General features: G+C 37.8%; 125 protein-coding genes, 3 tRNA genes, 2 rRNA genes and 2 pseudogenes (1 of these 132 cut by a window edge). 49 read left to right on the forward strand and 83 right to left on the reverse strand.

The window, feature by feature from the left end:
• Positions 1-129: 129 nt before the first annotated feature.
• The 4 genes from Q7J54_02335 to Q7J54_02350 all read right to left on the reverse strand — a co-directional run bounded on the left by Q7J54_02335 (position 130) and on the right by Q7J54_02350 (position 4,158).
• A complete protein-coding gene (locus Q7J54_02335; GenBank protein ID MDO8740394.1) occupies positions 130-600 on the reverse strand; it encodes a hypothetical protein in 471 nt (156 codons plus the stop codon).
• A 116-nt stretch (positions 601-716) separates the two neighbouring features.
• Positions 717-908, reverse strand: a complete 192-nt coding sequence (locus Q7J54_02340; protein ID MDO8740395.1) for a hypothetical protein — start codon at positions 906-908, stop codon at positions 717-719.
• Positions 889-3,159 (reverse strand): hypothetical protein, encoded by a 2,271-nt coding sequence (locus tag Q7J54_02345; GenBank protein MDO8740396.1) that lies wholly within the window; start codon positions 3,157-3,159, stop codon positions 889-891. The genes Q7J54_02340 and Q7J54_02345 overlap by 20 nt, the downstream gene beginning before the upstream one ends.
• A gap of 33 nt (positions 3,160-3,192) precedes the next feature.
• A complete protein-coding gene (locus Q7J54_02350; GenBank protein ID MDO8740397.1) occupies positions 3,193-4,158 on the reverse strand; it encodes an HD domain-containing protein in 966 nt (321 codons plus the stop codon).
• A 127-nt stretch (positions 4,159-4,285) separates the two neighbouring features.
• On the opposite strand from Q7J54_02350, the gene Q7J54_02355 reads away from it, so the two are divergent.
• The 5 genes from Q7J54_02355 (at position 4,286) to Q7J54_02375 (ending at position 6,362) form a co-directional block, all read left to right on the forward strand.
• The gene (locus Q7J54_02355) at positions 4,286-5,074 is read left to right on the forward strand and encodes a DUF2080 family transposase-associated protein (GenBank protein MDO8740398.1); all 789 of its coding nucleotides are present in this window, start codon (positions 4,286-4,288) and stop codon (positions 5,072-5,074) included.
• On the forward strand, positions 5,056-5,256 hold the full coding sequence (locus Q7J54_02360) for a hypothetical protein (protein ID MDO8740399.1): 201 nt from the start codon (positions 5,056-5,058) through the stop codon (positions 5,254-5,256). The genes Q7J54_02355 and Q7J54_02360 overlap by 19 nt, the downstream gene beginning before the upstream one ends.
• A gap of 63 nt (positions 5,257-5,319) precedes the next feature.
• Positions 5,320-5,502, forward strand: a complete 183-nt coding sequence (locus tag Q7J54_02365) for a hypothetical protein (GenBank protein MDO8740400.1) — start codon at positions 5,320-5,322, stop codon at positions 5,500-5,502.
• Between the two features lie 170 nt (positions 5,503-5,672).
• Entirely contained in the window at positions 5,673-5,990 is a 318-nt protein-coding gene (locus tag Q7J54_02370) for a hypothetical protein (GenBank protein MDO8740401.1), read from the forward strand.
• 9 nt (positions 5,991-5,999) lie between these two features.
• Positions 6,000-6,362 (forward strand): HTH domain-containing protein, encoded by a 363-nt coding sequence (locus tag Q7J54_02375; protein ID MDO8740402.1) that lies wholly within the window; start codon positions 6,000-6,002, stop codon positions 6,360-6,362.
• Positions 6,363-6,380: 18 nt separating this feature from the next.
• Here Q7J54_02375 and Q7J54_02380 read toward each other — a convergent pair whose 3' ends face one another.
• From Q7J54_02380 to Q7J54_02460, 17 genes are all read right to left on the reverse strand, one after another.
• The gene (locus Q7J54_02380) at positions 6,381-7,736 is read right to left on the reverse strand and encodes an MBL fold metallo-hydrolase (GenBank protein MDO8740403.1); all 1,356 of its coding nucleotides are present in this window, start codon (positions 7,734-7,736) and stop codon (positions 6,381-6,383) included.
• Entirely contained in the window at positions 7,733-8,023 is a 291-nt protein-coding gene (locus Q7J54_02385) for a hypothetical protein (GenBank protein MDO8740404.1), read from the reverse strand. Before Q7J54_02385 ends, Q7J54_02380 begins: the two co-directional genes overlap by 4 nt.
• On the reverse strand, positions 8,020-8,643 hold the full coding sequence (locus Q7J54_02390; GenBank protein MDO8740405.1) for a hypothetical protein: 624 nt from the start codon (positions 8,641-8,643) through the stop codon (positions 8,020-8,022). Before Q7J54_02390 ends, Q7J54_02385 begins: the two co-directional genes overlap by 4 nt.
• Positions 8,625-9,233: a hypothetical protein gene (locus Q7J54_02395; protein MDO8740406.1), complete on the reverse strand. Its 609-nt coding sequence runs from the start codon at positions 9,231-9,233 to the stop codon at positions 8,625-8,627. Before Q7J54_02395 ends, Q7J54_02390 begins: the two co-directional genes overlap by 19 nt.
• Positions 9,230-9,922, reverse strand: coding sequence for an HAD-IA family hydrolase (locus Q7J54_02400; GenBank protein MDO8740407.1), 693 nt, complete (start codon positions 9,920-9,922; stop codon positions 9,230-9,232). Before Q7J54_02400 ends, Q7J54_02395 begins: the two co-directional genes overlap by 4 nt.
• The gene (locus Q7J54_02405; protein ID MDO8740408.1) at positions 9,919-10,080 is read right to left on the reverse strand and encodes a hypothetical protein; all 162 of its coding nucleotides are present in this window, start codon (positions 10,078-10,080) and stop codon (positions 9,919-9,921) included. The genes Q7J54_02400 and Q7J54_02405 overlap by 4 nt, the downstream gene beginning before the upstream one ends.
• Complete coding sequence (locus Q7J54_02410) at positions 10,077-10,280, reverse strand: hypothetical protein (GenBank protein ID MDO8740409.1); 204 nt, start codon at positions 10,278-10,280, stop codon at positions 10,077-10,079. Before Q7J54_02410 ends, Q7J54_02405 begins: the two co-directional genes overlap by 4 nt.
• On the reverse strand, positions 10,258-10,680 hold the full coding sequence (locus tag Q7J54_02415; GenBank protein MDO8740410.1) for a hypothetical protein: 423 nt from the start codon (positions 10,678-10,680) through the stop codon (positions 10,258-10,260). The genes Q7J54_02410 and Q7J54_02415 overlap by 23 nt, the downstream gene beginning before the upstream one ends.
• A 1-nt stretch (position 10,681) precedes the next feature.
• Entirely contained in the window at positions 10,682-11,032 is a 351-nt protein-coding gene (locus tag Q7J54_02420; GenBank protein ID MDO8740411.1) for a hypothetical protein, read from the reverse strand.
• Positions 11,029-11,697, reverse strand: coding sequence for a hypothetical protein (locus Q7J54_02425; protein MDO8740412.1), 669 nt, complete (start codon positions 11,695-11,697; stop codon positions 11,029-11,031). Before Q7J54_02425 ends, Q7J54_02420 begins: the two co-directional genes overlap by 4 nt.
• 7 nt (positions 11,698-11,704) lie before the next feature.
• A complete protein-coding gene (locus Q7J54_02430; GenBank protein ID MDO8740413.1) occupies positions 11,705-12,112 on the reverse strand; it encodes a hypothetical protein in 408 nt (135 codons plus the stop codon).
• Position 12,113: 1 nt separating this feature from the next.
• Entirely contained in the window at positions 12,114-12,314 is a 201-nt protein-coding gene (locus Q7J54_02435; GenBank protein ID MDO8740414.1) for a hypothetical protein, read from the reverse strand.
• Positions 12,311-12,466, reverse strand: coding sequence for a hypothetical protein (locus tag Q7J54_02440; GenBank protein ID MDO8740415.1), 156 nt, complete (start codon positions 12,464-12,466; stop codon positions 12,311-12,313). The genes Q7J54_02435 and Q7J54_02440 overlap by 4 nt, the downstream gene beginning before the upstream one ends.
• Positions 12,466-13,062 carry a hypothetical protein gene (locus tag Q7J54_02445; GenBank protein MDO8740416.1) on the reverse strand — a complete coding sequence of 199 codons (597 nt, stop codon included), beginning with the start codon at positions 13,060-13,062 and terminating at the stop codon, positions 12,466-12,468. Before Q7J54_02445 ends, Q7J54_02440 begins: the two co-directional genes overlap by 1 nt.
• Positions 13,063-13,073: 11 nt before the next feature.
• Entirely contained in the window at positions 13,074-13,226 is a 153-nt protein-coding gene (locus Q7J54_02450; protein ID MDO8740417.1) for a hypothetical protein, read from the reverse strand.
• Between the two features lie 81 nt (positions 13,227-13,307).
• Complete coding sequence (locus Q7J54_02455; protein ID MDO8740418.1) at positions 13,308-13,625, reverse strand: hypothetical protein; 318 nt, start codon at positions 13,623-13,625, stop codon at positions 13,308-13,310.
• Positions 13,618-14,127, reverse strand: a complete 510-nt coding sequence (locus tag Q7J54_02460) for a hypothetical protein (protein ID MDO8740419.1) — start codon at positions 14,125-14,127, stop codon at positions 13,618-13,620. Before Q7J54_02460 ends, Q7J54_02455 begins: the two co-directional genes overlap by 8 nt.
• Positions 14,128-14,271: 144 nt before the next feature.
• Here Q7J54_02460 and csa3 point away from each other — a divergent pair, with 144 nt between their 5' ends.
• Together csa3 and Q7J54_02470 are read left to right on the forward strand one after the other, a co-directional pair.
• Positions 14,272-14,874, forward strand: a complete 603-nt coding sequence (csa3, locus tag Q7J54_02465; GenBank protein ID MDO8740420.1) for a CRISPR-associated CARF protein Csa3 — start codon at positions 14,272-14,274, stop codon at positions 14,872-14,874.
• Positions 14,875-14,876: 2 nt separating this feature from the next.
• Entirely contained in the window at positions 14,877-15,185 is a 309-nt protein-coding gene (locus Q7J54_02470) for a DUF5658 family protein (GenBank protein MDO8740421.1), read from the forward strand.
• Positions 15,186-15,209: 24 nt separating this feature from the next.
• On the opposite strand, the gene Q7J54_02475 is transcribed toward Q7J54_02470, so the two are convergent.
• The gene (locus Q7J54_02475) at positions 15,210-15,626 is read right to left on the reverse strand and encodes a hypothetical protein (GenBank protein MDO8740422.1); all 417 of its coding nucleotides are present in this window, start codon (positions 15,624-15,626) and stop codon (positions 15,210-15,212) included.
• A 180-nt stretch (positions 15,627-15,806) separates the two neighbouring features.
• On the opposite strand from Q7J54_02475, the gene Q7J54_02480 reads away from it, so the two are divergent.
• Complete coding sequence (locus tag Q7J54_02480; protein ID MDO8740423.1) at positions 15,807-15,968, forward strand: hypothetical protein; 162 nt, start codon at positions 15,807-15,809, stop codon at positions 15,966-15,968.
• On the opposite strand, the gene Q7J54_02485 is transcribed toward Q7J54_02480, so the two are convergent.
• Positions 15,931-16,251, reverse strand: a complete 321-nt coding sequence (locus tag Q7J54_02485) for a phosphotyrosine protein phosphatase (GenBank protein ID MDO8740424.1) — start codon at positions 16,249-16,251, stop codon at positions 15,931-15,933. The genes Q7J54_02480 and Q7J54_02485 overlap by 38 nt on opposite strands.
• Before the next feature lie 156 nt (positions 16,252-16,407).
• Here Q7J54_02485 and Q7J54_02490 point away from each other — a divergent pair, with 156 nt between their 5' ends.
• Both Q7J54_02490 and Q7J54_02495 read left to right on the forward strand, forming a co-directional pair.
• Positions 16,408-16,728 carry a DUF6516 family protein gene (locus Q7J54_02490; protein ID MDO8740425.1) on the forward strand — a complete coding sequence of 107 codons (321 nt, stop codon included), beginning with the start codon at positions 16,408-16,410 and terminating at the stop codon, positions 16,726-16,728.
• Positions 16,729-16,740: 12 nt separating this feature from the next.
• Positions 16,741-17,103: a hypothetical protein gene (locus tag Q7J54_02495; protein MDO8740426.1), complete on the forward strand. Its 363-nt coding sequence runs from the start codon at positions 16,741-16,743 to the stop codon at positions 17,101-17,103.
• Positions 17,104-17,209: 106 nt separating this feature from the next.
• On the opposite strand, the gene Q7J54_02500 is transcribed toward Q7J54_02495, so the two are convergent.
• From Q7J54_02500 to ribA, 4 genes and pseudogenes are all read right to left on the reverse strand, one after another.
• On the reverse strand, positions 17,210-17,623 hold the full coding sequence (locus tag Q7J54_02500; GenBank protein ID MDO8740427.1) for a hypothetical protein: 414 nt from the start codon (positions 17,621-17,623) through the stop codon (positions 17,210-17,212).
• On the reverse strand, positions 17,613-18,212 hold the full coding sequence (locus Q7J54_02505) for a nucleotidyltransferase domain-containing protein (protein MDO8740428.1): 600 nt from the start codon (positions 18,210-18,212) through the stop codon (positions 17,613-17,615). Before Q7J54_02505 ends, Q7J54_02500 begins: the two co-directional genes overlap by 11 nt.
• A 77-nt stretch (positions 18,213-18,289) precedes the next feature.
• Complete coding sequence (locus Q7J54_02510) at positions 18,290-20,497, reverse strand: DEAD/DEAH box helicase (GenBank protein ID MDO8740429.1); 2,208 nt, start codon at positions 20,495-20,497, stop codon at positions 18,290-18,292.
• A pseudogene (ribA, locus tag Q7J54_02515) lies at positions 20,494-21,093 on the reverse strand (GTP cyclohydrolase II). The gene Q7J54_02510 and the pseudogene ribA overlap by 4 nt, the downstream one beginning before the upstream one ends.
• 170 nt (positions 21,094-21,263) lie before the next feature.
• On the opposite strand from ribA, the gene Q7J54_02520 reads away from it, so the two are divergent.
• Positions 21,264-21,749 (forward strand): GNAT family N-acetyltransferase, encoded by a 486-nt coding sequence (locus tag Q7J54_02520; protein ID MDO8740430.1) that lies wholly within the window; start codon positions 21,264-21,266, stop codon positions 21,747-21,749.
• Between the two features lie 127 nt (positions 21,750-21,876).
• Here Q7J54_02520 and Q7J54_02525 read toward each other — a convergent pair whose 3' ends face one another.
• The 4 genes from Q7J54_02525 to Q7J54_02540 are packed head-to-tail and all read right to left on the reverse strand — an operon-like array spanning position 21,877 to position 24,254.
• Complete coding sequence (locus tag Q7J54_02525; protein ID MDO8740431.1) at positions 21,877-22,434, reverse strand: MBL fold metallo-hydrolase; 558 nt, start codon at positions 22,432-22,434, stop codon at positions 21,877-21,879.
• Positions 22,431-22,775 carry a hypothetical protein gene (locus Q7J54_02530; GenBank protein MDO8740432.1) on the reverse strand — a complete coding sequence of 115 codons (345 nt, stop codon included), beginning with the start codon at positions 22,773-22,775 and terminating at the stop codon, positions 22,431-22,433. The genes Q7J54_02525 and Q7J54_02530 overlap by 4 nt, the downstream gene beginning before the upstream one ends.
• Positions 22,775-23,551 carry a hypothetical protein gene (locus Q7J54_02535; protein MDO8740433.1) on the reverse strand — a complete coding sequence of 259 codons (777 nt, stop codon included), beginning with the start codon at positions 23,549-23,551 and terminating at the stop codon, positions 22,775-22,777. The genes Q7J54_02530 and Q7J54_02535 overlap by 1 nt, the downstream gene beginning before the upstream one ends.
• 43 nt (positions 23,552-23,594) lie before the next feature.
• Positions 23,595-24,254, reverse strand: coding sequence for a TraB/GumN family protein (locus Q7J54_02540; GenBank protein MDO8740434.1), 660 nt, complete (start codon positions 24,252-24,254; stop codon positions 23,595-23,597).
• Positions 24,255-24,371: 117 nt separating this feature from the next.
• Here Q7J54_02540 and Q7J54_02545 point away from each other — a divergent pair, with 117 nt between their 5' ends.
• Entirely contained in the window at positions 24,372-24,647 is a 276-nt protein-coding gene (locus Q7J54_02545; GenBank protein ID MDO8740435.1) for a PRC-barrel domain-containing protein, read from the forward strand.
• 14 nt (positions 24,648-24,661) lie between these two features.
• Here the strand turns inward: Q7J54_02545 and Q7J54_02550 are convergent, their stop codons facing one another.
• Both Q7J54_02550 and Q7J54_02555 read right to left on the reverse strand, forming a co-directional pair.
• Complete coding sequence (locus Q7J54_02550) at positions 24,662-25,909, reverse strand: hypothetical protein (protein MDO8740436.1); 1,248 nt, start codon at positions 25,907-25,909, stop codon at positions 24,662-24,664.
• Between the two features lies 1 nt (position 25,910).
• Positions 25,911-26,891 carry a hypothetical protein gene (locus Q7J54_02555; protein ID MDO8740437.1) on the reverse strand — a complete coding sequence of 327 codons (981 nt, stop codon included), beginning with the start codon at positions 26,889-26,891 and terminating at the stop codon, positions 25,911-25,913.
• 118 nt (positions 26,892-27,009) lie between these two features.
• On the opposite strand from Q7J54_02555, the gene Q7J54_02560 reads away from it, so the two are divergent.
• The 5 genes from Q7J54_02560 (at position 27,010) to queA (ending at position 30,212) form a co-directional block, all read left to right on the forward strand.
• Positions 27,010-27,711: a helix-turn-helix domain-containing protein gene (locus tag Q7J54_02560; protein ID MDO8740438.1), complete on the forward strand. Its 702-nt coding sequence runs from the start codon at positions 27,010-27,012 to the stop codon at positions 27,709-27,711.
• Positions 27,712-27,798 (forward strand) — tRNA-Gly (locus Q7J54_02565).
• Between the two features lie 88 nt (positions 27,799-27,886).
• On the forward strand, positions 27,887-28,507 hold the full coding sequence (locus Q7J54_02570; GenBank protein MDO8740439.1) for an HAD family hydrolase: 621 nt from the start codon (positions 27,887-27,889) through the stop codon (positions 28,505-28,507).
• Complete coding sequence (locus Q7J54_02575) at positions 28,504-29,202, forward strand: queuosine precursor transporter (protein MDO8740440.1); 699 nt, start codon at positions 28,504-28,506, stop codon at positions 29,200-29,202. The genes Q7J54_02570 and Q7J54_02575 overlap by 4 nt, the downstream gene beginning before the upstream one ends.
• The gene (gene queA, locus Q7J54_02580; protein MDO8740441.1) at positions 29,199-30,212 is read left to right on the forward strand and encodes a tRNA preQ1(34) S-adenosylmethionine ribosyltransferase-isomerase QueA; all 1,014 of its coding nucleotides are present in this window, start codon (positions 29,199-29,201) and stop codon (positions 30,210-30,212) included. Before Q7J54_02575 ends, queA begins: the two co-directional genes overlap by 4 nt.
• Here the strand turns inward: queA and Q7J54_02585 are convergent.
• From Q7J54_02585 to Q7J54_02605, 5 genes are read right to left on the reverse strand one after another with little or no spacing between them, the layout of a single operon-like run.
• Positions 30,149-30,709 carry an epoxyqueuosine reductase QueH gene (locus Q7J54_02585; protein ID MDO8740442.1) on the reverse strand — a complete coding sequence of 187 codons (561 nt, stop codon included), beginning with the start codon at positions 30,707-30,709 and terminating at the stop codon, positions 30,149-30,151. The genes queA and Q7J54_02585 overlap by 64 nt on opposite strands.
• A gap of 20 nt (positions 30,710-30,729) precedes the next feature.
• A complete protein-coding gene (locus tag Q7J54_02590) occupies positions 30,730-31,164 on the reverse strand; it encodes a hypothetical protein (protein ID MDO8740443.1) in 435 nt (144 codons plus the stop codon).
• 58 nt (positions 31,165-31,222) lie between these two features.
• Positions 31,223-31,504: a hypothetical protein gene (locus Q7J54_02595; protein ID MDO8740444.1), complete on the reverse strand. Its 282-nt coding sequence runs from the start codon at positions 31,502-31,504 to the stop codon at positions 31,223-31,225.
• Between the two features lie 19 nt (positions 31,505-31,523).
• Positions 31,524-32,270 carry a proliferating cell nuclear antigen (pcna) gene (gene pcn / locus Q7J54_02600; protein ID MDO8740445.1) on the reverse strand — a complete coding sequence of 249 codons (747 nt, stop codon included), beginning with the start codon at positions 32,268-32,270 and terminating at the stop codon, positions 31,524-31,526.
• A 52-nt stretch (positions 32,271-32,322) separates the two neighbouring features.
• A complete protein-coding gene (locus Q7J54_02605; GenBank protein MDO8740446.1) occupies positions 32,323-33,651 on the reverse strand; it encodes an RNase J family beta-CASP ribonuclease in 1,329 nt (442 codons plus the stop codon).
• 235 nt (positions 33,652-33,886) lie between these two features.
• Between Q7J54_02605 and Q7J54_02610 the strand changes: the two genes are divergently transcribed.
• The 6 genes from Q7J54_02610 (at position 33,887) to Q7J54_02635 (ending at position 41,061) form a co-directional block, all read left to right on the forward strand.
• Positions 33,887-35,590: ribosomal RNA gene (locus tag Q7J54_02610) — 16S ribosomal RNA — on the forward strand.
• Between the two features lie 50 nt (positions 35,591-35,640).
• Positions 35,641-35,767 (forward strand) — tRNA-Ala (locus tag Q7J54_02615).
• 94 nt (positions 35,768-35,861) lie between these two features.
• Positions 35,862-38,765: ribosomal RNA gene (locus tag Q7J54_02620) — 23S ribosomal RNA — on the forward strand.
• The 16S and 23S rRNA genes sit together here with 1 tRNA gene alongside, the layout of an rRNA operon.
• A 116-nt stretch (positions 38,766-38,881) precedes the next feature.
• Entirely contained in the window at positions 38,882-39,550 is a 669-nt protein-coding gene (locus Q7J54_02625; protein ID MDO8740447.1) for a hypothetical protein, read from the forward strand.
• A gap of 132 nt (positions 39,551-39,682) precedes the next feature.
• Positions 39,683-40,087 carry a four helix bundle protein gene (locus tag Q7J54_02630; protein MDO8740448.1) on the forward strand — a complete coding sequence of 135 codons (405 nt, stop codon included), beginning with the start codon at positions 39,683-39,685 and terminating at the stop codon, positions 40,085-40,087.
• Positions 40,084-41,061 (forward strand): bifunctional N(6)-L-threonylcarbamoyladenine synthase/serine/threonine protein kinase, encoded by a 978-nt coding sequence (locus Q7J54_02635; protein ID MDO8740449.1) that lies wholly within the window; start codon positions 40,084-40,086, stop codon positions 41,059-41,061. Before Q7J54_02630 ends, Q7J54_02635 begins: the two co-directional genes overlap by 4 nt.
• A gap of 10 nt (positions 41,062-41,071) precedes the next feature.
• Here Q7J54_02635 and Q7J54_02640 read toward each other — a convergent pair whose 3' ends face one another.
• Together Q7J54_02640 and lonB are read right to left on the reverse strand one after the other, a co-directional pair.
• Positions 41,072-41,422, reverse strand: a complete 351-nt coding sequence (locus Q7J54_02640) for a TFIIB-type zinc ribbon-containing protein (protein ID MDO8740450.1) — start codon at positions 41,420-41,422, stop codon at positions 41,072-41,074.
• Positions 41,423-41,744: 322 nt separating this feature from the next.
• Positions 41,745-43,613 carry an ATP-dependent protease LonB gene (gene lonB, locus Q7J54_02645; protein ID MDO8740451.1) on the reverse strand — a complete coding sequence of 623 codons (1,869 nt, stop codon included), beginning with the start codon at positions 43,611-43,613 and terminating at the stop codon, positions 41,745-41,747.
• A 51-nt stretch (positions 43,614-43,664) separates the two neighbouring features.
• Between lonB and Q7J54_02650 the strand changes: the two genes are divergently transcribed.
• Positions 43,665-43,997 (forward strand): hypothetical protein, encoded by a 333-nt coding sequence (locus Q7J54_02650; GenBank protein ID MDO8740452.1) that lies wholly within the window; start codon positions 43,665-43,667, stop codon positions 43,995-43,997.
• Between the two features lie 5 nt (positions 43,998-44,002).
• Here the strand turns inward: Q7J54_02650 and Q7J54_02655 are convergent, their stop codons facing one another.
• Both Q7J54_02655 and Q7J54_02660 read right to left on the reverse strand, forming a co-directional pair.
• On the reverse strand, positions 44,003-44,128 hold the full coding sequence (locus tag Q7J54_02655; protein MDO8740453.1) for a hypothetical protein: 126 nt from the start codon (positions 44,126-44,128) through the stop codon (positions 44,003-44,005).
• A complete protein-coding gene (locus Q7J54_02660) occupies positions 44,129-44,608 on the reverse strand; it encodes a metal-dependent hydrolase (GenBank protein MDO8740454.1) in 480 nt (159 codons plus the stop codon).
• Positions 44,609-44,719: 111 nt separating this feature from the next.
• On the opposite strand from Q7J54_02660, the gene Q7J54_02665 reads away from it, so the two are divergent.
• From Q7J54_02665 to Q7J54_02680, 4 genes are all read left to right on the forward strand, one after another.
• A complete protein-coding gene (locus Q7J54_02665; protein MDO8740455.1) occupies positions 44,720-44,983 on the forward strand; it encodes a DUF2683 family protein in 264 nt (87 codons plus the stop codon).
• 4 nt (positions 44,984-44,987) lie between these two features.
• Positions 44,988-45,260 carry an addiction module toxin RelE gene (locus Q7J54_02670; GenBank protein ID MDO8740456.1) on the forward strand — a complete coding sequence of 91 codons (273 nt, stop codon included), beginning with the start codon at positions 44,988-44,990 and terminating at the stop codon, positions 45,258-45,260.
• A gap of 53 nt (positions 45,261-45,313) precedes the next feature.
• A complete protein-coding gene (locus Q7J54_02675; GenBank protein ID MDO8740457.1) occupies positions 45,314-46,519 on the forward strand; it encodes a tripartite tricarboxylate transporter permease in 1,206 nt (401 codons plus the stop codon).
• Positions 46,520-46,719: 200 nt separating this feature from the next.
• Positions 46,720-46,983: a 50S ribosomal protein L35ae gene (locus Q7J54_02680; GenBank protein ID MDO8740458.1), complete on the forward strand. Its 264-nt coding sequence runs from the start codon at positions 46,720-46,722 to the stop codon at positions 46,981-46,983.
• Between the two features lie 109 nt (positions 46,984-47,092).
• Here the strand turns inward: Q7J54_02680 and Q7J54_02685 are convergent, their stop codons facing one another.
• The 4 genes from Q7J54_02685 to Q7J54_02700 all read right to left on the reverse strand — a co-directional run bounded on the left by Q7J54_02685 (position 47,093) and on the right by Q7J54_02700 (position 51,201).
• Positions 47,093-47,506, reverse strand: coding sequence for a hypothetical protein (locus tag Q7J54_02685; GenBank protein MDO8740459.1), 414 nt, complete (start codon positions 47,504-47,506; stop codon positions 47,093-47,095).
• Between the two features lie 26 nt (positions 47,507-47,532).
• Positions 47,533-48,360, reverse strand: coding sequence for a hypothetical protein (locus tag Q7J54_02690; protein MDO8740460.1), 828 nt, complete (start codon positions 48,358-48,360; stop codon positions 47,533-47,535).
• Between the two features lie 175 nt (positions 48,361-48,535).
• Positions 48,536-51,031, reverse strand: coding sequence for a carboxypeptidase-like regulatory domain-containing protein (locus tag Q7J54_02695; protein ID MDO8740461.1), 2,496 nt, complete (start codon positions 51,029-51,031; stop codon positions 48,536-48,538).
• Complete coding sequence (locus tag Q7J54_02700; protein MDO8740462.1) at positions 51,028-51,201, reverse strand: ribbon-helix-helix domain-containing protein; 174 nt, start codon at positions 51,199-51,201, stop codon at positions 51,028-51,030. The genes Q7J54_02695 and Q7J54_02700 overlap by 4 nt, the downstream gene beginning before the upstream one ends.
• Positions 51,202-51,377: 176 nt before the next feature.
• Here Q7J54_02700 and Q7J54_02705 point away from each other — a divergent pair, with 176 nt between their 5' ends.
• Complete coding sequence (locus tag Q7J54_02705) at positions 51,378-51,917, forward strand: nucleotidyltransferase domain-containing protein (GenBank protein MDO8740463.1); 540 nt, start codon at positions 51,378-51,380, stop codon at positions 51,915-51,917.
• Positions 51,914-52,336, forward strand: coding sequence for a HEPN domain-containing protein (locus Q7J54_02710; protein MDO8740464.1), 423 nt, complete (start codon positions 51,914-51,916; stop codon positions 52,334-52,336). Before Q7J54_02705 ends, Q7J54_02710 begins: the two co-directional genes overlap by 4 nt.
• Here Q7J54_02710 and Q7J54_02715 read toward each other — a convergent pair.
• The gene (locus Q7J54_02715; GenBank protein MDO8740465.1) at positions 52,333-52,668 is read right to left on the reverse strand and encodes an MTH938/NDUFAF3 family protein; all 336 of its coding nucleotides are present in this window, start codon (positions 52,666-52,668) and stop codon (positions 52,333-52,335) included. The genes Q7J54_02710 and Q7J54_02715 overlap by 4 nt on opposite strands.
• 76 nt (positions 52,669-52,744) lie before the next feature.
• The gene (locus Q7J54_02720) at positions 52,745-53,032 is read right to left on the reverse strand and encodes a hypothetical protein (protein ID MDO8740466.1); all 288 of its coding nucleotides are present in this window, start codon (positions 53,030-53,032) and stop codon (positions 52,745-52,747) included.
• 137 nt (positions 53,033-53,169) lie between these two features.
• On the opposite strand from Q7J54_02720, the gene Q7J54_02725 reads away from it, so the two are divergent.
• The gene (locus Q7J54_02725; protein MDO8740467.1) at positions 53,170-53,883 is read left to right on the forward strand and encodes a PAC2 family protein; all 714 of its coding nucleotides are present in this window, start codon (positions 53,170-53,172) and stop codon (positions 53,881-53,883) included.
• A 9-nt stretch (positions 53,884-53,892) separates the two neighbouring features.
• On the opposite strand, the gene Q7J54_02730 is transcribed toward Q7J54_02725, so the two are convergent.
• From Q7J54_02730 to Q7J54_02740, 3 genes are all read right to left on the reverse strand, one after another.
• Positions 53,893-54,633: a hypothetical protein gene (locus Q7J54_02730; protein MDO8740468.1), complete on the reverse strand. Its 741-nt coding sequence runs from the start codon at positions 54,631-54,633 to the stop codon at positions 53,893-53,895.
• 48 nt (positions 54,634-54,681) lie between these two features.
• Complete coding sequence (gene leuS / locus Q7J54_02735; protein MDO8740469.1) at positions 54,682-57,327, reverse strand: leucine--tRNA ligase; 2,646 nt, start codon at positions 57,325-57,327, stop codon at positions 54,682-54,684.
• A gap of 100 nt (positions 57,328-57,427) precedes the next feature.
• On the reverse strand, positions 57,428-57,697 hold the full coding sequence (locus Q7J54_02740) for an ArsR family transcriptional regulator (GenBank protein ID MDO8740470.1): 270 nt from the start codon (positions 57,695-57,697) through the stop codon (positions 57,428-57,430).
• A 266-nt stretch (positions 57,698-57,963) separates the two neighbouring features.
• On the opposite strand from Q7J54_02740, the gene Q7J54_02745 reads away from it, so the two are divergent.
• From Q7J54_02745 to Q7J54_02755, 3 genes are all read left to right on the forward strand, one after another.
• Positions 57,964-58,521, forward strand: a complete 558-nt coding sequence (locus Q7J54_02745) for a hypothetical protein (GenBank protein MDO8740471.1) — start codon at positions 57,964-57,966, stop codon at positions 58,519-58,521.
• A gap of 195 nt (positions 58,522-58,716) precedes the next feature.
• The gene (locus Q7J54_02750) at positions 58,717-60,021 is read left to right on the forward strand and encodes a hypothetical protein (GenBank protein MDO8740472.1); all 1,305 of its coding nucleotides are present in this window, start codon (positions 58,717-58,719) and stop codon (positions 60,019-60,021) included.
• Entirely contained in the window at positions 60,018-61,472 is a 1,455-nt protein-coding gene (locus Q7J54_02755) for an alpha/beta hydrolase (GenBank protein ID MDO8740473.1), read from the forward strand. The genes Q7J54_02750 and Q7J54_02755 overlap by 4 nt, the downstream gene beginning before the upstream one ends.
• 70 nt (positions 61,473-61,542) lie before the next feature.
• Here the strand turns inward: Q7J54_02755 and Q7J54_02760 are convergent, their stop codons facing one another.
• The 8 genes and pseudogenes from Q7J54_02760 to Q7J54_02795 form a co-directional block, all read right to left on the reverse strand.
• Positions 61,543-61,914 (reverse strand): hypothetical protein, encoded by a 372-nt coding sequence (locus Q7J54_02760; GenBank protein ID MDO8740474.1) that lies wholly within the window; start codon positions 61,912-61,914, stop codon positions 61,543-61,545.
• Between the two features lie 208 nt (positions 61,915-62,122).
• Entirely contained in the window at positions 62,123-62,644 is a 522-nt protein-coding gene (gene thpR, locus Q7J54_02765; GenBank protein ID MDO8740475.1) for an RNA 2',3'-cyclic phosphodiesterase, read from the reverse strand.
• A 186-nt stretch (positions 62,645-62,830) separates the two neighbouring features.
• Positions 62,831-63,052 (reverse strand): annotated as a pseudogene (locus Q7J54_02770) (TRAM domain-containing protein).
• A gap of 93 nt (positions 63,053-63,145) precedes the next feature.
• Positions 63,146-64,126 (reverse strand): glycosyltransferase, encoded by a 981-nt coding sequence (locus Q7J54_02775; GenBank protein MDO8740476.1) that lies wholly within the window; start codon positions 64,124-64,126, stop codon positions 63,146-63,148.
• The gene (locus Q7J54_02780) at positions 64,123-65,388 is read right to left on the reverse strand and encodes a glycosyltransferase family 39 protein (protein ID MDO8740477.1); all 1,266 of its coding nucleotides are present in this window, start codon (positions 65,386-65,388) and stop codon (positions 64,123-64,125) included. The genes Q7J54_02775 and Q7J54_02780 overlap by 4 nt, the downstream gene beginning before the upstream one ends.
• Positions 65,385-66,149 carry a glycosyltransferase family 2 protein gene (locus tag Q7J54_02785; GenBank protein ID MDO8740478.1) on the reverse strand — a complete coding sequence of 255 codons (765 nt, stop codon included), beginning with the start codon at positions 66,147-66,149 and terminating at the stop codon, positions 65,385-65,387. Before Q7J54_02785 ends, Q7J54_02780 begins: the two co-directional genes overlap by 4 nt.
• 1 nt (position 66,150) lies before the next feature.
• A complete protein-coding gene (locus Q7J54_02790; GenBank protein MDO8740479.1) occupies positions 66,151-66,477 on the reverse strand; it encodes a DUF2304 family protein in 327 nt (108 codons plus the stop codon).
• 4 nt (positions 66,478-66,481) lie between these two features.
• Complete coding sequence (locus Q7J54_02795) at positions 66,482-67,168, reverse strand: glycosyltransferase family 2 protein (protein MDO8740480.1); 687 nt, start codon at positions 67,166-67,168, stop codon at positions 66,482-66,484.
• 87 nt (positions 67,169-67,255) lie between these two features.
• Here Q7J54_02795 and Q7J54_02800 point away from each other — a divergent pair, with 87 nt between their 5' ends.
• The 8 genes from Q7J54_02800 to Q7J54_02835 all read left to right on the forward strand — a co-directional run bounded on the left by Q7J54_02800 (position 67,256) and on the right by Q7J54_02835 (position 77,971).
• Positions 67,256-68,179, forward strand: a complete 924-nt coding sequence (locus tag Q7J54_02800) for a glycosyltransferase family 2 protein (protein ID MDO8740481.1) — start codon at positions 67,256-67,258, stop codon at positions 68,177-68,179.
• Entirely contained in the window at positions 68,142-68,834 is a 693-nt protein-coding gene (locus Q7J54_02805) for a methyltransferase domain-containing protein (protein MDO8740482.1), read from the forward strand. The genes Q7J54_02800 and Q7J54_02805 overlap by 38 nt, the downstream gene beginning before the upstream one ends.
• 16 nt (positions 68,835-68,850) lie before the next feature.
• Complete coding sequence (gene asnB / locus Q7J54_02810) at positions 68,851-70,803, forward strand: asparagine synthase (glutamine-hydrolyzing) (protein ID MDO8740483.1); 1,953 nt, start codon at positions 68,851-68,853, stop codon at positions 70,801-70,803.
• A gap of 2 nt (positions 70,804-70,805) precedes the next feature.
• Positions 70,806-72,374, forward strand: a complete 1,569-nt coding sequence (locus tag Q7J54_02815; GenBank protein MDO8740484.1) for a hypothetical protein — start codon at positions 70,806-70,808, stop codon at positions 72,372-72,374.
• A 332-nt stretch (positions 72,375-72,706) separates the two neighbouring features.
• The gene (locus Q7J54_02820; protein ID MDO8740485.1) at positions 72,707-74,110 is read left to right on the forward strand and encodes a radical SAM protein; all 1,404 of its coding nucleotides are present in this window, start codon (positions 72,707-72,709) and stop codon (positions 74,108-74,110) included.
• Between the two features lie 56 nt (positions 74,111-74,166).
• Positions 74,167-75,867 carry a glycosyltransferase family 39 protein gene (locus tag Q7J54_02825; GenBank protein ID MDO8740486.1) on the forward strand — a complete coding sequence of 567 codons (1,701 nt, stop codon included), beginning with the start codon at positions 74,167-74,169 and terminating at the stop codon, positions 75,865-75,867.
• Between the two features lie 11 nt (positions 75,868-75,878).
• Positions 75,879-77,078 (forward strand): glycosyltransferase family 4 protein, encoded by a 1,200-nt coding sequence (locus Q7J54_02830; protein MDO8740487.1) that lies wholly within the window; start codon positions 75,879-75,881, stop codon positions 77,076-77,078.
• On the forward strand, positions 77,075-77,971 hold the full coding sequence (locus Q7J54_02835) for a lysylphosphatidylglycerol synthase domain-containing protein (protein ID MDO8740488.1): 897 nt from the start codon (positions 77,075-77,077) through the stop codon (positions 77,969-77,971). Before Q7J54_02830 ends, Q7J54_02835 begins: the two co-directional genes overlap by 4 nt.
• 76 nt (positions 77,972-78,047) lie before the next feature.
• On the opposite strand, the gene Q7J54_02840 is transcribed toward Q7J54_02835, so the two are convergent.
• The 11 genes from Q7J54_02840 to Q7J54_02890 all read right to left on the reverse strand — a co-directional run bounded on the left by Q7J54_02840 (position 78,048) and on the right by Q7J54_02890 (position 88,338).
• A complete protein-coding gene (locus tag Q7J54_02840) occupies positions 78,048-79,514 on the reverse strand; it encodes a radical SAM protein (GenBank protein ID MDO8740489.1) in 1,467 nt (488 codons plus the stop codon).
• Between the two features lie 366 nt (positions 79,515-79,880).
• A complete protein-coding gene (locus Q7J54_02845) occupies positions 79,881-80,036 on the reverse strand; it encodes a hypothetical protein (GenBank protein MDO8740490.1) in 156 nt (51 codons plus the stop codon).
• A 1-nt stretch (position 80,037) separates the two neighbouring features.
• A complete protein-coding gene (locus Q7J54_02850) occupies positions 80,038-80,661 on the reverse strand; it encodes a V-type ATP synthase subunit D (protein ID MDO8740491.1) in 624 nt (207 codons plus the stop codon).
• A 60-nt stretch (positions 80,662-80,721) separates the two neighbouring features.
• Entirely contained in the window at positions 80,722-82,098 is a 1,377-nt protein-coding gene (locus Q7J54_02855) for a V-type ATP synthase subunit B (protein MDO8740492.1), read from the reverse strand.
• 109 nt (positions 82,099-82,207) lie between these two features.
• A complete protein-coding gene (locus Q7J54_02860; protein MDO8740493.1) occupies positions 82,208-83,950 on the reverse strand; it encodes a V-type ATP synthase subunit A in 1,743 nt (580 codons plus the stop codon).
• A 1-nt stretch (position 83,951) separates the two neighbouring features.
• Positions 83,952-84,260: a V-type ATP synthase subunit F gene (locus Q7J54_02865; protein ID MDO8740494.1), complete on the reverse strand. Its 309-nt coding sequence runs from the start codon at positions 84,258-84,260 to the stop codon at positions 83,952-83,954.
• A 1-nt stretch (position 84,261) separates the two neighbouring features.
• The gene (gene ahaC, locus Q7J54_02870) at positions 84,262-85,353 is read right to left on the reverse strand and encodes an ATP synthase A1 subunit C (protein ID MDO8740495.1); all 1,092 of its coding nucleotides are present in this window, start codon (positions 85,351-85,353) and stop codon (positions 84,262-84,264) included.
• A gap of 2 nt (positions 85,354-85,355) precedes the next feature.
• Positions 85,356-85,901 carry a V-type ATP synthase subunit E family protein gene (locus tag Q7J54_02875; GenBank protein ID MDO8740496.1) on the reverse strand — a complete coding sequence of 182 codons (546 nt, stop codon included), beginning with the start codon at positions 85,899-85,901 and terminating at the stop codon, positions 85,356-85,358.
• 7 nt (positions 85,902-85,908) lie between these two features.
• Positions 85,909-86,136: a V-type ATP synthase subunit K gene (locus Q7J54_02880; protein ID MDO8740497.1), complete on the reverse strand. Its 228-nt coding sequence runs from the start codon at positions 86,134-86,136 to the stop codon at positions 85,909-85,911.
• 19 nt (positions 86,137-86,155) lie between these two features.
• Positions 86,156-88,024, reverse strand: a complete 1,869-nt coding sequence (locus tag Q7J54_02885; GenBank protein ID MDO8740498.1) for a V-type ATP synthase subunit I — start codon at positions 88,022-88,024, stop codon at positions 86,156-86,158.
• Positions 88,012-88,338: a hypothetical protein gene (locus Q7J54_02890; GenBank protein ID MDO8740499.1), complete on the reverse strand. Its 327-nt coding sequence runs from the start codon at positions 88,336-88,338 to the stop codon at positions 88,012-88,014. Before Q7J54_02890 ends, Q7J54_02885 begins: the two co-directional genes overlap by 13 nt.
• A 147-nt stretch (positions 88,339-88,485) precedes the next feature.
• Here Q7J54_02890 and Q7J54_02895 point away from each other — a divergent pair, with 147 nt between their 5' ends.
• Positions 88,486-89,247 carry a TVP38/TMEM64 family protein gene (locus Q7J54_02895; GenBank protein MDO8740500.1) on the forward strand — a complete coding sequence of 254 codons (762 nt, stop codon included), beginning with the start codon at positions 88,486-88,488 and terminating at the stop codon, positions 89,245-89,247.
• Between the two features lie 20 nt (positions 89,248-89,267).
• On the opposite strand, the gene Q7J54_02900 is transcribed toward Q7J54_02895, so the two are convergent.
• The 4 genes from Q7J54_02900 to Q7J54_02915 are packed head-to-tail and all read right to left on the reverse strand — an operon-like array spanning position 89,268 to position 95,400.
• A complete protein-coding gene (locus tag Q7J54_02900) occupies positions 89,268-90,725 on the reverse strand; it encodes a radical SAM protein (GenBank protein MDO8740501.1) in 1,458 nt (485 codons plus the stop codon).
• Between the two features lie 11 nt (positions 90,726-90,736).
• Positions 90,737-91,657 (reverse strand): glycosyltransferase family 2 protein, encoded by a 921-nt coding sequence (locus tag Q7J54_02905; GenBank protein MDO8740502.1) that lies wholly within the window; start codon positions 91,655-91,657, stop codon positions 90,737-90,739.
• Entirely contained in the window at positions 91,650-92,594 is a 945-nt protein-coding gene (locus tag Q7J54_02910) for an SDR family NAD(P)-dependent oxidoreductase (protein ID MDO8740503.1), read from the reverse strand. Before Q7J54_02910 ends, Q7J54_02905 begins: the two co-directional genes overlap by 8 nt.
• A gap of 7 nt (positions 92,595-92,601) precedes the next feature.
• Positions 92,602-95,400: an STT3 domain-containing protein gene (locus tag Q7J54_02915; protein ID MDO8740504.1), complete on the reverse strand. Its 2,799-nt coding sequence runs from the start codon at positions 95,398-95,400 to the stop codon at positions 92,602-92,604.
• A 113-nt stretch (positions 95,401-95,513) separates the two neighbouring features.
• Here Q7J54_02915 and Q7J54_02920 point away from each other — a divergent pair, with 113 nt between their 5' ends.
• Complete coding sequence (locus tag Q7J54_02920; protein ID MDO8740505.1) at positions 95,514-96,014, forward strand: hypothetical protein; 501 nt, start codon at positions 95,514-95,516, stop codon at positions 96,012-96,014.
• Between the two features lie 27 nt (positions 96,015-96,041).
• Here Q7J54_02920 and Q7J54_02925 read toward each other — a convergent pair whose 3' ends face one another.
• Complete coding sequence (locus Q7J54_02925; GenBank protein ID MDO8740506.1) at positions 96,042-97,127, reverse strand: NAD(P)/FAD-dependent oxidoreductase; 1,086 nt, start codon at positions 97,125-97,127, stop codon at positions 96,042-96,044.
• A gap of 129 nt (positions 97,128-97,256) precedes the next feature.
• Between Q7J54_02925 and Q7J54_02930 the strand changes: the two genes are divergently transcribed.
• From Q7J54_02930 to Q7J54_02945, 4 genes are all read left to right on the forward strand, one after another.
• Positions 97,257-98,834 carry a hypothetical protein gene (locus Q7J54_02930; protein ID MDO8740507.1) on the forward strand — a complete coding sequence of 526 codons (1,578 nt, stop codon included), beginning with the start codon at positions 97,257-97,259 and terminating at the stop codon, positions 98,832-98,834.
• Between the two features lie 28 nt (positions 98,835-98,862).
• Positions 98,863-103,173 carry a PKD domain-containing protein gene (locus Q7J54_02935; GenBank protein MDO8740508.1) on the forward strand — a complete coding sequence of 1,437 codons (4,311 nt, stop codon included), beginning with the start codon at positions 98,863-98,865 and terminating at the stop codon, positions 103,171-103,173.
• Positions 103,174-103,290: 117 nt separating this feature from the next.
• Entirely contained in the window at positions 103,291-104,559 is a 1,269-nt protein-coding gene (locus tag Q7J54_02940; GenBank protein ID MDO8740509.1) for a hypothetical protein, read from the forward strand.
• Between the two features lie 51 nt (positions 104,560-104,610).
• Entirely contained in the window at positions 104,611-105,948 is a 1,338-nt protein-coding gene (locus Q7J54_02945) for a hypothetical protein (GenBank protein ID MDO8740510.1), read from the forward strand.
• On the opposite strand, the gene Q7J54_02950 is transcribed toward Q7J54_02945, so the two are convergent.
• From Q7J54_02950 to Q7J54_02965, 4 genes are all read right to left on the reverse strand, one after another.
• On the reverse strand, positions 105,945-107,084 hold the full coding sequence (locus tag Q7J54_02950) for an aromatic amino acid transport family protein (GenBank protein ID MDO8740511.1): 1,140 nt from the start codon (positions 107,082-107,084) through the stop codon (positions 105,945-105,947). The two genes, Q7J54_02945 and Q7J54_02950, sit on opposite strands and share 4 nt — an antisense overlap.
• Before the next feature lie 42 nt (positions 107,085-107,126).
• Positions 107,127-107,291, reverse strand: a tRNA-Trp gene (locus Q7J54_02955).
• Between the two features lie 67 nt (positions 107,292-107,358).
• The gene (locus Q7J54_02960; GenBank protein ID MDO8740512.1) at positions 107,359-107,607 is read right to left on the reverse strand and encodes a DUF504 domain-containing protein; all 249 of its coding nucleotides are present in this window, start codon (positions 107,605-107,607) and stop codon (positions 107,359-107,361) included.
• A 271-nt stretch (positions 107,608-107,878) separates the two neighbouring features.
• Positions 107,879-108,370, reverse strand: coding sequence for an asparaginase domain-containing protein (locus tag Q7J54_02965; protein ID MDO8740513.1), 492 nt, complete (start codon positions 108,368-108,370; stop codon positions 107,879-107,881).
• A gap of 104 nt (positions 108,371-108,474) precedes the next feature.
• Between Q7J54_02965 and Q7J54_02970 the strand changes: the two genes are divergently transcribed.
• Positions 108,475-108,921: an Lrp/AsnC family transcriptional regulator gene (locus tag Q7J54_02970; protein ID MDO8740514.1), complete on the forward strand. Its 447-nt coding sequence runs from the start codon at positions 108,475-108,477 to the stop codon at positions 108,919-108,921.
• 8 nt (positions 108,922-108,929) lie between these two features.
• Here Q7J54_02970 and gatD read toward each other — a convergent pair whose 3' ends face one another.
• The 4 genes from gatD to Q7J54_02990 all read right to left on the reverse strand — a co-directional run.
• Complete coding sequence (gatD, locus tag Q7J54_02975) at positions 108,930-110,216, reverse strand: Glu-tRNA(Gln) amidotransferase subunit GatD (GenBank protein ID MDO8740515.1); 1,287 nt, start codon at positions 110,214-110,216, stop codon at positions 108,930-108,932.
• Entirely contained in the window at positions 110,216-110,836 is a 621-nt protein-coding gene (locus Q7J54_02980) for a LemA family protein (GenBank protein ID MDO8740516.1), read from the reverse strand. Before Q7J54_02980 ends, gatD begins: the two co-directional genes overlap by 1 nt.
• A gap of 196 nt (positions 110,837-111,032) precedes the next feature.
• The gene (locus tag Q7J54_02985) at positions 111,033-112,094 is read right to left on the reverse strand and encodes a zinc ribbon domain-containing protein (GenBank protein ID MDO8740517.1); all 1,062 of its coding nucleotides are present in this window, start codon (positions 112,092-112,094) and stop codon (positions 111,033-111,035) included.
• A protein-coding gene (locus Q7J54_02990) for a zinc ribbon domain-containing protein (GenBank protein ID MDO8740518.1) crosses the window boundary here: on the reverse strand, positions 112,091-112,467 show its final stretch. Its footprint extends 385 nt past the window's final position; the window shows 377 of its 762 coding nt (coding positions 386-762); the start codon falls outside the window, past its right edge; it ends in the stop codon at positions 112,091-112,093. The genes Q7J54_02985 and Q7J54_02990 overlap by 4 nt, the downstream gene beginning before the upstream one ends.

The following is a 112,467-nucleotide window of genomic DNA, read 5'->3' on the forward strand; positions in this document are numbered from 1 at the left end:
TTGCCTGCTTTCCTTTGCTTCAATCAGCAGCACTTCATCATATGTGATATGAGGGAATGGTCACATCAAATGAGCGAAGCAATATATTAAGAACAAGAATTAAAGGGCAGTTTTCCATTTTAATAGTTATTATCTGCTATGAACAATTTTGTTAATTCCACTTTGAATAACTCCTATGCAAATTGGAGAAAGTATTGGTAAAGTCAAAAGACTAAAATATGGGATTACACCAAGTATTCTATTTGTTAAAATAAGACCTTTGGGAACTTCGTGTTTTATATTTCTTAATTTTAATTGTAAATTTATCCTATCAACAAGTCGCAACCAGAAAACGAATTGCCAATATAAGTTAAAAAAAGGTATGAACATAAAACCTATTGCTCTTCCAGCTGAAAAATCATTTTGTTTAATCTTTGGAAATTTGGAATGTGCAATACCATAATAAATAAGTGAAAAAAGTCCAAGAGTAAAAATATGTAACAAAACAGCACCTGCGACAGGAAAATCTTTAAGTGCCGTTCGCATGAATTCTTTTTTATCGTCAGATTTAATTTTACTTAAATCAAAAAATTCAGAATAAATATCTTCATAATTGTTCATACTATTTAACATATAAATGGGCTAATTTATAAATATATCGAAAGGAAAGGCAGCGCTGGCTTGTTTATTGCCCCTTATTGTGGTGATTGCAATATTCTTGTTTTTTATATTTCGCATTATAATGGGCTTGTTTTATCTGTTCTGAGCTTTATCTCAAATATGTGCATCTGCATAATATATGTTGTTGATGCATCTGTAAATGCTGGAGCACCAATAGTTGCCGCAGTTAATGGTAAATCTTTAATGTAGAATATATGCCGTGCAAAAAAGATGTCTGAGTTACACTGGTTACCAATCAGGCAGTTCATCTGTGGCAAGATCAGTTGTTATCCGATGAATTGTAGGTAGTTCATCTAGATTTGTTGTATATCTGGTGGTGTATATGTCACTTTCATCACCCAGTTCCCAACTTGCATAAAAAACAACCTGGCTTCCATCAGGTGAGTAACGCGGATTATAACAACCCACTAGTGGCGTGATTCTTTGAACATTTGACCCGTCACTGCTATTCATTCTATACATGGCCTGTATCCCATTTCGTGAAGAGTGAAACATAATCTCAGTTCCATCAGGAGAAAAGTCCGGTGATTCATTAACTTCATCAGTGCTGTTTGAAAATGTCAACTTTCGCCAATAGCTTCCCCTGCTATCCATTGTCCAGATGTCAATCTTGTCATATTGCCTTAAAACACATGCAATCTTATCTTCAGTTGGAGACCAAGTTGGTTGCGAAGGATATATTGTGTCAGGATAAATGGCGGCAGAAACAATTGTCGTGATAGATTTGGTGCCTGCATCTATTATGCGCAGATCGCAATTCCCTTCTACGCCTGAAAAATATACAATTTTTTTTCCATCAGGAGACCATCCGCCAGGAACATTATCCCTTACACCGCTAACAGCGTCATATGTAAGGCGTGTTTTATTGCTTCCATCAACATTCATAACATATAATTCCAATGTTAATGGATTCTCTTCTTCAGAGGCATAGGCAATTTGAGTGTAATCGGGAGACCATACAGCACCCCCATCACCTACGCTGTTATTCGTCAATTGCTCAAGCTCGCTTCCATCAGAATTAACCTTGTGTATTTCATAATCGCCATCACGATTGGATGTAAAAAGAATTTTCCCCTCACCCGAGATAATTGTTGAAGCATTTAAAAAATTAATAACCCAATCAAAACATCCACCCGACTGAGCAACAAGATCGCCATGGTTTGTGCCGTCTTTTGTATATGATTCAATTGACTCCGGAGTTTCTCTTTGAATCGGACTGCCGTCATCAATATGAACGCTGCTTACAGGAACAAGCCCATCATCATCTCCTGCAATCCACCAACTGTCAGAATTGCCCGCCACTGTGCAGTATTTGGCGCTTATGCCTCCGATGTTTGTATTCAAGTCATTTAATAAATACGAGCTTCCTTCTAAAAGATCTTTGGCACCGGGCGACCATGGCGGCGTTATTGCAGCCAGAAAAGCGACAATGCCGTGCATTCTCTGGTTAAATGCATTCTCGTAAGCGCCAGCAGGCACTCCTTCATTTGGCGCGCCAAGCGCAGCCAACTTTCTTACACGGCTCTGATTCCTTCTTGCGTAATCTCTCGCTAAAACCCCACCCATACTGTGCGCAACAATATCAAATTCAAATTTTGGATTCAGGGCATTTACTTTTCCCTCAAGTGTTGCAACATTTGTTCTGGCATTTTTGCCGCTCGGATAGTCGAATGCCCAGATTCTTCCGCCATATATACTCTTCAAGTAAGACCTTAGCGTCGTTGTATCGGAATCTGTTCCGAATGCCCTCAATGTGCTATCAGTAAAGCCATGTATAAGCAAGCATACGGGATCAGCAGAATCAAGATCTGTTTGGGTAAAGTTATTTGTATCAAGATTTGCAGTCTGCACCAGATTCGGGATTGAAGCAGTGCTGCATTCTATGCGGTCCATCGCCTGATTATACGAATATGAAATAGTCATAAGGTCTTTAACAGGATCAAGAGTCATATTATCCATGCTGAACGTATCACTATTGCGGTTGTAGATTATTCCCACAAGGCTGTCTAGGAAATCTTGTGTGCTGAGGCTTTCAAGTGTTTTAGATTTTGTCTTGGATGAAGACTGCGAGAAAGGCAGAGTAATATAGATTTCTGAATTCAAGGAGGAGTTATTCAAGTCTACATAAAGCACGTCGCTTGTGGCATCTACACCCTCAACTGTCGGGAATATGTAAGTGGATTTGCCAATTTCTGCAGTAGTATCATACTTTAATGCGCCAGGAGGAATTGTTAGTCCATAATCTTCCATTTGTAATGTGGCACCTTCTTCTGCTTTGACAAATGCGCTTACGCTTGTTTCACTGCCTCCGCCACCACCATTACCGCTGCTTCCACCTCCGCCTCCTCCACCGCAGCCTATTGCAAAGCCAATAGCGCTCAAAAGAAAAGTTCCCGCAATTATTCTTTTTTTAACATCCTCTGACAAATTGGAAAAGAAATTGTGAATACCCCGGCCAACACCACTAATATCCCCTATTCTTTTTTCGAGACTTTTCATATCAACATATTCCGCCATAAGTCATATATAAATTTATCTCAAATACACATTCCCGAAATCCTTATGGTAGAAATAATCATCTTCTGTCTGCGCTGTTTCCTTTATTTCGCGCATCTGCAGAACTTTTGCATCAAGCTCGTCAGCGTAATATATTGTTAATGCTTCTGGGAATGATGGCAGCTTGTTGCTTCCATACTCCCCCATATGCGTTATTATGATGTGCAGGATTTTCAATTTTATTTCTTCCGGAGTTTTTAGCTGCTCCATTGCCTTTAACAGCATCTCAATTCCTATTGTAACATGGCCGAGAAGCATTCCTTTTGTCGATACTTTGATGCTTGTTGTGACAGCGAATTCCTCTAGTTTGCCTATATCGTGCAGGATGGCTCCTGTTATCAAAAGATCCCTGTCCATTCCGTCATGAATCTTAAAAATATCCTCGCACAGCTTTACAACGCTTAATGTGTGTTCCAGCAATCCTCCAACCCATCCGTGATGTATGTACATCGCAGCAGGGCTTTCCCTGAATCGTTTTGCAAAATTTTCATCATTGAAAAAATATTCCAATAGCTTTTTTAATTCCTTGTTTTCTATTTTTCCAACATAACTCATCAGTTCCTTGAACATTTCTTCAATTGGCTTTGAGCTCATCCTTACGAAATCCCTTATATCATACTCGTTTTTTGAAAGGATCTTGATTTTGTTTTCCTCATTCGCAGATATTTCAAATTGGCCTTTCCATTCATTTACTCTTCCCTGCGCTAAAACAACATCATCCGGCTTGATCATATCATAAAGAAATTTTACCTTTGCCTCTTCAGGCGGGCCCCAGTACTTGTACATGATCTCCCTTGAGCTGTCTCCCAGCCTTAATTCAAACTTGTACCCGTTCTTGTAAGGCTCGATCGGCTTTTTGAACTTTACAACAAAGATGTCATTGACTATCTGATCCTGCTTGAAATCTTTTATGAACTGCTTTTTCCTTATTATTTCTGGCATTTTACCCCCTCAATATATGAAAAGTTGACTGGTTATTTAAAGGTTTTCTTAATTATTCAATAATGAAACTAGTAAATTTGGTTTTACCAAAACATTTATATACAGATCGTATATACCATATATACATATGATCCAAACAAGAGTAGTGCAGCAGATAGGGAATGGAGGCCACATCTACCTGCCAAAGGAACTGGTAGGCCAAAAAGTAGCAGTCAATCTGGTGGAAAAAACCATGGAAGACATTGAAGAAGAAATACTGAACATGCTAAAACCGCACCTCAAGCATATAGAGGGAATTTACCTGCACGGATCTTACGCAAGGAATGAGCAAACATCAGGCTCAGATATAGATGTCTTAGTAATAACAGACGGAAAAATAGAGATGAAAAAGAGAGTAAACGAATATGAGATTATTTCTGCTACATCGGAGCAGATAGAAAAAACAATAAACAACAATGCCGTCCTTATACTGCCGATGCTGAAAGAAGCAAAACCAATATTAAATCAGCAATTGATGGAAAAATACAAAAATGAAAAGCTTACGAAGAAAAATACAAGATGGTACATTGAAACAACAGAAAGTTCATTAAAACTTGCCAAGGACTGGATTGCTGATAAAGATATTGGCAGCATTCCCAATATAGTATACCCGCTGATTTTAAGATTAAGAGGGGTATACCTTATTGAATCGCTAATCCATAACAGAGGCTATTCCAATAAAGGCATTATGAATTATTTAATTAAAAAAGGCATCTCTCATGATAAAGCAGAACAGCTTTATAAAATGTACAGGGAACATAGGGATAACAAAACCATTTCTGAAAATGTAGTAAATTACGGAGATATAGAAAGATTATATGATGTAGTTTACAAATATTATTTAGAGGTAAAATCATTATGGGAAAAGCTAAAATAAGAAAGAAAGTAGGAGGGTATGAAAAACAGCTAAAGAAACATATCGGGAAATTCAAAGAAGCAGAATCAAGGGGAGATGTCGGAAGCATGAATTATATGGCTAGGGAAATGAATGATTATCTGAAAAGAATGGTTAAATTAAAATCCAGATTATTGCCTAAAAAGAAAAACAAAAAGGCATAATTGCGCTTGTCCCTAAAAGTACCTATGGGAACCTTTAAATATAAGCTCTCATTAATACTGAGTATGGAAACAAAACAAGTCAAGTTAACATTGCCAAAGAGCCTGTATGATGAAGGAAACGAGCTGGTCAGGGAATTTGGCTACTCCAATCTGCAGGATCTGACTTTAGAGGGCTTAAGAAAAGAAGTAATGGAGCTAAGAAAACAGCAGGCGTTGATGAATTTAAAAAACATTTTAGATCTGTAAAAGCCAAGCCATTGACAGAAAAGCAAAGGGAAAAAATAGCAGAAGAGTATGTAAAAACAGATACTTCAAAGATATTCAAAGAATACGGTTTGCATTAAGTTCTCGGAAATACGAATGGAAAGCTTTATATATAACCTACGATATCATATATAACATCAGAGGTTATAGTAATGAGCGAACCCATTATTGACCAAGACATTCCATTAGCAGAAGATAAGAGACTAGTAAAGAAATTATGGAAAGTTGACAAAACTGATTATTTCCCGCATGGCTTGGAATTTGCCTATCAGTTTTTGTACTTTAAAGATAACGAGTGGATTCAGGTAGCAAGGATCGATAATCAGCTGCACGAAGGAAAAGCAGGCGTGCATATCCACATTTTAAAAAGAGAAGAAGTTAGATGGGAAGAGTTGACTTTTGAGCAGGCTGAAGAAAAGATACTGGAAATTGGAGAAGGTATAGTTAGAAATATAATAAATAAGATATAGGTGATGAAAATGAAAATCGAAATTGTAGAAAACATAAGGGAAAAGATGAAAATAGACAATAAATATGTCGGGAATATTTTAAAAGGCAAAAAAATAGATGGAAAAAGAGCGGAAAAAACAATAGTCATAACTCCCGAAATATTCTCTAAGATCTTTTCCCCGGAAAGAATAAAATTGATGTTGAAAATAAAAAGAAATAATATAAAAAACATTTACCAATTGGCAAAGCAGCTTAACAGAAAGTATGAGGCAGTTTACAGGGATATCAAGCTTTTGGAAGGCCTTGGGATCATAAAATTGAAAGACAAGGACAGGAAAAAGATCCCCCTTATGGACGAGCCCATTACAATACCTGAATTGGCAGCTTGTTAAAGGGAGAAGCCGCTAATCTCAAATAATTATCTTCTCCCCGTTCTTCACAATCTTAACGTTATTGTGAAACTCTTTAAATGCTTCAGCGTTCTCTGTGTGAATTGGGATCACCATCTTGGGCTTTATCTCAGTTACAATCTTAATAATATCCTGCTTAGAGGCATGGCCTGAGCAATGCGCTTTGTGGAAATTTATTTTAAAATGCTTCATCCAGTTCTCCAGGACAGTTTTCATTTCCTCATTATCTTCCCCTTCAAGAAAATGCTCTGACATGGAATATATGAAATCAGCGTTTTTAGGCTGGATATAGACCAACTCCATCAGCTTGAAGAATCCGAGAAACATGACATATTCTTTTGGGTTTTTCTGGATATCTTTGTATGTGATCATCTTTGAGCAGTATTCCCTTTCCCATTTGTAATAATCTGTATCTTTAAACCCGCAGCTTTTTGAAATCCTGAAATAAATCCTTATATTGGGATCTGTCAGAGGATCCGGGAAATCAACTTTATCCTTCATCTGCGACATGATGTAAGCCAGCCTGGTGTCAACCACCATGATCCTTTTATTATCAACAGCAGCCTTGTAAACAGAATTAAACCTGTCCACATTGGACATTGAAAAATACGCGAAAACAGTGCCTTTTGAATTTTTAACTATCTGGTCAATCTTCTTATTCACTTCCTCTTCAGCCATATTATGCTCTGTTTCATAATTCATCCGCGTTCCTTCGCATAATAGCAGATAAGGCTTTGCTGCAGCGGCTTTTGCAATAAATTCCTCAGTGAATTCTTTTTTGGGACCATGCAGCCTCAAGTCGCCTGTATATGCAATATTCCCTTTTGAAGTTTTAATGATAAAGCCATAAGCTCCCGGAACAGAATGCTCAACATGAATTGGCGTTATCTCAATGTGCTTTATTTTGAATGTTTCGCCTGACTTAAATGTTTTCAGGCTGATATGCTCGCCGTATTTCTGGAACTGGGGATACAGAAACTGGTATATATCGAGCAGCTGTTTGGTGCCATGGCCCATAAAGACAGGAATAGCTGGATCAATAAACTGAATGTGGCTGTTATGGTCTGAATGGGAATGCGATATTACAATTCCATCAACATCGGGCTTTTCATACTTCAGGTCTGCCAGCCTGAGCATATCTTCGCTGTACAGTTTTGGCACTTTCGGTATAAGATCAAACTCAAAATAAACTTCCATCCCATTGGCTGATCTTGGCTCTAAATATTCATAGAAGAAATCTTCCCCGAAATGGAAGCACTGGCCAAAATCAAGATAGATCTTCACTCCTTTGTCTTCCAATAGGATCTTGTTTCCTCCGATCTCTCCTGCTCCTCCGTAAAATGTTAGTGATGTCATTTTAAACTCTTAAGACTTTCTTTAAGCAACCGTTTTTCTATTTTCCAATATTCATGACGATCTACAATGCGATTATTAACTAAATATTCTTCGATTGCCAGTAATCTATGGAGAACTATGTCTAATGTTTGGTTTAGATGTATAATTTCTTGCAGTAAGAACATAGGAGCGGCATTCTTATGAAAATTTGTTCTTGTTTTTATTCCTAAGTCTAACTCCAGATTTCTCCTCTTATTGCTTAACTCATCGATTGATTTTTTCCTTTTAATTTTAACCACCGAATTCATTTATTCAGCCGTAAAAGGTTAATGATGTCTTTTTTATTACGCCAATATTCTATGTCTAAATATACTCTATAATGCCCCTTGCTTCTTGCTATTTTAGTAGCACATTCTTGAAATATTTTACTATTTTCTTTTTCTAACTTTTTTATTGACTCCCACCTAGGTAGTTTTTTATTTGTATGCTTTTTTAACCCCCTAATAACATCTCCGTCTAAAGGAACTTCTAAATAAGGAATAATTTTCAACAGATTGTAATGTTTTGATAGAAAATAATTCATTGAAGCTTGAAAAAGAAATATGTTGATAGCTTTTCTAGCTGCACCAAAATCATCTACTGGAAACTTTACGTTAAGCTCGGAAGTACAATCATCTAATACCTTATTAAATTCGATTTCGTTTTTTATATCAGAGAACCTTTTTAAATCTAATATCTTTAAGTATTCTCTGGCGGTTTCTATCATATTTTTCGCCCCTTGATTTCTAAGACTAGAACCAGTAACTGCAAGTTCTGCAATATACTTCTGGAGTCGCTTAATATCAGGACTTTTTATTTTATCCTTCATTCTAATACTATCTCCAACTCCGCCGTAAAAGGTTAGGGATGTCATTTTATTTTTTCCCATTTATTCTCAAAGCAATCTATATGCGTATTTATAAATCCCTCGCTAGAATCTTCATTACTAGTCTGCTCTTTATATCTTCGAGTATGTTCTTCATGTGGATTCCATTTTTGCACATAATTTTTCCAACTCTCTTTACTTTCGAATATCTTAACACTTCTACGATGTTCTTCTGGTTTATAATTATAAGCTACAGGAGGAATATGCTTTTTAGATTCCTCACTATCGAAAATAAAAAATTTACACGTGTGATCCTCGTCTTCACCAACAAGTACAAGATACTTAAATTTATCAGGGTCAATCTTGCTCCATTCCCAATAAGCTCCTCCTGTTGCTCCTTTTTGTTTACGCGAATACTTGATTTCAATCTTAATATCGGGTTTTAAAAGAATATCATAAGCATACCCTCCGCCAACGTGCTCCACAGGAAAACCTTTTTTTAATAACATGGACAAAACCTTAAATTCTGCATAGTCTCCGCCAAGCGCTTTCGGTATTTTTAGATTCTTTTGTTCATATTTTGATTCGAGTTGTTCAATTTGAGTCAATAGTTCCTCACAGTCGAGATATGATAGTTTAATTGGACTTCTCATTTTTTATCCTCAATCTTTATTTTCTCCACAACTCTCAATATATTTTCAATCTTCTTTATCTCATAATCCGCTTCCACAAATTCTCCCTGCTTGTGCTGATCATACCCGTATCTTGCAAGGCAGGTCTTCATTCCGGCTTCCTTTGCTCCTTTTATGTCTCTTTCAGGCCAGTCTCCGACCATTAAAACATCAGCAGCATCAACATTCAATATTTCCAGCGCCCTCTTAAAAGGAAGCGATGACGGCTTGTGCTCATTTGTATCTTCAAAGCCAACAACAAAATCAAAAAAATCAACCAATCCAGTGGCATCTAATCGCATATATGCCTTTAATTTGGGGGCATCTGTCACAATACCGAGCTTCAGGCCTTTCTCTCTGAGCTTCAATAATGTTTCCTTTGCTTTGGAATAAGGCTTCAGGAATTTGTACTTTGTGATCAAATAAGCATTCAAAGCAGCTGCAAATGTCTTTTCAGAAAAGGCATTGTGATCCTTCAAAAACTCCTGAAAAATTGTTTCGCCTTCGATATCTTTTATATAACGGGAAAACAATTCCTTCTCAGCTTCAACAGGATCCATCTGCAACCCAGCCTTGACCATTGCCTTTGCTGCTGCATCTGACGCTTTCTTCTTGAATTTCATGAAATCAACCAAAGTCATGTCCAAGTCAAACAAAATTGCCTTAATCATTTTTTCAAAACCCTCTTCACCAGCAATATCAATATGGAAAATTCAACCAAAACCAATCCAAGATTGATTTTGCCAAATAGGATCAAAATGCCTGCTGCAATCGAAAGCATCCCTGCTATTATATTGATTATATCTGTGTGTTTATAAATCTTCATCATGTTTGTTTGGCGTTTTGCTTTCTCCAAAGCCAAACTCCAGCTCCAATTAAGGCCATCATCAGTATCGGGATCAAAAACACATAAATGAAAATCCCCAACCCTATGCCTATAAACAGCCACATTCCTGCAGGCGATTTAATGAATTCCTTTAACTTATTTAATATTTCGTTTTTTTGTTCAGTACCTTTCTTCTTTTTCAAAATACTCCTCCTCCAGGTTGCTTTTAAGCGCAAAAGCGCGCCATATTGCTTTAAAGACATTGCTATAGCTTTCACTTTGCTTTTTTATTGGAAAGCGAAGTCCGCCTCTTCCAAAAGAGCAGGATTCCAGTTCAACAGCATATTCTCCTTGTTTCCTGATTACTGCAATAAAAAACACGCCATTTGTAAAAACAATATATTTTTTATCCCAATTTGTGGCATCAACTTCATGAGGCGGGCAGGAAAAATGATTAATAAAATGAGAATCCGCAGTTAAAGTGTCCAATATCTTTAAAATTGTTCTTTTCTTTCCGGGATTTTTCTTTATCATCCTTTTGCAGAACAAAATTAATTTGGGATTCAATCTGTCATGTTCTTTGTTCAGATCAAGATTTTTCATTTTACCCGCCCCTTCCTGCAAAGCATTTCTTCACTTCTTCTTTAAACAGATCAAAAACTGGCTTTTTCAGCTTTATTTTTATTGGTTCATTTATTGTTTCCAAGCCGTCTCTTTTATCATTGCAGTAAACTTCCATTGTGCTTGTTGCTGCATCATAATCCATATCGCAGCCAATGTACTCAGGATAATGCTCAATCACATAGCTTTTGATGAATTTGTCATCATTAATGTCAAGATTCTTCATAACATTGCCGTTAACTGCGCCATATACAAGGAAGCCTATCAGAGTTCCAGCTAAAAGCAGGCCCATGACGGCTACAACATCATCTTTATCTTCATTTTTTCCTTTCATTTTACCGCCATCAAGCTCAGCTGCAATTTATCAACATCATCAATCTTGTATGCAAATGATGTCTTTCCGCTCTTTGGGAGATATTTTAACGCATAAGTCCATACATAGTCAAGCTCGTCAAACGTAGTTTCTTTATTGCCTGTTAAAATCAGTATTGCATTATTCATTCCCTTGAGTTTAGACTTCATCAGCTTATCAACATCATTGCTGCCAAAGTCGCCTATTTCAGCAGAATAAAACTTTGCTTTCCTGGCGTTATTTGTTATCATCTTGAAATCTTCCAAGCTGAGATTAATTAATATATTCCCGTAAATTGCATTGAATATAGCCGAATAATATATATTGTCGATCTTATGTTTTTCAAGAAATTGCTTTATATTCCTGATATTGTAATCTTTTGTTTTACCAGCGCCATAGAGTTGGTCAATCCTTTTTTCAATTTTGCATCTTATTGCATGTTTAAACACAGTCAACAGCCTTTCAACATCCTCTTTAACTCTGAAATTTATTCTGTTTACGTTAACAGCAAGTGTTCGCAATTTATAGTAATCTGATGATTTATTTATCAGATCCCAGTAAGGCTTAATTATGTTCGTTATATCCTTGGCTATTTTCGGATTGACTTTGCTTTTATACCTGCAAATATAATGCCTGTTATTTTTCATTTTAACCTCATTTTTCAAAATAATCGCCTTCCAGCATTCCATTAAGCATAAATACCTCAAATATCGCTTCAAATATGTTCGTATAAGTTTTTCTTGTCTTTTTTATGGGAAACTGCAGCTTTCCTTTTTTGAAATAGCATGATTCCAGCTCAACCACATACTTGCCCTTTTTCTCAGCCATTTCGATAAAGTATACGCCGTTTGTGAAAAGAATGTATTTTTTATCATAGTTCTCAACCATGAATTCGTGCGGCGGATTTGAAAAAGGGAAAAAATAAGACTGCTTTGTAATTTCATCCAGCACTTTCAGTATGGGTTTTTTGTCAGACGGCTTCCGTATTATCATCCTTTCACACATACGCAGCAGCTTGGGATTCAGCCTGCCATAGGTTTTGCTCAGATCAGGGTATTCCATTTTAGTTTATATAATCCGGAACATCTTCAGTTATCGGAATATCATTGTCAAAATACCTTTTCACTTCAAGCAGATCGATCTTTTTCCTGTTTTTCTTGACGCCTATTGTAAATACAACTGTGTCACCCATCAGCTTCTGTATCTTTCTCATTTTCAGAGCCATTTCGTCCTTTTTCCCTGTATCCTGGTTTTTCTCCTTCATTTTTTCACCTCTTTCCTAAGCCTTTTCTGCCCCTTTTTGCAGAAATCAAAAAGCATTTTCCTGCCTTTCTCATCAAATTTCTCGCATCCGATGCTGGTGTAAAGCTTGATCTCATTGCCGCAGCGGCACATTGTTCTTATTTTGAGCCTCATTAAAACATCACCCTAAGCAGGGGTTTTCCATTCATCTTTATTTTTTCAATAAAGAAATTTTTAGAGGAATCATCATCAAAGCACTCATCTGGCCTGTAACGGACTGATCCTTGCCGCAGCAGCAGATCAACAGCTTTCGAATATAAGTGAAGCTCCAAGCGGTGTATATTGTCCTCTTTTAGCTTTTTAACAAATAATTTCAGCAGCTCCTTCTCATCAATGTACACAGTATCAACTCTCTTTTTCTTTTGCTGCTCAGTATTGAACTGGTTGTCTTCCCAAAAAAAAGAATTAACATTGTTTGTATTTTCCAAATCCACAATAGCTGCTCTGAGATAGTCAAGGTATTTGTTCAGTAAAAATCTGTCGTGCCCCTTCATATCATCTCTTCTGTGCATAACCATCAGCATCTTAACTTTTTGGTCGCCGTACTTCATAGCCATGATCTCCTCTGCGCTTCTAAGTGCCTTTTCATCATTAAGCCCTTTCTTCAGGCATTTGCCGCATGTCATTGCCTGCTTGTTCTTTTCATCATGCTTGTAATAAGTCTTGCAGTGAGCGCAGAAGAATTTTTCAGTCTTGTTTTTTGCTTTCATTTTTCCTCGAATCATATTATCTCTATTATCTCTTCCTCTTTCTGTTTCATTATTTCCCTGATAACCAAAAATGCTTCCTTCTTCTCCACAGAATCAATAGTGTTCAAAAATTCAATGGTGTTGTTCAACAAATTCTTTAATTTCACTATATTTTCAGATTTCATTTTCCACCTCTTTCCTCATTCTGTTTTTGGGCGATTTTCAGAGCCCTGCACGTATTTATTTTAATCCAATCTTCACAGCTATTAACTGCTGAATGCATCATTTAATCCTCCGTCAAGCTGCTTGATCGCTTTTTCAAAGAACTCTGCTGCGCTCTTGGCATCAAGAAGCTCTTTCTTCAGCTTTACAACATTAACCCATTTCCTGCCCCTTGCATTGCTGGATTTCTTCTGCTTCACTTCAACAAGATCTTTATTGTAAAGATGCGAAGCATACCTGCTTACTGTGTTCAGATGGAATCCAGTCTGCTCAGAGATCTGCTTATATGTCAGCCCTTCAGGATGCATGCAAAGCGCAACTAAAAGCTTGAATGGAAGTTTTATTTTTTCCGATTTAATCATCTTTATCATCCTCTTTCTCATAATCCTCGTCATCAGGATTAAAACATTCTTCAAATTTATGGCCTTCTGGACAGCTAACTGCTATGCCCTCATCAGTATTTTCTGCTTTGCAGCTTTCTTTTTTGTAAAACTTATCACAATCTGTGCAGAAGTAAAGGGTTCTCTCATTACCATATATTTGATTCGTTCCTCTTTGTTCATACCACCTATGCCCTTTAGGGCATGTAATATCTACCGGGAGGTCTATCGCGTCGCTTTCAAAGCGGCATTGCTTATGCCTATAATATACTCCGCATTCTGAGCAGAAACAATAGTTTGGTTTGGATTTTAAAATTTGTTTGGAGCTATCAAGCCGGTCCCTTTTATCTTCAATCACTTCATACCTTTCATCAAGCTTTTCAATTTCATCATCGATCTTCTTTATTTTTTTTGATAGTTCAGGGTCAATCATTTCTGCGCCCTTGGTTTTTGCCATTTCCTCTTCTTTCTTTTTTTCTCTCATTTTTTTCGCCTCCTAAATGATATGAAGAGGGGCATTATTCATAAATGTTTCCATAAAAAAATAAGAAGTTTCCAATAAAAAGTGGAAATGTATACTTCAAAACAATAATCTTTAAATACTGGCATAATTATCCTATATATGAAAATGCCAACAACATTAATATCAACAATCCATAAAGGCGATGCAGTTGAAATTGCAGTCTATAAGTTCTCTCCTGACAAGCTCATTCTGCTGGATTCAAAGACAGCAGATCCAACGAAGAAAGCAGGCATAGAAAGGATAAAGAGCAAATTCAAAAGAATAGATGTGGCTGTTGAAAAGATTGAAATTTACAATATTCCTGAGATTGTAGCAAGGGTGTGTCAGCTGATTGATGATGAAGCAAAGCTTGGGAATGAGATAATCATCCATATTTCTGAATCAAGAAAAACGCAGAGCATTGCTTCAATGTTCGCTGGATTTATCAAAAAAGACAAGATAAAAGGCATTTATTACATTGAGGAGGAAACAGCTGATCTTGTTCCTATGCCTCTGCTTGATTTCAAGCTCAATAATACAAAAACAGCCATTTTGAAGGCAATTAAAGCCGGATCTAAAACACCAAGGCAGATTCTTAAAAAAGTCAGCAAATCAACTGCGATGGTTTATGCGCATATAAAAGATCTGAAAAAAGACGGCTATATTAAAGAAGGGGAGGAGCTTGCGCTTACTCCGTCAGGAGAGATCTGCGCGCTTCAGCCGCAATAGAAATGAAATCGAAAATAAGATATCTTTATGTTTTTTCAGCCTTGTTTATTTTTGATGTAATAACCACGCTGATCAATAATCCCGCCAGCGAGATAAATCCGATTATAAAAGCCCTCTGGCTGAAAAACCCGCTTTATATGTTATTGTTCAAGCTGTTTCTTTTGCTCATCATAGCAGGCGCATATGCCTTTGCATTGAAATTTGGGACAACAAGGCAGATCAATACTTTCCACAATGTGCTGAAGATTGGAATTGTGGCTTATGTGATAATTGCGATTCTCAATATATTGAATTTTGTGAATGTGTTTTGATTCGGAATATTTTCAATAAGAAAATCACTTAACAATCTCGCCCAAAACCCTGACAAAATCCTTTGATTTCTCCAAAGGTATGGAAAAAGAGCTTTCAAACTGCCATTTGCCATCCTTCAGCTTGCTTTTTTTGATCAATAAGAACTTATCTTTTTCTGTTTGAATTATGTTAAACCAGATGATCTTATCATCAAACCTTAATTTATCTGACTTCAGTGTTTTATAAATATGCGGATAATAAACCCTTACAGGGCCATGCTCCCTTACATACAGCTCATTTTCCCTGACTAATAGCTGCAAATGCTTTTCCAATGTCTTTCTGCTTATCTTCGTGGCTTTTTCTATATCTGTTGTTGTCAATCCTTCTGTATGTGTTTTGAAGAAGGTTAGAAGCCTGTCATGGATTTCCTGCTCTTTCTGGAAAGGTGATAGATTGGTCATTTTGCACTGGACACAGTGGACAACTGTGGGCACAACCCTTATATATATGTTTTGGTACTAAGGCTGATATACTGACTAAAAGCGGGAAAGCCGAAGTAACAGCTTTGCTGAAGGTTTTTCCCTACCTTTTTGTTGGTGCCTCGATTGAAATAAGAACCGAACAGGAAAGAGGTGAGGAAAATGAGCATAAAATGGGAAGTAAGTATAATAGAATTAAAAGAAAATGGGAAAAAGTATAAGGTAACAAGGAGAATGCCCGATATGAATATTGCAGAGACGAAGGTGTTTGATTCTAAGGAAGATGCTATTGCACAGTTTGAAGAATGGACTCGTCTAACTTAGATTTTAGCAGCTCTTTAAGCTCAGGCTGATCAAAATGGTAAATATCCGGAATATTCATGGAAATGATGCGTTTTTGCATGTATTCTTCAGGAAAGCGTTTAGCTATCTCAGATCTTTGGGCGTCTTCCATAGTCACTACAATATCAGCCCATTGAATCTGCTTTTTTGTTACTGGATTTTCATTATACAATCCAGCGGATTTAGTCTGGAACCTGTCTTTGAAAAGACGTTCAGCAGTTTTGCTTCGATTTTGGTTTTGGTTGCAGATGAAAAGGATGTTCATGGTATAAAGGTTATTTGTGATAAATATAAAGGTTACGGAAAAAGTCAGACATTGTCTGACCAACTAACATGGAATCATTGCCGGTTGCTTCTTAAGGCAGATAAAAACAGAAATGTTTATATATATGACTTGATAAGTCATATATTGAGGGCGTAAATGAAGACTCTCATTGACGACCTTAACGAGTTTTACAGTGAAAAGGTAAGGCTCGTAAAGACTCTTATGAAGAGGGAATCTGTCAATGAATACCCTGAGCTTTTGAAATGGAAACTTCAAATGCTCTTTTTTGACGGAAAAGAGTGGGTAGAGATTTGCAGGATTGACAACTATCCGCATGAAATCCAAAAAGGAAGCCACATTCATGTTTACGGGAAAGAAGATGTGAAAAGAGCCGAAATGACTTTCCAAGAAGCAGATAAGGTAATAAAAGAAATTAGCGCAAGAATATTGAAAGAAAAGTTTAACGAAGATATTTAGGAGATGATGAAGATGAACTGTGAAATCAAGATTGTTGAATCAATAAGTAGATACACCGAACAGATTAATCAAAAAATAAAAAACAACGCTCTTGACAAGCCTGAAAGGGGACTCGTGATGACTCCTGAAACTTTCAATAAGGTATTCAGCCCTGAAAGAATAAAGCTGTTGCAGAGAATTTACAGGAACAATGTCAAGAATATCTACCAGTTGGCTAAAGAGCTTGATAAGCCTTATGAAGTGGTGTTTAGGAATATAAAATATCTTGAAGGTATTGGCTTGATAACGATAACTGATAAAGGCAATAAGAAGATTCCCCAAATGCCTTGTAAATTGTCAATAGACATGTTTTCTAGAGAAGCGATAGAAGCTTAAGAGGCTGTTGACATGATGCTAAGAGAGATTGCTGTTTCGGAAAGGCCTCGTGAAAGGCTGGTTTGCAATAGTGTTAATATCTTGAGCGATGCTGAGTTATTGGCTGTTATTCTTCCTGCGCTTCTTTAAAATCATCAATATAATGCTTTGCCATCTTCCCGCTCAGATAGAAATAATAGACCAAGGCGAAAAAGGTCTTTTTATGGACTCCGATTTCAGATTTAACCTTTAATCCCAATTTGGCTAGTAAAGCTCCTGCAATGTAAAACATTGAATAATAGGAACTGTTGATTATCCATAAATAAGACTCAAAATCATCATTAATAAAATCAAACTCAGCCTTAACAGCACCATCAGAAGAAACCTTATTCAGTATTTTTGCAGTGTTCAGGGAAGTCAAGGCATTCTCAACATAAAAATCAACCAATTTCTTGTTCTTTTCATCTTTTACAATTTCATCATCATTCCTTAGCCTAGCAACTTCTTTCTTAATCTCCTCCAGTCTTTTATCATCTAACATCTCTCTCACCTAAAAGCGCATAGTATTGCTCAGCCCCGTATAACATCACATGATTATTAAACGTTTCATTAACAACATTCATTTCATCCCTTTTGCTAAGCATCTCTTTAAAACTTTCTTCACCAATAATGCTGATATGAAACTTTTTATTCAAAACCGATAATCCGGACTTTAATTCTCTTTCAAATTTTTCATTTTCAGAAGGCAGGATGGCCAATAAGTCAATATCGGATTTTTTAGTTTCCTTTCCAGCCGCATATGTTCCAAAAACAAGCAAAACAAAAAACTTGCCAGAGCATTTCTTAAGAAAAGTCTTAATGTGAATTTTGATTAAATCGTGCTTCTTGAAAAAATCCTCTTTCCTAATGTTCTCGATATAGGCCAAATCCCCGATATTTTTTCTGTAATTCAGCCTTAAGCCGCCCTTCTCTTCTATGAAAAATTCTTCTGCCTTTAACTTCTTCATAGAAGTATGGACTATTTTCAAATCCTTTTTAATTAATCTTGAAACTTCCCTAATCATAAAACTATCTAAAATCCTGGAAACAAACAATTCAAGCACTTTTATTTCGGTTTTGGTGAATATCATTGTTGTATTTATATACTACAGATGTTGTATTTTAGTACTACAATATAAATCTTTTGATTTCAGATGCACAAGCCAAACTATTCTTCATACTCCTTATCAGCAACTTCCCTGATCTTCTTCGCTTTCTCAGGCCCGATCTTCTCAACATCCTGCAGATCATCTTCAGAAGCATTTACAATGCTCTTCACAGTCTTGAAATGCTTCAGCAAAGGCTTGGCCAGTCCTGATCCAATTCCAGGAAGAGATGAAACAACATACTCCTGCTGCTCTTTCAGTGTCAATGGCTTCTTTGATCCGTGCATTGAGAAATCGCTTCCAGTCTCTTCCTGCTCACGTCCAGCAATCATCTTCAAGAACAAAGCAGTCTCCTTGAAATTACGCGTAAACAATATCGGAATCCCGTAAGAAACAGCAATGGTTGCAAGCATCCCTCTTATGGCATTTGCATGCACATTCCTTATAGAATAAATATCCTCAGTTCCTTCAACAACAACAAGCGGCCTTTCATAATTCTGCTTCAGATCCTTCAGCTGCTCCAGTAATCTTCCGTCAATTATTGAATTCACAAAATCTTCAACATTTTTAAATTCCACCGCGCATCTTGAGCTCAACAAATAATCTGCAGTTTCAAGCTTCTCAAGCTTAAGATCGACATTTAAGTCAACCAATTCTTTTATAACCCCGGAACCCTTTTCCCTGTAATCAGCGTATATCCTTATTTTTTCCATTTTAACAAAATTATTAAGCGGCTTCTCCTGCCGAAGCACAAAGCTTATCTTTTCTTTGATGTTATTTAAATGCTTGTACATTTTTTTCTCTTTATGATGTGCGCTCCACCTGTAAGCTTCATCCCTTGTATCAGCAGTCATCAGCATCACAACCTTTCCTTTCTCTAATCTTCCGGTTCGTCCCTTCCTTTGTATTGTTCTTATAGCAGAAGGAATCGGCTCGTAAAAGATAACCAGATTTACAGATGGCACATCTAATCCTTCCTCGCCAATTGAGGTCGAAATAAGCAAATTAAACTCATCATTCCTAAACTCATCCATTATCTTCTTCTGCTCTTTCTGCGTCAATCCAGTATCGCCTTTCTTCAGTTGCCCTACAAATATTTTCGCTTTAACACCTTCAATTTTGTTCAATTTATAAGCAATGTCAACAGCATTATCTCTGTATTGGTTAAACACAATTATTTTTATGCCAGCCTCATCTTTAACTTCTTTCTGAACAATCTTCTGCAATTCAATTAATTTAGGATGCTCAACCTGCTCGTCATAAAGCTTCTGCGCTTTAAATAATGCGCTCTTAAAATCCTCGTCTTTCACAATGTTCTTGATCGCCTTTGTTTTTCCCGCTTTCTCTTCTTCAAGCAGCTTTTCAAAATATTTGTGCAACGTAATTATTCCCTGTGTTTCCAAAAGCTCAAGAGCATGATAAATCTTCATAATTTCAGCTAAAACAGATATTGCAGTCAGAACAACAAAATCCTTGTCTCCGGAAAGCATCCTTCCCCTGAGTTCGCCCTGCAGCATAATCAAATCCTTTTTACTTACAAACCTTAACTCTGTTCTCCTCAATATGCCCCATTTCTTCAGATTCTTCAATCTTTCATCAAGAAAATGCTGCAGATATTTCTGCACTTCCTTGAATGGCGGAGGCAGTTCCACTTTAACCCAGTCAATCTTAACTTCCTGTATGTACGGCTTCACATCCTCGCTTTCATTTGTCCTTACTTCAATCTCTTCTATAAACAGATTTTTGCAGACTTCTTCTATTTTCGCCAAATCACTTCCTGGAGAAGCAGTCAATGCCAATATTCTGGGATATTTTGCCAATTTATTGTACATCTTTGCAATAAAAACATAAGCATAATCACCAACAGCGCGGTGCGCTTCATCAACTCCCAGCAGAGAAACTTCAGATAAATCGATCTTGCTGGAAATCACATCATTTTCCAGCCCTTGCGGAGTGGAAAAAATGATTTTTGCATTCTTCCACAGCTCTGCCCTTTTTTCAGGAGCTACAAAGCCAGTAAAAACAGCCATCTTCTCCTTCTCAATCTCAAAATGCTTCTCAAAAACAGAAAGATACTGGTCAATAAGAGGCCGAGTAGGGCCAATAAACAATATTTTAGAATTTGGAAACTGCGTTAATCTGTGCGCAGCCAGCATCAGAAATATATTTGTCTTGCCCATTCCAGTCGGCAGCACAACTAATGTATTCTTCCTCGATGCTGTTGCAAAAATAGTCTCCTGATAGAGCCTGGGAACAAAGTCTTTTATCATTTTACAACTCCAACATCCTCGATCAAATGCCCTAGTTTTTCTTTTTTAGCTTTAAGGTATTTCTCATTGTTTTTATTCGGCTTGATCAATAAAGGAATCCTATCAACAACCTTCAATCCATACTTCTCCAATCCTTTTATTTTGTGCGGATTATTTGTTAATAGCCTTATTGTTCTCAAGCCAAGATCAGCCAATATCTGCGCCCCGATTGTATAATCTCTTTCATCTGCCTTAAACCCAAGATTCTCATTCGCTTCAACAGTGTCCATTCCCTTATCCTGCAGTGCATAGGCTTTGATCTTATTCAATAATCCAATTCCTCTTCCTTCCTGACGAAGATAAAGCAGCACTCCGCCTTTTTCAGCTATGATCGAAAGCGCTTTCTCAAGCTGCTCTCCGCAGTCGCATCTTAAGCTTTTAAAAACATCTCCGGTAATGCACTGCGAATGCACTCTTACAATAACGTCTTTTTTATTCGCAACATCGCCTTTTACCAGCGCAATATGATGATCTTTTCTTTTTGTTTCATAAACTATTATTTTGAACACGCCATATTTTGTTGAAAGCTTTGCCTCAGCCTTTTTTATTATCAAGCTCCCCATTTTAAGAAGTAATTAAAGTCCATTTAAATAGTTTATGAGCAAATTTATAAATAAGTAAGCTATCCTCTAACATATGGTCTTAATAAAATGTCGGAAATTTTCCACCAGTTTAAAACTGGTGGCTGAGAGCCAATCTCCATTCAGATTGTGTAAAATTTCTGAGCATGCTCAAGAACCACCATAATGCTGTAAATGACGGCAACATTCCACCCATCTCTGCTGGGTGGTTCTTGACAGAAGCAAAAACAAAAGAAGAAATGCTGCAAGTCATTTTTCTGAGAAGAAAAGTGCTTGTTTCTGAAAATAGATATTCAATACTGAAATCAGAGCCTGATAAATATGATCTTACTTCAAAAATCTATGTCGCTAAACAAGGCAATAAAGTGATTGGAACTGCCAGAGTAAGAAAAGAAGGGAACATTTACAGGATACAAAGAATGGCCGTATGTAAAAATTACAGGAAAAAAGGTATGGGAATAAGAATAATCAAAAAAATTCTTAAAGATTTTATAAACAAAAGAATCTATTTGATGAGTCCCAAGTCATCTGTTTCGTTTTATGAACAATTCGGCTTTAAAAATGTCAGAATTTTCCATCCAGTCTTTGACTGGTGGCAGAAAGCCAACCTTTTTGTATGTGGAAAATTCTGAGCATGCTCAAAAACCACCTGATGCGATGGAACGTAGCTACATGCCACCCATCTATGATGGGTGGTTTTTGACAAACCAAGAAGACACAAAAAGGAAAACATCAAACTTATTACAGGCTGCAAAACTTTTAGTAATCATGCCCTGGCGCCAGTATCTTGAAATTATACCCAAGCAATTTCACAAGCGATTTCTTGATCTTAGACGGCACAGAAGTCGGCAGATCAGTTCTGCCAAGCATCTTCTTATTGAACAATGTATCGCCTGTAAACAAAACAAACTGCTTCGGATAAAACAAGCATATTGATCCGCGTGTATGCCCTGGTGTTTCAATTATTTGAAAAAGCTCATCAGAAACAGCAGCTTTTAATTCAACATTAAACTTCTGCACCATATCATCATCCAATATTGCCGCTTTTTTATCTCTATTAAAATCCTCAATCTCAGCAGCACCGGCAAAAAACTCTGCATTCGCAAACAAATCAAAATTCCCGATATGATCGTAATGCAAATGAGTAAAATAAACCTTCTTCACCTCATCTAAAGGCACAACTTTATCCAGAAATCTCAACAACTCACTTCTCTGGCTTCTGGGTCCTGTATCAACCACAATCTTCTCATTCTCAAGAAGATAAACATTCGAGTCAACACTTAGCTTATACACATTCTCGCAAATCTTAACAATCATCTTACATATCCTTTTTCATGCGCATAATAACTTATAATATTTGCCAGAATAAACAGGATCAATATCGCTATCACACTCCCATATCCCCTGATAAAAACACCAAGTACAAAGCCAACCAAGAAAAATATAAATCCAAGAACAAAAGGCACCTTTAATCTTTTTTTCCTGTAAAACCACATCCTTCCAGTCATCAGGCCGCATAAAAATACTGTTACATACTGCAGAAAAGCAGAGCCGGCAGAAGCTGAAAGATAAAATCCTGCAATAAGCACAATAATTGCAACAGTTTCAGCCCAGTCCGTATAAAAATCATACCCTTTCTTATTTTTGAATAATTTCATTAAAACGTCTTCCTCTCAAATGTTACATAAAATATGAGCCAGCACACAGCGCCGATTAACAATGCAAAAATAAAGGAATAGACATTCAGCCAAGCGAATAAAATCGCATAAGCAATTATGCTGGTCGCTACAAAAACATATATCAGCCGTGAAGCAAAGAAAATCCTGCTTCCTGCCAAAGGCGGAATCGGCAGCAATTGATAAGCGCCGTAAATAAGGCCGATGAGGAATATCTGCTGTATTGCAGCTGAATTAAGATGGAACCATAAGTCTATGCTCTTCAAAATTGTGCCAAATAATATTCCGGCAATAGGCCCTGCCAGAGATGTATGGCTGAATAAGTTTGTGTTTGGCCCGTAACGGAACTTGCCCAGCCTGTGCTGAGGCAGCATATGGATAAAAATTCCTCCTGGAGCTAAAAACCATATATAAGGAAAAGCCGGAAAACCGCGTTTCATAGATGCGCTCATAACTATAAGAAGAAGCCCGATAAGCAGACCGTACCACCACATTTTGTACTCTACTTTGTAGCCAAAAATCAATCCAACAATTCTATGGCCTACTTGGTTTATCAGAACTATCAGTGCAACAAGTAATATTGAAATAAAGAAGTTTTTCACGCCAGTCATCAGCTGAAATTCCGTGCCTGTCCCCCATTTATCGAAAGAAACTATAAAAGCAACAACCAGTATGGAGATCATCAGCGCTTTTGTTTCTTCAGCGCTGAACTTGAAATACCTGCTTATCTTATCTCTTAAATCAACCAGTTCGCTCATTTCAGCATATCACTTTGGGAAATAGTATATAAAATTTTGGATTTTAAGCCTTTATCAACCCAATTATTTCCTCTTCATGCCCTGCTCCGACAATCGCAACAATCTTAGCTTTAGGATCTTCAAGCATTATTTTCTTAAGATTGGCTGCCATTACTTCATTCCTTTCTGTAACAAGCACCCTATAAACATTAGGGTAATTCTTTTTCACTTCATCTGTCAGTTTCCTGATAATCTCTTTAGAAGGAACTTTATTCAGGTCAAATTCCAATTTCCTCCTCATAAAAAATCCTTTGAAAATGTCCTTTACAAAATTCCACTTCTCCTTCCAGCTTAAGCTTTTTGAGAATTTCCTCAATGTAACTTCAATATCCTGGTCAATCAAGGCAACCCTTATATTGTTCTTTTTTGCCAGCCTTATCGCAGCAACCATCTCAGACCCTGGCTGCACCCCGACAATGGCGCCAAGCTTCTTTTCAGCCCAGGCACCAAGCAAAGCAAACAAATAGCCTTTAAACCCGATCCTTCCGATGTCGCTTATGCTTACTCCTCTCTTCTCCTTCTGCAGCAATGCAAAGAAGCGCCTCCTGTCAAGCTCCAATGCAATTATGGCTGGTTTTTCAATTTCTATTGCGTCTTTAACCTCTTTCAGGGATTCTTTTGCTATATGCGAAGTTCCTATCACTATGAGATTTTTATATGCCATTTCCTATGAAAAGCCCTTTTGTTTTATAAAGTTTCTCTTGTAGAGTAGAAAAGTTTAAATAGTTGAGTAATTTTAGAGAAAGTATAAATTTTAATTAAAAAATTGGAGGTAGATTTTATGTTAAAAATGAAAAGGATTTCTGAAACATATGATATGAAAGTGTTCACCGACAGCGGCGAGTATTTTGGCGATGTTGAAGAGAGCATTCTTACACAGACAAAAGTATTTGGATGGAGAGTCAGGGCAACTAAAAACTCATTCCTTAACAAAGTTCTGGGCAGCGCAAAGGGCGTCATAGTTCCGCATCAGCTTGTCAAATCAATCGGCGATGTCATGATCATCAATAAAGCAGCTGTTCCAAGCTACAATCCTGAAGAGGAAGAAAAGGCGTAAATTTAATTTCTGATTTAAGAAACAAGGCCAGAATACATATATTCGTGAATCTGTTGTGTCGTAGTAATATCCTTTGCCCTTGTTTTATCTTTTCGAAGCTGCTTAAATGTCGGAATTCTTAACGAGTGCGCCCTTTCATTGTCATAACTAAGGCCGCAGCTATGCCAGTTATCAGTATAAGTTACGTCTTGTACTTGTATCTCCACAATTACAGGATCTCCCTGCGCAATGACCAGCCTTTCAGGTATTTTTCTTCTTATCTTTGACATCGAAGGGTTAAATGCTATGCCGCTATGAGCTTTTACAGTTTTTTCATAATCCCCATTAACATTCACAATATTTTTCACTCTTTTGCAGATCTCTTCCTGATCTTTTTTTGCGCCGACTTTCACTTTTGCCAGCGTCTCATATTTCCCTGTTTCCCCATTATAGCTTCCAACCAATATTGCTGAAAATGGCTTTCCTGCTTTTCTGCTTTCAGGAGTTTCATAAAAGCCAAGGACAACAAGATCAAGCGTTAAAAATTCCTTTAATTTTATCCAGTCGCTATCCCTGCTGCCGGGAATGTAAAAAGAAGCAGGATCTTTAACAACAAGGCCTTCATAATTATTGCTTATTGCCTGCAGGAAAAGCTGCTGCAAGCTCTCTTTATTGGTTATGTCCCATTGCTGTATCAGGCCCAGGTTTTTTGTTCCATCAACAACCTCTTCCAATATTGATCTTCTGACCTTAAGCTGCCTTGAAAGCAATGGCCTGTTTTCAATTATAAGTGCATCAAAAATATCGAGCTTTAGAGGGTACTTTTCAATAAGCTCTTTTGTTAAATTTTTTACGCTTGTTTTCGGCCTATTTTCAACTGCTATGAATTCATCCAAGGAAGTGAATTTTTCATGAGTTGGAAGCCCAAGAAGCTCTCCATGATAATAGCCAGAAGGAAGCTTCAGCATGCTTTTTGTTATTTCAGGAAAACATTCAGGATCCCATTCATTCAGGCTGCTTGAAAACATTTTTATTTTTTCATTGCATTTGCGGTCTATGCTGAGCAAAACGCAAAATCCGTCACTTTTCTTTTCTGCTATTGTGTTGCCTATTGCTATCGGATACTGAAATGTTTTTACATCGTCTTTATCAAAGCTGAATTCATCAACTTTTTTTGGAGCTATTGGCGCATGCAGCCTGATTTTATAGTCTTCCAGCACTTTAAGCTCATTTGCCCTTCTGAGCTCTTTTTTCTCCAGCTCTCTGTCTATTTTTGTTTTCATCTTAGTTCAAGCTGACATACCTTTTCGGCAGATGGCCTGAATCCAATTGCCTTCCAACCCGCTGCGTTGTCAATAAGCCGTTCTTTATGCTGTCATAGCACAGTATGACTTCCCCCGCTAGAAACTCTATCCTTGCTCTCGTTATGTCTGATAATTTTTCATCCTGGCACAGCAGAGTAAGCTTGTATGAGAGGTCATAAGCACTGATGCCCAGAGGGCTTTCCTGCCTTATTTGGTCTGCAATCTTTTTATTAAGCCCTTTTCCATCATACCTGTCAAAATAGCCATTAAGCTCGTTAAGAGTGAAATATTTGCTTCTGCTTTCATCAATTCTTCCTTCAAGCTCTTCTGCCAATGCTGTTAATTTTATCAGCCTTTTAGCAAGGTTATCATCCCCTCTATGAACAATCCGGTTTATGCCTTTTTTCAGCACTTTGTCAAGGAAGATTGTCCAGTTTGAGCACGCACGATTATACCAGCTTATGCCGCAGCTTATTGCATTTAATCCAGAGCCGCCATAAGTCCCGTAATCGCCTGTGTTTAGAACAAGATTCATTCCCTTGAATCGCGTGTTTAGCGGAAAGTTCAGCTGCAGGCTTTCATTGTTGCGGAAATATCTTATTGTCGGCCTTATTCCAATTAATTTTGATGTTTCTTTTACAATCTCCTGCGGATTGATTTCCAAAAAGCTGTCTGTTACAACTGACAATGGCCTGCTACCTGCAAATCTTAAGTACAGATCTTTATCAGCATTTGTCAATAATATCTTTTTTTCTGCTTCTTTTTTTGTAATGCCGTCTTCGCTCGCCTTTATATCAATGCTGCATTTTTGCAGAAATCTTCTGTTTAAAGCTGATGGCACAGTAAGTTTGCTGTAGATTATGTCCTCATACCCCGGATTTCCGGCTATTACCGGCCTTTCCTTCGGCACCCTAATCATTCTTGCCTGTTTTACAGGGATCTTTTCCAAAATTTCAACCATTTTTATCGCCTCCGATATCAATTATCATGCTGAATAGGATGCAAAGAAAGCTATATTAATTATTGTGGTGATATGAATCACCATAAAATTTATATATGGGGATCAATTAGCCAATATCATGGACGAAAAATTCCTGGAAGACGCTGGGCTGACAAAAACAGAGGCAAAAATTTATCTTGCATTATTAGAGCTTGGTCCTTCTTTGGCTGGCGAAATAACAAAAAAATCAGGCATACACAGGAGAAGCGTCTATGATGCAATCGAGCGCCTGATACAAAAAGGCCTTGTTTCTTATTTGAAGACGAACAACAGGAAATATTTTGAAGCTGTGGCTCCGGAAAGATTAAAAGATATTTTGAATGAAAAGGAAGACAACCTTAATTCCATAATGCCTGAATTAAATCTTAAATATGGCTTATCAAAAGAAAAGCAGGAGACCCTTTTCTTCAGGGGGAAGCAGGCATTAAAGACGATATTCGATGACCAGATAAAAGAGGGAAAAGAAATCCTGATCTTCGGCGCCTCTTCAAATGCAGATGAAATTGTTAAGTACTATTTCCTACATTATGACAAAGAAAGAATAAAACATAAAATAAATGTAAAGGCGATTTTTAATGAAAAAATAAACAAGAAAATACCTTTGTGCAAAATAAAATACCTACCAAAGGAATTCAAGAGCCATGCAGCAACAAACATCTATGGCAATAAAGTCGCTATCATCCTATGGTCAGAGAACCCATTTGCAATATTGATCAAAAACAAGGAAATCGCAGAAAGCTATAAAAACTACTTCGAAATCATGTGGAAGATTGCTAAATAAGCGGCTATGGTCTATCGGTATGATGCGAGCTTCCCAGGCATTTTGCAGAAAAAGCTTGCGAGCCGGGTTCAATTCCCGGTAGCCGCATCGGCGGCTAACGGACCAAGAACGAGCGAAGCGAAGTGATGCTGCCCGGTAGCTGCACGAATATATAACTTAGGAACAAATAGAAAAAATGATCAAAAACATTATTTTTGACTGGTCTGGAACATTAAGTGATGACTGGGATAGCGGTCATACTGCCGCAATGCGGGTTTTTAAAAAATTAGGATTGAAAGTTTTAAGTTCAGAAGAACACAAAAAGGAATTTATTCTCCCATATATGAATTTTTATAAAAAATATAAGAAAGATATCGGTAAGAAAGAAATTGACAGATTATTCTTCAAAGAAATAAACTTAGTTAATGAGCCAAAACCATTTCCCAAAGCAGAAAAGATATTGAACTTTTTTAAAACGAAGGGGATCAAGATGGCCCTTTTAAGTTCACACCCGCAGAAAAAACTGGAAAAAGAACTGAGAAACTACGGTTTTCAAAAATTTTTCATAGAAGTAAAAGGAAGCGTACATGATAAAAGAGAAGTGATATATGGGATAATGAAAAGAAATAGGTTCAATAATAAAGAAACTGCATATGTTGGTGACATGGTTCACGATATAGATGCAGGCAAAGAAGCAAAAGTAACTGCAATTGCTGTTTCTTGGGGCTATCAATCAAGAGAAAAACTGTCAAAGGAAAACCCGGATTTTATCATAGATGATTTGGATGAACTTAAACATATTATTCGCATAAAATGAAAACTGCTCTAAAACCAAAACAACGAGAAACAAACTTCAAGTATTTCGATATAATCCTTGGATTATTTGTTGCTGTTTTATTGATCTCAAACATCGCAAGCTCCAAAATCCTGAATCTTGGCCCATTCACTTTCGATGGCGGCACGATCTTATTTCCATTGGCGTACATATTCGGCGATGTTCTGACAGAAGTCTATGGCTATAAAAGATCAAGAAAAGTGATCTGGACTGGATTCTTTTCCATAATTCTGGCAAGCGTAATCTTTTGGATTGTCGGAATTCTGCCTCCAGCAAATGGCTGGGAAAACCAAAAAGCTTATGATGCAATCCTTGGAATTGTGCCAAGAATTGTTTTAGGATCATTAGTTGCGTATTTTGCAGGCGAATTCTCAAATTCTTATGTTTTGGCTAAGATGAAAATATGGACAAAGGGAAGATGGCTCTGGACAAGGACAATAGGCTCAACAATTGTCGGCGAGGGTGTTGATACATTGCTGTTTGTTTTGATAGCATTTTTGGGAATTCTGCCATTATCATTGTTAATAGCCGTTATAATCTCAAACTATGTTTTTAAAGTTGGAGTTGAAGTTTTATTCACCCCTGTAACTTACAAAATTGTCAAATTTTTGAAAATAAAGGAAAATGAAGATTATTATGATCGTAAAACAAACTTCAACCCTTTTGCAGCGAAATGAAGCTCTCTGATTTTGATTACAAGCTTGAAAAAAGTTTTATTGCGCAGCATCCTGTCGAGCCAAAGGATCATTCCAAATTAATGGTTGTAAAGAACAACAAAATTGAACACAAGCAGTTCTATAATATCATTGATTATCTGAAAAAAGGCGATGTTTTGGTCATTAATGAAACAAAAGTACTGTCAAATAGAATTATCGGAAACAAAACAACTGGCGGAAAAGCAGAGCTAATCATAAATAAAAAGTTAAAAAATAATATCTGCGAATGCCTTATTAAAACAAGAAAGCCAAAAACAGGAGCAGAATTTATTTTTAAAAATAAAATAAAAGGAAAAATAATTAATAAAAAAGGCAATCTGTTCATTGTACAATTCAATAAAAACATTAATAAAATAATAGAAAGAATTGGTGAACTCCCGACTCCGCCATATGTTAAAAGTAAAATAAAAAAAGATACCGAATATCAAACAGTTTATTCTAGTGTTAAAGGATCTTTGGCAGCGCCAACTGCAGGATTGCATTTTACAAAAAACCTGTTAAAAAAACTAAAAAACAAGGGAGTTAAAATAGCAAAGCTGACATTGCACATTTCTTTCAGCACATTCTCGCATATAAGGGAAGAGGATTTTACAAAGCACAAGATGGATCCGGAATACTTCTCAATCAGCAAAAAGAATGCAGAAACAATAAACAAAAGAAGAGGGAGATTGTTTGTTGTCGGGACAACATCATTGAAAGCATTGGAATCCTTGAATAAAAATAAAAAAATAACTGCAAAGTCAGGCTATTCCAATCTGTTCATTTACCCGGGATATGCATTTAAAAATAAGGTTGACGGCTTCATAACTAACTTTCATCTTCCAAAATCTTCCTTATTGCTGTTAACCTGCGCATTTTACGGAAGAAAGAATATGCTGAACGCCTATGAAGAAGCAATAAAGCACAATTACAGATTTTTCAGCTTCGGGGATGCAATGCTGCTCCTTAAAGAAAACTCGCATCCGCAATAATTCTGCCTGTAAAGATCATATTTCTTTGACAGTTCAACTGAATGCCTAAACCCCTCCTGTTTTTTGAAATCAATATCCAAAAATCTTATTCCCCCGGTTTCCAGCTTTTTTCCAATCTCAAAAATCTTCTTTGAATCCTTGTGCGGGCTTATAGTCAATGTTGTTGTAAAGCAGTCAAAGCCCAATTCCCTTGCTTTCTCAGCAGTTTTCCTCAGATTGAATTCAAAGCATTTCCAGCATCTCTTGCCTTTTTCAGGCTCATCCTCAAGGCCTTTTACAAACTCAAGCCATTCTTCGTGGCAATAATTATCAATAATTAATTTTAAGTTAAAAATCCCCGTAATCTTTTTTGCATTCTCAGATCTTTTCTTAAATTCTCCTTCAGGACAAATATTTGAATTGGGAAAAAACAAAACTAAATCATACTTTGATTTCAGAAATTCAATTGCATGCGTCGAGCATGGCGCGCAGCAGATATGCAGCAATAATTTTTTCATAATAACAGAAATTCAGAGCTTTATTTAAACTTTTCATTAATTTCTTCTTCAGAAATAGGATCAACTATTTCAAACATTGCTTTCAACCCGGTTTTCAGGGATGCAGTATCTGCTATCTGGGCATGCACATAAGGATGTATGATCCATTTATTATCCAGGTTGGAAAACGGATTTACAAAATAAAAAACAAGCCCCTTAAACTTGGAGAATTCATTAAAATGCTTTGCAAAAAAAACAAAGTTCTCTTTTGTATTGAATGTGACAATGCATTTATTCTCGCTGATCTTCTGCATCAGCCCGTCACTCAGCTTCGGCTCAGCCATATAAGCAATTTCTTTGTCCTTGAACCTGACTGTCAGCGGATTTTCAATTACTTCAACAATGTTTTTAGCCAAAATATCCCTGTGCCTTGCAAAATTGATGATCCAGTCTTTAAGGAAATCATTCGGATTCATATCCTGGAAAGTTTGAACTGTATTTATAAACTTTAATAGAAATCAAAGAGTGATAAAATTATAAAAAACCAAACCTCGACTCATAATCCCGACGTATTGCATTAAGGCTAGTCTCATACTGGCTCTTTTCTTCTTGAAATAAAAGAGTATTTGCAAACCAAAAACAAAATTCTTCTTTCTCTTCTTGAGCCAGTTTTTCAATAACATCAATAGCATCATCAAACTTTTTACTGTCCTTGCTTGAAGGATTTTTATTTAAAAGAAATCCATCTGCAGCAATGATGTAATCGCTTAGTCTTCTGTCGACTTCCATGCATAATGTATTTTGTAATTTTTTCATTTTATCTTAACGTGCAGAATTATTCGTTCTCAACTCTTGGCGCAAGTATAAATGCAAGCTCAACCTTATTGATCGTCCTGTAATCAAGCTTCAATGGATAATCCTTGTTGAACTGTATTGAAACTTCATCTGCTATTTTAGAGCCGCCGATCATCTTCTTAAGGTACTCTATTGAATATTTTGCCTTTACATTATCCTTCACGTCAGAGATTATCTTGATTTCATCTGCTGGTTTTATCTCGATCCTTGCTTTTGACAGGTCGCCTTCAGCAGAAACAACAAATTTGCCGGATTCAAGCGCAAAACTTACAGACTCGCCGACAACATCAACATCATCTATTGCGTTATTTAAAACATTGCACGGCATTTTTATCGAAATCGGAAAATTCAGCTCAGGGATTCTTTGCTCTCTCTCCTCAATGTCAATAACGGGCAGCGAGAATATTCTTGTCGATGCGCTTTTTAATGTTATCTTCAGCCGGTTATCAGAATCAAGCTCCATTGTAAGCATATCAGAAGGGCCTGCTCTCCTCAATATCTGCTTTAGATTGCTCATGTTTATTGCAAATTCCGTTGTTCCCTTTACATCATACTCAACAAAAGAGCTGCTCAGCAATTTGTAGATCACCATTGCAACATTTGCAGGATCCATTGCAACCAGCTCGATCGCATCCTTTGTGACTTTGAATCGTGCTTCATTAACAAGATCAGAAATTATGGATATGCTTTCCTTAAGGTATTTTGGCTCAGCAAGTGTAAGTTTCATTTTATCCCCCTAAGCCGCTGTTATATCTGGCTTCTTTAAATAGATTTCGCTTTTACAAAGAAAGCTTCCTGCCATCCCGCATCAAATGAACATTCTCTTTTTTATAGCCCATCTCGATTGCCAAGTCCATCAAAGAAGAAAGCATTGAAGGCTCTCCATGCGCTGGAATTATGTGCTTCGGCTTTACAAGATTGATCATATCTCTTAAATCTTCCCTTGCAGCATGGCCGCTTACATGAATATCTGTGAAAATCCTGCATCCAAACCCTCTTAATTTTTTTTCAAGAATTGCCCTGTCTTCAATATTTGTGGGAGTAGGAATAACCCGCGAAGAAAAAATAACGTGGTCTTCTGAATCGAAAATAAATGGTGTTTTCAGATCAGCCATTTTCGACAATGTTGATTTAAGCTCGCCTTGGTGGCCAGTTACAACTAAAAGATATTTTTCCTTTCCTTTTTTCATTATTTCACTTAATTTTCCCTTCACCTTGCTGCCGAATTTTACTATTTCAGTATCTTTTGAGAAATAAGCAATTCCAACATCCTCTGCTGCATAGCTGTACTTTGCCAGGCTTCTTCCGAGAAAAACAATCTTCCTCCCCATCTTCCTTCCAAACTCAACTATTGATTTAAGCCTTGCGATGTGGCTTGAAAAAGTTGTAATAATAACTGCCTTTCCTTTTGAATTGGTGCCGAGCAGAACATCCTTCAGCATCTGCTGCGCAACTGATTCAGAAGGCATTTTTTGCGCCAAAGACGCATATGTCGAATCGACAATCAAGGCAAAAACACCTTCTTTGCCTAGTTCTTCTAGTCTTTCAAAATTCGGTTTCTGCCCCAGCGTAGGGTACAAATCAAACTTAAAATCATTCGCATATAAGATAACGCCTTCTTTGGTGTGCAATGCAGCAATTATTGTCTGCGGGGTGGAATGAGTTACATTTATGAATTCAACTGTGATGTCATCCGACAGTTTTATTTTAGAATTTATATTCAGGGATTTTATTTCATTTCTTAAATTTATTTTTTCATCTCTCACAATTGCCTTTATGACTGCTGCTGTAAACGGAGTGCATATTATCGGGGCATTATACTTGTTGGAGCAGAATGGAATCGCGCCGACATGGTCGAGATGCGCATGCGTCGGAATAATTGCTATAACTTCATTCCTTAAATTATGTATTTGCGTGTCGTCAGGAACAGCCCCTGCCTTTCTGAGATCAGATTCCTTTAAATTTTCAATATCTTCATCTTGCGTGTATTTTATATAGCTGTCCAGATGTATGCCCATATCGAGAATGACAATCTCATTGCCGACTTTAATGGCAGTCATATTCTTTCCAACTTCATTATAGCCGCCAATTGCAAAAATCTCAACCATTCATACAGTGAAAGAAATACTCTATTTATAAACTTTATTTAATTTTCATCACGTGCAGCATCAAAATAGAAATCTTTATAAATAAACAACCTTTCCCCTCTTTATCCAAAAATAAACATCACCTCCAAAAAAAGTTTCTGCTTTTTAAATGTAACAATTACCATGTATGCTCGATATTGTTATCGGGCATGAATTAGGGCAATGATATTAATAAGTTAGTCTGCGATTAACTATAATTTCCGTTTATCCTGCGGAAGATCGCTGCTATTAGGGTTCGACTAAGCCATGCAAGTCTTGGGATTCGCAAGAGTCCCGGCAGACTGCTCAGTAACACGTCGATAATCTGCCTTATGGTCGGGGATAACCTCGAGAAATTGAGGATAATACCTGATAGGGGATTGAGGCTGGAATGCGCTTTCTCTTAAAAGCAATGCCATAAGATGAGTCGGCGGCTGATTAGGTTGTTGGTGAGGTAATGTATTTCTGAAGGAAACTGTTTAAATTCCGTCAGAATTTTATATGCTCACCAAGCCGGAGATCAGTAGGGGCCTTGAGAGAGGTAGCCCCGAGAAGGGCACTGAGATACTGGCCCTAGCTCCACGGAGTGCAGCAGGCGCGAAAACTTTACACTACGCGAAAGCGTGATAAGGGAACCCTAAGTGCTTATGTTTTTACATAGGCTTTTGTCAAGAGCAAAAATCTTGGAGAATAAGTGGTGGGCAAGACTGGTGCCAGCCGCCGCGGTAATCCCAGCACCACAAGTGGCGATCATAATTATTTGGCTTAAAGCATCCGTAGCCGGTTTGATAAATCTTTTGTGAAATTGTTAGGCTCAACTTAACAACGTGCAGAAGACACTATTAAACTAGGGACTGGGAAGAGTCAGAAGTATTCAATGGGGAGCGGTAAAATGCTATAATCCATTGAAGACTACCTGTGGCGAAGGCGTCTGACTAGAACAGCTCCGACGGTGAGGGATGAAAGCTGAGGGAGCGATCCGGATTAGATACGAGAAATTTTCTAAGAAATGTCAGAAATCAAAAGGATGCTTAGAGACGCAGTCTCTGGCACCGCTAAAGCGGTTTCTGAGCATGCTCAAAAACCTTCGGTTTTTGACAATTTCTGGAGTTAGACTCGTAAATTTCGCTGTTAAACTACATTTATGAGTTGAATCTGGAATTAATGAAAATTTACTCGCTAATTACCCGAGTAGTCTCAGCCGTAAACTCTGCGAGCCAGGTGTTGCATATTCTTCGGGAATATGCAGTGTCGTAACGAAGGTGCTAAGCTCGCCGCCTGGGAAGTATAGTCGCAAGACCGAAACTTAAAGGAATTGGCGGGGGAGCACTACAAGGGGTGCGGCGTGCGGTTCAATCGAATTCAACACCGAAAATCTCACCAGAACCGACGGCAGGATGAAAGTCAGGCTGAAGACCTTACTTAACAAGCCGAGAGGTAGCGCATGGCCGTCGCCAGCTCGTGCTGTGAAGTGTCCTCTTAAGTGAGGTAACGAGCGAGACCTGTACCTACAATTGCTAACGAATTTTGTGATCGAGCACATTGTAGGGACTGCCTTGGAAACAAGGAGGAAGGTGCAGGCAACGGTAGGTCTGTATGCTCCGAATGCTCTGGGCTACACGCGCGCAACAATGGTAGGGACAATGGGCTGCAACTCCGAAAGGAGAAGCTAAACCTCTAAACCCTATCTTAGTCCAGATCGAGGAATGTAAGTGTCCTCGTGACGTTGGAATCCCTAGTAATCGGACGTCAACAGCGTCCGGTGAACATGTCCCTGCTCCTTGCACACACCGCCCGTCAAACCATCCGAGCAGAGTCTAGATGAGGTTTGGTTTATTGATTAAATCGAATCTAGGCCCAGTGAGGAGGGTTAAGTCGTCACAAGGTAACCGTAGGGGAACCTGCGGTTGGATCACCTCCTTTTTTATTTTTATGTTATCATTAATATCGTTGCCCTAAAATTCATAATATGGGCCCGTAGCTCAGACTGGTAGAGCATCGCCCTTGCATAATATTAAAGAAAGGCGGGGGCCTCGGGTTCAAAAAATCATGTTTATTATGGCCCAATGGACCATTTTTGAAAGTCCCGACGGGTCCATTTTTAATCAGATATTCGGTATTGTAATATCGAATATTAAAGGTCGAAAAATTACATCTTAATCCTAGTGTAATGATTATGAAGCCATGCATAGAGTGTTCAGAAAAATGTTATTAGGTGGAGGACTCGGCTCTAACGCCGAAGAAGGATGCGACAAGCTGCATTAAGCTCTGGCTAGCTGCATGTAAGCTTTGAACCAGAGATCTCTGAATGAGACTTCTCATTAGATCCGAAAGGATGGGCAACGCAGGGAATTGAAACGTCTTAGTACCTGCAGGAAAAGAAATCAACGAGATGCTGTTAATAAGAGCGACTGAAAACAGTAAAGAGCAAACTGAATCTTTTATTGAAAGATAAAAGAGATGTGGTGTTGAAGACTGCCTTTTAGTCCTACTGTTTGACTTGAACTCTTCTGGAAAGGAGGACGCAACAGGGTGATAGTCCCGTAAAGGTAAAACAGAGGATGTGGCAGTATCTTGAGTACTGTTTACCGGATACTAAACAGGAATTTGGGTGGCATCAACATCCAACTCTAAACACGTATAGAGTCCGATAGCGTAGAAGTACAACGATGGAAAGTTGAAAAGAACCCTTAACAGGAAGTTAAAAGAACCTGAAACCTAATAACAATGGTGGGGTGCGGCTCTTAGGAGTTGCACCATGCGTTTCGAATAACGTGCCAGGGAGTGCATTTGAGTGGCGAGGGTAATCTTACAAAGAGAACCCGAAGCGAAAGCAATTGCCCGCAAGCAATGAGGGGCAAGGTGTGAAAGTGCCTTTAGTCACTTGAATGCGACCCGAAGCCAGACGATCTAACCCAGGGTAAGGCGAAGCGGGGGTAAAACCTCGTGGAGGCCTGCAACTCTGCTACGAGCAAGTGCTATCCTAACCTTGGGCTAGGGGTGAAAAGCCAATCGAGTCTGGTGATAGCTGGTTCCTGCTGAAGTTGGCCGCAGTCAAGTCTCGAGTGAGATAGCTAAGATGGTAGAGATACTGATTTTGGGTTTAGGCTTCGAAAGAAGTCGACCCTTTGTCAAACTCCGAATATTTTAGCGTCTAAGACCTCGGGAGACGGGGATTCGGGGTAAACTTGAATTCCGAGAGGGGAACAACCCAGACTATAGTTAAGGTCCCAAAAACCAATTAAGTGTTATAGGCTGAAGAGCGTCAATAGTCTAAGACAGCGAGGAGGTTGGCTCAGAAGCAGCCATCCTATAATAAGTGCGTAACAGCTTACTCGTCAAGACTATTGGCCTCCAAAATGGACGGGGCTAAATTGGTTACCGATACTATAGACCATCTTCGGATGTGTGGTAAGCAGGCGTTCTATGAGGGCAGAAATATTCTCGCGAGAGGATGTGGACCTCATAGAAATGAAAATCCTGGCGTCAGTAGGATCATAGCAGTGTTAGAATCACTGCCACTGAAAGGGCAAGGGTTCCTTGACAATGCAAATCAGTCAAGGGTAAGTTAGTCCTAACTAAGCTCCCAATTGGAGTTTATTAGGAAAGGGAAAAAGGTTAATATTCCTTTACTGTTCAAGTATGTGCGGCAACGCAAGTTCAGTTTCTGACATTTTTGGCTGGACCAACATGGTTATTTATCATGTTAATCAGAATAAATCTGGGGAGTATCGTAACGATGAGAACCAGATTAAATCTGAGATGAGTATTCCTATGGAGTATTTGGTTAAGGCCAGGAGTCCATGAAAAAGGAACTGAAAAAAATCTTGAATAACTATACCCAGAACCAGCACAGGTGCCCCTAGGTGAGTAGCCTAAAGTGTGAAGGATTAATTCAATTGAGGGAACTCGGCAAATTAGCCCCGTAGCTTAGGTAGAAGGGGTCCCTGCGGTCGTGTTGAATAAATGCGATTGCAAGGTGCAATAACAAGGAGGGTCCGACTGTTTAACAAAAACTTAGCTTTCCGCTAGCCCGCAAGGGTGCGTATGGAAGGTGACGTCTGCCCAATGCTTGTATCTCAAACCTCTATTCAAGGAGGCTAAGGACAGGTCAATGGCGGGAGTAACTATAACTCTCTTAAGGTAGCGAAATACCTTGTCGTTTGAATGACGACGCGCATGAATGACGTAACGAGATCCTCGCTGTCCCCAATTGAAGTCCTCTGAACACTCTTTTCTGGTGTAAAAGCCAGAGATTTCCAGTGGGAAGTGAAGACCCCGTGAAACTTTACTGTAGTCTGTTATTGCAACGTGAGTTTTGGTGTATAGCGTAAGTGGGAGTCGTCTGAAGCTTAATCGTTAGGTTAAGTGTAGACGCCAATGTAACACCACTCATTAAGACTTACGTCGCTAATTAACGAAAGTTAAGACAGTGATAGATGGACAGTTTGGCTGGGGTGGCACTCTGCTGAAAAAGTATCAGCAGAGCCCAATGGCTGACTCATTCGGGTCAGAAATCCGAAGTTGAGTGCGAGGGCAAAAGTCAGCCTGATTGGATTTCCACTAAGAAAGAATCCAAACATGAAAGTGTGGCCTAGCGAACCTCTATGTCCTCCTTGCTGGGGGCTAGAGATGACCGAAAAGTTACTCCGGGGATAACAGAGTCGTCGCGCCTGAGAGTTCACATCGACGGCGCGGCTTGCTACATCGATGTCGGCTCTACCTATCCTGGCCGTGCAGAAGCGGCCAAGGGTGCGGGTGTTCACCGATTAAAAGGGATCGTGAGCTGGGTTCAGAACGTTGTGAGACAGTTTGTTTAATATCTACTGGAAATGCTTTGTGTCTGAAAGGAAGAATGCTCTAGTACGAGAGGAACGGGCATTCGAAGCCTCTGGTGAATCAGTTGTCTGTAAAGGCACGCTGAACAGCTACGCTTTTAAGGGATAAGAGCTGAAAGCATCTAAGCTCGAAGCCCTCCTTGAAAATAGACACAATGAATACGAGCAAAAGACTCGTTTAATGGAATCGATGTGTACGTGCAAAGCTTCGGCAATGCATTCAGCATGCGATTTCCAACAGTTCGACTCTTGAATACTCTATGCATGGTTTTTCTTTATTTTTTAAAATTTGTTCAGATAGTGTGAACTATATATGTTTTTTATTAAAAATGTCGAGCAAAGTTTTATAAATGAATTAATACCTGACAATTACGATGATATCAAGTGCATTAGCCAAGTATCCTTTGGACTATATTGATGAATTTGAAGGTGATTTCATCCAGCTTATTAGGATGGCCCTTGAACTTGATAAGGAGCTCGGTGTTGTTGATGAAAGAGCTACACGCAATCTTCCGGTTTATAAGAAGTATGTTGAGTTATTTAACAATAAATACAGCGGATTGGTTGCTAAGTTCAAAGAATCAAACACAGAACCAATGCTAAGATTGTTCATCCGGAATGAGAAAAGTGTAAAGAGGATTTTTGACGAGGTTATTGCAAAGGTAGAGCCTGACGGTAGAGTAGTTCCTATAATCGAGGGCTTAGATTCTATCGGGTCCGATATTCTTGAGATGGACAACATCAAAGACAAGAGGGAGTTTATACTTGAATACAACATGATGAAAAGCAAGCTCTACGTGCAGTATTGTTGCGGCAAGGAAAGCATATTTTTGAAATACAGTAAAGATGCAGACATGGTGGAGATCATATATGACCCCCTGCAGCTTATCAAAATGCACTCGCATTCATCAACATTCATAATCTGTTGCTATTATGCATTGCGTGGCGAATGGAAACACGGCCTCGATATAAGGGGCGCTTCTGTCAAGTTTTCATCTAGCGTATCTGCTTCAGGCAATATAACCGGTAAACCTTTAAAATAATCTGAGGTTATTTACAATAATTTTTTAAACACAGAAACGTTTATTTTTGTCTCACAGTTCCAGCACCCTTGGCCTTAACGATATGATGAATCAGCAATAAATTATTTAAATCAATCGAGTTTCTCTTGTATCATGTCGCGACTTTATAAGAATATGGAGGTTTTTAAATTAGGTTACGAGCTTGTATTGCATGTTTATGATATGCTTGATAAGCTTCCAGAGAACGAGCAGGACAATATCATTTCTCAGATGAAACGATCTGCGACATCTATTCCTCTTAATATTGCTGAGGGAAGCGTTAAGAAGTCTGATCGTGAGTTTTTAAGTTATTTAAGCCATGCTTATGGTTCTGCTAAGGAGTTTGAGGTTTTGCTGTCTTTATCAAAAGATTTGAAGTATATTTCCAATAAGGATTATGATTGTCTGTTTGTTAAACTAGATAAGCTAATGGCAAAGCTTTTTGGCTTTATGGAGAATATAGAATCAAGATTTGAGAAGAAAAAACAATTTTTTACACGGTTCAGGATGGAAAAATGATCTGCCTCGGAATAGAATCGACTGCCCACACATTCGGGGTCGGAATCATAAACGATAAAGGTAAAATATTAGCAAATGCCAAAGATAGCTATACAACTGAGAAAGGAGGCATACATCCGAAGGAAGCGAAAGAGCATCATTTAAGAGTTAAAGATAACGTTGTTGAAGATGCCTTGCTGAAAGCAAGTATTTCTCTGAAAGACATCAATCTGATTTCATTTTCACAAGGCCCTGGCCTTGCTCCATGCCTTATCGTCGGAATGGAAAAAGCGAAAGAGCTTTCGAGAAAATTGAATGTTCCTCTTGTTGGAGTCAATCATTGCATATGCCATCTTGAAATCGGAAAATTATTGACAAATGCAAAAGATCCGGTTCTGCTTTATGTTTCTGGAGCAAATACGCAGGTCATTGCTTATGAAGGCGGTAAATACAGGATTTTTGGCGAAACGCTTGACAATGGCGTTGGAAATTTCATTGATGCATTTGCCCGCGAGCTTGGGCTTGGTTTTCCAGGCGGGCCAAAGATTTATGAGCTCGCATTAAAAGGAAAAAATTATATTGAATTGCCTTATTGCGTTAAAGGAATGGACATTTCTGTTGGCGGTATTTTGACAAATTTAAAGCAGAAAATAAAATCTGGATTTAACAAAGAAGATCTTGCATATTCGTGCCAGGAAACTGTTTTTTCAATGCTTGTCGAAGTTGCAGAAAGGGCAATGGCGCATTGCGGGAAGAATGATCTATTGCTTGGCGGCGGAGTAGCGTGCAATAAAAGATTGCAGGAGATGTGCAAAATAATGTGCAAGGAAAGAACTGCAGAATATTATTGCCCTGAAAATTCCGTGCTTGTCGATAATGGGCTTATGATCGCCTGGCAGGGCATCTTGGAAAGAAAAAATGCAGCAAAGGATTTAGATAAGATTGACATTAGGCCTTATTGGAGGACTGATCAGGTTGATGTGGATTGGAGATAAAAAAATAATTTCACCAAAACCTTAAAAACCCTTTTTTCTTCTTTTTGATCGAGCTCGGCTTTGCCTTTTTCGCTGCTTTTTCGCTCTTTACTTTTTGCTTCTTCGCCTTGGCGGTTTTAACATTCTTTTTCGCTTTTTTAGAAACATCTGCCTTTTTTGCCTTATCAGTTTTCGCTTCCGTTTTGATCAAAGGTTTTAGAATTTCAGATGCCTGCTCATACTTTGCCTGCTGCTCAGGGGTCAGCTCTGTGAATATGGCTCCGCAGTCCTGGCAGATAATTTCAGCCACCTTTTCATTGTAGACAATATTATCAGTGCCGCATTCCGGGCAAAACTTAATTTCATCAAGCCTTACTGCCATAATACTCACCCCTTAAGGCCATACTTTTACAGCTGGTTTAAATAAGTTTCGGAAATGTAAAGTAAAGTTTTAAGCTTCATAGCCGCACGCCACCACAACGGCAGCTGACGCACAAGCTCATTACATTCGCTCGTGCTACCTGCCACCCCGTAAGGGACAACCCCCGTCAGGTCAGCGCCGACGTGGCGTGCGGCGAGGCGAGGGTTGGCTCCTTCGGAGTGCCGAGCAGGGCAAAACGAGCATAGCGAGTTTTGACCGTCGCACCGCCATAGTCGGCGCTCTTATTATCTGGAAAGTTCACTTAACAGAAAAATTACTACATTTACTGCTTCATCCGCCTTATCCTTTTCAGAAGCCCTTCTTTTCCTTTCCAGTACAATGCCTGCTCAAGGACTTGGGAAATGTTCTCAACCGGGATGATCTCTATCTTTTCAAGCTTCTTTTTATCAATAATTATGTCCTGCATGTTTGATTTTGGAACAATTACTTTTTTAATTCCTGCCTCAAATGCCGCCTCCACTTTTGAAGAGACGCCGCCAACAGGCAATACTTCGCCGCGGACAGACAGGCTGCCCGTCATTGCAACATCCTGCCTAATAGGGATATTTTTCAATGCAGAGATTATTGAAGCTGCAACTGCTATGCTTGCTGAGTCGCCTTCAACACCTTCATAAGTCTGCAGAAATTGCACATGTATATCATAATTCTTTATATCTTCGCCAAAATATTTCTTTATTATTGCAGAAACGTTTTTAACAGCTTCTCTCGCTATCTCGCCCAATTTTCCAGTTGCAATTATTTCTTTTTCCTTTCCGCCGAATGCAACTTCAGATTCGATAGGCAGTATTATTCCTGAATAAGCGTCTTCTGATCCGATGACAGCCAGGCCATTGACTCTTCCTATCTTTCTGCCTTCTGTCACAATGACTTCATATTCTTTTTTCCTTTCAATATATCTGTCAGCCATCTGCTGCTCTAATGTTCTTGCAATTTTCTTTGCTTCAACTATATGTTTCTTTTCAACAAACTTGGCATTCTGCTCTTTTGCAATATCGCCTGCTGCTCTTATCAGTCCACCCAATTCTCTCAATCTTAATGTCAGATGGCTTTTTCTATTTGCTTTATAGCGGGCTTCTTCAATTATTGCATCAACTGCTTCCCTGCTGAAGTGAGGGATTTTCTTGTCTTTTGTAACTTCCTGCGCAACAAAAACAGCAATCTTGTCTCGGTTTTCAGGAGTATCCTGGATTGTTTCCTTCATGAAAACTTCATAGCCATAGCCTCTGATGCGTGACCTTAATGCAGGGTGCATTCTTGCAACTGTTTCTGCATTTCCTGCAGCAACTAAAATAAAAGTGCAAGGCACAGCTTCTGTTCTGACCATTGCTCCTGCAGACCTTTCGCTCTGCCCGGTTATAGGATATTTTCCTTCCTGCAGCGCAGTCAGTAATTCCTGCTGTGTTGCCGGCTCTAATGTTGCAATTTCATCCACGAAAAGAACTCCCATGTTTGCCTTGTGTATCATTCCAGCAACCACTCTTTCATGCGCAGGAGTGCCTAGTCCCCCGCTTTGGAACGGGTCATGAAGCACATCGCCGAGCAAAGCCCCTGCATGCGCTCCTGTTGCATCCATAAATGGCGCATGTTTTTGATTAAAATTATCTACAATAACTTTAGGGACAGATTCCTTGACATTAGAACTCATTCTTTTATTTAGATTAAGGAAAAGCATGAATCCGATTATGAAGATTATTCCTGTCATCATAGATGCTGCAAAAATAACATCCGATATCTGGCCCATTCTCCAGAAATAATAAGGCAGCAGCGAGACTATTAAAACAACAATAAACAAAAGGATTGTCTGATTCTTGAATGAAGATGTAGTTTGAATCCTTGCCCTGAAGACAAGGTCGCGGCCTTTTCCTCCAGGCATTGTTCTTATTAAAGGCATATTTTCATCATTTGGATTAGGGAATGAAACAGTATCAACAAGCTTTTCCTTCGGCAGCATTTCAGCCAGACCAAGCCCTAACATTGATTTTCCAGTTCCTGGCTCCCCTATAAGCAGAACGTGGCGCCTTTGCAATGCAGCCTTTTTCATGATCTCTACAGCAGATTCCTGGCCGATAACCTGATCTATTAGTCTTTTTGGGACTGGAATTTCAGATGTTGACTTGAAATTAAGCGGCATATTTTTCTGTAAGAGGGGAATATTTAAAAATGTTGCGAATTATGTTAGTTTATGGCCAGTAAATTGCTGAAAATAAGCTTTATCGGAGCAATAGTCGGGATCATTTTATTGTTCATCATATCTGAGAATATCAGCATAGCGAAGATTCCGATTGACATGATCGATGAAAGCTATATCGGCAGAAGCGTAAGGTTTTCAGGCGAAATAACAAAGATAAGTTCGTGGGATAAATTCAGCTCTATTGAGGTTAACGGCAGGATATTAGTTGTTTTGTTTGACAAGGTAAATCTGACAAAAGGCAATAAAATAGAGGTGATTGGGAAAGTTGATGAGTACAAAAATAAAATAGAGGTTGTTGCGGATTCGATAAGAATTATAAATTAACCTGCTCAATCCCTGTTCCTGTATTTAATAAAACACGCGTTCTTCACCCAGCATGCATGGCATTGCTCTATTTTCTCATAGTTTTCGCCATAGCACTTGTCACTTACATATTTGACTAATTTTGTTTTCATTTAAATTCCACCCATTAATTTCAGTATAATCATCGCCGTTAAGGCAGCAACCAGTATATGCTCTGTAAGTGAATTTGTATTTATAAAACCTTCGATTTTCAGCTTTGAAAAAGGGTATAAAAAGTTAATCCCCTCTTTTGTCAATGAATCGAGAAATAAGTGAGAAGCATAGCCGAGTATTATTGCATAAATTATTGCTTTATTTATGAAGCCAAAAAGCATAAACAAAAAAACAAGCAATAAAACTATAAAAAACAAGCTGTGGAACAATTTTCGATGGCTGAATACGGAATTTATAATGTTTGACAGCGGCCTTGTTCTTCTGCCGAGCTTTGATCTTGGAGTATCAATATCCGGGAATATGGAGAAAAACAAGATTATGATCAAAAATATGGCATAATTGAGATAATTTAAATTAAAAAAATCCTTAAAAAATAACGAGAGCAAGAATGCAAACAAAATATGGGTTATGAAGAGCATATGCAATATGAAATTTCAGAGTTTATAAAGATGGTGAAAAAATCAAAACCCCAAACCTTTAAATAGTAGCTGTGCATTTAAGGTGTATATCAAGTGTATGTGAGGTGTAAAATGGAAAACAAGATGATCTCGGCGAGGATGCAAGTGAATGAGTATGCCAATAAGGTGCTGGGTGTGATAAAAGCGAAATTCGGTCTTAAAGACAAATCTGAAGCTCTAAATAAGTTTGTTGAAATTTATGGAGAGGATGTAGTTGAAAAGGACGTCAGCGATGAATACGCAAAGAAAGTAATGAATATTGCAGACAGGCATTTCAAAAAATATGGAAACAGAAAGATGAGCCTAAAGGAACTGGATAAGCTTTGCGAGGCATAATTTCATGTTTGACTTTGAACTTTCTGATGAGCTTAAATTTAAAATAAAGAAGCTGATCAAGAGGGATAAAAAGAAAGTAGACATAATAAACAAGAAAATAAGGGAGATTGTCAGCAGCGATGAAGGTTCTGTAAATTATTATAAAAACCTAAGGCACGGTATGAAGGAATTTAAGGCAGTTCACATTGACAGCCATTTTGTATTAACATTTAAAGTGGATATGCAAAAGAAATTCATCTTGTTTGTTGACTTTGACCATCACGACAATATTTATTGACAAATTATTTCTAAAACCCAAAACTATAAAAACCAAATTAAAAATAAGCGACCATGCTTTTACTGGAAATAATAATCGCTGTTCTTATCGGCATCTGCTTTGGCATCATCACTGGCATAACCCCTGGCATTCACATCAACCTTGTTGCCTTATTGCTGCTCAGCTTTGCCCCTTTCTTTTTGGGGTTTACAACTCCTTTGGTCCTTGCTGCTTTCATCATTGCTATGGCAATAACGCACACTTTCCTTGATGCGCTACCCTCGATCTACCTTGGCGCTCCAGACTCTGACATGGTCATGGCGGTTCTGCCCGGCCATAGATTATTGTTAAAAGGCCAAGGATATGAAGCTGTAAAATTAACCATAATCGGATCAATGGGCGGCCTGCTCTTAGCGATAATTTTAGTTCCAATACTTATTCCACTGACAAGCTTCTTTTACCCTTTTATAAGCGATTATATTGGATGGTTTCTGCTGCTCGTTGTTATTTTTATGATTTACAGGGAGAAGAACAAGCTTATGGCATTGTTCATTTTTTTACTTAGCGGCATACTGGGAATAGTTGTTTTTTCAACGCCAAACTTAAAAGATCCCCTATTCCCGATGCTGTCCGGATTGTTTGGAATAAGCATGCTAGTAACGAGCATTTTTGAAAAAGTAAAGATTCCAAAGCAGAATATAACAAGCAAGATAAAAGTGCCTAAGCTTGAAACAATAAAAGCATTGTTTTCAGGGACATTTTCAGGATTTTTAACAACAACATTTCCTGGATTGGGGCCTGCACAAGGAGCAATTATCTCAATGCAGCTCACTCCTAATTTAAGCGAGTATGCATATCTCATACTTGTTGGCTCGATAAACACAGTGAATATGATTCTAAGCCTTGTGACTGTCTATACATTGGATAAAGCAAGAAATGGGGCAATCATAGCTTTAAAAGAAATTATCGTCAGCTTAAGCCTGCAGGACATGATAATATTGTTTGCATGCGGCCTTGCTGCAGGAATTATTTGTTGTTTCCTTGCGATGTGGTTTGCAAGATTTTTTTCAAGCATAGTAAGCAGGGTAAATTACGGAATGCTCTGCCTGATCATTATTCTGTTTGTTTCAGCCCTTGTCTTTATCTTTACAGGCTGGCTTGGAATGCTCGTCATGATCACAGCAGCATTTATCGGCCTGATGGCTCCGATTACAGATGTTGGAAGAGCTCATGCAATGGGCTGCCTGATGCTGCCTGTGATTTTGTATTTTTTATTATAGAATCAAGCAAGGATTAAACCAAAAATGTCAAAAATTTCATACTAAACTGATAGCTGAAAATAACCACATTTCGGCTTGTGGAAATTTTTGAGCATGCTCAAAAACCACCTGATGACAGAAATGGAAGCAAAAATACCATGTATATGACTGGGTGGTTTTTGACAGAAAGCTTTTTAAATTAACCCTTATTTTGATATTTTATGGAAGGAACAATTTCAAATTACAGGGGAAGCAGAAGGGTGAAGAAAGGCAACCACATGATCATTGTAGTTGAAGGCATAGATAATAAAGAGAAAGCTGCTTCTTTAGTGGGCAAAAAGGTTGTGTATAAGACTGAAGGCAAAAAGGGCAACGAGATCATTGGAAAAGTTGCTGCTGCACACGGCAACAGCGGCGCAATAAGAGCAATTTTTGAAACAGGCATGCCCGGTCAGGCAATTGGCAAAAAGGTTTTGATAGAATAAGATTAATGTTTTCTGAATTTTAATACAATTAATGCAATTCTAACAAAAAACAGCATTATTGCAACCCATAAAAACAGCCAGAACAATGCTCCGATATCGTAATTAGTCTTTAATGCTCTGTAAAGCCGCCGATTATCAGCAGGAGCCCTTCAAGTGTGATCAATATCTGATACGGCGTAAGGCTTGCGCCGAGGAAAGGTATTGAAAATGGAATCACATGGAATTTGTTCAATATCGGAATCAATCCTATTGCAAGCAGTATGATGCCAATGCCTATCAAAAACGGATGCAGCATGTTCATCTTCGGCTCTATAAGGCCGTCTACCACAACATAAGCTCCGCCGACTGCAACAACCCATATCAGTATTTCTGCAGGCAGGCCTGTAAGAAATGCAGGCAGTATAAATTTTAGAAGCCCTATTGCATTTAACAATGGAATTATTCCATATAATGCCAATATCGCGCCAACAACAAAGCTGATCGAGTCCCTTGGCCTTGTGAAGATCATCCCTTTTTTGTTCATAAAATCACCTCTTTATTAAATTACTTCTAACGAAATGCCCTTGATTCCACATATTGTGCTTCTGATTTAAGCTCCTTAAGATCCCTTTCCTCCTCTCCTTTTACTTTTTCACTAATTTCCTTTAAAAAGTTTTGGACAAATACTGGAGGAAAACCCTCTTTATTTAGTTTGTAGAAGAGGTTTACAAACTCATCAATATCTTTGTTCGTGTAACCAATTAATGTAACCTGATCGTAAAATAAAACTTTCATTATTCTTTCTTCACTTTCGATGAAAGGTTTAAGGTCATTCATATTACGTTTTAGCTGTTCAAATTTTTTCGTAGTTGTAACTGCTTTTACAGATGCTGCCAATGCGCGTATTTTATTGACAAATGCTTGTGCCTTTTTCGCTTGACCCCCTTCAGTTCTTAATAAACCAATAATTTCATTAAAAGCCCCGCCTGCAGAAATATTCTTCACACCAAGAAAAATCTTGCCTCCCTTTACCTCTCGTTCAATCATGTTTATTTCTTTATCAAGCAAATTAATAATATATCCATTCAGAATTTTCAACTGGTTAATTCCATCATTTATGGATCTTTTTGATTGTTGATCAGCAGAATTTACTATGCCTTTTAATGCACTTATTACTGCATTGATCTCTAATACAAGATGATATTGCAGGATAAACTGCCTGTGCATGCACACATACATTTTTTTTATCATTTTTTTTAACGTCTTGACCAATGGATGCTCTAATTTTATGATTTGTTTCATGCCACCTTTTGCCTCTGCTTCTAAAAACCGTTTATGAATTTGAGTTTCTTTTACATAATATCTGCGGACCGCTCTTGTTGAGCCGCGTTCAAACATAGCAATCATTTTATCAGGCACGACTGAAGAAAGCCTTCCGAAAATCTTGTTCCCGTACACCATTTTCTTCACCTTTTTGGTTTTTTAGTTGATTATTTGATTATTTTTAATAAATTTTTCTGATTTTTACCTTATTTTATTATCTTGGAATAGTTAGTATTTAAAGTTTTGGTTGTTATTTTGTATGTTTATGCCAAGCATCTATTCTCTCATCTAAAAAATCAGATATTATCTCTGCAATCTTAAATACTTTTTCATAAGTATATTGTTCATATCTTCTTAATTGAGCTTCATTTCCTGAACTCTGCGCTTTATAAATTGTTTTAATGGCTTCAAGATTATTTTTAAACCTTGATTCTTTTAAAATACGTTCACATTCTTTAATATTTATTTTTTGAAGTATTTTGATTTTTTCATCTACATTATCTATAAGATCCTTTAGATCTTTCAACATTTTTTTATCAGCCCATTTAACTGTTGCTTCTGCTGTTTTGCTTCTTATAGCCCTTTCCGCTTCTTTCTTAACCGCAATAGTTTTCTTTTTTGATTCTTTGATTTCTTTTTCTATTCCTTTTTTGATAACTTCAACAATATACCATTTTGTATCATGGCAGAATTCTTCTGTGTAATATTCCTTATTTCCTGGCTTTAAAGCCGCTGCTGTCAGCTGAATATGATAAATTCCTTGTGCATTTTTAGGTATTTCAAATTCTATTTGCACCATTGTCCCTTTCGCCATAGTTAATTCCATTAAGCGCTTGCTATTATCTTCCCTAACTTCTGTAAAGTCTCCTCTAACTAATCTTTTGATTTTCAGCTGCCATTGTCCAGCATCTATTTCTTTTACTTGGCGCGAAGCTCTTAATTCTCGGTAATCCAGATCTGTAACATAGTTCTCATAATTTTTGTATAAGTTCACAAAAAGACGGACACGCGCTTTACCGCCATAATTTTTTGTTTTAAATATTAAATGATCGTATTTATCACCAGCTGTTAACTTCTGTAGTGTTTGGCTATCTAACTCAACTTTAATGTTAGGAAGTTCTGTTGGTCTTGGAGGCGGTGTTCCTCTTTTCTTTAATGGAACAATTACACCTTCGACTGGTGGAGTGTTTTCATCAATTTTAATTGGAATCGATGGATGACCTCCTCTATCTGTATGTTTCCCTCTTGGCAAACCCTCTACAGATTCGTAGTCATCTGCCTCCCCAAAAACAATATAAGTGCCAAAGGGAACATTAAACTCAAATTCGCCATTTCTAGTTGGCTGCATGGGCGGCAAATTACGATCTCCTTCTTTTAAAACTGCTGCTCGTGAATTAGTCAGGGGCATAGGATTATTTATGTCTGTTACATCTACAATTTTGCCTTTTATTTTGCTTGTTTGTGTTGGAGGAAGAGGAACATCAAGAACAACAAGTACATTTTTTTCTTCTTTAGTTCTATCATCAAGGTTTATTAAGTGATCTGGTCTGCCACGGACCTGATTCTGCCAACTACCGCCCATGTGCGTATTCCACTTTCCACCTTTCTCTGCATAAACTAATATGTTTGTCATTGGTAAACTTAAATCTTTAAACGAGAATTTTCCATTTTCAGAAACTTGCGGACGTATATTTAAAATGCGGGGCTGGTTATCTTGACCCAGCATATAAAGTTTAACTGTTGCTCCGTCTAAGCCAACTTCATGTCCTTGTTGAAATTCAGATAAAATAACAACCATTCCTTCTATTGTTCCTTTTTCAGCACTACTGGATTCCATTTCGATATTATGCTCTATTCTTGCTTTGCCTGTAACTTGTATTGGATTTGATCTGTAATCATTATATCCCTGTTTTGCTGCTGCAAGAACATACTGCCCAATAGGAACTGTAATAGCATAATTGCCCTTAGGATCAGCAAGGACAGCATATCCCGCGCATTCTATTCTGGCATGCGGAATTTCGTGTTTTGTTGCTTTATCAGATACAACCCCATATATTGTTCCATACCCTTCCGGTGGTTCAGGCGGAACTGGCGGCGGATGCGGCGGTTTTGGCTCTCCGTTTTCACCAAACTTAAATCCTCCTGTAAGCACTGTCAGGATCAAAGCGATCACAAACAGCACAGCTCCTATAGTTGTAATTGTCCTGTTTTTTGAAATAGAGCCGTACATCACAAGTATGAATGAAAGCACCCACAATAACGCTGTGAGCCCTTTAAGATTGCCGCCTTCTCCGCCCTCTCCTCCGCCAAAGCCAAAACCTTTCCCTTTCTTAAGCGCAAAAAACACCACTGCTAAAATCAATAAAGCAAGCAGAATCCATCCCCATGATCCAACTCTGTTTGTGAAGAATCCAGATGCATAGCTTGCTCCGCCATTTCTTTGCACATAAGCAAAGATGGATAAAGTTGCAATTGCTGAAAGCGATAATGCAAATATCTGGCCTGCAGGCCCGACATTGCCGCCGCTGCCTTTGAAAAACGGTATGTACTTTGATAAGGCAAAGAAGACGGAAAATAAGAAGATAAAAGTCACTAAAAACATTATTGTGTAGAATGCATACTGGTTTTCAACTAATCCGTAGAAGTTCTGGAAGAAATCATTAACAGTCAGGGCATTTGCAAACGGCATTAAAAGCAGAGACAGCCCTAGTAAAATTGTCAGTTTTGCATTTATTTTAGCGTTCATTTTAATTTTTTTAATAATTCCTTGTTTTTTTCTATAAACTCCTTCAATGCATTTTCAACAATCTTTGATCGTATCAGGCCAAGCTCCTCGCAGAGCAGAGAGAAATCTTCATAAGTTGCTTTATCTATCAGAAAATTATACCTTTCTTTATTCTTCTTTTCCTTAGGCATTGTGTGTATTATTATATACCTTTACTTATTTTTAAGTTTTATTATATTTTCTTACTTAATTCGGAGTATTTTAACTTAATATTAAGTATTAATACACACACAACTTTATAAAGATTTCGTTTTAAAAAACAAAAGGTTTAAATATTTGAACCAATTATTCTATTTGTTTGATACAAATGGTTCAACTAATTGAAATACTTGGAAATAAAAAACTAATAGAAATATTGTCTTTTTTTATTACAAGCCCTGCTGCTGAGATTTCCCAAACAGCTTTAATCAAAAAAACAAAAATAGCAAAGGCAACTGCTGTGAAATGGATGGATTTTTTAGTAAAAAATGATTTCTTAAATTGTAAAAAGATCGGTGTAACAAATCTTTACAGGCTAAACAATGACAATTTAATAATAAAGCAGCTTAAAGTAACCAATACTATCATTCAACTACAAGATCTAAGCAGATTAAAAGACAAAAACATGGAAATATATCTCTATGGCTCGTCTTCCAGGGGTGAAGATATGGAAAACAGCGACATCGATTTATTGATCATCGGAGATGTAAAAAGAAATGAAATAATCAATTTAATAGATGATTTATCAAAAAAAATCAATAAAAAGATAAATTTCAATATTTTTAAGTATATTGAATGGTCGATGATGCAGAAAAAAGACAACGCATATTATGAAAGGGTTGAAAAAGACAAGATGAGGCTGCTATGAATATAAAAGATTGCTTGGAAAAAGGGTATTTGGTAAAAACAAAGCCTGATGAAGAATTGGGCAATAAAGAATTGAATGAATCAAAATATGACCTAAACAAGGCAGAAGAGGCATTTGAAAATGAAGACTCTAAGTGGTGTATTGTAAAATGCTATTACAGCATGTTCCACGCTGCAAAGGCTGTTTTATTCAAACTAGGGTATGTTGAGAAAAGGCATATTGCTATTTTAATTGTTCTTGAAGAATTAAATAAACAGGGGAAAATCGAATCAAAATTTATAACCAATTTTAAAGCTTCGATGACTGCAAGGGAAGATGCGGATTATCATTACTCTTATTCCAAAGAAATTGCAGAATACGAACTGGATATCGCAAAAGAGTTTGTAAAAGAAATGGAAAGGATATTGGGGCTCATTTAGCACGTAGAATGCATTATCGCAGCAACTTTCTTCTTGTTTTTCAGAAGATCATTATATGTTTCGCATGCCTCTTTTGTCTTCAATATGATCAGCTCGATATTCTTTTCTTTTGCCAGGTTAACAACCTCGTCTCTTACTTTGACTAACCCTGAAAATCCTATGCCTATAACAGCAACAGCAGGCTTAGAGTCAAAGATCTCAAACATGTCCTGCTCTACAACAGCATGATGCTCAACATGATGCCATGGAATGATCTTATTGCCTATTATCTTGATGTCTCCGAAGCTTTTGTTGTTAATTACGATTGATCCGAATGAGCAGGATTGTATCATGATTTTGGGATAATGCGCATATATAAAAATCTATTGCATTGTAGGAATTTTGCTTGAAAAAAATACTAAACTTAAATTATCTTCTTGCCTCTACATATTGAACGGTAATGGACGGATGCTCGCTTGAAGACTGATTGGAAATAATGTATAAAGAAACTTCCGTACCTCTTGGAAGACCTTGCCTATAAGGCGCTTCTAGTTTTGCAAATTCAATTGGCTTCTCTCTCCAATTAGGGTGAATATCATTTGCAAGATCTATTTTAATTGGTTCTCCGATATTTCTTTTTACTCTGGCAATTTTTTTGGTGTCAGCCCACACAAATGTATTTTTATGTTCTGACTGAACAAGTTCTGTTATGGTCATTTTAGTTGGAAATATTAATTGATTTTTAAACTTTACTGTATCTTTTTTTAAACAATCCGTTTAGAATAAATTTAATGGACATTAAAAGAAAACTTTTATATATCAATAGACTTAAATTAAACAAAAAGAGGTGAAAAATGGAAGTCAAGCTGAGCAAGAAGCCAAAAAATCCAATTATTATCGAGGGTTTTCCCGGCTTTGGCTTAGTCGGCACAATTGCAACTGAATTCTTGATAGAGCACCTTAAATGCGAGCAGATTGGAAAATATTACTTTGATGACCTGCCGGCAACAATCGCGATCCACGAAGGCAAGGTTGTCGATCCTATCGGAATATTCTATAATAAAAAATACAATATTGCCATTATTCATTCAATATCCGCTGTTGCAGGGATGGAATGGAAAGCTGCTGATTTAATCATCGAGATTGCAAAGCAGCTGACTGCAAAAGAATTAATCTGCCTGGAAGGAGTTGGCGGCCTTAACACTGAGCTCAGTGAGGAAAACAGGGTTTTCTTCAACTCGAACAATGCAAAAATCAAAAAGGATTTGGAAAGCACAGGAATAAAAGAACTTAAAGAGGGAATCATAATCGGCGTAACATCAGCATTGCTGCTCAAAGCTGAATTCCCGCTCGCATGCATATTCGCAGAAGCCCATACAAATCTTCCGGACAGCAGGGCATCTGCGCAGATAATAAAAGTTCTGGACAAATACCTTGGCTTGGAAGTCGATTACAAGCCATTGCTTGAGCAAGCCCATAAATTTGAGGAGAAACTAAAAGGCCTGCTGGAAAAGAGCCAGAAAGCAATGACAGATCAGGAAAAGAAGCAGCTCAGCTATGTTGGATAAACTTATTTCTTATTTAACTTTTTCCTTATTTAAATGAATAAATATCATCCCGATTACTGTCAAAACTGCTCCAATTACAACCAATATAATAAAATCAACTGCTATGTTGCCTGAAAGCTTTGATATCACCGGAAGAAGCGCTGCGTTTTCTTTTGGCAAAAGCAAATTAGTCAAAAAGCCAATTATGAAGAATGTTGCTCCTATAGTTAAGCACCGAATTCCGATGCTTCTTACTTCTTTAAACCATTTTTCCGCAATAAGGACGGATATTACTGCAAAAACTATAGTTACAATAAGAAAAATATTAAATAATTTCCAAAACATCGCATTTGTAGCAGCATTAAACAAAACAAGCATATTGCTCTTATCCGGCTTTACAAGGCATTCTATTAATGAGCAGTCATATTTTTTATTGTAAAGCGAGTCAAATAATGACAATATAAGAAGATTCATCAATCCGGAAGGAGGAGTTGCATTGAGTTCTGCGCAATTCACTGAAACATCCATTCCTGAGAATTCCCGCTCTATTGCTTCCTTGCCCCCGCATTCCTGTACCAGCTGCGCATGGGCGTCATTCAAATTAACATCTCCGATTCCCTGCTGAAGCTGCACTGTCAGAAGATCATTTATCACCGGCTTAATCGCATCCTTATTTGTCAGCTGAGCAAAGGAAACAAGAAAGATCGTTAAAAATAAAGCAATCACAAAAACAAGCTTTACAACGAATCTTGAAAACCCTTTCCATGCCATTCTCTATTTACAGAAATAAGAGATATATAAATCTTTGCAGAATCTGAATTATAAAACAATTATTGCCGCTTTCCCCGGAGCTGCATTGTTCGCTTTCTGCTCTTTTGAATCCTCTGCTTTCACAACTTCAATCTCGCAGTTAAATTCTTTTCCAATAGCTTCCTTGTTTTTCTCCAAGGCTTCAAACTCTGTTTTCTGGTCAAGCACAATAACAGGCATCTTTCCCATGTCTTTCGCAACAGCAGGGATTATTCTTGAAACTTCAGAGCCATGCTGCTTGAAATCCTTCATTAAAGCAGTCATCAGTTCTTTTACATCATGCGTTGTTTCCATTTCTTTTTTCAACGATTTAAAGAAATCATATTTCCATTTAGGGCTTATAATTAATGTTATTTTGCCTGGTTTTTCTTTTTTAATAAGCGTCAAAACATTCCTCGCATCTGAAATTGTGTTCCTGACAAAGTTCTCAGAAGCATCTAAGCTTTCATCAATGTGTTTTTCATCATAAGAAGGCCATTCTGCTGTTGAAACAAACCCCTTGTTTCCAGTCATTTCCCATAATTCTTCAGCTAAATGCGGCGCAAAAGGCTGCAGCATCTTTACAAACGCTTCAGCAGCTTCTTTCGATGCACCATATTTTGCAAGGTGATCAAAAAACTCAGATAGCTTTATTATTGCTGTATTGAATTCAAGAGCATCCATATTGCCTGTAACATCCCGTATTGTTTTGTGCATCTTATTCAATAATTCTTTTGAGCTTTGCTTTGAAAGCGTTGCTTCTGAAACAAAAGAATAAATTTTATTCACAAATCTGTACATCCCCTCTATTCCCTGATCGCTCCATTCCACTTCCTTGTCAGGAGAAGCGACAAACAGCAAAAACAATCGCGCTGTATCTATCCCATATCTCTGGGCAATTTCTTCCTGCGTTACGACATTCCCCCTGCTTTTGCTCATCACAAAGCCGCCTTTGTGCAGCATTCCCTGGTTAAACAGCCTTGGAGCAGGCTCGTCAAATTTTACCAATCCCAAATCGCGCAAGAACTTTGTAAAGAATCTGAAATAAATCAAATGCATGCATGCATGCTCTTTTCCCCCGATATACAAATCAATAGGCATCCAATAAGCTGCTTTCTTTTTATCAAAGATTTCTTTTTCATTTTTTGGATCGCAATATCTCAGGAAATACCAGCTTGAATCAACAAAAGTATCCATTGTATCTGTTTCCCTTCTTGCTTTTCCTTTGCACTTTGGGCATTTTGCATTTACAAATTCGCTGACATTTTCCAGCGGATTTCCCTTTTCGCCAAACTTGACATTTTCAGGCAGCTTTACTGGCAGCTCTTTTTCCGGAACAGGAACAATGCCGCACTTCTCGCAATAAACAATCGGGATCGGGCAGCCCCAGAATCTCTGCCTTGAAATCAGCCAGTCTCTGAGCTTGTACTGCACAGTTTTATTTCCAATGCCTTCTTTCTCTAAAAATTTATTTATCTCAGGAATAGCTTCTTTATTGTTCATATCATTGAATCTGCCTGAATTGACAAGATATCCCTCTCCAATAAAAGCCCTTGGCATCTTATCCGCATTCAGCTCGTATTCTCTTGGATTAATTACAATCTTTATTGGAATCTTAAATTTCTTTGCGAATTCAAAATCTCTTTGATCATGAGCAGGAACTGCCATTATCGCGCCAGTTCCGTAATCAAGCAGAACAAAATTTGCAATATAAATCGGAATCTCGGCATTTGTCAACGGATTTATTGCATACTTTCCAATAAACATTCCTTCTTTTTCCTTGTCTTCAGCTGTTCTTGTAAATCTGTCCTCTATCACAACCTTTTCTATGAACTTTTTGACATCTGCTTCGTACTTTGTTCCCTTTACAAGCTCCAGTACTTTTGGATGCTCAGGAGCAAAAACCATGAATGTAACTCCATATAATGTATCGGCCCTTGTTGTGAATATCTGGATTGCCTCTTTGCTGCCTTTCAATGGAAAATCAACCAATGTTCCCTCGCTTCTTCCGATCCAGTTGCGCTGCATTGTCTTGACATCTTCGCTCCATTGCAGATTATCTATGTCTTTCAAAAGCTCTTCAGCATAATCTGTTATCTTGAAGAACCACTGCTCCAGATCCTTTACTTCAACAGCAGTATCTTCATGCCTCCAGCATTTGCCATCATGCACCTGCTCATTTGCCAGAACAGTGGCGCATTTAGGGCACCAGTTTACAACGGATTTTTTTCTGTAAACAAGGCCTTTTTCATGCATTTTGAGGAAGATCCATTGATCCCATTTGTAATATTCAGGCGTATGCGTTTCAATTTTTCTTGTCCAATCATAGCTAAGGCCAAGTTCTTTTTGCTGCATTATGAAATTTTTAATGGCATTCTCCACGAATATTTTAGGATGCGATTTTGCTTTTATTGCAGCATTCTCAGCAGGCAATCCAAAAGAATCATAGCCCATAGGATAAAGAACATTGAAGCCTTGCGCCCTTTTAAAGCGAGCAACTGCATCACCAATACAATAATTACGGGCATGCCCCATATGCAATCCCGAACTTGACGGGTAGGGAAACATTTCTAAAATGTAGCATTTCTTTTTATTAGGGTCTTCTTTAACTTCAAATATCTTGGTATCTTCCCACTTCTTCTGCCATTTCCTGCTTATGTTATTGAAATCTGCCATACAGGAAAGAAATAGTAATAGCTTTAAATTCTTTATGGTTTATCCAACAGCATATTTTGCGGGATTCTTCCTACCCCTATTTTTTTATGAGAACTATTCTTTACTTAACTCTTTTGATAAATTCTTCTCTTAAGATTTTTCCTCTTTTTGTCAAATCATATACCCTTGACCTTGTTTCATTAGGAGTTAAACACTTGGCCAAGCCTCTCTTCTCAAATTGAACTAAAACCCTGCTTGCATTAGTTAAAGTCATTTCTCCATCTTTCTTTACTTCTGTTGGTGTTTTCGGTTTATCCATTAGTTTTAGTACTGTTCTTCTCTGCTTTCCTCTTACTACCCAACTATAATCTTTCCATAACGTATCTGCCATATTTTAAAAGAACTACTAACTAAATATTAATGATATCCTCAACAGATAGCCATCAGATAACCAAAAGATTTAAAAATAAAGTCATGTATCTTACGAGAAAGGGGGCACGATATGGGAATTTTAAACCAAACTATATTTGGAACAGACTACTTTTATTTTTATAGCGACAATCCATTTGTAGAAATTTTATTTATCTTCTTATTGCTTCTTTTCATATTCTTGGCTTATCTTTATTTCAAAAAAAGAAAGTTAAAAGGTGAGAAAAAATGAAAAAACCAATATTATTTGGATTATTCATAGTTGGAATTTTAATTATTGGTGGTTGTGCTCAACAAGCAAAGCAACAACCAGTTATTTGTAACTCTCCTTATATTGAAATGGGAACTTCTTGTTGTTTGGACCAGAATAATAATGGGATTTGTGATAAAGATGAAAATTCTATAAAGAAGCAAGATGAGGTTCAATCAACCATCCTTGCTAGAGAGGGTTCCTTGAATAGTGGATGCTGTGGACCTGAAATATTAGATGTTAAAACAAAACCTTTTCGTAGCAGTACCACTGGCTCAATTATTGTAGTAGCGAGAAATAATGCACAGAATAGTATGTCTGGATTTGAGATTAGAGTCCAATGTCCAAGCCCATTTTATGTACTGATGACGTCGGGGGACATTTATGGTCCTGGTGAAACCAAAGAAAAGACTATTGCAATAACAGGGATGATGATGAACGACGTGAATGCTATATGTGACGTAACCGTACAAGATACAGAAAGTTTTAGTCAAGACACAAGAAAATTTACTATATCGATGATGGGATCGGGGTGATTAAATATGCCAGACATTGGAGGACTTCCACCCGCAGTATTGATTGGCAGTGGTGTATACCTTATTGCGCAAAAACCCGAAACTTGGTCCAATTTCGTACTTGGACTTGTACTAATTTCAGTTGGTTGTTGTACACATATATACTATATAATTTTTAAAAATAAAAAATAGTAAAAATAGAAGAGGGTCACCCATATGGAGTTTAATAATAGATTGTTGAGTTTATTGTTGTTTTTATCTTTATTATTTATTCCAAATTTAGTTATAGCAGCAGATTTCTCCATTACTTCAGTTCAACAATTAACATCCAATCCGTATAGAGGGGATTTGGTTCAATTTAAAGGTGTTATTCAAGCAGATCCAAATAACATTTGTGAGATAGAATGTTCATATTCTGTAAGTTCGAATACAGGATATGTTTCTAACAGTGGTGATTCTCCAGCAACCAAATTAGGCAAAGGCACACCTCAAGAATTCCCTTTTTCGGTAATGGCAGAAGGTTCTGGGCAAGTAAATACTAATCTACAAATTACTTGTGTGAGGGTTGCAAGTTGGTTTCCTCCATGTACTCCATCTACTTTGCCTACCCAAAGTAGACAAATTTCTTTTAATTTTTTATATCCCGGGGATGGAAATTGTACTTCCTTAAAAGAAAAATGTAGTTCATATTTAACTTATATAGGTACTACTGATTGTTCTTGTCTTTCATCTAAAGAATGTAGACCTGACGGTAATAGGGATCTTGATTCCAAAGGATGTCAAACATATTGCGGAAATAAAATTTATGAAGCTCAATATGAAGATTGTGATTGTGCCACAGACTTTACTTGTCCATTAATAAAGAAATGCAAACCAGACAATGGAAGAGCTTTAGATGATGATGGTTGCGCAACTTATTGTGGCAATGGAATATGCGAAAAAGAGTCTGAAAGTTGTAGCATATGTCCTCAAGATTGTAAAAAGTGCGATTTAGCAAGTTGTTTTCAAAGTTTTGAATGTGAAGGTGGTTATTGTTTGTGGAGTGTGTGCTGGTATGCTTCCACAAGAAAAGATGATGGTCATTGTGACAATGGAGAAAATTGTGCAAATTCCCCAAATGATTGTGCTTGTCCTTCAAGTCAAAAATGTGGTGATTCAAAGGTATGTGAAACATATTGCGGTAATAGTGTTTGTGAGGAAAATGAAAAGGGAATATGTAAGGCTGATTGTAAATGGTGTGGTGATGGTTCATGCAATTCTGATAAAGGCGAAAATTGTAAGACTTGTGAATCAGACTGCGGCGTTTGTGAAAATCAAAAATTAAATCAGGAAATATCAGAAAAAGCCAAAGAAGTTGTTAAAGAGGGTTTAAATGAAGCTTCACAAAAACAAAAAATAATAACCTTTTCGGCTTTAGGTTTAATTGGTATTTTTATCATAGGTTACATTCTTTTTAAACTAATTCTTCATAACAAATCTAAAAAGATAGAATCAAAAAAGAATCTGAAAAAGAAAAAATGAAATTCTCCGAAGTGGAAATTATCGTTGGAGTCATCCTCGCAATTATTGTTGTAGCATTTTTAGTTAATTTTTTTTGGATAAATCCGTCACATAAAGGTTTTTGTGGCGACGGCATATGTTCTGAAGATGAAAAAAATTCTTGCGAATTAGACTGTAATTGGTGTGGCGATGGCTATTGTCAAGAAAATGAAGATTGTTCTTCATGTTCAGGAGATTGCGGCAATTGTAAATCAAAAGCATATTGCGGCGATGGTCTATGCAACCCCGGTGAGTGTAAGACTGCCTGTTCGAAGGATTGCAAAATTAGTGATTGTGTAGACGGGTTTTGTGATTCAAGAATTGGTGAAAATTGTAAAACCTCGCCAACAGATTGTTCATGCCCAAAAGGACAAATTTGCAGTTTAAGTGGGCAATGCAGTGGAGGATATTGCGGTAATGGTATATGCGAAAATAATGAAGATTGCTCTTGTTCTGATTGCCCATGTGAATCTTCTAAGAAATGTAACCCAAACAATGGAAGAGCTTTAGATAGTAATGGTTGTGCAACTTATTGTGGTAATGGAATATGTGAAAAGGAATATAATGAGTCTAAATCGACTTGTTCATTAGATTGTGGATCAGAAGCATTTAAAGAACATGCTGTAGATCCAAATACCAATTATCCAATAATCTTTGTACATGGGCATAGCGTTTCAAAAGAAGAAGTATCTACGTTCTCTATTAATGCATTTAAAGATTTCCAAAGTAAATTGGACTCTGAAAACTTATATATAGATAAAGCAGTAATTTTACCTAATAGCGAAATCTCGGCCTTCGATAAAGGAGAATGGGGGAGATTAGTAGAACCAATATCAGTCAGGACTACTTATTACATTGGAAACTTAGACTCCTCTGGAACTTTTATAAGGGCTGATGAATCTGAAAGATCAATAAATGAGTATGGTCAAAGATTAGGTCAGGTTGTTGATATTGTTCTGCATCATACAGGTAAGAATAAAGCGATTATAATTGCTCATTCCATGGGAGGTCTAGTTTCTCGTGCATATATAAAGAGTTATGGTGGTCAAAGTAAAGTTGATAAACTCATAGAAATAGGGAGCCCAAACCATGGAATCTATGGGTGGTTAATCAGTGGTTTGTGTGACAATGTACATCCTGGGCAAGAATGTAAAGATATGCAGCATAATAGTTCATTTTTGGATAATTTAAATGCAAATGACGAAACCCCTGGGAGTATAAAATATATGACTCTTGCAGGTGATTGTTGTTCTACTAATGGAGAGAGGTGGGATGAAACAATTAGAGTTAATAGCGTAAGACTTGAAGGAGCTCAGAATATTATTATAGAGGGCAATGAAGTTCCTGGTATTTTTGACACTTTTCACGGGACACTGATATCTCCTTCAAAGGTACCGGAGGTTTATACTCATGTTAAAGAATTTATCAAATAAAAAATCAACACTATGTTGAGTGCAATGCTCATCGCTGCCGAGTTATTTTCCGACATTATAATTTTCCCAGCTAAAGCTCGATTTTATCATAGCTATACCCTGTTTTCAACTCGTCTTCAATAGGTTTGCCAGGATCACCATTATCAATATATTCTTTTCTCTTTCTTTTTATGCCTTTTATGCACATTATCACACCATTCTCTGTTGGGACATATGCGATTGAATGATCGTACTTTAAAATGCAGTTCTCTTCTCTTAGTCTTTCAGCAAGGTCAGAATCAACTGCATGTACTGCTATTATGCCAGTGATCCCCGAACCATTTCTTATCAGAATATGCTCAAAACCAGGCAACACTGAAACTATTGTTCTAGCTCCGTTGTTTAAATTAATCATATCTTTGCCGTACTTTTCCAACAATTCTTTCAATGCGCCATTTTCCATTTTTACCTCCTTCTGATTTTTATTTTTTAAAATTTTTAAAGAGAAAAACAAAACCATAAACAATGATGCAAAGCCCGAAAAACAAGCTGAGCTTTACAATAGCAATACCACTAGCACAAGAATAAAGATCGCATTCTGCATAGTGGTTTTAATGTTCATAATGCATGGAAAGAATAGCAGATATTTAAGTTTTTCGTTAATTTAGGCACTAAAAAACTTCCAAATCCTCATAAACCGGTCCTTCTCCTGTTAACGTGCTTTTTACCAGTTTGAAATTTTTGATTGTAATTTCCTTCGGCTCAATCTTTATCTTGCTGATCAGATCCATAAGCGCCTTTTTATCCTTGACAAACTTAACCCTGCAAAGCGTAATATGGGCTATAAAATCTTTTTCTTTTTTGAAAATAGGAGCTAAAGCTTCGTCAATCTTCTGCTGCAGTTCCAGAATCTTATCATCTGGCTTAAGCCCGACCCAGACAACCCTTATATAGTTTTCATTAGGAAAAACTCCGATTTTATCAAGTTTTGTTGAAAAAGCAGTAAATTTCACACTTCTCAATGAACTTTTTATAGAATCAGCATTTTTTTCATCAATCTCGCCGAGAAACTTCAAAGTCAGGTGATACTTTTTGGTCAAGGTGATCTTTGCATTATCGCTTACGAGTTTACTCTGTATTGCTTTGAAATAATCCTTTAATTCTTCAAGCTCAAGCGCTATGAACAATCTCATAGAACATCAATAAAAATAGAGATATAAATAATTAACTAAAAAAATAAGAAAAAACAAAAATTTTACTTATTACTATTCGCCGAAGTTCTCGCTGTCTTCTGTTTCTTCTTCTGTCGCTTCAGAAGCTTCTTCGCTGGCAGGCTCTTCTGCAGATACAGATCCTTCTGCCTGCGGAGTTCCTTTTCCAACAACTTCAGCAAAGCCAACTTTTCTGAGAACTTTCGTAACTTTTATCTTGACTTCGTCGCCTGTTTTAACACCCGGCACGAACAAGACAAAGCCGTTCTTCTTGGCTATGCCGTCGCCTTTCTCGCCGACAGCTTCTATCTTTACATCCAACTCGTCGCCAACCTTAACTGGCGCAAAACTTCTTTGTGGCCTGTAGCCACCATTATCATTTCCGTACATATTTTTCCACCTATATATTTATTATATTTATTTTACACCACTGGTGTAATATACCTGTAAAATGCGCTTTTATTTATAAAGGTATGGGAAAAATCACAGCTTTAACAGCCCAGCAACCTCTCCGGCAGCATATCCAAAATGCTCTAGAACAAACGCCAAAAAAACATGAAAGGTCAGGTTAATTCTGCCTTTTTTAAGGCAAAGATAAAAGCTGTACAAAAAAATAAGCGGGAAATAAAGCAAAGGAATTAAAAATAATCCATTTAAAAACCCAAAAAGACTTGCGAGCATTACAGCAATAAAACTTATCGGCAGCAAATAAATGAGCTTGAATTCTTTCAGCCTTTTCATCAAAAAGATCCTGCCCTTTCCATAATCATACATGTTCTTCAAAAATTTCATAGGCGTGCTTCTCAGCTTGTGCCATACAAAGCTGTTCGGCAATACAGCGATCTTATACCCTCTTTTTCTTAATTTAAAATTAACATCATAGTCTTCGCACATATTCCTCAATGCTTCATCAAAGCCGCCAACTTCTAGCAATAGTTTTTTGCTGTGCAGCACATTGCAGCAGGGCAGGCTCGGGACAAAAGTTATTTTGCTGAATGTTTTTGCCTGTGCGCTTCCCAAAGACCCTAAAAAAGAATCAAAGGCAATTCCAGCAGCAGCCATGAAGTTCGGCGCATTTTCAGGCGGAATATTTGCTCCGCCAACAGCAGCAATATTTTTTCCTTTCAGCTTTTCATAACCATCAACTAGAATTTTAAGCCAATCTTTTGGAACAGTGCAGTCTGCATCTGTAAACGCAACAAGATCATAAGCCGCATTTCTCACACCAGCATTTCTGGATGAAGCAATAAACCTTTTTGGATTATTTATCAATCTGATTTTTATTTTATTTTCATGCCTTTCGATAAAATCCTTAACAATCTCCTTTGTTTTATCAGCCGAATTTCCATCAATAACTAAAATTTCATAATCTTTTTTATTATAATTAAGATTAACAAGAGAATTCAGGCAGTCTGCGATAGTTCTTTCCTCATTGTATGTTACAACAATTATGCTTGCTTTCAAAACAGCCACCCATAAACTTGGTTGAATCTTTTAAAGACCATCTGCAGCAAATCTTCCTTCAAAATAGACGCATCCTCAGGATAAAGCGAAGCCCCGAAATAAGAGAGCAGCGCATATATGATCAAGAACGCCACGATTATCAAATAAAAGTTTTTCAGTTTTAATTTTTTCGCAAGCTTTCTGCTTCCGTCATAAAGGCCGTAAGCTGCTAATGGAATAACAAAAGGAAACAGCATAAAGGCGTATCTTGGGGAAAACAGGCCGACAACAACAAAAATGAAGATTATTGCTGTAAATTCAATCACGAAATTTTTAAGGTAAAAACCTCTTCTTTCTTTATCCTTGTCACTGAACAATCCAAAAACAAAAGGAATCCACAAAATATGGAATGTGATGAATGTCCTGAACCCAAACATCCACAATATCGTGCTAAAATTAAACTGGTACTGGAGAAAAAAATTGATGTAATTCGGGTATTTGCTTGCTATATGGAGGCTCAATAATTTTCTCCACAAATAAGCCGGGAGAATGGAAATAAAAAATGCAGCAAGTATTTTCAGGATTTTATTGAAAATTGTCGGTTTAATACCTCGGACTTTAGTCCGACAATTTTCAATTCCGAAAATCGCACGACAAAAATCCCAGACTTTAATCTGCGGATTAGTGCGATTTTCGTTATTTGCTTTTTTAACAAAAGAAAAGCCATCTTTAAATAAAATGCTTAAAATAAAATAAACCGGAAGAATATAGTTATGGTCCTTTGCCAATATCGCCAGAGCCATAACAATCCCAATCACAGCATAATCAATAACTCTGCCTTTTTTCAAGCACCATTCTATCACAGCAATCCCCAAAAACAAAAAGAAAAACCCAGCTGTTTCAATCAAAGGCCTTCCGCCCCATGCAATCAGCGGCAAAGAGGTTGCAAAGATTATTGCAGAGATGAATCCTATATGTTTATTCTTGAAAAAATCCTTGAAAAAAACATAAGCAAGAATTGAGCTTAAGCAATAGAATAAGATGCTCAGCAAAGAATAAGTTATGGACATCCCAAAGATCGGCTCGAGAGCAGCAGCAATCAAAGGGACAAGCATCCTTGATGCCCATGGCGAATCAATCACAGCATCTTTGCCCTGCATGAATCTTGTCGTGTCAAAATAATGGTCAGAATCAGCCAATGGCTGGTTGAAATATATTAAAGACCCGATAACACTCAAAACAATCAAAACAGCATAAATCAGATAATCTTTGTTTTTGTTCATCTTGCTGGCTTTATATCAAATTTTTTGACTGTTTTAATTCCGTATTTGTGCAGCAGATAGCCGTAAAGTGATTTCAGGATATTGAAGCCATAGCTGAAAATCTTCACATGGCTCTTCTCATCGCCGTAATAGGTTGGAATTGGCCTTTCAGCAATCCTTAGGTTTGCTACCTTAAACTGGATCAAGATATCAGTATCAAAATGAAAATCATCTGCGCAGAGACGGAATGGAATCTTTTTAAGCGCTGCGCAGCTGTAAAGCCTGAACCCGGAATGATACTCCGATAGATTCAAGCCAAGAACCTTGTTTTCGATCCATGTCAGAACTTTATTTCCGATGAACTTCATCAAAGGCATTCCGCCTTTCAGAGGATTGCCTTTCATCCTTGAGCCGAAAACCATATCTGCTTTGCCTTTCTCCAGCGGCTCCAGCAATAAGGGAATCTTTTCAGGAGCATACTGCGCATCTCCGTGCAGCATTACAACAATATCAAAACCTCTGTCTATTGCATACTGATATGCATATTTCTGATTCCCGCCATAGCCCTTGTTTTTTTCATTCTTAAAAATTTTCAGATTGGACAGATTTTTTTCTTTTTTATAGCCAACCCCTATAAAATATGTGTTGTCCTGGCTTGCATCATCAACAACAAATATTTCCTTGACCTCTTTTTTTAATTTTTCAGGAATCCGGTCTATTAAAATTGGCAGCGTTTTTGCAGCATTATATGTTGGAATGAAAATTGCAATCTTCTTCGCCATTTTATTTTTTCTTCTTTAAAGTAATCTCCCTTACAATCTTTGTAACTTCCTGCTCAATGTTCTCTGTTTTCACATAAATTCTGAAAATCAGGTAAAACAGCAGTATTATGCTTATATAAATTGCAACATCTGTGCCCCTTCCTATCCCCAATAGCCCTGCAAAGATCTTTGTTATATCGGGCATAAAGCCGAAGAAAATGATCACGAGCCATAAAACACCCCAAAACAGAAATTCCTTCATAGTTATTTCTTTGTCCTTAAACCTCAATATGACCCTGCTGAATGCAAACAATCCAAAAAGTATAATTAAAATTTGCACAATTTCCATTTTCTCACCTCATGAGCTTTTTAACTACTAATTTTAATAAAATCTTGAATGCATTTAAATTGCTTTGCCCTTTTTTTAATGAGTAATCTGTATAAATCGCCTTTATCGGCACTTCTTTAAACTTTAGCTTGCGCTTTCCAACTTCGCTGATTATCTCGGAGCTAACCTCCATTCTGCTGCCTTTTATGCTTATCTTCTCAGCTGCTTTTCTTGAAAACGCCCGTAACCCGGATTGAGAGTCTGTTGTCCATATCCCGAACATAACATATGTTATAAGATTCATGCCCCAATTACCTATTTTTCTTATAAAAGGCATTCCGTCTGACTTTATCATCAGTCTTGAGCCTATCACAACATCTGCTTTTCCATCAATTATTGGTTTTATCAATTTTTTTATGTCAGAGGCAGCATGCTGGCCATCTGCATCAAATGTTACAACAATGTCTGCGTTCTTCATAAGCGCAGCTTTAATGCCCGTTCCAAGAGAGCCGCCAAGGCCGCGGTTAATGATGTGCTTATATACATCTGCTTTGTGACTTTTGGCAATCTTATATGTGTTGTCCTTGCTGCCATCGTCCACTACAATTATGTCTTCATAACCATTCCTGTTGAGATCTGAGATAACATCGCCTATTTTGGCTTCTTCATTATATGCTGGAATGACAATAACCACGCCCCTGTTACGCACCATATACTTCGTTGAAATAGGGGGGTTTAAAAATTTAATGAATTTGGCTTCAGAAAACTTTAAATAATATATGCCTATTTTCCATTTAAAATGAAGCTAAGCATGGTGATACCGGTATACAACGAGGAAAAGAGCATTTTCCCGCTTTATAACAGGCTTAGCGCTGTTTTGTCAAAGTATAAGAATTACGAGATTATCTTTGTCGATGACGGTAGCAGAGACCGCACATTTGCAAATATACAGATCCTGCACAAAAAAGACAAGCACGTAAAAGCAATAAAATTCAAAAGGAATTTTGGCCAGACAGCAGCATTATCTGCTGGCTTTGAGCATGCAAATGGCGATATCATAGTTACAATGGATGGTGATCTTCAAAATGACCCTGAAGACATTCCAAGGCTCATTGAAAAGATAAATGAAGGCCACGATATGGTAAGCGGATGGCGCCATAAGAGAAAGGATTCATTTGCAAAAAAACTTTCATCTTCTCTGGCCAATATTGCAAGAAGAATTATGTTGAAGGACAAGATCCATGATTCCGGCTGCGCATTAAAGGCATATAAGAAGGAAAGCATTAAAGATCTCGAAATATACGGCGAAATGCACCGCTACCTCCCGGCAATTGTTGCAATGAATGGCTACAAAGTAGGCGAAATCAGGGTAAACCATCATCCAAGAAAATTCGGAAAGACAAAATACAGCACAACAAGGATATTCAAGGGCCTGCTTGATCTTTTTTACATCAAATTCTGGTCTGATTATTCAACAAGGCCATTGCATTTTTTCGGATTTTTAGGATTATCAGAAATTTTTATCGGGCTGCTGCTCGTCATTTACAACTTCATAAAATATAGCACTCACCTTCTTATTGGCCCGACTCTATTGCTGGCAGTGCTCCTTGTAATTACCGGCGTGCAGTTCATAGTTTTCGGATTTTTGGCTGAAATTTTAATAAGAACATATTATGGCGCCAACAATGATAAAGGTTACAAAATTGAAAAAACACTTAAGTAAAGCAGGCAAAGGCAAGTCTTTCTATAAGTGGAATGAGCAGATGTTTGTCAAGCATGGCAATGAAAGCAGATTTAAGCACGCTAATCCGGTCATAAAATACATTTCAAATCACAGAAAAAGCTCCATCCTGAACCTGCTCTCTCCAAAAAATACAGACAAGATACTTGATGCAGGATGCGGCTCAGGCATAATATTGAGGGAAATAAAAAAAGGCAGCGTTATTGGTCTTGATTGCTCTGCTACAGCGCTAAGGCAGGCCAGGAAAAATATACAAGGCAAAAATACAGAGCTGATAATAGCGGATGTCCAGAAACTCCCATTCAAAAAAAACAGCTTCAATAAAATAATCTGCTCCGAAGTCCTTGAGCATCTTCCTGATCCGGTAAAAGTCATTGATGAGATAAAAAGGGTTTCCAAAAAAGAAGCAATAGTTATTTTTACAATACCAAATCAGCCTTTGTTGGACAAGATAGCGTATATTTTCAGAAAACTGAATGTAAAAAAAGGAGAGCTCGATTTGGACATGGAGTGGCACATACATAAATTTAACCTGAAGAAATTCAGGCAGCTGATAAAAAATAAATTCAAAATAATCAAGATAAAAAGAAGCCCATTCTTATTCCCTTTAAGCTATGTTATACAATGCAGGAATTAAAAAGAGCTAAATTAAAATGTGCGGCATAAGCGGATTTAATTTCGAGGACAGGGCATTAATAAAAAAAATGTGCGATGTTATAATACATCGCGGCCCAGATCAGGGCGGCATTTACACAGACAAAGGCATTTCTCTAGGCCACAGAAGGCTGAGCATAATTGACCTGAGCGAAAAGGGAACGCAGCCGATGTGTAATGAAAACAAAGACATCTGGATTGTTTTTAACGGCGAAATATATAATTATAAGGAATTAAGGTCAGATCTCGAAAATAAATCTCATAAATTCCGCAGCGGAACAGACACTGAAACAATAGTGCACGCTTATGAAGAATACGGAGAAGATTTTGTTAAAAAGCTTAACGGCGATTTTGCATTCGCCATTTATGACAGCAGAAAAAAGAAGCTCCTGCTCGCAAGGGACAGGCTCGGAATAAAGCCACTGTACTATTACTTGGACAGCAATAAAATAATCTTTGCTTCTGAAATAAAGGCAATACTGCAGCATAAAATAAAAAAAGAAGTGAATTTAGAGTCATTAAACAGGTTCATCACATTGAGATACATACCGCCTTCAGAAACTATTTTTAAAAATATCTATAAATTAAAGCCGGGGCACGTGCTGTCTTATGATCTGAGGAACAAAACTTATGCTATAAACAGATACTGGAACCCAGATATTTCAAATGGCAATATTCTTCCAGCTTCTGAGAATTTTTTTATTAAAAAAATCCAGGGCTTGCTGAAGGACTGCGTGAACAGAAGATTGATGAGCGACGTTCCTCTTGGAGCTTACCTTAGCGGCGGCATTGATTCCAGCTCTGTTGTTGCAATGATGAGCATGATCAACAAAGAAACCAATTCGAAAGAGGAAGTAAAGACATTCTCAGTTGGCTTTGGCTATGGCGAGGAAATTGATGAATTGCAGCATGCAAAACATATAAGCGAGCATTTCGGCACAAACCACAGGGAATATACTGTAAAATCAGATCTTGTAAAGCTGCTCCCGAAAATAGTCTGGCACTCTGACGAGCCATTGGCAGATCCTGCACTCATTCCAGTCTACCTTCTTGCTCAGAATGCAAAAAAAGAAGTTACAGTTGTGCTTACAGGAGACGGTGGAGATGAGGTATTTGCAGGATACGAGCAGTGCAAATTTTTAATGCTGATGGAAAAGATGAAAAGAATCAATCTGCTTAAAAAAACAGTGCTTCCTTTTGCTGTTAAAAATTCACCGAAATTTTTATTAAACAAATTTTTCAAATATTCTTCTTCTTTAGGTGACGAGGGCATAAAAAGAGCAGTGAATCTTTTGAGATCTGATGACAAAGGCAGCAGCTATCTGGACATTGTATCTATCTTCAATGAAGAAGACAAAAAAGCAGTCTTATTGGATAATGTCCATAAAAAAATAAAAAATGCGAATTTGAACAGATGGCTCGATTCAGAATATTTCAGCAATAAAAACAGCTATTTGAACCAGATTTTGGCCATGGAAATGGAAACCGTGCTGCCTGAGGACTTTTTGATGAAAGCAGACAAGATGAACATGGCCCATGCAGTTGAGGAAAGGGTGCCTTTTCTTGATCATAGATTGGTTGAGCTCTCTTTTACAATACCGCCCAAGCTCAAGCTTCATGGCTTCAATGAGAAATACATTCTGAAAAAGGCAATGTCAAACTTCATCCCTAAAAATATAATCAGCAGGCAGAAGCAGCGCTTTTACGTGCCTATTGACCTGTGGATCAGGGAAGACCTGAAATACTGGAGCGATATTCTGCTTGATAAGGAAACTATAAAAAGGCAGGGCTATTTTGATTATTCTTATATTGAGAAAATAAGGGGGAATTATTCCAAGTCAAGGCTTTATTATGCAAGGCAGCTCTGGAGCCTGCTGACTTTCCAGCTTTGGCACAAAATATTTATTGAAAATGAAACGCACAGCGAGATTGAGCTAAACAAGCTTTACTGAAAATGATAAAGATAAACAACAAGATAATGCTGCTGGTTGCCTTTTTAATAGTCCTTAATCTGGTCCCGATATGGTTTTTTGCGTATCCGCCATTGCAGGATTACCCGCAGCACCTTATACAGGACAAAATCATCATGGATTACCAAAATAAGGAATTTGATTACAGCAAATATTTTGATTTGAGATTCAGCCTTATACCGACGCTTTTTTCAATATTTTCAATCATTTCACTTTCAAAAATCTTCGGCATCTACATTGCCGGAAAAATATTCCTTAGCATCTATGTGATTTTATTTCCATTGAGCATTTTCTATTTTTTAAGCGCTGTTGACAGGCGAAAGGCAATTCTCGGATTTTTCAGCTTTATTTTTACCTATAACTGGTTTTTCAACAAAGGGCTGGTCGATTTTGCAATAAGCCTTCCTTTCTTCTTTTTTGCATTAGGTTATTGGCTTAACAATCGGAATAAAATGACAATCAGTAAAATTCTGATTTCCACAATCCTGGTACTTCTGACATTGTTTTCGCATCTGTTCTCTTTCATAATTTTAATGATATCAGTATTTTTAGTGCAGATATTCCGCTATAAAAATAAAAAACAGGCATTCACAACATCCATCCCGTTCATACTGCCGATTATTTTGTTTGCAATATTTTGGTTTTCGAGGTCGCCAGATGTCGCCCCTATTGATGTCCTTGCTGCTTTTAACCCCTTGGTTTTGATCAAGTCTTTCTTTGGAATGTTCCTGTCTTTTTCGCCAGTTCTTGAAGCCATACTCCTGGCTGCTCCGCTGCTTTATTTTGCTTTTTTATTTCTCAGAAAAATTTTGGCCAATAAGCCTTTTTCAATCAAAAGACTGTTTGATAAAAAATACAAGAATGAGTTTTTGATTTTAGCCTTAATCTTGCTTTTGCTGTTTGTCATTTCTCCGCCCGACCTTAAGACATGGGCGCATTTCAAGATAAGATTTGTGCCTTTCATTGTCTTGTTTTTTGTTGCTTGGCTAGAGCCGCCAACAAAGAAGCGGCTTTTCATGTTCATAACAGTTATTGCTGCTGTTTTATTGGTGATACTTACCTTTTTTAATTATTACAGCATAAACAAAGACTTTGCAGATTATTCTTCAGGCATTAATATCGTTGAAAGAAACAAGTCAATACTTCCAATAACGGTCAAGGACCTATATGGCTACACTATGAGGCCGTACGAGCATTTCTGGGCATATTATCATATTGAAAAAGGCGGTGCAGGCCCTTATATATTTGCAGGGCATAGCACTCATTTAATATCCTACAGGGAAAACATGCCTGCTCCACAAGCGATAATAAACGCTCAGTCTTTTTATTGGCAACCAAGTTCCAGGATAACACCTTCTGCGCCAGGCGAGTTATATCCGCAATTGAACTTCAGCAGGGAAATTTTATCTTATTATGATTACATCTTATTGTGGGGAAAAAGCAATGATGTGGAGTCTGCTGTAATTGATTCAGGATTTTCATTATTGCATGAAAAAGGCGATCTGAAAGTATATGAAAATGTCAAAAATTTTTCACCAATCTTGGATTGGTAGCTGAAAGCCAATCCATTTTCGGCATATGGAAAATTTTTGAGCATGCTCAAAAACCACCTGATGTGGTGAACAATAGCAATATGCCACCCATCTATGGTGAGTGGTTTTTGACATATCGCAAATTTAAGAAGCCGATATAGCAAATGACACACATATTTATATAAAAATGTCATTTGCTTATTACGAGCGGACAACTATTTGTATAAATGTCAGAAATGCTTTTGCATTTCTGAGCAAATTAGAAACATTTTGTGTTTCTAATTAACTATTGTCCGCGAGTATAGAAACATTTAAGTAGTCGATTTTTTTTCAAAAATAGGGGTATAATCAAAATGAGAATAGCATTAGTTTTTCCGTCATACAACCTTATAAAAGAGGCTTATGGAAGCAAGAAGCAGATAAAAAGCGGGAATCTGCCGCCGCTTGGCCTCGGCTATTTAGCTGGAGCTCTCGAGCAGAAAGGCCACACTGTCAAAATAATAGATGCTTCTGCAATGGGAATAGGATTTAACACAACAATAGGGATTCTGAAAGAATTCGGTCCGGATTTTATCGGGATAGCTGCAAACAATGCCGTTGCTAAAAATGCGCTGTTTCTCGCAGGCAAGGCAAAAGAAGAGCTGAATGTCCCGGTTATTTTGGGCGGCCCTCATCCGTCATGCTTTCCTGAGGAATGCCTCAATACTAAAGGCGTAGATTATATTATCTTGGGTGAGGGTGAAAAAACTTTCCCTGAGCTCATAGATAAAATTTCAGCAAAAAAAGAAATAAAAGCAATACCTGGAATAGGCTATAAAGAAAGGGGCAAGGCAAAATTCACAGTGCAGACCGGGCCAATAATGGCTCTTGATGAGCTTCCGCCAATAGCATGGCATCTTTTTGATTTCAAGCTTTACACGCCGCTTCCTAACCAATATCGAAGGCTTCCGGCTGTGAATTATATAACCTCAAGGGGATGCCCGTGGAGAAAATGCGCCTTTTGCTATCAGAGCGGCATAATGAGCCAGGTTTATAGGCGGCATTCTCCTGAAAGAGTTATTGAAGATATCAAGCTTCTGATGCATAAATATGGAATGAAGGAGATTTCTTTTTGGGATGATAATTTTCTGATAAATGAAAATTGGATAAAAAGGTTTTGCGATCTTCTCAAAGAAAACAAGCTGGATTTGGCATGGTCTTGTTATGGAAAAGTCAGTACGCCGACAGAGGAAATGCTTAAGAGAGTGGCAGAAGCAGGTTGCTGGAGCGTATTTTATGGCATAGAAAGCGGCAACCAGGACTTGCTTGACGGCATAAATAAAGGAATAACCCTGGATCAGGTGAGAAGGACAATAAAGCTGACACACAAGTATGGAATGGAAACAAGAGGCTCTTTTATGCTTGCGATTCCAGGCGAAACTCCTGAAAAAGCTGAAAAAACAATAAAATTTGCAATAGCGCTCGATCTTGATTATGCGCAGTTTCTGCCTACTTATCCCGAATATGGAACGCCGCTTTATGATCTCGCGATGAAAACAGGGAAGATTGTTAAGGGCTATCATGGAAGAACAAAAGCAGCCTACGTTCCAGAAGGATATAAAGACGGCAAACAAGTAGAATATTATGTCAAAAAAGCATACAGCAAATTTTATTTCAGGCCGCATTACGTGTGGAAAGTGCTTAAGAAAATAAAGTCTTTTAATGATTTCAAAAAGTATTTTGAGGGCTTAAAGTTTATGATTGGCCTTACAAACTGATTATGCTGGATTACAAATTCGAAATACTTAAATATTGACTAAAATCAGGGTTTTATATGGTTGGGGAAGAAACAGAATTAAAAATAAACTTGGCTTTTTTCAAGAAAAATTATACTTGGGTAATTCTTGCTCTGATCCTGATACTTGGCTTTTATTTAAGGTCATACCACCTCGATTACCCTGTAATCGGATATCACAACACAAAAGAAGCTCACACATTGGCTGAAGCAAGAAGCTTCTATAATGGCGGCGATTACCTTTATCTTAGAGGAGATTACACAATCCCTTTAGTTGATCAGCCAAAATACTCGCATGTAGATAATTTCCCGCTTTATTCGTGGATTATTGTAGCAGGATGGAAAATATTTGGCATGGAATTGTGGGTTGCCAGGTTGGTCACAATATTTTTTGCGCTTGGCGCAGTTGTGTTCACATATCTTTTTGTAAAAAAGCTTTTCAAAAGGGAAGACATTGCTCTTTTATCAGCATTTTTTACTTCTACCTCGCCTTTGCTCGTTTTCTTTGGCAGGAATATTCAATTTGATGCGCCAGCATTGTTTTTTATGACAGCTGCAATTTATTTCTTCCTTGTCTGGAAAGAGAATCAGACAATGAAAAACATTGTGATTTTTATGGTCTTTTTTACCCTTACAGGGCTTACAAAATATCCTTTTTTGATTATCGCAGTTCCGTTGCTTTCGATATTTCCTTTTGAAATCATTAAAAACAAGAAATATTGGAAGCAGTTTGGCATAGGCGCTTTGATATTTATTGCATTCATATTGTGGTTCTTGCTCCCAAATCTTGCAAAGGCGCAGACCTCTTCTGCAGGAGTTGGAGATGAGATGATTGGCAGAGTTCTTGAAGAGCCTTTCAAAATATTTACAAGTGAATGGTGGGGAACTGTTTTCATGTTTGCTTCAAAGGATAATTTTACAAAAATAGGCGTCATAATCTCGATTATTGGGCTGTGTATTTCAATCTGGCATATCAGAAAGCAGCAGCACAGATTTCTTGTTGCATGGGCGTTTTCATTTTTGGTTTATGGATTGCTGCTGATAAATTTTATGACAGGCCATAATTATTATCAGATGCCATTTGTTCCTCTAGTTGCGATTTTAATATCTTCCACATTGCTCTTTTTCGCATCAATTATTCCGCAGATAAAAACAAAATACGATTATTTAAAGAAAAGCCTCAGATGGATTGCAATAATCTTGTTTTTCATCATTTTCATGTGGCCGGCTGCAAAGCAAAGCATAGCAGGCCAATTTAATACACAGTTTCCTGGCTTGGATGTTGCCGGCAATTACATAAACTCGCACAGTTCTTCGGATGAGATGATGTTTGATTCAGGCCATCAAGACACAGGAGTTGTCTGGCATGCAGACAGGAAAGCAACAGTAATATCCAATTTATCTGAATTGAAGCAGTTTGAGGAAAAGAAAAATCTAAAGTGGATCTTCATCTACCAATGGGGCATTTCAAACATATTCCAGAAATCAGAATTCAGGGATTACATAAACTCCAATTATTCTTTAAAGCAGATCGCATTCCAGCAGACCCAGCAGGGCAATGCGCCAATCTATTTTTTATTCAAAAAAGGCGGAACATTTGATGAATCGAAGCTGAATGAGAAGTTGAATGAGATACTGCAGGTCAGACAGGCGCAGTCAAGAACATACGAATATCTGTCTTTCGGGTTTATCAAAATGAACAGCGCCCCATATGAAATAAAGTATATTGATTTGGAATAAAAATGCATAAAATGAAAATCTTAATGCTTGCCCAGAACTTCATCCGCTTCAGGGATGATATAATGTCGCCATTTCTTTTTAATTGGGTTTCTGAGATCAATAAAAACAAGGATTTTGAAGTCATTGTCCTTGCTCCGCATGAGAAAGGGCTGAAGGAATATGAAGTTATTGGCGGAGTGAAAATATACAGATTCAGATACGCTTCTGATAAGTACGAGCGAATAGCATATAAGAATAATATGCATGAATTGGTTATTAAAAACACATTCAACAAGCTTATTTTTTTAAAGTTAATAAGAAATTTTTATAAAAAGATTATTGAGATTGTACAAAAAGAAAAAATAGACATAATACATGCAAACTGGTGGGTTCCGTGCGGCATAGCAGCTTATTTGGCGTTTAAGAAAACAAAAGTGCCCTATATAGTTACAACTCACGGAACAGATGTCTTTATTCTGAGGAAATTCAAATTTTTCAGTTTTTTTGCAAGGAAGATTTTCAAGAATGCAGCCAAAGTGAATGCGGTTTCAAACTATGTTGCAAAAATTGTCACGGATTTATTAAAAATCAATAAAAACAAAATTGCTGTTTTTCCAATGCCTTTTGACAGGAATAAATTTTACCCTGTGAAAAAGGGCAGGAATAAAATAAAAACCATCTTTACAATGGGAAAGCTTGTGAAAAGGAAAGGCGTTAATTATCTGGTTGATGCATGCAGTATTTTGAAGGATAAAAAAATCGATTTCAAGCTGATTATTGTAGGGAAAGGCCCTGAAGAGGAAAGCTTAAAAGAACAGATTAAAAATTTAAATCTTGAAAAAAATATAACAATCATTCCTTCTGTCCCGCATAAAGAGCTTGTTAAATATTACAATGATGCTGATGTTTTCGTCTTGGCTTCAATCACAGACTGGAAAGGAGAAACAGAGGCATTCGGAGTTGTTTTTGCAGAAGCCCTTGCCTGCAAAACACCTGTTATCGGGACAAGGACGGGCGGGATTCCAGATGTAGTGATTGACGGCAAGACAGGGATTCTTGTCGAAGAGAAAAATCCTAAGCAGCTCGCAGATGCTTTGATCAAAATATTAAAAAATGAAAAACTTGCAAAAAAGCTCGCTGAGAATGGCTATAAATATGTGCACGAGAATTTCACTGCTGAAAAGATTGCTGGCAAGACAATAAAAGTATACAATGAGGTTGTGAGCAGATGAAGAAGCTGAATATTGGCAAGATAATCGGAGTGTTAGTTTCCTTATTTATTCTGTATTTTTTAGCCAAAACACTTTATCAGAATTGGAGTCAGCTTAAATCTTACAGCATTACATTCAATTATTTTTATCTTGCATTGTCTTTCATTTTCCTCTTTGCTCATCTTTTGCTTTCGGTATATGGGTGGAAAATGATAATGAACCTTCTTAAGGCAAAGCTTGACTTTAAATCGAGTATAAGAATATGGTTTTTATCGCAGCTCGGAAGATATGTTCCTGGAAGAATCTGGTATCTGCTCGGAAGGATGTACCTATGTGAAAAGAAGAAAATATCCAAGTACACTACATTTGTGAGCCTTATGCTGGAGTTGGCGATGCATGTATTGTCAGCATCATTCACTGCACTGATCTTCGTGCCTGCTATGATTGAGGATGGCGGCCTTATGAAATTCCTGCCAGTATTTTTAACAATCCCTGTTGGGCTGATTTTGATTCATCCCAAGATATTCAATTTTTTTGTGAACATTGGGCTGAAGATTTTTAGAAAGAAAACAGTTGAGCTGAAGATTAAATACTCTTCGCTGCTTGGTTTGCTTGCTTTTTACATGTTTTCGTGGGTTGTGAATGGCATGGGATTTTATTTGCTCATTAAATCATTTTATGCCACGCCTCTGAGCTTGATACTTCCTTTGACAGGGGCATTTGCAGTATCGTGGATAATTGGCTTCCTGAGCCTCATAACTCCGAGCGGGCTCGGTATAAGAGAAGGAATACTGACTTTTCTGCTGGGGTTCTATTTTCCTTTGCCAATTGCAATAATTATTTCTCTGGTTTCAAGACTGTGGATAATTTTTGGAGAACTGGTTGGAGCAGGTGTTTCGTTTAAGTTCAAGTAATTTCTGATTCAATGAAAATGGGTTTTGAACCATGCCGCCTTGTTACAATCCTGATTTTTATTTTACAACCCACACATTATTTCGTGGTTCTCTGCGTGAATAGATTATTTATGTACTGCATTTTTCTCTTACTTTTTAGCATCTGCAATATATATCTGTGGTCAAAAACGAATGAAATCAGTCTAAAAAATGAGGCCCAATAAGATAGGCTTAAGGTAAATCTAATGTGCTTTGGATAGAATGTCAAGGAATAAAGCTCTTCTGCAACTTTCTGGATTGGTTTCTTATACAGGGCGAATTTATATTTCTTTTCTAATAGGTCGATTGTTTCTTTAGAAGGATACTTTAACATGGGGTTTAGGTCTTCTAAATCTAGGCTGCGCCCAAATTCTACCCCCGGGAACGGTATATAAATATTCCATAAGACCATGTTGTATTTCATTTTTTTAACGAGATCGATAGACGCTTTGATGTCTTCCATTGTTTCTCCAGGGAGATTTATCAGCATGTTAGCAAGAACGCGCATTCTAAGTTTCCTGCATATCTCCCCTATTTCCATTATTTGCTTAACACTTGTCCCTTTATTCATAATTTTCAGCATCTTATCAGAGCCTGATTCGATGCCAAACTCAATTTGAATGCATCCATTTTTTTTCATGAATCTAATCAATTCTTCATCCAGAAGGTTGACTCTGGTTTGGCATCCCCATAGGAACTTTATGTTTTTTTTCTTTAGGAGATTGAAGATATCATAGATGCGTTGTTTTGACACTGTGAAGGATTCGTCAGCAAAATATAATGCATCCACCTTATATTTTTTTAAAACATATTCTATATGTTCAACAACTCTTTTGGGGCCCATAAATCTTATCTTTTTTCCGAATATAGTGTGGGCAACACAAAACTTGCAGTTGTAAGGGCATCCTCTGGATGTAAAGATATTAAAACTCGATATGTATATTGGGCGAATGGCCCATACGTTTGGCCTAGAATAATATGCCATATCTACTTTATCGTAAGCAGGGAAGGGTAAATAATCAAGGTCTTGAATCAGTTCTCTTTGGGGGGCAAACTTAATTTTTCCTGATTCCAAATAGGCTATTCCTTTGACTTTTTTTATTTCTGTTTCTTTTCTTAGTGCCTGAACTAATTCGTAAAATGTATGTTCTCCTTCACCCAGAATCAAATAATCAAATTCTATTTTCATGTCTATGATGTGCTGAGGGCGAAAACTTGGATGCGGGCCGCCTATAATGATTTTAGTGTTTATTGAGTTTTGCCTTATGAACCTGCATATGTTCTTGACAACACCCATTTCAGAGACTAAACAAGTAATTCCTACGAATCTGGGCTTTGCCTCTGATATTCTTCCTTGTATTTTTTTGAATGCTTTTTCTGGTTCCATGTCCTTGAAATCAAGAATTTCATTCTCCTCTCCTTTGGAAGTAAGATAAGAAGATATGCCCATCAAGCCAAGTGGCATTCTCTGGGTATATGACCTGGTGTAAGGTGAAATCAGAAATATTTCTGGTTGTTTATTCATCTAGTTTACCCCCGTATTTCAATCACATTGAAAAGGGGCAATATTTATAAATGTTCCTATGACCGCAAAAATTAACATTTTGGGTTTTTTAATTTCTCTAATGTCAAAAACCACCCATCACAGATGGGTGGCATGTTGCTGCGATCCACCGAATCAGGTGGTTAATTGGAAATGTTCACATTTCCAATTTGCTCAAAAATGCAAACATTTTTGACATTTGAGCACACCAAAATTCCACATATTGATCTGTGGTTTACAGAGTAAACCACCATTCAGAGAATGGTGGAATTTTCAGTGTTTCGAGATTGTGGATAATCGCCGGAGAGGTAGCAGGCGCATTAGTTTCTTTCAGATTCAAATAAATTCTTATTGGCCTCTTATCACTCTGACAAGCAGCACAGCGAATATTACAAACAAAACAAAAACAACAATATTGATCAATATGACAACAAGCCAGAACTTGACTTTTGTCTGGCTTAATTTTTTCCTAATCTTATTTGAAATTTTAGTAAGAAGTTGCATTTTAACCAGAGAGCTTTGCCTTTATCCTTTTCAGCCTGAAAGTATTTTCGCGCTCCATCTCTTCCAGCCTTAACGCTATAAAATTTTTTGTCTTCTCCATTCTGGGTATTACCTCGAATTCAAGCGCATTCACCCTCCTCTTTGTTTTTTCTATCTCTTTCAGCAGCCTTCTCATTGTAGTTTCAACCTCTGCAGCCCTTATTACCCTTTCAGTAACTTTTTCATAGGCATCTGCAGCTTCATCTATTGAAGCGGAATTGTAAATTCCATAACCGCGCTCCATCATCTTTCTTTTCAGTTCGCCGGATTTAATGGTCGGCACCAGCACGCCCATAATGTTTTTAGTCCCGAATTCTATATCGGGCTTGTTTGCAATAGCCATGGCAATTGACTTTATTTTAAGGTCTGATTCCAGCAGCCTGGCGATATTCATTTTATACAATGCCTTCCTGTATTCATCAACAACATCTGACCTTAGGTTTTTGACCTTGCCCAGCACTTCAAAAAACTCAAGAATAAGTCCGTCTCTTTTTTTCTTCAGAAGATTGTACCCTGATTTCGCCAGGATAATGCTTTTCTTAAATTTGATAAGTTCAGATCTTGTTGGTTTTATTTCTATTGCCATTTTACGTTCTTATTTTATTGTCTTATGAGATTTTTAACATAGCCAAACGCATCATACATTCTATTCTGCCTCTTTGGCTTTGTGAAATTTCTTTCTTATATCTGGGCTTATTCTGGTTAACTCCTGCTCCGGAATCTCTGCCAGCAGCCCCCAGCCAATGTCAAGCGTCTGCTTTATCTCCCTGTCCTCTGATCTGCTTTGCGCAACAAATTTCTTTTCAAACTCTTCTGCAAATTTAAGCAGCCTTTTGTCCCTTGCTGAAAGAGCTTCCTCGCCGACAATTGCGACCAGACCGCGCAAATCTCGCCCAGCAGCATAATTTGCATATAACTGGTCTGTGACCTGCTTGTGATCCTCCCTTGTTCTCTCTGCTCCAATGCCAAGGTTCATCAACCTCGATAATGACGGCAGAATATCTATCGGAGGATAGATTCCCTTTCTATGCAGCTCTCTGCTAAGGACAATCTGGCCTTCTGTTATGTAACCTGTTAAATCGGGAATAGGGTGCGTAATGTCGTCGCCTACCATAGTCAGTATCGGAATCTGCGTTATGGATCCTTTTTTGCCTTTTATCATTCCTGCCCTTTCATAAATTGTTGCGAGATCAGTGTACATATACCCAGGATAACCCCTTCTTCCAGGTATCTCTTCTCTCGCAGCTCCAATCTCCCTCAAGCTCTCGCAGTAAGATGTCATATCCGTCAATATAACAAGTACGTGCATATCCTGCTCAAATGCAAAATATTCTGCAGCTGTCAATGCCATTCTTGGCGTTATCAGCCTTTCGACAGCAGGATCATCTGCCAGATTCATAAAGACAACAGCTCTCTGCAATGCGCCGGTCTGCTCAAAATCTTTGATGAAATACTGCGCCTCTTCATGCGTGATGCCCATTGCGGCAAAAACAATTGCAAAGCCTTCTTTCTGGCCTACAACCTTTGCCTGCCTTGCAATCTGCAAAGCAATGTCATTGTGCGGCAGCCCAGCAGCTGAGAACAATGGCAGTTTCTGGCCTCTGACCAATGTATTTGTTCCGTCAATTGTTGAAATTCCGCTCTGGATAAAATCTCTTGGAGGTCCGCGCGCATAAGGATTGATGGCAGCTCCTATTATTTCCGTTCTTTTGTCGGGGATTATTTCAGGCCCGTTGTCAATCGGCTTGCCTGCTCCGCTGAATATTCTTCCAAGCATGTCTTTTGAAACAGGCAGCTTTATTGTTTCTCCCAGGAATCTGACTCTGGACTCCTTGCCTATGCCCGATGTTCCCTCAAATATCTGCACAACAACAATATCATCGGATGTGTCCAGCACCTGGCCGTTTTTTATCTCGCCTGATTCAAGCTGTATTTTTACAAGCTCGCCGTATCCAATCGGCTCTGTCTTTTCAACAAAGATCAATGGCCCGGCCACTCTGTTAATTGTTTTATATTCCTTCATTTTGAACTCCATACCTTTCATTATAAGCCTTCAAAATGAAGGCTACGAACGTTAGTGAGTTTGCCTTCATTTTGAACCACACCTTTTATTATACGCATTCATTTTTGCATCACTTCAGCGAACTAAATTCATGCTCCATGTTTCTTTGTATCTCGCTTAAAAGCTTCTCGTACTGCTTTTCAAACTTGACATCTGCTATTTTGTGCTTTGATTTTATTTCTTCAAGCTTCTGTATTCTTATTCCTTTGTCCAAGGCATCATTTGACAATTTGGCATAATTCAGGATAGACTTAAGCAGGAGATAAGTTTTATTCAGATCGCAGTAAGTATCCACTTCATGGAATGCGCTCTGCTGCAAAAACGATTCTCTTATGATGCGCGCAACCTCTAAAGTCAGCTGCTGCCTTTCCGGCAATGCGTCTGACCCGACCAGCTGTACTATCTCCATCAGCTTTTCTTCTTCTGTTAATATGCTCATAGTTTGTTTTATCAATTCTCTCCAGTCAGATGCAACATTCTCCGCATACCATTTTTCCAGGCTATCCATGTAGAGTGAATATGATGTCAGCCAGTTTATTGACGGGAAATGCCTTCTCTGCGCAAGTTTCGAGTCTAATGCCCAAAATGTTTTTGTAACTCTCAGCGTATTCTGAGTTACCGGCTCTGAGAAATCTCCTCCTGGCGGCGAGACAGCTCCGATAATGGATATGGAGCCCTCTTTTTCTATTCCGAGAGGAACAACCCTGCCTGCTCTTTCATAAAATTGAGATAATCTGGTTGCAAGATAAGCAGGATAGCCTTCTTCGCCCGGCATCTCTTCAAGCCGGGAAGAAATCTCTCTCATGGCTTCAGCCCATCTTGAAGTGGAATCTGCCATCAATGCAACGTTATATCCCATGTCGCGGTAATATTCTGCTATTGTAACGCCTGTGTAAACAGATGCTTCCCTCGCAGCAACAGGCATATTGGATGTATTTGCAATAAGCACAGTCCTGTTCATCAGCGGCTTGCCTGATTTTGGGTCAATAAGCTCGGGAAAATCTTTAAGCACTTCAGTCATTTCATTTCCGCGTTCCCCGCAGCCTACATAAACAATTATATCTGCATTGGACCATTTTGCCAATGTTTGCTGCGCTACTGTCTTTCCTGTTCCGAATCCGCCAGGTATTGCAGCAACTCCGCCTTTTGCTAATGGAAATAAAGCATCATAAATCCTCTGCCCAGTTATCAACGGAATTTCAGGAGGCAATTTTTTCAGCACAGGCCTTGGAACCCTTACTGGCCATTCTTGTTTAAGCTTCAGCTCTTTTCCATTGTCCATTCTTCCAACAGGCTCATCAATTGTGAACTTTCCAGAACTTATTTCTTTTATGATTCCTTCATAGCCGTGCGGCGCCATAATCAAATGATTTATGCCTTTTTCCTCGACGAAGCCAATTACTTGCCCTGATTTTATTTTGTCACCTTGTTTTACTGCTGCCTTGAAATCCCATTTTTTATTGTGGTCAAGCCCAGGAGCTTCCACGCCCCTTTTGATAAAATCTCCCATTTCTTTTATAAGCACAGGCAATGGCCTTTGTATTCCGTCATAAATGCTGCCGAGCAGCCCAGGCCCAAGCTCCACACTCAACGGCTTGCCTGTATTTACAACCGGCTCACCCGGCTTTAATCCAGATGTGTCTTCATAAACCTGGATAATTGTTTTATCTTTGTCTATCTGGATTACTTCGCCCATTAATTTTTCATTTCCAACTCTGACTAAGTCATACATTTTAGCAGCCAGCCCTTTTGCAACAACAACAGGCCCGGCGATTCTGTAAATCTTGCCTTGGTTTATTTTTTCATCATTCATTTTAGCCTTCTTTCTTCCATAAGTCCACGCCAATTGATTTTTTTATCAGCCTTCTTAAATTTTCCTGTGCAGCCTCAGTTGACAAAGGCACAAAAACAGGCCTTATGCAGTCTTCAATAAAAACCTTGTCATTGCTTTCCAGCCCATTCAATATCCTCTCGTCAATTATTACAATGCTCATTTCCTTGTCCTGCATCAAATCTCTTATCTGGCTCATCGGATCCTTTTTTATTTCAACTGTTTTCCTGATCCCTGCTAACTGGAAGCCCCCTATAAATTCCGATGTTCCTATTGCCGCTATTTGCGCCATTTTAAGCCATCACCAGCTGGTTTTCGATAAAAGTTTCATCCATGTTTAATTGTTTTCCCTTTATTATTGTTTTCAGGTTTCTGACTTCAATCTCCTTTGCAAACATATACCCCAGGATTACATCTACTGATAGGGGATGCTGGTGCTGAAGCAGCATGGATTTTTTTAACAGGAATTTGTAAAGCCCTATTTCCAGATCAATAATCGTGCCTTTCTCATTCAAAATTTTCAGGCCATCCTTAATGATGGCGCCATACTGCTTTTTCTCCAATAATTTCAAAAGCTCATCCAGATCTTCGGCATTCAATAATTTCATCAGCTCGCTGTCTTTGTCTTTTTTTCCGGAAAAGAACAGGTATTTTTTTATGCTGTTGCTGTCCAGATTTTCCCTCTTGAGCCTCAGTATTGTCATTATGTTCAGTATCTCTATCTCGCCTTCTATGAATTCCCTGAAAAGCTTTTCCTGCCTTGACAGCCTTTTTGTGAATTGCAGCAGCTCGTTATAATAGCTGCGGTCCAAAGCCGCTTCAATCATGGCCAAGGTATTTTCATTCTTATAGCTTTCAACTGCTTCTTTTAATTCATCGAAAGGAATCATGCCTGCATTTTTCAAAACATCTTCAATTGTTGCAAGCTTCATCAAGTTTATCAGCTGAGTGTAGCTTAATGACCCAGTCGGCAGAAGCAATGCCCCGATTTCATCCTCGCCTGCTTTCACATATTTTCCCCTTAAAATTGTTTTTATGTTGAAGATATCGTTTCTTTTCAAATAAGCATTGATCAGCAAGTCAAGCTCGTTGGGCGAAATCCTTTTTAATTTTGCAAGCGTATTTACAAGGCTCTTATTCAGGGCGTGCTCCAGCAGATCAGCTTCGGAATACTTTGCAGCCAACGCATTAATCTCGGATTTATAATTTGTGTCCTCGAGGAATCTTGCTATTTCATCAAGCTCCATCTTCATCAATTTGTGATAATCCTCTTTCTTAAGCAGAAGAGCCCTCATTACCACAACCCTTACATAAGTGTAGGGATAGCTGCCCAGCCTTATCTTGCCTTCCCTTTTCGGTTCCTCAAATTTAGCCAATACCTTCATTTTCAACCAAACAATATTTTTGCCACTTCCTGCATCGAATGCTCTTTTACATCTGAAAGCAAAGTTTCATAACTGTAATCAACTCTTATTGTTCCGTCCTTGTTCTCTGCAATCAAGCCGCCCAAAATATCTGCATTTTCGCATTTGAGGCCATTTAAATATTTTGCATCTTTGCTGCTGCAAAAAAACTTGGCAGCCTCTATTTCAGATTTTGCTGTTTTAAGCAGGCTCGCAATATGCTGCTCCCTTTTTTCGCTGCCCAGCCCGGACAATGCGGCTTTAGCTGCTTCAAAGACACTTTCCATAATCTCTTTTTTCTTTTCCAACATTGCTTTTCTGCATTCTGAATCTGCCATCGCCCTTATTGTCTTTTCCATTGCGCTTGCCGCTGATTTTCTGTCTTCATTAAGTTTCTTCCTGAAGAGATCTATCTTTTGCTCTATCTGATTCAGAGTTTTATCCGCTTCGCTTTTAGCTTCAGAGATAATTGCATCTGCGCTTTTGTTTGCGCTGCCTATTATCTCCTGCTTCAGCTCTTCAAGGCCCATCTTGGATTTAGCCGCCTGCAAGGCCCAATATCAGTATTGCTATCACAAGGCCGAAAATAACTATTGTTTCAGGGATAACTGTAAGGATCAATCCCTTCCCAAACAACTCTTCTTTCTCGGCCATTGCACCTATTGCTGCTGTTCCTATTGCTTTTTCAGCCCATGCTGCTGCAAAAGCGCTGCAGCCAAGCGCAAATGCCGCGCTTATGGCAATTATTCCTACTTCTGCTACCATTTTTAACCTCCGTGTTTTTTTATGATTTCAATCCGAATGGCTTAAATTCCATTCCGCCGCCTTCGTAGAATTTTGTAAAAAATTCCACATAGTGCAGCCTCAATGAATGTAAAAATGATCCTAATAACCCGACTCCGATGTTTATTATATGCCCGATAACTAAAACTAAAATGCCCACCACTATTAAAAACCCTCCTGAATGGAAAAACCCTTCTGCCATATTATTCACAACCATTGCTAAGCCAACAGATGAAAGGCCTATTGCCATGAGCCTCAAATAAGAAAATATATTGCCGAATATGCTCGGAATTTCAACTAATCCCTTAGTTCCCTCCCCCAGGAAAAGCACAATAACAGCTATGGTCAGGAGAATATATCCTGCAAAAGGGCTGATGCTTATTATTTTCGTATAAGAAAGGGCCAATAATGCAGCTCCTGCCTCCAAAAAGAACCATCCGAATTTTTCCATGAATGCTTTTTTGAAGCCGTGCGCTTTTAGCACATTTGCAAATCCTATTGCAAGCCCGACATTTACGTGAATGATGCCGACAATGACTGCAAATGCCATCAATGGAATCAGCTCATGCTCAGGATTTCTGCTTATGAGCCTTGGCAGATGCCAGCCAAACAGCTCTTCAGCTCCGAAAAATTCTCCAAAAATTGCCCCAAAAAAGATTGTTGCTAACGAAGCAAATACCAGTATGTTGAAAAAGCCTTTTGCTTTTGGAAATTTTTTCTTAAGTAGCCAGAAAATAACCAATGTTGTCAGGCCATACCCGATATCGCCGAGCATGAAGCCGAACAATAATGGAAAGCTGAGAAAGATGAAAAATGTCGGGTCAATCTCCCTGTAATTTGGGAGAGAGTAAAGATTCATAAAAAACTCGAATGATTTCACAATCTTGGGGTTTTTAAGCTTTATCGGGATATTATCTTTTTCTCCCACAGGCATTTGCTGTATGAAGATCCTGTTTTTTGCCTTCTTGTTAAGTATTTCGGCTGTTTTGCTGAGTTTTTTTTCAGGCAGCCAGGCGCTTATGACAAACGAGCTTTCTGTTGCGCCGAATTTAAGCGGAGCTTCTGCTTTTTCAAGCTCTTCTGATAGCAGCCTTTCATGCTGCGCCAGCAATTCCTGGTTTTGTTTTTTCATATTCGCGGTTTTTTTATCTGCTGCCTTTTTTTTATTTTCCAATATTGAAATCTGAACAGCTAATTTTTTAATGTGTCCGCTCGGCTTTCCGCCAAGCCCAATCAGTTTTGAAATGTCTATGCTTTTAAATTCAAAGCTTTCCAATGCTTTTGCAGCCTTTTCTGAAAATGCCTTGTCTATGAAAAGCGCAATCAGCGCATTTTTCTCAAATTGCCTGTGCTTCAGCTCGAACTTAGCTGTAATTGCTGAAAGGTCTTTTTTAAATGGCTCGTATTTTTTCACATAGCCTATAAAATAGCTTAACGATTCAAAATTGAAGAAGGAATCAATGTCAATGTCAAGGCCTTCCAGTTCTTTGAGGGATTTCAATAGGCTGAGTTTTTCATTGAGTTCATTATTTGCCTCTTTGATCTCATTCTGATAGCTTTCCAGCTCTTGGTCAAGCTTGAAAATGTATTTTTCCAGGTTTTTGGCACTCAAAACATCTGCGTTTTCCGTTTCTTTTTCAGCATCAGATTTTAAATCAATGCTCAGATACGAGCATATGGACCTTATCTTCACCAGAACCCTTGCAATCGTATTTGCCTTTTCCAGAGGAGATCCGATATCCAGCTCATCTAGCTTTTTATGCTCTATTATGTGGCATATCTTAAGGTCATAAAGCGCTTTAATCACAGTCTCCATTTCTGTTTTCGGGCCAAGAATGGCTATCTTTGACATCTCTGTTACTTTAAACATTTTATGCTTTCCTCAAATTCGCTTAATACACAATCAACAGCTTTTTGGAAGTTCTTTTCTGCCTTCTTGCCTAAAAGCTCTGCTTCTTTTCTGGCCTTTTCAACAGAATCTGCCTTTTCTTTTTCCAGCTCTTTTTTTATTTTCTCGAGCTCTGTCTTGTTCTTGCTTTCAAGCTCTGATTTTTTTTCATTGAATAATGAAGCGGATTTTTGCAATGCATCCTGCATGATCTTTTCCTTCTCCCTGCCGGCTTTTGCAATTATCTCTTTTGCCTTCTGCTCAGAGTCCCTGATCTCCTTTAAAACTTGTTCCATAACGATCTAATCTGAAGTTTTTACAGTTATTTATAAACATTTATGTTTTTAAGTTAATTAATCGATTTCAAAATTTTCGTGAAGTAAAATTCAGTGATAGACAACCAACAAATATATATAGTCGATATTTAATGCCTTTAATTTAACTTGATAAAGAAATTATACCATTACACGAAACGGCACATTAAGATTTTTTCCTCTCCTAAAAATAGAAGAAAATCTCTAATCGCATTAGCAATCATAATCTTGATTTTTTTAGCTATAACTTATTTTAGCAAATATTTTTACTATTTTTTTACTAATCCAGATCAAGTTAGGAATTTTGTAACTGGTTTTGGAGTTTGGGGTCCTATCATCTTAATTTTAATTCAGATCCTTCAAGTGTTAATTGCACCAATCCCGGGTCAAATCGCAGGATTTGTAAGTGGTTATATCTATGGAGTTTTTTGGGGTACAACATATACCATGATGGGCACCATAATTGGCTCATTTATAGCTTTCGTGCTTGTCAGAAAATTTGGAAGGCCTTTTGTTGAAAAAGTAGTAGAAAAACAAACCCTTAAAAAGTTTGACAATATATGTAAGGATAAAGGAGCATTCGCTTTATTTTTAATATGGCTGCTTCCTGCCCTGCCTGATGATATTGTGTGTTTTATTGCGGGCCTTACAAATATCAGAATCCGGACACTTGTGATTCTTGTTTTTCTGGGTCGTTTACCTGGCTTTATTGTATTAAATATGGCCGGGAATGGTATTGCAGTCGCTAATACTGCTGCATCGGTAATAATTTTCGGTTCTCTTATGATCGTTTCTTTTATAATTTTTAAGATCCGGAATAGATTGGAAAAAGCGATGATAAAAATAATAACTAAATTCCGATCCAATAAAAGAATTAAAAAAGTTCAGTAATGCAATTTAAAATTAGTTTGTTAATCTTCTCTTTCCCCCAATCCCGTGCTGAAGCTGAACACATTGCTCGCTGCGATCGTTATCCTAAAGAATTCATTCCAGCTTCTTATCCTGATCAAAGTCTTTAAAATATAGCTCGGCCTGAAATAGAATGATCTGTATGCCTTTTTGATATAGTTCTCAAGCTCATCTCCTTTTAAGCTTGTAAAGTACTGGTTGAAGAATCCGCTTGTATGCACCTTGCTGAGATCGCAGTAGCTGCCGTCTTTAATTTCAGGATGTTTTTTTGCAACGTCAATAAATAATTCAGTTCCGGCATAAGGCGTGCAAACTCCGAAAGTAACAGTTGTCGGTGCTATTTCCCTGACAAACCTCATTGTTGTTTCTATTGTTTTCTTTGTATCGCCAGGGCAGCCAAGCATCATATGGGCATGCGTATCAATTCCAACTTCATGCGTCCATTTGAAGTTCTTTCTTGTCATTTCTGCGTTAATGCCTTTCTTTATATTGTTCAATATCTCCTGCACTCCAGATTCAACTCCGAACTTGATCATGTGGCACCCTGCTTTTTTCATAAGAATCATCATTTCTTTGTCAATCAGCCCAACACGGGCATTTGCAATCCAGGTTAGATCCATTTTCCGCTTTATCATTTCCTTGCAGATTACCTCATTCCTGCTCTTGAAAGCAGTAAATGTTTCGTCTCTCAGCCAGACTTCTTTGTAGCCGAGCTTCTGAATTGCCACAAACTCTTCTATAACTTTGCCAGCGCTTCTGCACCTTACTCTAGGCCCGTAAAAATTCGGCACAGTGCAGAATGTGCATTTTCCAGGGCATCCCCTTGAACTTGTCATTGTTGTATAAGGGACTCTTTTGACAATCGGATTAAAATAATCAATTCCTTTCGGCAATAATGTCCTGTCAGGGATTGGCAGCTCATCAAGGTTTTCAATATAGGGATATAGTTCATTCAGAATTTTTTTCTTGCCTTCCCTATAGCCAATTCCTTTTACTTTCTTCCATTTATCGCCCTTGGCAAGACCATTTACAACATCTCTTATGATAAAATCAGGCTCTCTTCTTACAATTATGTCAATTGCATTGTTGCTTAATGCATACTGCGGCATAAAAGTCGGATGTGAGCCGAACATGATCGTTACAATGTTTTTATTTGCTTTCTTAAGCTCAGCAAGAATCCCACAGTCCTCATTGAAACTCATTGTAGAGGTTGAAATGACAACAGCATCGCATGCTTTTGAAATTTTCTTAACATCGTTTATCGGCTTCTGCTCAGCCAATGCGTCAAGGAAAACAACATCATGGCCTTCGTTTTTCAGAACTGTTGCAATGTAAAGCAAACTCAAAGGCGGCGCCTGAGCTCCTCCGATCCTCTTTCCCCAGCACCAGCAGCCATAGATCAGGTCCCTGACTACATTTTTCGTGAATCTGCTTCCTGGATTAAGTACAAGAACTTTCATTTTTTACTGCTTCACTCTAATTTTTTCTTTATCTTATATTCTTCCTTGCTCGAGCTTGAGATCAACTCTCCTATAAAGCCGAGAGAAATGAACTGAACTGCAAGCACTATGAGCAGCACAGACAGCATCAAAAGAGGCCTGTCCATGGAAACAATATTGGCATATCTGTCCCACAAAACTTTTATTGCTGCAATTATTCCCAATAAGCCAAGCAAAATTCCAACTGTTCCGAACAAATACATTGGCTTTTTCTTATATCCTGTTAAAAATTTAACAGTTATCAGGTCGTAAAATCCTTTAAACAATCTGCTCACCCCATATTTGCTTTTTCCATATTTTCTGGCATGATGCCTTACAGCTATCTCGCCTACTTTGTAGCCATTCCAGTAAACCAAGGCAGGAATATAGCGGTGTAATTCGCCGTATATATTTAATGTTTTCGCAGCTTTTGCCTTATATACCTTAAAGCCGCAGTTAAAGTCATGTATTTTAACCCCAGTAACAGCAGCAGCCAGCGCATTAAACAGCTTTGAAAAAAATCTCTTGCCAAAAGGATCCTGCCTTTTCTGCTTCCACCCTGAAACAAGGCCGTAGCCTTTTTCCAGCTCAGCAACAAATCTTGGAATCTCAACTGGGTCGTCCTGCATATCGCCGTCCATTGTAATGATTATAGCTCCTTTAGCCTCTTCAAAGCCCGCAGACAATGCAGCTGCTTTTCCATAATTCTTCTGAAACTGTACAGCTTTTACCTTTTTATCTTTTTTATTGAGCTCATTCACATAAAAAAATGTCCTGTCCCTGCTGCCGTCATCAACAAATATTATCTCATGGTCATTTTTCATATTGTTCAAAACAGCTTTAAGGCTATTGTAAAACAAAAGAACATTCTTTTCCTCATTATACAACGGGACAACAACAGATATTTTATCCATTTTTATACCATTCAACAAGCCTTTTAACGCCCTCTTCTATTTTAACCTTTGGCTTATAGCCGAGCAGCCTTTTTGCCTTTGATACATCCGCATATGTAATTGGAACATCGCCTTTCTGCTCAGGCATGAACTTTATTTTTGCTTTTTTGCCGGTATTCTTTTCTATTAAGCTTATTAAATATTTTAATTCAACAGGGTTTGAATCCCCAAGATTAATCACTTCAAACTTAAGCTCTTTTTCAACAGCAGTCGCAATACCGTCAATAATATCACTTACAAAGGTATAATCCCTTTTTGAGCTGCCGTTTCCGTATACCTCTATTTCTTTGCCCTGCATTATAAGGTTTGTGAATTTATAAGGCGCCATATCCGGCCTTCCGCGGGGTCCATAAACAGTAAAGAACCTCAGGCAGACCATGTTAATGCTATGTAGTTTGCTGTAAATTCTGCAGAGCTGCTCTCCAGCGATCTTTGTGATTGCATAAGGGCTTAATGGGTTGTTGATAGGGTCATCTTCAGAAAAGGGAATCTTATCATTGCTGCCATAAACACTGGAGCTTGATGCAAATATAAACTTTTTAATATTGAATTTCTTGGCAAGCTCCAGCATTGCAAGCGTTCCATTGACATTGACATCAATATATAGAAGGGGATTTTCCATGGAAGGCCTTACACCCGCGCGCGCAGCAAGATGAACAATGACATTTATTTTATTTTTTTCAAATATTTTTTTAATTTCTTCTTTATCTCTTATGTCTGCTTTATAAATTTTGAATTTTTTGTTTTTAGCGCAATCTTCAATATTTTTCTTTTTCTTTTCAGGATCATAGAAGTCATTGAAATCATCTACTGCTATAACCTCCTTGCCTTCTTTCAGAAGCCTCTCGCACAAATGGCTGCCGATAAACCCAGCCCCGCCTGTAATAAAAATTGCCATCTTATAATTATGGTGAAGCACTTATTGTGCTGTTTACATTTGCATTATTTGTTCTGCCTTCCCAATTTACTTTCCATACAATCATTCTGCCGCCGGTTATGCTCCTTTTATCGCTGAACAGGTCAAAATGCTTCGTACCTTGTCCTTCCAGGAAATAAAGCTTTGTAAAAATGCTTGATGTCAGCTCTACATTGCTCATGACTGTGCTGTACGAATCTCCTGATTTTATCAAAACAACTCCGTAAGGGATGGTATTTTCATCATAGCTTCTTTCAATATAATTTCCGCTTTCATCAATGTAGCCGAATTTTGAGGGTTTCTTGATGCCGTCATTTGTTAATATAGTGGGATCGTAATTATTTGTCAAATTGATTAAAATGCCGTTGTCGCATCTTATAGTTTCATTCTTCACAACAGAGCAGCCGCTTGTGCCCGCATAGCTTGGCCATGGAGCAATCCACGTATTTGCAGCAACTTCATCCTTCAATGAAAGTATTTCGTAATAAATCTGCTCCGCTCTTTCCTTTGTCAAATTGAAGTCTTTCTGCTCAGTAAAATATTTTACTGCATCTTCCTTGCTTTTTCCCCTTGCATTGATCCACATCTCAGCTCTTTTGAAATCCCAGCTTCCAAAATGGGCCCATACTCCGGATTTTCCAATCATATCATCAGATGTTATGAAATAATCCTCTGGCGGGCTGCAATGCGTGCTTTTCAGGACATCATCTGCTTCATCATTGTTGAATTTATAAGTATCCATCAAATATGATTTTGCATCTTCTTTTTTGAGCATTATTATCCTGTAAACAACATCCACTGAAACAGAAGTATCCTGCAGCTTTTTGTCTATTTTTTCAAATGCTGTGTTTGCTCCGCAGTCAAGCATTCTCAATATTGCAATTGCCTGCTCTTCATTGTCAGTCAGCAGAACTTTGCCGATCCAATGCGCCTGCGCAGTATATTGCGAAGCTCCGTCAAATGTCACTTGCCTTTCAGCTATTGCCTTGAAATAATGGCCGAAGTCCCACCATGAATTGATAATGGCATCAGGCATTGATTTATCCCTGATCATTGTAAGCGAATCATACCATGCATCATTCATTATCGGGAATTGCTGCCTTGAAACCCTGTTAGCAGCTTTCAGAGGGCTATCCCCTGCCTGCAGAGGGGCTATCAGCAGCAATAATAGCAAAACAGCAACTATGCTGTTCGAAACAATCTTTGGCAGATGCAGGCCTTTTGAAATCCATTTGCCTGCATACATATAGATTATGCCAAAAGCAATGCCTGCTGCAACACTGAAGACAGATATAAGCAAAAGTATGAATCTCACGCCGCTGCGGCTCGCATATATTGTGGAAAAATACCAAATTGCTAAAAGCACTGCAAACTTGACATCAACCTTTCCATTTTTATCTTTCTTAAACAGAGTAAGCGCTACCCCCAATAAGCTGATGAAAAAGAAGAATTTGCCGTCTCCGCTCATTCCGGTAGATGCCACTATGGTGCTTAAGGCAGCTGAATTCAGTTCCGCAACAGTTGTATAAACATTAGGCCATAAATCTGCTGTTGTAGCCGACTTTATTGATGTGAAAACTATTGGATTGAAAGGTGCATTTCTGAAATTAGTGAAATCGGTAAACAAAGTTACAAAAATGCCTGATGAAACCAGAAATATTAAAAATATAAGCAGGATGTCTTTTATGTCTGTTTTTTTGAAATATTCTGCCAGCCCGTTTTTTAATTCTTTTCTGTGGACTATTAAGTGATATGCTACATATACTGCAAGAGCAGCAATTATAAAATCAAAGACATACCACCATCCGCCCCATGCAAAGCTATAGATGCCGATAAGCAATCCTGTAACTCCGGCAAGAATCATTGCATTGATTCTTTTTTTTGCTTCAAAAGATTCAAGGAACACCCATAAAATAACAAGCGGGAAAACAACATTTATGACATCGTTGTCAGAGCCGAATGTCCTGCTCAGGAAGAACGGATGTATTGCGATAATCATAGCAGCCATAAATCCTCCAAAGTCGCCGCTTATTCTTCGTGCAATGAAAAATGCCGCAATTATCGCAAGTATTGAAAGAACAAATGGCGTATAAAATGCAGTCTGCATCAATGTTATTTTTTTATTGAACGGATGGAAAACAAATTTATACAGGAATGCTTCTATGTAAGAATATAAGTCTGGGCTTATCTGCGTGCCTACTGGTGCGTACATCAATGCATCGTATGGCTTGCCGTCAACAAGCTTGTCGCCGGGATGGCCGTTTTTCAAAATATTTCCTGCATATCTCATCCAGATGTAAGAGTCTATATCGCCTAAGTAAGTGTATCCTTTATCATCCTTAAAAGAGCTTTTAAAATAATTTGAAACCTCAGTTATTTGGCTGTCTATCTGCTGCCGTTGGCTTTTGTCCTTTATCAGCTCTCTGAACTGCGCATCAACAAGCTCTGCTTTCTGCGCATCAGGCAGATTAGGATACTGGGAATTTATCTGGCCTGCTATATTGCTTTTGATGTTATTCACAACTGCGCTTTTTGCCCAGTCATCAGTTGCAGGAAGGGAATTTGGAAAGCTTCTGAAGTAGATCATAAATAATATAGGGATCAAAATCAGGAAAACAGTTTTGTATTTCAGTAAAAATTTCCAGGCAGATGCCATATTTAATGAGAATTCTTCGCTTTCCTTTGCAGTTTCGCCTTCTTTTTTCTTGAATTTCTTTAGAAAACCCTTTACCTTGCTGAAATCTATGGAAAAATCTTCACCATCTTCGCTTTTTTTATCTTCTTCCAATAAGACCCCCTCTATAACTGCGATTAAACCCGCTTCATTTATAAAGTTTATTGTTTTTGGTTTTTAATGGCGCAACATAAAATATTTAAAGATGAATGTATTATTGATGAAATATGATGGGTGAAGTAGCCAGTATTGATAAATTGGCAATTGATGATGCTAGTTTAAACGGCTTGGCAAATAATGGTTCTAAAGGCCAGTATTTTGGTGTTTTTATAAGCAAAGTTTATCCAGATGAGAATATTATAAATGTAAGGTGTAGAGGGCGGCTGTTCTCGTTGGAGAATAAACTTCTGGCATTTTTTCTGAATATTATTCCAAAATTAAAACCCTATGTAAATCCTGCTCGATTCACCACAGTCGCCGATTGTGAAAGACTTGCCAGAGAGTATGGCGTTGATATAAAAATTGTAAATGGCTGGGATTATATAAGATTTGGTGAAGATTATGCTGTACTGCATATACCGGAAAACAAAGATGAAAAACCACGGGTTCTTTGCACTACACATTTAGGAGCAGCACGGACGCATTTATCTAAAGTTTATATCGCACTCGACATATTGCTCAGAGTGAAGTTAAAGGATAGAAAAGATTACTTGCAAAGAACCGACTGATGATTCTAGGTGTAATGATCAGAACAATTAAAAAATATGTTTCAAAAAATACAGCAATCTCGGCTCTCGTATTAAAATATTAAACAAAATTTTCGAAGGATATTCCCTGTCGTGTTTTTCAATTATTTTCTTGCTTTCTTTTTTATTCAATAAGCCAACCAGCAGATTCCAGTCATTATCCGAGAATTTTTTCATGATGTTGTGCAGTTTTAAATGCAGCCACAGGTCTTTTCCGATTCTTTTTTTGCACATTGAGCCATAATCTTCATTCTTAATGATGCAATCTGCTAAAATCCTTGCAGCATTCAATCCGTAAACAATTCCGCCGCCCGTTGTTGCTTTGACTTGCAATGCAGCATCTCCGAGCAAAAATATATTTTCGTTTTGGATTTTTAATTTAGGTTCGTATATTGGAATCAATCCAGACTGATAGTTCATGATTTTTTTATTATTTATTTTTAATGAATTTAAAAAATTCAAAAAAACCCGGTTGATATCATCATAAGCAGCAACTCCGATTCTTGCGGTTTCTTCATTTTCAGGAACAACCCATGCATAGCTTCCGATATAAGGGTAAAATTCAACTGCATTGTCGTTCTTTAACTTGATCCTTGCCTGTTTTCCGAATAAGAATTTTCTCTCTCCAAACAATTCGGAAGATTTTGCAACAGACGAATTCGGACCATCAGCGCCAATAAGGCAATCAGTTTCTATTTTGTCAGTTTTGTTATTTTTTAAATTTTTTATTATTACTTTATTATTTTTATAATTAACAAATCTACTATTCAAAAAAATCTTTGCGCCTTCTTTTCTGGCCATTTCAGCAATCTGCTGGTCAAAATTTGCCCTATCAAGAATTATGTTTTTATTTTTTAATTTTAACTCTAAAAATTTTCCATTCGGAGAAAAAACCCTTGCCCTGCTTATTTTGTTCAAAATTACGTCTTTATTCAGTTTTAAAATATTGTTTATTTCATCTGTTACAATGCCGGTGCACTGCACAGGAAGGCCTATTTTTGGATGCTCTTCAAATACGCTGGCTTCTTTTCCATTCTTTGCAAGCAGATAAGCTGCATAGCATCCTGCCGGCCCTGCTCCGATAATGCTGATCATATTGCGTAAGTTATCAGTCTGCTATTTAAATGCTTAACCCTTAAATCTTACCCATTTTAGAATGGTGACAAAACAAAAGGTTTAAATATTGGCTTTAATATCTCAACTAAAATAGCGGGGGTGCGTTTAATGATAACTTTAACAGAAAGAGTTGCTAGTATGCATTATGGCTATGATTCACCAGAACTTAGATCTCTTTCTTTAAATTCAAGAATCTTCCCAAGAACATATAAGTTGAATATTGATGATCTTCAAAAACCATACAACTATTTGCCAAAAGCCAACAATCCTTATGAAGAACCCAAAAAGACAGAAATTGCTGATAAAATTCAGAAATTATATGATTTTTACAACCCGGAGATATATAACCGCACAAATGCAACAGTTTTAAATATTATCAATCAGCAAATTTTTGATAATTCTCGTAAAAGAGTTAAATGGAGTAAAACATTGGGTTTTCTCGAATCGCAAATAAAAAAATATGCAGATTCTCTTGATTCCGTCAGCTTGAATTATTTAATTAACCTTCATAATATGCTTTCTCCGCATGTGAATAAATGTATAGAAAAATACAAGAAAATAGAAGATGCAAAATCTGCGAGAGATTACCTGACAAAATCTGCCTCTGAATTAGAAAAAAGGCACAAAGTTGTTTCTTATAATGAAGCCCATGATGATTTAGAAGAAAAAATGGAAGTTACTACGGCAACACAAAAATCATTTGTTTGTAATAGAACCGGGGGGTCGCCAAAATCAGCTTTTTTCAAGACTCTGGGTGCAATAACATTGGCTGCTTATGTAGCAGTTTCTTCCTTAGGATGGTGGAACTCTGCAAAAGAAGCAAAAGCATCTAAAAACAAAGCTGAAGGTCTTGAGACAGCACTTGCTGGAGTTTTACAAGAATATGATGGTGTTAAAAATAAAGTTTCCCAAATGGAAATAAAAGTTAATGAAATTGAAAGTAGAAATTCTCAGCTTCAGTTAGAATTAGACGATCTCGATAAAAAATACAATGAAGAAAAAGCTGCTCAAGAACAAGCAATAGAACAAAAAGCCCCAGAAACACTGCCTAAAATACCGACACAATCATCCGTTCCAAATACAAATTTTACATTCGGCCATAAAACAGAAGATGCTTTAAAACTTTATTCTCCGAAGGAGAGATATGCGCTGGAGAGAATTGCTACAGCAATGGATTACAAAGACATAGGCAAAGCAGTAAGATCGATGAAATTGGCAGAGAAAGCTGTCAAAAAATCTGGAAATCCAAATTTAATAAGCTTTTATGATGGATATTTGGAAATATTACTGCAGTCAGAGCAGGAAGTAAGAGAACAAAAGCCGATGTCTGATGATGAAAAATATGGTCTGCTTTTCAGGACAATTCAGCCAATACAAACATCAGAAACAAAACCATTGGAAACAATGGTGACAGAAGCTAAACAAGAAGAAAAATGTAAAAAAACATTCTTACAGAAAGTAGGGGATGCTATTTGGAAATACACACCACTATCTTTAGTAAGCATTCCAGAATGGAAAAGACACCCGATTATACAAACCATAAAAGCGGGTACAGTAGTTGGCGGGTATTATTTGCTTGAAGGTGCAGGTGATGGCGTGGCAGCCGGGGTTGCAAGTGGTGGCGGCGAAGGCGTCGGCGGTGGAGGCGGAGGAAAAGTCATTTCAACTGTTTTAAATTTGAATTAGAGCTATATAAATAAAAAACGGGGTTAAGATGGATAAAAGAAGGGTGAGTTTGTTCATTGCATTTTTATTGGTTGTTTTTTTATCAACTTCTGTAGCTGCAACAAGATACGTAAATTATAATCTTAAAGAAGGCACAATATCAAGCTCAGGCGTATTTACAGCGACAAGCAATCCATTAACAAACGTCAATGCAATCGGCTTTGTATGCGCAGATTCTAGCTGCAGCAGCACCAGCGGCACTTTATGGAGCGGACAGGTGCAGAATTCCGGAACCAGCGACAGCATGCAGTTAACTTACCCGACCACACTTCAATCAACCTATGGCTATGGCATATATTATTACAAGCCCGGCTACATAACTTGGGAAAACAAGGCAGACTGGTGGGGAACCACTAGCAGCGATCCTCAAGGCCCATACACGAGATATCTATCGAAAAAGCAGGACTGTTATTCTCCAATTGACACATTCAGCGTAACCAATGATGCCCAGGCAAACATACCTTTAGTTATTAATGTCAGCGCAAGCCTGGATGCAACAACATACGCAGCAATCCATAATGCAGGCCCTCTGGAGTATACCCCTCCATCTCTATTAAACGATTATTATTCTGTTGCAACAAGAGTAATATTGACAATATATGATTCAGCAGGAAGCATAGTCAACCAACAGACGCAGGATATTCTAATCCCATTCAGCGGCTCGCAAAGAGTTCAATTCACATGGACACCCACAATATCAGGGGAGTATACCGCAACAGCTGCAACAACAGTTACAGACGCCAAATGCAGCTCATCAATAGAGCAATCCTCATCAAAAGAATTTACAGTCATTCCAGAGCAGCCAAGAAACATGTGCTACACCATATTAAATAATTTGGCAACATCTGACCAATTTCCTACAGACGGCGAAACAATAGCAATAACAGCAACAAAGATAAGTAATTATGCCGATAATAATTATGCCCTGATACCGGTTCAGGCAAATTTTGACCTGAAAATAACAAGGGTTGCAGATGGGCAGGTTGTAAAGCAGGAATCCAAGGCAATACTTGCAAACCAGAATAATTATGATCCTCTGTTGTTTTCATTCACATGGCCAATTACTTCAGGAAAAGGCAATTATAACATAACAATAAAGGGAATTGCAAGCAGTTCTTATTGCAATGGGCTTCAAAATCTTCAGGATGCAGCAAGTGAAATAATTTATGTCAATGCAAAGCCGAATGAAGCTCCAACAATAGCAGGCCTTCCAGACGTATCTTTCAACGAGGATTCAACTCCGGTAGCAAATCTTATTGACTTATGGCAGTATGCATCTGATCCTGAAACAAGCGCCTCTCAACTTACATATGCAATAACATCACAATCAACTCCTTCCTTGGTGAATTGCTCTGTGGCAAGCAACAGATATATCAACTGCGGCAGACCAGCATCACACAAATACGGAACATCCTCAATCACAGTCGAAGTATCAGACAGCCAGTATTCTGACAGGGACACATTTATTGCGAATGTTCTTTCAATCAATGATGCTCCAACTATTGACTATTTAACAGCATCTCCAACTTTGCTTAAAGGAGGCAACACGGTTACATTAACTCCTGTAAATCCAAATGACCTTGAGCAGAGCCAGCTTTATTTTTACTGCAGTGAATTAACAAACGAGCCGACAGCAACATCAAATATCTGCAATGAGGGATCAGCTTATACTTATCCGTATTCAGCAATGAAATGCACATATGCAGCTGCAGCAGATACAGCAGCGCACAAGTCATATTGCAGGGTTTATGACGGAACATCATATTCACAGGCTTTGCAGGCAGCTTATACAACGGACAGCACCCCGCCAGTAATCAGCCCGACAACAACCGCTTTAACAAACGACAACACACCGACAATAACAATAAATGGAGATGGCACTCAGACAAGCTGCTCTGCAGCAGGAGCTTCTGTAACATGGAGCTGCACAACCTTAGCTTGCAATCCAACATCGGCAATAGCTGACGGAAATCGTACAGCTACAGTCAGCTGCCAGGATGCACTAGCAAACACAGCATCTGCTTCTGTAGCATTCACAATAGACACAAATGCGCCAATAACAACTGACAATGCTCCTTCAACTTGGCAAAATTCAGATGTAACAGTAACATTAACTGCAACAGATGCAGGATCAGGAGTTGCAAACACATATTACTGCGCTGATCAGACAAACTTGTGCACACCAGCAACTTCAGGAACATCTGCAACAATAACAGCAGAAGGAACAAATTATTTAAGATATTATTCGATAGATGATGTTGGCAATACAGAAGCAATAAAATCTGCAGCTGTGATGATCGACAAAACAGAACCTGCAATAACTCCAACAACTGCTGCCCTTACAAATGACAATACTCCAACAATAACAATAAATGGAGATGGAACGCAGACAAGCTGCTCTGCAGCAGGAGCATCTGTAACATGGAGCTGCGATACATTAACTTGCAGTCCAACATCAGCAATATCTGACGGAACTTATAGCGTTGATGTAAGCTGCCAGGACATTGCAGGAAATGCAGCAAGCGGTTCTGTTGCTTTCACAATAGACACTCAAGTTCCAATTTTGTCAAACGGCCAGCCAACAGGAACAATAACAACAAATACTCCTGTTCTGAATTTCACTTCGAATGAAAATGCAGCATGCAGAGGTACAATTGATCTGGATGAAGCATACTCGGACATGGATTTTGCATTTTCAGGAACAGCAGCAATTCACACTTATTTGACAAATGTTTTATCAGATGCAATGCACGCAGTTTATGCGCGCTGCCAGGATCTTGCAGGAAACATAATGGCAACAAGCTATTCATGGAGCTTCATTATAAATGCAACGCCTGTTGCAAATGCTAATGGCCCATATGCGGGATTTGAAGGAAGCCCTGTAGCATTCACAGGATTGGCATCTGGAGGAGCTCCTCCATACACATTTGAATGGGATCTGAATAATGACGGAAGCTATGAAACACCAGGCCAGAATCCAAGTTTTACGTGGGCTGATGATTACTCAAGCACAATTGTTTTAAGAGTTACAGATGCAGAAAACCATAGCACAACAAATCAATCCAGCGTAACAATCAGCAATGTTGCTCCTACTGCAAATGCTAATGGCCCTTACTCCTGCAATGTTTCACAGTCTATCGCATTAAGCGGAACAGCAACAGATCCGGGAACAGACACACTAACTTATGACTGGGACTTGAATGATGATGCAGCATTTGAAACAGCAGCTCAGCAGAATCCTGCATATAACTGCACAGCAAACGGCACATTCAATGTCAATTTAAGAGTTACAGATGATAATGGCGGCATTGGATATGCAAGCGCAACAATAACTGCATCATCAACTCCGGCGCCAAACAATGCTCCAACTGCAACAGTCCTTTCGCCTAATGGCGGCGAAGTATGGAGCGGAACAAGAAGCATAGCATGGAATGCAACTGATCCGGATGGCGACGCATTAACAATAACAATTCAATACAGCTATGACAGCATACCGTGGACAAATATTACAACAACTATTCCGAATTCAGGCATTTATGCATGGGATACAACAGCAGTCCCGGATGCAGCAACTTATCTTATTAGAATAATAGCATCAGACAGCAGCCTGACAGGAGAAGATGTGTCAAATGCAATATTTCAGATCGACAATGTTTTTGCTCCGGACATAGAAGTTTTATATCCTAATGGCGGGGAAACACTAAGCGGAACTGCGAACATAAGATGGATTGCAACAGACGGCGGAGCAAATTTATCTATAGACTTGTATTACAGCCAGAACAACATAACATGGACAGCAATAGCGATTAACCAGCCCAACACAGGACTTTATTCTTGGTATACACCTTCTGTGCTTGATGGAAATTATTTGATAAAAGCAGTGGCATCTGAAGGAAATACATCCGATGAAGACATATCAAACACTTATTTTGCAATAGACAACATTCCTGTAGCGCCTTCTCCTGTTCCAGCAGCTCAAAAGCCCGAGGACAAGCTGTATGTAAGCAAGATAACATTTGAAAATGATTATAGCTTGTCACCTTATGACGACCTTGCAGCAACAGTTACAATAAAGAATACGGGCGATACAAAGCTCGAGGATAATACAATAACACTTACAGTGCCTGACTTGGGCCTTAGAAAGAGAATCGGCCCATTTGATTTGAGCAAAGGCGAATCAGCAACAAGAAAGCTTTCGCTCAACTTGGAAGGCGCAGCTCCAGGAACATATTATGCCAGGATTGTTGTAAGCAATGACAAAGTGACAAGGATAAAGCATAGGGATATAGTCATACGATAAAGCGGGTATTTATTGTAACCACTCCAAAATAGAAAAGTTTAAATATGAGTGGTGATTACAAAGGGAAAGAGGTAAAACCTCTTTCAAATTTAGAAATTAAATCGGGGGTAAGAAAAAATGAACGCAAAAATTTTAGGGATATTAGCAGTTTTTCTCGTAGGTGTTTTGGCCTTCACAGGCATAGCAGCAGCAATTCCAACAGTAAGCGAAGTTAAGATTGATGGCAATGTTGTTCCGCCAAGCGCTGCTGAAACAATAGAAGTTGAAAGAGGCAATGATTTTAGCGTGCAGGTAAAACTGACAGCATCTGCAAATGAAAGCAATGTTGAAGTTTCTGCGTACATTGTTGGTTATGAGTATAGCGATTACGAGCGTGTTTCCGATACATCACACTTATTCGACATGACATCAGGCGATACAGTCTATAAAAAATTAACATTGAAGTTGCCTGATAATTTGGGAAAAGATTATTATGATATGAGAGTGAGTGTTGCAGGAAGAACAGGCACAGCTTTTGAGGGCTTGTACAGGCTGCATGTAAAAGATGCAAGGCACTCAATTACAATAAGAGATTTGATTTTAACCCCTTCAACTGAAGTTACAGCAGGAAGATTATTGACAGCAAAAGTAAGAGTCAAGAATGTCGGGGAAAATACTGAAACTGATGTGAATATCAAAGTTGAAATTCCGTCATTAAGCGTTTCTGGAAATGATTACATTGATGAAGTTGAAAAAGATGAATCTGAAACATCAGAGGAAATCGAGATCAGGATCCCTGAATGCGCAGCATCAGGAACTTATACAGTAAAGGCAACAGCAGCATATGACGATGGCTATGAAAAAGTAAGCGAAGAGAAGCAGATTAAAGTATCAGCAAGCCCGTTATGCTCAACAGCATCAACAGCTGTTGAAGGCCAGACACTTGTTTCGTTCTCCATGACAGCGCAGGAAGTTGAAAGGGGAGAAAGCGTGCTTTATCCGATAACAATCACAAATGCAGGAAATGCAGCAAAGACATATGTTGTCAGCGTAGATGGCTTAACTGGATGGGCAACATCAGCAATCAAGGATTCGAATGTTGTTGTGCTGCAGTCAGGAGAAGCAAAGACAGTATATGCGCAGATCACAGCAGATGATGATGCAAAAGCAGAGGAGCATACAGCTGTTTTAAAAGTAAGCTCAGGCTCAGATGTCAAGGAAACATCTATTAAGGCAACAGTAAAAGCAGTTTCAGCAAGCGGCTTTGAAAAGCTGAAGGAAGGCCTTAAGATCGGATTGATAGCTCTTGTTGTGATACTGGTCATAATCGGCGCAATAGTGATCTTCACAAAATCGAGAAGGAAAGACGAAGGCAGTGAAGAAGAAGCAACACAGACATATTATTAATTTTTTATTTTTTATAATTTCTTTTTTTATTGTTTACTAAAATGATTGAAGATGCAGAAACAAATATTGCAAAATAAGGCATTTCTTTTTTCAATAATCTTCTTATTCTTTTTATCATTGATTTCAGCAGTAAAAGCATTGCCTGATATTTCTGCTTATTCGCAGGCCAGCCTGGATCTCTGCGCATGCAGCAATTACACAAACACAGTGTATATTACAAATCCGGATGTGATAACAAAAAGCATATCGATAAAGGCATCCAATTCAGCTTCAGGCTTTGTTAAGCTTCCATTGAAGCTGTTTGATCTTTACCCGGGAGAAACAAGAGCAGTAACAGAAAGAATAAGCATACCATGCGGGTTTGTCGGCGAATATGTGCTGGACACAAGAATAAAGGATGGCTTTTCAACAAAAACAGTGAGGCAGAAGATAAGGGTTCAGGATTGTTATGCAGTCAAGGTTGAAATAGAGAAAGAACATGATGAAATCTGCTATGAGCAGAAAAATTATGCAGTTAAAATAAAAAATAAGGGAACAGCAGCGCAAACAATCAATCTGTCTTTAAAGAGAGATAATGCAAAGCTTGACAAAAGCTCAATAATGCTGGACCCTGGGCAAGAAGCAACCGCAATACTTACAATCGACCCGTTTAATGCAGCAGAAAGAAGTTATACTGTTAAAGTAAAAACAAAGGTTTCTGAATCAACTATAACTTTAAATGTAAAGGCGATTTCAAACAACGAATGCTATGAGCTTGGATTTTCTGCTCCAGACATTAAAACAGATCATTCTCAAAAAACAATAAGAGTAAAGTTTGAGAATAACGGTATTAAAGAAGGAAATTATGCGCTAAGCGCGGAGCCTGATTGGCTATTTCTTGACGAAACCAGTTTTAAGCTTGCTCCAAAGCAAGTCAAGGAAATAACCCTTGCAGCAAACCCTTTAGGCATCAGCCAGGGATTTTATGAAGGAAAAATAACTGCTGATGAGATCAATTCTGGCGAAGTGTACGAAAAGCCATTTGCAATAACAATAAAGGAAAAAGATCAGACCTGGAATAAAATCAAAGATGGCATGATTGTTTTTCGGGTTTTTATTGAAGATCATTGGCTTGGAATATTGATTGGTCTTGTTATTCTGTTTTTCTTGTATCTTTTAATCAAAAAAACAGCAACCAGAATACAAAAGGCAGTTAAAAAGCGTAGAAGAATAAAAAGAGCTGAAGAATTTAAGACAATAAGAATAAATCACAAGGAAGAAAAAACAATAAGAAAAACAGGAGATAAAAAAGTTAAAGAAGAAAAAACCATTAAAAAAGTATTTCTCACAATATTGACGATTTTGATTGTCGGGGCAATATATTTCGTTTTCTATTTTTTCAGGATTTAAATAAAAAACAAAATCAGCTGATGTATTATCCCCAAAGCAAATAAGAAAGCCAGTATCAGGCACCATCCTTTATTGATGTTTACAACATATTCTGGCTTTCTATCTCCTGCAGTTTTGGCTTTCAGGAACATCATTGAAATAAGCACGCCGTCTAATCCTCCGGCAACTGCGCCTGTTATGCCTAAAACATTTACAAAGCTCAGCATATTAAAAAAAGACAGTATTAAAAAGGCAGCCAAAGGAACAAAGCAGCTCAACGCCCATGACAATTTTTTGCTCAGCTTATAGTCATAATTGTACATTTCCTGCAATGCCAATCCAAGCGCAATAAAGCTTGTTGCCATTGCAAAGATTGCAAACAGATTTCCCAGAATAATCATTTTCTCGCCCAATAATTTACCTAGGCCGATTGTTGCAACTTCTGTAATATTTGCGCCTGATGCGCCTACAACAACAAAAGCAAACAAAAGATAAACAAACAGGGGAATTAAGCTCCCTATTATGATTGCTTTTTTAAGGCATTTCCTGTTGTTGATGAGCTCTTCCTTCATTTCAGGAATCGCGACTGCTCCCAGGAAAGCAAACAAGATAACACCATATGGCACCATGATGTTTGTCAAATCAAATCCCGCCAGATTCTCGATCTTTACTGCTCCAAACGCAAGAATGCAGATTAACACAATTACTATAATGAATACAGCTGACATGAGAAGCTCAGATTTTTCAACAGCCTTCAATCCAACATACACAATAATTGCAACAAAAGCAAAATAAACCAGGCTCCATATTAACGGAGTTCCTCCAAATATTGCAGCGAATGCTTTTCCTTCTCCGATAAGATAGGCGATCATTGCACCGTAAATGCCAAAAACCATTGAGAATGCCATCAATGCCTTGCCCCACTTTCCAAGATACTTGTCAGCATAGCCTGTTAATTGATGATTTCCTTTTGTCCTCAGGACAATCTCGCCTAAAAACAAATTGAGGAATAAGACTGCAATACCTATGATTAAAATGTCCAATAAGCCAACCCACAAGCCCGCCTGCTGTACAACATAAGGTATGCCAAGAACTCCTGCTCCGATAACAACTCCCACTAATGTTGCAATTGCCTCATACAGCTCTTTTTTTGGCATAACTGGATTTTAACTAGGAATTATATAAATTTATTGAAAAAGTGGGAACGCTGGGATTTGAACCCAGACCAGCCGGTGTCTTCATAGAGCACTTCTTATTCATCGGCATTCTGCCTCATCGCTCCAATTACTGGAGCCGGCGATGATAGTTCCCCCAGCGAACCCAGCAAAGCTGAGTTTCTGCTGGCCAGGTTTCACCACGCTCCCTCAATATATGGATTTTTTCAAGGTTTTATAAATGTTATTGAAAATGCGCTATCTTGCAAAAGCAAACTTATAAACCTTTTCTTTGCCAGACCAGTTTTCCCTTCTTCCTCACTTCCCTTATCCTGTGCAGCGGAATGAATGTGTCTTCTTCATTTTTATTTATTACAAAAAATTCTCCATCAAGCCTTTTGATGTTTTTGTAGGAGATTTCAATTAATCTGTTCAGAACCCTGTCGAGGTAGAAAACAGAATAATCCTCGGGATTCTCTCGTTTGTCCCATTTGACCTTGTTTAATAGCTCTTTTATAGGAATCATGATTGTTTTAAAATATAACTCATTTATAAATCTTATCATAGTAGAACTATTATTTTTTCTAAAATGTCAAAAATTTTCCGCCAGTTAATTAAAAATCGAAGATTTTTAATTTGATCAGAAATATTTCACATTTCTGACATTTAACTGGTGGCTGAAAGCCAACTTTTTTCGCTTATGGAAAATTTTGAGCATGCTCAAGAACCACCTGATGCTGTCAATTGTAGCAACATTCCGCCCATCTTTGATGGGTGGTTCTTGACATATAATTATGTTATTTTATTGTTTCAAATTTTCCAGTTTTTTTATTTTTTCTGACATTATCCCAAGCACATACTCCACCATTCATTGCTATATAAACTCCATTATTAAGAATATTAAGTACCCCAATTGCTGTTCCAATATTAAAAGAAGCATCTGAATCAGAAAATTTTGCTGGTTTTGATGAACCCACTAGAATAATAACTTTATTTTTAATAGCACTAAGTTTTTTAGCAGTTTCAACCATAGTATCAGTTCCGTGTGTTATGATTATTTTATCACTAGCTTCATTTTTACAACTATCATAGATCTTTTGCCTATCTTCCTCTGTCAGATCTAAACTATCCTTTCTAAGAATAGAAACAATCTCAAACGGAAAATTAGGATTGACATTATCTAAAATTCTCCTAATGGCTGGTTCTGCTATCTCAAAATTATAAACTCCTGCTTCAGCGGAATAATCCTTATCTATGGTTCCTCCAGTCGTAAATATTTTTACTACCATAAAGATGCAATATTTTCGATATTATTAAATATATCGTTATAAATTTGGAAAATATTGCAAAATAAACCAAAAAATTTATAAATAATGGAATGTTTATTCCATTTATGGCATTAGATAAAAAGGATTTTAAGATACTGGAAGTATTAAAAGAAAATGCAAAATTAAGTACGCAACAGATCAGTAAAAAAACTTTAATACCAATCACCACAGTTCATCACAGAATAAAAAAATTAGAAAAACAGGGAATAATAAAAGGATATACTGTTTTGCTAGATAATAAAAAACTAGGCAAGGCATTAGCTGCTTATGTCTTGATTACAGTTGATTATAAATCATTAAGGGAAATTAAATTAACACAGCATGACATGGCAAAAAAATTAAAGGCTCATGAATTTGTAGAAGCAGCAGCAATGGTTACTGGAGGCACGGATATTATAATTAAGATTAGGGTAAAAGATATAGACCAAATGGATGAGTTTGTTACAAAATATTTAAGAAATGTTGATGGGATAGAGAGAACACAAACAATGGTGATATTAAGCGAATTTTAGTATTATTTTTATAACAAGAAACCAGTGCTGCTTCTTTCTGTTATCTCGCCAGCAACATTTGTGAGCATGAGCTTTTTGATCTCTTCCATGTTTTTAGTATGCGCAAGAACCCAGCCAAGCTTTATATAAGCAACCTCTGGCAGCATGTCCTCTGCAAAGATGCAGCTTAGCTGAATGCTTAATTTTCTAAGATTTGTATAAACATAAGGATGCACTCTGCCGTAAAGCGTCTGAGTTGCGATCACAACAGGAATATTTCTATCAATTGCTTTTTTTATATGCGGCAGCAAATTGCTTTTGCTTGCTTCTGTTGGAACATGGCCAAGCGCAGTTGCAGCAAGCACAATTCCCTTATATCCCTTGCTTAAATAGAAATCAATTACTTCAGGCTCCATTCCCGGATAAATATAAATCAATGCCGTCTTTTCCTCGAATTTATCGTCAACAATTGTTTTTTCATTGCTTTTCTTCTTATAATTCTTATTTGTTATTTCTATTTTGCCGTTTTCAAACACTTTGGCAATTGGCTCTTCATTTACCGGCCTGAACGCATCCCTTCTGCTTGTGTGCATTTTCCTGACTTTCGTTCCTCTTATCAGCAGGCAGTAATCATCATTGATTGTTCCGTGCAGGCATGTTGTTACTTCAGCAATATCTGATTTTGCAGCAGCTGTTATTGCGCAGCTTAAGTTCATGAATGCATCTGAGCTTCCTCTGTCAATGCTTCTCTGCGCAGCTGTTATCACAACTGGCTTAGATGGCTTTAAGAAAAAAGACAATGCAGCAGCAGCATAATGCAATGTATCTGTTCCCATTGCCAAAACAACTCCGCTGGCATCTGAATTAAGCTCCTTGGCGATCTCTTCTGCTATTTTGCTCCATTCCCTGTATGAGATGTCCTCGCTCATCATTGACATTATCTTCTTTGCCTTTATGTTGGCTATATTTTCCAATTCGGGAATCATCTCAACAAAGTCTTCTGCTGTGTAATCAGCGTATACGCCGCCTGTCTTGTAGTCGATTTTTGAAGAAATCGTGCCGCCAGCGCTTAATACAGAAACCGTTGGAAGGCTTTTATTGAATTTTAATTCTTTTTTTTCTGATTTTTGTTTTTTATATTCATCAATTAGCTCTATTTTCTTTACTTTCTTCTTCTCAATGCCGATATTATAGCCATTATCCAGCTTTATTACTATAAAGCCCTCTTCAAGAATCTCAGGCCTCGGCATCAGTATGCCTTCTAACTGCTCGTCTTCTGTTATTACTTTTACCCTATCGCCTGCTTTTGGATCCACTAAAATTTCACCTCAGGAACGTTTTCAGATCCTGCTGCTGACTGGAAATATTCTCTTTGCTTAAAACCAAAAATCCCAGCAACAACATTTGTCGGGAATCTTTGCACTGCAATATTGATGTCTTTTACAGCATCATTGTACCTTTGCCTTTCAACAGCTACTTTGTTTTCTGTATTGGCTAATTCGTCTTGTAATGCCAGAAAATTTGCAGTTGCTTTCAATTGAGGGTAGTTCTCGACATTAATGTTTAATCCTTGGTAGCCTTTAACAACTCCGTCAAGTTTTTGTCCTGCAGCATCAAGTTCAGAAGGGGTTTTTGCACTTTGCATTTCACTTTTAATTGCAGATGCTTGTGTCCTTAACTCAGCAATCTTTGTTTGTGTTTCTCTTTCAAAATTTACTGCACCTTGCACAGTATTTATTAAATTTGGGATCAAATCCGCTCTTCTCTGATATACAGTCTCAACCTGCGCCCATTTGTTGTCAACATTGTTGTTCAATGTAACCAGCATGTTGTAAGATCCAACAAACCAGCCCAGAAGCAACAATACAACAAAGACTATTGCTCCTGCTATCCACAATCCTTTCATATTCTTTACATTCATTCCTTTTTTTGCCATAAGACCACCTTTTTAATTGATATTTGATTGATATTGTGTTGTTTTATTTAGTTGAAATAAAAAGCTTTCTGTTATTTTTAAAAAGATACATTCTTCAAGGCAATAAAATATTCTATTGCCGTAATGTGACTTTTTATTTTTCCTATGAACTATTTAAATTCTACTATTTTTCAATTTTCTTTGTTAACTTTATTTTTTATATAACTCCAGCATTTCTAAAAAGATATGACGTGTCTGCTCCAACTATATTGTTTATTATTCTTACAAATTCATTTACATCAATATTTCCTTTTTTTAAGTCTAATTGCCTAAATAATTCTGGAAGATCATCATAATCAAATCCATACTGGTTGCAAAGTTCAAAAAATAGATCACCGCCAACCCAATGGGCATCATCGCTATTTTTTAAAACCTGTTTATACCAAGCATTTCCTTGCCAACAGAAGCTATTTCTTTCATTTCCCCTTAAGAAAAAGGACTCCATCATTTCAGATAGCCCTTCCCAAAGCACACTGCCTCCTTTACCTCCACCATAAGGAACTTTATTATATTCAAACAAATGCATAACTTCGTGAACAGATGTAGAATAAGGAAATTTATCACGATTATAATTTATTTTGTCATAGAAAAAGCAGAGTCGCCCTCGTTGATATCCATTTTGGTCTATGAATGAACTCATATAAGCTGCAGCTCCAGACAGATATGGGCATACGCCATCATCAGATGCATGTACTTCAAAAGGCAATAAATCTTTGTCAATGTCTGATTGCGTTAATCCTCTTGTTGATGAAACAGCATAAGCTATTGCAGCAAATTCTTGATCGAGAATATCTTTTGAAACTGGACAAGGGTTTTTACAAACTAATCTGAAATCAACTGTTCGTTCATCATATTCATAATTTCCACTTACAAATGGTTTTTCATTAAGAGTATAGCCTTCTTTTCTTTTTTCTTCATAATTCTTAATTGTTTGTATTTGTTGAGAAATATCAAGCAACCTATCTTCAGGCAGAAGTAAATCTGAATTGCTATCATTTGTTTCTGAATTTCTTTGATTCAAATAAGTTAGAAAAATTGTAGTTGCTCCTATGAGAATAATGCCTACGAATACCGATGCGATTATATTGCCAACAACTAAATTTTTATTGCTTTCTATTCTCATATGTTCATCTTTAACTATTTTTCTTCCGCAATGATTGCAAAATTTAGAATTGTTTCTTAATTTTTTATTACAAAGAGGACAAAATTCGCTGCTCATTCTAAATTCCTGAATTTTATCATGGCATCAAACCCAAACAGCCAATTTATTTCTTTTTGTTTTGTTTCAGTTCTCGTTCTTCTCACTTCTCTTTCCCTTGTTTCAGTTCTTGTTTTTGTGACTTTTCTATATTTGGTTTCGTCTCTGTATTTAGTAACTGGCCTGGTTTTTATAACATCTTTATAAGTGGTTACAGGTTTGTAACTTGTTACTAATCTGCTTTTTGTCACAGCACGGTATTTTGTTGTACAATATAGCCCAAAGAAAGAGCAATCTTCATAAGGTTCGTAATCAGTATAATACTCGGTTTCTTGATATGCTTGTTGCTCTGTTACGGGAATGGACTCAACATACTCTTCTGTTGTTTCATAAG

This window comes from Candidatus Woesearchaeota archaeon (assembly GCA_030651135.1).
Taxonomy (GTDB): Archaea; Nanobdellota; Nanobdellia; order Woesearchaeales; family JACPBO01; genus JACPBO01.

Excerpts from the sequence above, each read along its gene's own strand:
- Q7J54_02335 (MDO8740394.1), bottom strand. The coding sequence starts at position 600 with ATGAACAATTATGAAGATATTTATTCTGAATTTTTTGATTTAAGTAAA.
- Q7J54_02340 (MDO8740395.1), bottom strand. The coding sequence starts at position 908 with ATGAACTGCCTGATTGGTAACCAGTGTAACTCAGACATCTTTTTTGCA.
- Q7J54_02345 (MDO8740396.1), bottom strand. The coding sequence starts at position 3,159 with ATGAAAAGTCTCGAAAAAAGAATAGGGGATATTAGTGGTGTTGGCCGG.
- Q7J54_02350 (MDO8740397.1), bottom strand. The coding sequence starts at position 4,158 with ATGCCAGAAATAATAAGGAAAAAGCAGTTCATAAAAGATTTCAAGCAG.
- Q7J54_02355 (MDO8740398.1), top strand. The coding sequence starts at position 4,286 with ATGATCCAAACAAGAGTAGTGCAGCAGATAGGGAATGGAGGCCACATC.
- Q7J54_02360 (MDO8740399.1), top strand. The coding sequence starts at position 5,056 with ATGGGAAAAGCTAAAATAAGAAAGAAAGTAGGAGGGTATGAAAAACAG.
- Q7J54_02365 (MDO8740400.1), top strand. The coding sequence starts at position 5,320 with ATGGAAACAAAACAAGTCAAGTTAACATTGCCAAAGAGCCTGTATGAT.
- Q7J54_02370 (MDO8740401.1), top strand. The coding sequence starts at position 5,673 with ATGAGCGAACCCATTATTGACCAAGACATTCCATTAGCAGAAGATAAG.
- Q7J54_02375 (MDO8740402.1), top strand. The coding sequence starts at position 6,000 with ATGAAAATCGAAATTGTAGAAAACATAAGGGAAAAGATGAAAATAGAC.
- Q7J54_02380 (MDO8740403.1), bottom strand. The coding sequence starts at position 7,736 with ATGACATCACTAACATTTTACGGAGGAGCAGGAGAGATCGGAGGAAAC.
- Q7J54_02385 (MDO8740404.1), bottom strand. The coding sequence starts at position 8,023 with ATGAATTCGGTGGTTAAAATTAAAAGGAAAAAATCAATCGATGAGTTA.
- Q7J54_02390 (MDO8740405.1), bottom strand. The coding sequence starts at position 8,643 with ATGGGAAAAAATAAAATGACATCCCTAACCTTTTACGGCGGAGTTGGA.
- Q7J54_02395 (MDO8740406.1), bottom strand. The coding sequence starts at position 9,233 with ATGAGAAGTCCAATTAAACTATCATATCTCGACTGTGAGGAACTATTG.
- Q7J54_02400 (MDO8740407.1), bottom strand. The coding sequence starts at position 9,922 with ATGATTAAGGCAATTTTGTTTGACTTGGACATGACTTTGGTTGATTTC.
- Q7J54_02405 (MDO8740408.1), bottom strand. The coding sequence starts at position 10,080 with ATGATGAAGATTTATAAACACACAGATATAATCAATATAATAGCAGGG.
- Q7J54_02415 (MDO8740410.1), bottom strand. The coding sequence starts at position 10,680 with ATGAAAAATCTTGATCTGAACAAAGAACATGACAGATTGAATCCCAAA.
- Q7J54_02420 (MDO8740411.1), bottom strand. The coding sequence starts at position 11,032 with ATGAAAGGAAAAAATGAAGATAAAGATGATGTTGTAGCCGTCATGGGC.
- Q7J54_02425 (MDO8740412.1), bottom strand. The coding sequence starts at position 11,697 with ATGAAAAATAACAGGCATTATATTTGCAGGTATAAAAGCAAAGTCAAT.
- Q7J54_02430 (MDO8740413.1), bottom strand. The coding sequence starts at position 12,112 with ATGGAATACCCTGATCTGAGCAAAACCTATGGCAGGCTGAATCCCAAG.
- Q7J54_02435 (MDO8740414.1), bottom strand. The coding sequence starts at position 12,314 with ATGAAGGAGAAAAACCAGGATACAGGGAAAAAGGACGAAATGGCTCTG.
- Q7J54_02440 (MDO8740415.1), bottom strand. The coding sequence starts at position 12,466 with ATGAGGCTCAAAATAAGAACAATGTGCCGCTGCGGCAATGAGATCAAG.
- Q7J54_02445 (MDO8740416.1), bottom strand. The coding sequence starts at position 13,062 with ATGAAAGCAAAAAACAAGACTGAAAAATTCTTCTGCGCTCACTGCAAG.
- Q7J54_02450 (MDO8740417.1), bottom strand. The coding sequence starts at position 13,226 with ATGAAATCTGAAAATATAGTGAAATTAAAGAATTTGTTGAACAACACC.
- Q7J54_02455 (MDO8740418.1), bottom strand. The coding sequence starts at position 13,625 with ATGATTAAATCGGAAAAAATAAAACTTCCATTCAAGCTTTTAGTTGCG.
- Q7J54_02460 (MDO8740419.1), bottom strand. The coding sequence starts at position 14,127 with ATGAGAGAAAAAAAGAAAGAAGAGGAAATGGCAAAAACCAAGGGCGCA.
- csa3 (MDO8740420.1), top strand. The coding sequence starts at position 14,272 with ATGCCAACAACATTAATATCAACAATCCATAAAGGCGATGCAGTTGAA.
- Q7J54_02470 (MDO8740421.1), top strand. The coding sequence starts at position 14,877 with ATGAAATCGAAAATAAGATATCTTTATGTTTTTTCAGCCTTGTTTATT.
- Q7J54_02475 (MDO8740422.1), bottom strand. The coding sequence starts at position 15,626 with ATGACCAATCTATCACCTTTCCAGAAAGAGCAGGAAATCCATGACAGG.
- Q7J54_02480 (MDO8740423.1), top strand. The coding sequence starts at position 15,807 with ATGAGCATAAAATGGGAAGTAAGTATAATAGAATTAAAAGAAAATGGG.
- Q7J54_02485 (MDO8740424.1), bottom strand. The coding sequence starts at position 16,251 with ATGAACATCCTTTTCATCTGCAACCAAAACCAAAATCGAAGCAAAACT.
- Q7J54_02490 (MDO8740425.1), top strand. The coding sequence starts at position 16,408 with ATGAAGACTCTCATTGACGACCTTAACGAGTTTTACAGTGAAAAGGTA.
- Q7J54_02495 (MDO8740426.1), top strand. The coding sequence starts at position 16,741 with ATGAACTGTGAAATCAAGATTGTTGAATCAATAAGTAGATACACCGAA.
- Q7J54_02500 (MDO8740427.1), bottom strand. The coding sequence starts at position 17,623 with ATGTTAGATGATAAAAGACTGGAGGAGATTAAGAAAGAAGTTGCTAGG.
- Q7J54_02505 (MDO8740428.1), bottom strand. The coding sequence starts at position 18,212 with ATGATATTCACCAAAACCGAAATAAAAGTGCTTGAATTGTTTGTTTCC.
- Q7J54_02510 (MDO8740429.1), bottom strand. The coding sequence starts at position 20,497 with ATGATAAAAGACTTTGTTCCCAGGCTCTATCAGGAGACTATTTTTGCA.
- Q7J54_02520 (MDO8740430.1), top strand. The coding sequence starts at position 21,264 with ATGCTCAAGAACCACCATAATGCTGTAAATGACGGCAACATTCCACCC.
- Q7J54_02525 (MDO8740431.1), bottom strand. The coding sequence starts at position 22,434 with ATGATTGTTAAGATTTGCGAGAATGTGTATAAGCTAAGTGTTGACTCG.
- Q7J54_02530 (MDO8740432.1), bottom strand. The coding sequence starts at position 22,775 with ATGAAATTATTCAAAAATAAGAAAGGGTATGATTTTTATACGGACTGG.
- Q7J54_02535 (MDO8740433.1), bottom strand. The coding sequence starts at position 23,551 with ATGAGCGAACTGGTTGATTTAAGAGATAAGATAAGCAGGTATTTCAAG.
- Q7J54_02540 (MDO8740434.1), bottom strand. The coding sequence starts at position 24,254 with ATGGCATATAAAAATCTCATAGTGATAGGAACTTCGCATATAGCAAAA.
- Q7J54_02545 (MDO8740435.1), top strand. The coding sequence starts at position 24,372 with ATGTTAAAAATGAAAAGGATTTCTGAAACATATGATATGAAAGTGTTC.
- Q7J54_02550 (MDO8740436.1), bottom strand. The coding sequence starts at position 25,909 with ATGAAAACAAAAATAGACAGAGAGCTGGAGAAAAAAGAGCTCAGAAGG.
- Q7J54_02555 (MDO8740437.1), bottom strand. The coding sequence starts at position 26,891 with ATGGTTGAAATTTTGGAAAAGATCCCTGTAAAACAGGCAAGAATGATT.
- Q7J54_02560 (MDO8740438.1), top strand. The coding sequence starts at position 27,010 with ATGGACGAAAAATTCCTGGAAGACGCTGGGCTGACAAAAACAGAGGCA.
- Q7J54_02570 (MDO8740439.1), top strand. The coding sequence starts at position 27,887 with ATGATCAAAAACATTATTTTTGACTGGTCTGGAACATTAAGTGATGAC.
- Q7J54_02575 (MDO8740440.1), top strand. The coding sequence starts at position 28,504 with ATGAAAACTGCTCTAAAACCAAAACAACGAGAAACAAACTTCAAGTAT.
- queA (MDO8740441.1), top strand. The coding sequence starts at position 29,199 with ATGAAGCTCTCTGATTTTGATTACAAGCTTGAAAAAAGTTTTATTGCG.
- Q7J54_02585 (MDO8740442.1), bottom strand. The coding sequence starts at position 30,709 with ATGAAAAAATTATTGCTGCATATCTGCTGCGCGCCATGCTCGACGCAT.
- Q7J54_02590 (MDO8740443.1), bottom strand. The coding sequence starts at position 31,164 with ATGAATCCGAATGATTTCCTTAAAGACTGGATCATCAATTTTGCAAGG.
- Q7J54_02595 (MDO8740444.1), bottom strand. The coding sequence starts at position 31,504 with ATGAAAAAATTACAAAATACATTATGCATGGAAGTCGACAGAAGACTA.
- pcn (MDO8740445.1), bottom strand. The coding sequence starts at position 32,270 with ATGAAACTTACACTTGCTGAGCCAAAATACCTTAAGGAAAGCATATCC.
- Q7J54_02605 (MDO8740446.1), bottom strand. The coding sequence starts at position 33,651 with ATGGTTGAGATTTTTGCAATTGGCGGCTATAATGAAGTTGGAAAGAAT.
- Q7J54_02625 (MDO8740447.1), top strand. The coding sequence starts at position 38,882 with ATGATATCAAGTGCATTAGCCAAGTATCCTTTGGACTATATTGATGAA.
- Q7J54_02630 (MDO8740448.1), top strand. The coding sequence starts at position 39,683 with ATGTCGCGACTTTATAAGAATATGGAGGTTTTTAAATTAGGTTACGAG.
- Q7J54_02635 (MDO8740449.1), top strand. The coding sequence starts at position 40,084 with ATGATCTGCCTCGGAATAGAATCGACTGCCCACACATTCGGGGTCGGA.
- Q7J54_02640 (MDO8740450.1), bottom strand. The coding sequence starts at position 41,422 with ATGGCAGTAAGGCTTGATGAAATTAAGTTTTGCCCGGAATGCGGCACT.
- lonB (MDO8740451.1), bottom strand. The coding sequence starts at position 43,613 with ATGCCGCTTAATTTCAAGTCAACATCTGAAATTCCAGTCCCAAAAAGA.
- Q7J54_02650 (MDO8740452.1), top strand. The coding sequence starts at position 43,665 with ATGGCCAGTAAATTGCTGAAAATAAGCTTTATCGGAGCAATAGTCGGG.
- Q7J54_02655 (MDO8740453.1), bottom strand. The coding sequence starts at position 44,128 with ATGAAAACAAAATTAGTCAAATATGTAAGTGACAAGTGCTATGGCGAA.
- Q7J54_02660 (MDO8740454.1), bottom strand. The coding sequence starts at position 44,608 with ATGCTCTTCATAACCCATATTTTGTTTGCATTCTTGCTCTCGTTATTT.
- Q7J54_02665 (MDO8740455.1), top strand. The coding sequence starts at position 44,720 with ATGGAAAACAAGATGATCTCGGCGAGGATGCAAGTGAATGAGTATGCC.
- Q7J54_02670 (MDO8740456.1), top strand. The coding sequence starts at position 44,988 with ATGTTTGACTTTGAACTTTCTGATGAGCTTAAATTTAAAATAAAGAAG.
- Q7J54_02675 (MDO8740457.1), top strand. The coding sequence starts at position 45,314 with ATGCTTTTACTGGAAATAATAATCGCTGTTCTTATCGGCATCTGCTTT.
- Q7J54_02680 (MDO8740458.1), top strand. The coding sequence starts at position 46,720 with ATGGAAGGAACAATTTCAAATTACAGGGGAAGCAGAAGGGTGAAGAAA.
- Q7J54_02685 (MDO8740459.1), bottom strand. The coding sequence starts at position 47,506 with ATGAACAAAAAAGGGATGATCTTCACAAGGCCAAGGGACTCGATCAGC.
- Q7J54_02690 (MDO8740460.1), bottom strand. The coding sequence starts at position 48,360 with ATGTTTGAACGCGGCTCAACAAGAGCGGTCCGCAGATATTATGTAAAA.
- Q7J54_02695 (MDO8740461.1), bottom strand. The coding sequence starts at position 51,031 with ATGAACGCTAAAATAAATGCAAAACTGACAATTTTACTAGGGCTGTCT.
- Q7J54_02700 (MDO8740462.1), bottom strand. The coding sequence starts at position 51,201 with ATGCCTAAGGAAAAGAAGAATAAAGAAAGGTATAATTTTCTGATAGAT.
- Q7J54_02705 (MDO8740463.1), top strand. The coding sequence starts at position 51,378 with ATGGTTCAACTAATTGAAATACTTGGAAATAAAAAACTAATAGAAATA.
- Q7J54_02710 (MDO8740464.1), top strand. The coding sequence starts at position 51,914 with ATGAATATAAAAGATTGCTTGGAAAAAGGGTATTTGGTAAAAACAAAG.
- Q7J54_02715 (MDO8740465.1), bottom strand. The coding sequence starts at position 52,668 with ATGATACAATCCTGCTCATTCGGATCAATCGTAATTAACAACAAAAGC.
- Q7J54_02720 (MDO8740466.1), bottom strand. The coding sequence starts at position 53,032 with ATGACCATAACAGAACTTGTTCAGTCAGAACATAAAAATACATTTGTG.
- Q7J54_02725 (MDO8740467.1), top strand. The coding sequence starts at position 53,170 with ATGGAAGTCAAGCTGAGCAAGAAGCCAAAAAATCCAATTATTATCGAG.
- Q7J54_02730 (MDO8740468.1), bottom strand. The coding sequence starts at position 54,633 with ATGGCATGGAAAGGGTTTTCAAGATTCGTTGTAAAGCTTGTTTTTGTG.
- leuS (MDO8740469.1), bottom strand. The coding sequence starts at position 57,327 with ATGGCAGATTTCAATAACATAAGCAGGAAATGGCAGAAGAAGTGGGAA.
- Q7J54_02740 (MDO8740470.1), bottom strand. The coding sequence starts at position 57,697 with ATGGCAGATACGTTATGGAAAGATTATAGTTGGGTAGTAAGAGGAAAG.
- Q7J54_02745 (MDO8740471.1), top strand. The coding sequence starts at position 57,964 with ATGAAAAAACCAATATTATTTGGATTATTCATAGTTGGAATTTTAATT.
- Q7J54_02750 (MDO8740472.1), top strand. The coding sequence starts at position 58,717 with ATGGAGTTTAATAATAGATTGTTGAGTTTATTGTTGTTTTTATCTTTA.
- Q7J54_02755 (MDO8740473.1), top strand. The coding sequence starts at position 60,018 with ATGAAATTCTCCGAAGTGGAAATTATCGTTGGAGTCATCCTCGCAATT.
- Q7J54_02760 (MDO8740474.1), bottom strand. The coding sequence starts at position 61,914 with ATGGAAAATGGCGCATTGAAAGAATTGTTGGAAAAGTACGGCAAAGAT.
- thpR (MDO8740475.1), bottom strand. The coding sequence starts at position 62,644 with ATGAGATTGTTCATAGCGCTTGAGCTTGAAGAATTAAAGGATTATTTC.
- Q7J54_02780 (MDO8740477.1), bottom strand. The coding sequence starts at position 65,388 with ATGAACAAAAACAAAGATTATCTGATTTATGCTGTTTTGATTGTTTTG.
- Q7J54_02785 (MDO8740478.1), bottom strand. The coding sequence starts at position 66,149 with ATGGCGAAGAAGATTGCAATTTTCATTCCAACATATAATGCTGCAAAA.
- Q7J54_02790 (MDO8740479.1), bottom strand. The coding sequence starts at position 66,477 with ATGGAAATTGTGCAAATTTTAATTATACTTTTTGGATTGTTTGCATTC.
- Q7J54_02795 (MDO8740480.1), bottom strand. The coding sequence starts at position 67,168 with ATGGTGCGTAACAGGGGCGTGGTTATTGTCATTCCAGCATATAATGAA.
- Q7J54_02800 (MDO8740481.1), top strand. The coding sequence starts at position 67,256 with ATGAAGCTAAGCATGGTGATACCGGTATACAACGAGGAAAAGAGCATT.
- Q7J54_02805 (MDO8740482.1), top strand. The coding sequence starts at position 68,142 with ATGATAAAGGTTACAAAATTGAAAAAACACTTAAGTAAAGCAGGCAAA.
- asnB (MDO8740483.1), top strand. The coding sequence starts at position 68,851 with ATGTGCGGCATAAGCGGATTTAATTTCGAGGACAGGGCATTAATAAAA.
- Q7J54_02815 (MDO8740484.1), top strand. The coding sequence starts at position 70,806 with ATGATAAAGATAAACAACAAGATAATGCTGCTGGTTGCCTTTTTAATA.
- Q7J54_02820 (MDO8740485.1), top strand. The coding sequence starts at position 72,707 with ATGAGAATAGCATTAGTTTTTCCGTCATACAACCTTATAAAAGAGGCT.
- Q7J54_02825 (MDO8740486.1), top strand. The coding sequence starts at position 74,167 with ATGGTTGGGGAAGAAACAGAATTAAAAATAAACTTGGCTTTTTTCAAG.
- Q7J54_02830 (MDO8740487.1), top strand. The coding sequence starts at position 75,879 with ATGAAAATCTTAATGCTTGCCCAGAACTTCATCCGCTTCAGGGATGAT.
- Q7J54_02835 (MDO8740488.1), top strand. The coding sequence starts at position 77,075 with ATGAAGAAGCTGAATATTGGCAAGATAATCGGAGTGTTAGTTTCCTTA.
- Q7J54_02840 (MDO8740489.1), bottom strand. The coding sequence starts at position 79,514 with ATGAATAAACAACCAGAAATATTTCTGATTTCACCTTACACCAGGTCA.
- Q7J54_02845 (MDO8740490.1), bottom strand. The coding sequence starts at position 80,036 with ATGCAACTTCTTACTAAAATTTCAAATAAGATTAGGAAAAAATTAAGC.
- Q7J54_02850 (MDO8740491.1), bottom strand. The coding sequence starts at position 80,661 with ATGGCAATAGAAATAAAACCAACAAGATCTGAACTTATCAAATTTAAG.
- Q7J54_02855 (MDO8740492.1), bottom strand. The coding sequence starts at position 82,098 with ATGAAGGAATATAAAACAATTAACAGAGTGGCCGGGCCATTGATCTTT.
- Q7J54_02860 (MDO8740493.1), bottom strand. The coding sequence starts at position 83,950 with ATGAATGATGAAAAAATAAACCAAGGCAAGATTTACAGAATCGCCGGG.
- Q7J54_02865 (MDO8740494.1), bottom strand. The coding sequence starts at position 84,260 with ATGGCGCAAATAGCGGCAATAGGAACATCGGAATTTATAGGGGGCTTC.
- ahaC (MDO8740495.1), bottom strand. The coding sequence starts at position 85,353 with ATGAAGGTATTGGCTAAATTTGAGGAACCGAAAAGGGAAGGCAAGATA.
- Q7J54_02875 (MDO8740496.1), bottom strand. The coding sequence starts at position 85,901 with ATGGGCCTTGAAGAGCTGAAGCAGGAGATAATAGGCAGCGCAAACAAA.
- Q7J54_02880 (MDO8740497.1), bottom strand. The coding sequence starts at position 86,136 with ATGGTAGCAGAAGTAGGAATAATTGCCATAAGCGCGGCATTTGCGCTT.
- Q7J54_02885 (MDO8740498.1), bottom strand. The coding sequence starts at position 88,024 with ATGTTTAAAGTAACAGAGATGTCAAAGATAGCCATTCTTGGCCCGAAA.
- Q7J54_02890 (MDO8740499.1), bottom strand. The coding sequence starts at position 88,338 with ATGGAACAAGTTTTAAAGGAGATCAGGGACTCTGAGCAGAAGGCAAAA.
- Q7J54_02900 (MDO8740501.1), bottom strand. The coding sequence starts at position 90,725 with ATGAAAGTTCTTGTACTTAATCCAGGAAGCAGATTCACGAAAAATGTA.
- Q7J54_02905 (MDO8740502.1), bottom strand. The coding sequence starts at position 91,657 with ATGGATAAAATATCTGTTGTTGTCCCGTTGTATAATGAGGAAAAGAAT.
- Q7J54_02910 (MDO8740503.1), bottom strand. The coding sequence starts at position 92,594 with ATGGCAATTTTTATTACAGGCGGGGCTGGGTTTATCGGCAGCCATTTG.
- Q7J54_02920 (MDO8740505.1), top strand. The coding sequence starts at position 95,514 with ATGATGGGTGAAGTAGCCAGTATTGATAAATTGGCAATTGATGATGCT.
- Q7J54_02925 (MDO8740506.1), bottom strand. The coding sequence starts at position 97,127 with ATGATCAGCATTATCGGAGCAGGGCCGGCAGGATGCTATGCAGCTTAT.
- Q7J54_02930 (MDO8740507.1), top strand. The coding sequence starts at position 97,257 with ATGATAACTTTAACAGAAAGAGTTGCTAGTATGCATTATGGCTATGAT.
- Q7J54_02935 (MDO8740508.1), top strand. The coding sequence starts at position 98,863 with ATGGATAAAAGAAGGGTGAGTTTGTTCATTGCATTTTTATTGGTTGTT.
- Q7J54_02940 (MDO8740509.1), top strand. The coding sequence starts at position 103,291 with ATGAACGCAAAAATTTTAGGGATATTAGCAGTTTTTCTCGTAGGTGTT.
- Q7J54_02945 (MDO8740510.1), top strand. The coding sequence starts at position 104,611 with ATGCAGAAACAAATATTGCAAAATAAGGCATTTCTTTTTTCAATAATC.
- Q7J54_02950 (MDO8740511.1), bottom strand. The coding sequence starts at position 107,084 with ATGCCAAAAAAAGAGCTGTATGAGGCAATTGCAACATTAGTGGGAGTT.
- Q7J54_02960 (MDO8740512.1), bottom strand. The coding sequence starts at position 107,607 with ATGATTCCTATAAAAGAGCTATTAAACAAGGTCAAATGGGACAAACGA.
- Q7J54_02965 (MDO8740513.1), bottom strand. The coding sequence starts at position 108,370 with ATGGTAGTAAAAATATTTACGACTGGAGGAACCATAGATAAGGATTAT.
- Q7J54_02970 (MDO8740514.1), top strand. The coding sequence starts at position 108,475 with ATGGCATTAGATAAAAAGGATTTTAAGATACTGGAAGTATTAAAAGAA.
- Q7J54_02980 (MDO8740516.1), bottom strand. The coding sequence starts at position 110,836 with ATGGCAAAAAAAGGAATGAATGTAAAGAATATGAAAGGATTGTGGATA.
- Q7J54_02985 (MDO8740517.1), bottom strand. The coding sequence starts at position 112,094 with ATGAGCAGCGAATTTTGTCCTCTTTGTAATAAAAAATTAAGAAACAAT.